This is a genomic window from Rhizobium sp. M1 (assembly GCF_002531805.1).
Classification (GTDB): domain Bacteria; phylum Pseudomonadota; class Alphaproteobacteria; order Rhizobiales; family Rhizobiaceae; genus Rhizobium; species Rhizobium etli_C.
Genome location: NZ_NWSW01000028.1, coordinates 1 through 81829, shown reverse-complemented (window position 1 = coordinate 81829; position 81829 = coordinate 1). Strand labels below are relative to the sequence as shown.

General features: G+C 61.4%; 85 protein-coding genes, 1 tRNA gene and 1 pseudogene. 45 read left to right on the top strand and 42 right to left on the bottom strand.

Going from position 1 to position 81829, the window contains the following annotated elements:
- Window positions 1–233 precede the first annotated feature (233 nt).
- The 4 genes from ugpC to CO655_RS25105 all read right to left on the bottom strand — a co-directional run bounded on the left by ugpC (window position 234) and on the right by CO655_RS25105 (window position 4491).
- A complete protein-coding gene (gene ugpC, locus CO655_RS25120) occupies window positions 234–1307 on the bottom strand; it encodes a sn-glycerol-3-phosphate ABC transporter ATP-binding protein UgpC (RefSeq protein ID WP_097667247.1) in 1074 nt (357 codons plus the stop codon).
- Window positions 1308–1328: 21 nt separating this feature from the next.
- A complete protein-coding gene (locus CO655_RS25115; RefSeq protein WP_085737210.1) occupies window positions 1329–2177 on the bottom strand; it encodes a carbohydrate ABC transporter permease in 849 nt (282 codons plus the stop codon).
- A complete protein-coding gene (locus tag CO655_RS25110; RefSeq protein WP_097608760.1) occupies window positions 2170–3108 on the bottom strand; it encodes a sugar ABC transporter permease in 939 nt (312 codons plus the stop codon). Before CO655_RS25110 ends, CO655_RS25115 begins: the two co-directional genes overlap by 8 nt.
- 78 nt (window positions 3109–3186) lie before the next feature.
- Window positions 3187–4491 (bottom strand): extracellular solute-binding protein, encoded by a 1305-nt coding sequence (locus tag CO655_RS25105; RefSeq protein WP_097608761.1) that lies wholly within the window; start codon window positions 4489–4491, stop codon window positions 3187–3189.
- Window positions 4492–4690: 199 nt separating this feature from the next.
- On the opposite strand from CO655_RS25105, the gene CO655_RS25100 reads away from it, so the two are divergent.
- Genes CO655_RS25100 through CO655_RS25090 form a run of 3 tightly spaced genes read left to right on the top strand, consistent with a single transcriptional unit; the run spans window position 4691 to window position 7684 of the window.
- Window positions 4691–5890 (top strand): ROK family transcriptional regulator, encoded by a 1200-nt coding sequence (locus CO655_RS25100; RefSeq protein WP_097667246.1) that lies wholly within the window; start codon window positions 4691–4693, stop codon window positions 5888–5890.
- Between the two features lie 34 nt (window positions 5891–5924).
- Window positions 5925–7025: a Gfo/Idh/MocA family oxidoreductase gene (locus CO655_RS25095; RefSeq protein ID WP_097667245.1), complete on the top strand. Its 1101-nt coding sequence runs from the start codon at window positions 5925–5927 to the stop codon at window positions 7023–7025.
- Window positions 7026–7042: 17 nt separating this feature from the next.
- Window positions 7043–7684: a ThuA domain-containing protein gene (locus CO655_RS25090; RefSeq protein ID WP_012483742.1), complete on the top strand. Its 642-nt coding sequence runs from the start codon at window positions 7043–7045 to the stop codon at window positions 7682–7684.
- 211 nt (window positions 7685–7895) lie between these two features.
- Here CO655_RS25090 and CO655_RS25085 read toward each other — a convergent pair whose 3' ends face one another.
- The gene (locus CO655_RS25085; RefSeq protein ID WP_097608765.1) at window positions 7896–8375 is read right to left on the bottom strand and encodes a DUF2938 domain-containing protein; all 480 of its coding nucleotides are present in this window, start codon (window positions 8373–8375) and stop codon (window positions 7896–7898) included.
- A 241-nt stretch (window positions 8376–8616) separates the two neighbouring features.
- Here CO655_RS25085 and CO655_RS25080 point away from each other — a divergent pair, with 241 nt between their 5' ends.
- A complete protein-coding gene (locus CO655_RS25080) occupies window positions 8617–9414 on the top strand; it encodes a creatininase family protein (protein WP_010029019.1) in 798 nt (265 codons plus the stop codon).
- Window positions 9415–9444: 30 nt separating this feature from the next.
- Here CO655_RS25080 and CO655_RS25075 read toward each other — a convergent pair whose 3' ends face one another.
- Complete coding sequence (locus tag CO655_RS25075; protein ID WP_097608812.1) at window positions 9445–10395, bottom strand: LysR family transcriptional regulator; 951 nt, start codon at window positions 10393–10395, stop codon at window positions 9445–9447.
- Window positions 10396–10577: 182 nt separating this feature from the next.
- Here CO655_RS25075 and CO655_RS25070 point away from each other — a divergent pair, with 182 nt between their 5' ends.
- Genes CO655_RS25070 through CO655_RS25040 form a run of 7 tightly spaced genes read left to right on the top strand, consistent with a single transcriptional unit; the run spans window position 10578 to window position 16988 of the window.
- Window positions 10578–11594: an ABC transporter substrate-binding protein gene (locus tag CO655_RS25070; RefSeq protein WP_097667244.1), complete on the top strand. Its 1017-nt coding sequence runs from the start codon at window positions 10578–10580 to the stop codon at window positions 11592–11594.
- A gap of 42 nt (window positions 11595–11636) precedes the next feature.
- Window positions 11637–12455 carry an ABC transporter ATP-binding protein gene (locus tag CO655_RS25065; RefSeq protein WP_097667243.1) on the top strand — a complete coding sequence of 273 codons (819 nt, stop codon included), beginning with the start codon at window positions 11637–11639 and terminating at the stop codon, window positions 12453–12455.
- Window positions 12455–13297, top strand: a complete 843-nt coding sequence (locus tag CO655_RS25060; protein WP_097667242.1) for an ABC transporter permease — start codon at window positions 12455–12457, stop codon at window positions 13295–13297. Before CO655_RS25065 ends, CO655_RS25060 begins: the two co-directional genes overlap by 1 nt.
- A complete protein-coding gene (locus tag CO655_RS25055; protein ID WP_097667241.1) occupies window positions 13297–14610 on the top strand; it encodes a cytosine deaminase in 1314 nt (437 codons plus the stop codon). The genes CO655_RS25060 and CO655_RS25055 overlap by 1 nt, the downstream gene beginning before the upstream one ends.
- 1 nt (window position 14611) lies before the next feature.
- Window positions 14612–16018, top strand: coding sequence for an FAD-binding oxidoreductase (locus tag CO655_RS25050; RefSeq protein ID WP_097667240.1), 1407 nt, complete (start codon window positions 14612–14614; stop codon window positions 16016–16018).
- Window positions 16018–16599 (top strand): NAD(P)H-dependent oxidoreductase, encoded by a 582-nt coding sequence (locus CO655_RS25045; protein ID WP_097667239.1) that lies wholly within the window; start codon window positions 16018–16020, stop codon window positions 16597–16599. Before CO655_RS25050 ends, CO655_RS25045 begins: the two co-directional genes overlap by 1 nt.
- Complete coding sequence (locus CO655_RS25040) at window positions 16599–16988, top strand: Rid family hydrolase (RefSeq protein ID WP_097667238.1); 390 nt, start codon at window positions 16599–16601, stop codon at window positions 16986–16988. Before CO655_RS25045 ends, CO655_RS25040 begins: the two co-directional genes overlap by 1 nt.
- 27 nt (window positions 16989–17015) lie before the next feature.
- Here CO655_RS25040 and CO655_RS25035 read toward each other — a convergent pair whose 3' ends face one another.
- Entirely contained in the window at window positions 17016–17528 is a 513-nt protein-coding gene (locus CO655_RS25035; RefSeq protein WP_097667237.1) for a MarR family winged helix-turn-helix transcriptional regulator, read from the bottom strand.
- A 44-nt stretch (window positions 17529–17572) separates the two neighbouring features.
- Here CO655_RS25035 and CO655_RS25030 point away from each other — a divergent pair, with 44 nt between their 5' ends.
- Window positions 17573–19087, top strand: coding sequence for an FAD-dependent oxidoreductase (locus CO655_RS25030; protein WP_097667236.1), 1515 nt, complete (start codon window positions 17573–17575; stop codon window positions 19085–19087).
- 46 nt (window positions 19088–19133) lie between these two features.
- Here the strand turns inward: CO655_RS25030 and CO655_RS25025 are convergent, their stop codons facing one another.
- The 3 genes from CO655_RS25025 to CO655_RS25015 form a co-directional block, all read right to left on the bottom strand.
- Window positions 19134–19370, bottom strand: coding sequence for a hypothetical protein (locus CO655_RS25025; RefSeq protein WP_097667235.1), 237 nt, complete (start codon window positions 19368–19370; stop codon window positions 19134–19136).
- Window positions 19370–19540 carry a hypothetical protein gene (locus CO655_RS25020; RefSeq protein ID WP_164517744.1) on the bottom strand — a complete coding sequence of 57 codons (171 nt, stop codon included), beginning with the start codon at window positions 19538–19540 and terminating at the stop codon, window positions 19370–19372. The genes CO655_RS25025 and CO655_RS25020 overlap by 1 nt, the downstream gene beginning before the upstream one ends.
- 116 nt (window positions 19541–19656) lie before the next feature.
- Window positions 19657–19914 (bottom strand): DUF982 domain-containing protein, encoded by a 258-nt coding sequence (locus CO655_RS25015; RefSeq protein WP_038688810.1) that lies wholly within the window; start codon window positions 19912–19914, stop codon window positions 19657–19659.
- Window positions 19915–20332: 418 nt separating this feature from the next.
- Here CO655_RS25015 and CO655_RS25010 point away from each other — a divergent pair, with 418 nt between their 5' ends.
- Window positions 20333–21169, top strand: coding sequence for a nickel-binding protein (locus CO655_RS25010; protein ID WP_097667234.1), 837 nt, complete (start codon window positions 20333–20335; stop codon window positions 21167–21169).
- A gap of 128 nt (window positions 21170–21297) precedes the next feature.
- Here CO655_RS25010 and CO655_RS25005 read toward each other — a convergent pair whose 3' ends face one another.
- Window positions 21298–21591, bottom strand: coding sequence for a DUF982 domain-containing protein (locus CO655_RS25005; RefSeq protein ID WP_097667233.1), 294 nt, complete (start codon window positions 21589–21591; stop codon window positions 21298–21300).
- Window positions 21592–21851: 260 nt separating this feature from the next.
- Here CO655_RS25005 and CO655_RS34395 point away from each other — a divergent pair, with 260 nt between their 5' ends.
- Both CO655_RS34395 and CO655_RS24995 read left to right on the top strand, forming a co-directional pair.
- Window positions 21852–22034, top strand: coding sequence for a hypothetical protein (locus CO655_RS34395; protein ID WP_097667232.1), 183 nt, complete (start codon window positions 21852–21854; stop codon window positions 22032–22034).
- A gap of 411 nt (window positions 22035–22445) precedes the next feature.
- Window positions 22446–24236: an ABC transporter ATP-binding protein gene (locus CO655_RS24995; RefSeq protein WP_097667231.1), complete on the top strand. Its 1791-nt coding sequence runs from the start codon at window positions 22446–22448 to the stop codon at window positions 24234–24236.
- Window positions 24237–24377: 141 nt separating this feature from the next.
- Here CO655_RS24995 and CO655_RS24990 read toward each other — a convergent pair whose 3' ends face one another.
- From CO655_RS24990 to CO655_RS33945, 3 genes are all read right to left on the bottom strand, one after another.
- The gene (locus CO655_RS24990; RefSeq protein WP_097608779.1) at window positions 24378–25784 is read right to left on the bottom strand and encodes an adenylate/guanylate cyclase domain-containing protein; all 1407 of its coding nucleotides are present in this window, start codon (window positions 25782–25784) and stop codon (window positions 24378–24380) included.
- A gap of 489 nt (window positions 25785–26273) precedes the next feature.
- A complete protein-coding gene (locus CO655_RS24985; RefSeq protein ID WP_097667230.1) occupies window positions 26274–26603 on the bottom strand; it encodes a hypothetical protein in 330 nt (109 codons plus the stop codon).
- A 334-nt stretch (window positions 26604–26937) separates the two neighbouring features.
- The gene (locus CO655_RS33945; RefSeq protein WP_010025782.1) at window positions 26938–27108 is read right to left on the bottom strand and encodes a hypothetical protein; all 171 of its coding nucleotides are present in this window, start codon (window positions 27106–27108) and stop codon (window positions 26938–26940) included.
- A gap of 268 nt (window positions 27109–27376) precedes the next feature.
- On the opposite strand from CO655_RS33945, the gene CO655_RS24980 reads away from it, so the two are divergent.
- Both CO655_RS24980 and CO655_RS24975 read left to right on the top strand, forming a co-directional pair.
- A complete protein-coding gene (locus CO655_RS24980) occupies window positions 27377–28000 on the top strand; it encodes an outer membrane protein (protein WP_097667229.1) in 624 nt (207 codons plus the stop codon).
- Between the two features lie 418 nt (window positions 28001–28418).
- On the top strand, window positions 28419–28700 hold the full coding sequence (locus tag CO655_RS24975; protein ID WP_245423908.1) for a hypothetical protein: 282 nt from the start codon (window positions 28419–28421) through the stop codon (window positions 28698–28700).
- A gap of 327 nt (window positions 28701–29027) precedes the next feature.
- On the opposite strand, the gene CO655_RS24970 is transcribed toward CO655_RS24975, so the two are convergent.
- Window positions 29028–29969, bottom strand: coding sequence for a DUF4238 domain-containing protein (locus CO655_RS24970; RefSeq protein WP_097667227.1), 942 nt, complete (start codon window positions 29967–29969; stop codon window positions 29028–29030).
- Window positions 29970–30317: 348 nt separating this feature from the next.
- Between CO655_RS24970 and CO655_RS24965 the strand changes: the two genes are divergently transcribed.
- Window positions 30318–30602 (top strand): DUF4236 domain-containing protein, encoded by a 285-nt coding sequence (locus CO655_RS24965; RefSeq protein WP_097667226.1) that lies wholly within the window; start codon window positions 30318–30320, stop codon window positions 30600–30602.
- A 635-nt stretch (window positions 30603–31237) separates the two neighbouring features.
- Here CO655_RS24965 and CO655_RS24955 read toward each other — a convergent pair.
- On the bottom strand, window positions 31238–31549 hold the full coding sequence (locus CO655_RS24955; RefSeq protein ID WP_097667224.1) for a hypothetical protein: 312 nt from the start codon (window positions 31547–31549) through the stop codon (window positions 31238–31240).
- A gap of 159 nt (window positions 31550–31708) precedes the next feature.
- Between CO655_RS24955 and CO655_RS24950 the strand changes: the two genes are divergently transcribed.
- Window positions 31709–32113 (top strand): hypothetical protein, encoded by a 405-nt coding sequence (locus tag CO655_RS24950; RefSeq protein ID WP_097667223.1) that lies wholly within the window; start codon window positions 31709–31711, stop codon window positions 32111–32113.
- A gap of 114 nt (window positions 32114–32227) precedes the next feature.
- Here CO655_RS24950 and CO655_RS24945 read toward each other — a convergent pair whose 3' ends face one another.
- Window positions 32228–32755 carry a hypothetical protein gene (locus tag CO655_RS24945; RefSeq protein ID WP_097667253.1) on the bottom strand — a complete coding sequence of 176 codons (528 nt, stop codon included), beginning with the start codon at window positions 32753–32755 and terminating at the stop codon, window positions 32228–32230.
- A gap of 335 nt (window positions 32756–33090) precedes the next feature.
- Here CO655_RS24945 and CO655_RS24940 point away from each other — a divergent pair, with 335 nt between their 5' ends.
- The 10 genes from CO655_RS24940 (at window position 33091) to CO655_RS24890 (ending at window position 42320) form a co-directional block, all read left to right on the top strand.
- A complete protein-coding gene (locus CO655_RS24940) occupies window positions 33091–34428 on the top strand; it encodes a site-specific integrase (protein ID WP_097667222.1) in 1338 nt (445 codons plus the stop codon).
- Window positions 34425–35090 carry a hypothetical protein gene (locus tag CO655_RS24935; protein WP_097667221.1) on the top strand — a complete coding sequence of 222 codons (666 nt, stop codon included), beginning with the start codon at window positions 34425–34427 and terminating at the stop codon, window positions 35088–35090. The genes CO655_RS24940 and CO655_RS24935 overlap by 4 nt, the downstream gene beginning before the upstream one ends.
- Window positions 35091–35427: 337 nt before the next feature.
- Window positions 35428–36039 (top strand): hypothetical protein, encoded by a 612-nt coding sequence (locus CO655_RS24925; protein ID WP_097667220.1) that lies wholly within the window; start codon window positions 35428–35430, stop codon window positions 36037–36039.
- Window positions 36036–37619, top strand: a complete 1584-nt coding sequence (locus CO655_RS24920) for a hypothetical protein (protein WP_097667219.1) — start codon at window positions 36036–36038, stop codon at window positions 37617–37619. Before CO655_RS24925 ends, CO655_RS24920 begins: the two co-directional genes overlap by 4 nt.
- Before the next feature lie 679 nt (window positions 37620–38298).
- Window positions 38299–38898, top strand: coding sequence for a hypothetical protein (locus CO655_RS24915; RefSeq protein WP_141514360.1), 600 nt, complete (start codon window positions 38299–38301; stop codon window positions 38896–38898).
- 187 nt (window positions 38899–39085) lie between these two features.
- Entirely contained in the window at window positions 39086–39832 is a 747-nt protein-coding gene (locus CO655_RS24910; RefSeq protein WP_097667217.1) for a phage terminase large subunit, read from the top strand.
- A complete protein-coding gene (locus CO655_RS24905) occupies window positions 39826–40545 on the top strand; it encodes a hypothetical protein (RefSeq protein ID WP_097667216.1) in 720 nt (239 codons plus the stop codon). Before CO655_RS24910 ends, CO655_RS24905 begins: the two co-directional genes overlap by 7 nt.
- 11 nt (window positions 40546–40556) lie before the next feature.
- Window positions 40557–41282 (top strand): hypothetical protein, encoded by a 726-nt coding sequence (locus CO655_RS24900; protein ID WP_097667215.1) that lies wholly within the window; start codon window positions 40557–40559, stop codon window positions 41280–41282.
- A gap of 3 nt (window positions 41283–41285) precedes the next feature.
- Window positions 41286–41786 carry a hypothetical protein gene (locus CO655_RS24895; RefSeq protein WP_097667214.1) on the top strand — a complete coding sequence of 167 codons (501 nt, stop codon included), beginning with the start codon at window positions 41286–41288 and terminating at the stop codon, window positions 41784–41786.
- Between the two features lie 3 nt (window positions 41787–41789).
- Complete coding sequence (locus CO655_RS24890; protein ID WP_097667213.1) at window positions 41790–42320, top strand: hypothetical protein; 531 nt, start codon at window positions 41790–41792, stop codon at window positions 42318–42320.
- 11 nt (window positions 42321–42331) lie between these two features.
- On the opposite strand, the gene CO655_RS24885 is transcribed toward CO655_RS24890, so the two are convergent.
- Both CO655_RS24885 and CO655_RS24880 read right to left on the bottom strand, forming a co-directional pair.
- On the bottom strand, window positions 42332–43342 hold the full coding sequence (locus tag CO655_RS24885) for an ATP-binding protein (RefSeq protein ID WP_141514359.1): 1011 nt from the start codon (window positions 43340–43342) through the stop codon (window positions 42332–42334).
- A gap of 175 nt (window positions 43343–43517) precedes the next feature.
- A tRNA-Lys gene (locus tag CO655_RS24880) sits at window positions 43518–43593 on the bottom strand.
- Between the two features lie 211 nt (window positions 43594–43804).
- Here CO655_RS24880 and CO655_RS24875 point away from each other — a divergent pair.
- Together CO655_RS24875 and CO655_RS24870 are read left to right on the top strand one after the other, a co-directional pair.
- Window positions 43805–44554: a cytochrome c biogenesis CcdA family protein gene (locus CO655_RS24875; RefSeq protein ID WP_097608783.1), complete on the top strand. Its 750-nt coding sequence runs from the start codon at window positions 43805–43807 to the stop codon at window positions 44552–44554.
- A gap of 47 nt (window positions 44555–44601) precedes the next feature.
- A complete protein-coding gene (locus CO655_RS24870; RefSeq protein ID WP_097608784.1) occupies window positions 44602–45564 on the top strand; it encodes an AEC family transporter in 963 nt (320 codons plus the stop codon).
- Here the strand turns inward: CO655_RS24870 and CO655_RS24865 are convergent.
- The 5 genes from CO655_RS24865 to cysG are packed head-to-tail and all read right to left on the bottom strand — an operon-like array spanning window position 45532 to window position 50738.
- Window positions 45532–46743: a UbiH/UbiF family hydroxylase gene (locus tag CO655_RS24865; RefSeq protein ID WP_097667211.1), complete on the bottom strand. Its 1212-nt coding sequence runs from the start codon at window positions 46741–46743 to the stop codon at window positions 45532–45534. The two genes, CO655_RS24870 and CO655_RS24865, sit on opposite strands and share 33 nt — an antisense overlap.
- Before the next feature lie 39 nt (window positions 46744–46782).
- On the bottom strand, window positions 46783–47295 hold the full coding sequence (locus CO655_RS24860; RefSeq protein ID WP_097667251.1) for a DUF934 domain-containing protein: 513 nt from the start codon (window positions 47293–47295) through the stop codon (window positions 46783–46785).
- A gap of 10 nt (window positions 47296–47305) precedes the next feature.
- Window positions 47306–48976, bottom strand: a complete 1671-nt coding sequence (locus tag CO655_RS24855; RefSeq protein WP_097667210.1) for a nitrite/sulfite reductase — start codon at window positions 48974–48976, stop codon at window positions 47306–47308.
- An 8-nt stretch (window positions 48977–48984) separates the two neighbouring features.
- Complete coding sequence (locus CO655_RS24850; protein ID WP_012483720.1) at window positions 48985–49299, bottom strand: DUF2849 domain-containing protein; 315 nt, start codon at window positions 49297–49299, stop codon at window positions 48985–48987.
- A 2-nt stretch (window positions 49300–49301) separates the two neighbouring features.
- Window positions 49302–50738, bottom strand: a complete 1437-nt coding sequence (gene cysG, locus CO655_RS24845; protein WP_097667250.1) for a siroheme synthase CysG — start codon at window positions 50736–50738, stop codon at window positions 49302–49304.
- A gap of 266 nt (window positions 50739–51004) precedes the next feature.
- On the opposite strand from cysG, the gene CO655_RS24840 reads away from it, so the two are divergent.
- Both CO655_RS24840 and mazG read left to right on the top strand, forming a co-directional pair.
- The gene (locus CO655_RS24840; protein ID WP_010030914.1) at window positions 51005–51592 is read left to right on the top strand and encodes a nucleoside deaminase; all 588 of its coding nucleotides are present in this window, start codon (window positions 51005–51007) and stop codon (window positions 51590–51592) included.
- 20 nt (window positions 51593–51612) lie between these two features.
- Window positions 51613–52458, top strand: coding sequence for a nucleoside triphosphate pyrophosphohydrolase (gene mazG / locus CO655_RS24835; protein ID WP_097667249.1), 846 nt, complete (start codon window positions 51613–51615; stop codon window positions 52456–52458).
- Window positions 52459–52792: 334 nt separating this feature from the next.
- On the opposite strand, the gene hflX is transcribed toward mazG, so the two are convergent.
- The 8 genes from hflX to glyA form a co-directional block, all read right to left on the bottom strand.
- Window positions 52793–54118: a GTPase HflX gene (gene hflX / locus CO655_RS24830; protein WP_097667209.1), complete on the bottom strand. Its 1326-nt coding sequence runs from the start codon at window positions 54116–54118 to the stop codon at window positions 52793–52795.
- Between the two features lie 77 nt (window positions 54119–54195).
- Window positions 54196–54438, bottom strand: coding sequence for an RNA chaperone Hfq (gene hfq, locus CO655_RS24825; RefSeq protein WP_003539403.1), 243 nt, complete (start codon window positions 54436–54438; stop codon window positions 54196–54198).
- Between the two features lie 111 nt (window positions 54439–54549).
- A complete protein-coding gene (locus CO655_RS24820; RefSeq protein WP_097667208.1) occupies window positions 54550–55413 on the bottom strand; it encodes a D-amino-acid transaminase in 864 nt (287 codons plus the stop codon).
- Window positions 55414–55534: 121 nt separating this feature from the next.
- Complete coding sequence (locus CO655_RS24815) at window positions 55535–56899, bottom strand: sigma-54 dependent transcriptional regulator (RefSeq protein ID WP_064683635.1); 1365 nt, start codon at window positions 56897–56899, stop codon at window positions 55535–55537.
- Window positions 56889–59159 carry a PAS domain-containing sensor histidine kinase gene (locus tag CO655_RS24810; protein WP_097608792.1) on the bottom strand — a complete coding sequence of 757 codons (2271 nt, stop codon included), beginning with the start codon at window positions 59157–59159 and terminating at the stop codon, window positions 56889–56891. Before CO655_RS24810 ends, CO655_RS24815 begins: the two co-directional genes overlap by 11 nt.
- Before the next feature lie 392 nt (window positions 59160–59551).
- On the bottom strand, window positions 59552–60448 hold the full coding sequence (gene purU / locus CO655_RS24805) for a formyltetrahydrofolate deformylase (RefSeq protein ID WP_097608793.1): 897 nt from the start codon (window positions 60446–60448) through the stop codon (window positions 59552–59554).
- Between the two features lie 22 nt (window positions 60449–60470).
- Window positions 60471–61367 (bottom strand): bifunctional methylenetetrahydrofolate dehydrogenase/methenyltetrahydrofolate cyclohydrolase FolD, encoded by an 897-nt coding sequence (gene folD / locus CO655_RS24800; RefSeq protein WP_097608794.1) that lies wholly within the window; start codon window positions 61365–61367, stop codon window positions 60471–60473.
- An 88-nt stretch (window positions 61368–61455) separates the two neighbouring features.
- Window positions 61456–62733, bottom strand: coding sequence for a serine hydroxymethyltransferase (gene glyA, locus CO655_RS24795; protein WP_097608795.1), 1278 nt, complete (start codon window positions 62731–62733; stop codon window positions 61456–61458).
- A 122-nt stretch (window positions 62734–62855) separates the two neighbouring features.
- Here glyA and CO655_RS24790 point away from each other — a divergent pair, with 122 nt between their 5' ends.
- The 6 genes from CO655_RS24790 (at window position 62856) to CO655_RS24765 (ending at window position 69645) form a co-directional block, all read left to right on the top strand.
- Window positions 62856–63752, top strand: a complete 897-nt coding sequence (locus CO655_RS24790; RefSeq protein ID WP_097608796.1) for a LysR family transcriptional regulator — start codon at window positions 62856–62858, stop codon at window positions 63750–63752.
- Between the two features lie 303 nt (window positions 63753–64055).
- Window positions 64056–65087: a transporter substrate-binding domain-containing protein gene (locus tag CO655_RS24785; RefSeq protein WP_097608797.1), complete on the top strand. Its 1032-nt coding sequence runs from the start codon at window positions 64056–64058 to the stop codon at window positions 65085–65087.
- A 56-nt stretch (window positions 65088–65143) separates the two neighbouring features.
- Window positions 65144–66358, top strand: a complete 1215-nt coding sequence (locus tag CO655_RS24780) for an ABC transporter permease subunit (protein WP_097608798.1) — start codon at window positions 65144–65146, stop codon at window positions 66356–66358.
- Window positions 66355–67482: an amino acid ABC transporter permease gene (locus CO655_RS24775; RefSeq protein WP_097667207.1), complete on the top strand. Its 1128-nt coding sequence runs from the start codon at window positions 66355–66357 to the stop codon at window positions 67480–67482. Before CO655_RS24780 ends, CO655_RS24775 begins: the two co-directional genes overlap by 4 nt.
- Window positions 67483–67507: 25 nt before the next feature.
- Entirely contained in the window at window positions 67508–68266 is a 759-nt protein-coding gene (locus CO655_RS24770) for an amino acid ABC transporter ATP-binding protein (protein WP_097667206.1), read from the top strand.
- Between the two features lie 32 nt (window positions 68267–68298).
- Window positions 68299–69645, top strand: a complete 1347-nt coding sequence (locus tag CO655_RS24765; protein WP_097608801.1) for a D-serine ammonia-lyase — start codon at window positions 68299–68301, stop codon at window positions 69643–69645.
- A 75-nt stretch (window positions 69646–69720) separates the two neighbouring features.
- Here the strand turns inward: CO655_RS24765 and CO655_RS24760 are convergent, their stop codons facing one another.
- Window positions 69721–70710: an aldo/keto reductase gene (locus CO655_RS24760; protein WP_097608802.1), complete on the bottom strand. Its 990-nt coding sequence runs from the start codon at window positions 70708–70710 to the stop codon at window positions 69721–69723.
- A 155-nt stretch (window positions 70711–70865) separates the two neighbouring features.
- Window positions 70866–71114, bottom strand: a complete 249-nt coding sequence (locus CO655_RS24755) for a thioredoxin domain-containing protein (RefSeq protein ID WP_097608803.1) — start codon at window positions 71112–71114, stop codon at window positions 70866–70868.
- Between the two features lie 47 nt (window positions 71115–71161).
- Between CO655_RS24755 and CO655_RS24750 the strand changes: the two genes are divergently transcribed.
- Together CO655_RS24750 and CO655_RS24745 are read left to right on the top strand one after the other, a co-directional pair.
- On the top strand, window positions 71162–71689 hold the full coding sequence (locus CO655_RS24750) for a zinc-binding dehydrogenase (RefSeq protein WP_245423906.1): 528 nt from the start codon (window positions 71162–71164) through the stop codon (window positions 71687–71689).
- Window positions 71676–72353, top strand: coding sequence for a cupin domain-containing protein (locus tag CO655_RS24745; RefSeq protein WP_097608804.1), 678 nt, complete (start codon window positions 71676–71678; stop codon window positions 72351–72353). The genes CO655_RS24750 and CO655_RS24745 overlap by 14 nt, the downstream gene beginning before the upstream one ends.
- A gap of 510 nt (window positions 72354–72863) precedes the next feature.
- Here CO655_RS24745 and ntrC read toward each other — a convergent pair.
- From ntrC to dusB, 3 genes are read right to left on the bottom strand one after another with little or no spacing between them, the layout of a single operon-like run.
- Entirely contained in the window at window positions 72864–74315 is a 1452-nt protein-coding gene (ntrC, locus tag CO655_RS24740) for a nitrogen regulation protein NR(I) (protein WP_064802342.1), read from the bottom strand.
- Complete coding sequence (locus CO655_RS24735) at window positions 74312–75466, bottom strand: nitrogen regulation protein NR(II) (protein ID WP_096477877.1); 1155 nt, start codon at window positions 75464–75466, stop codon at window positions 74312–74314. Before CO655_RS24735 ends, ntrC begins: the two co-directional genes overlap by 4 nt.
- A complete protein-coding gene (gene dusB / locus CO655_RS24730) occupies window positions 75463–76482 on the bottom strand; it encodes a tRNA dihydrouridine synthase DusB (RefSeq protein ID WP_097667205.1) in 1020 nt (339 codons plus the stop codon). Before dusB ends, CO655_RS24735 begins: the two co-directional genes overlap by 4 nt.
- 143 nt (window positions 76483–76625) lie before the next feature.
- On the opposite strand from dusB, the gene CO655_RS24725 reads away from it, so the two are divergent.
- Together CO655_RS24725 and CO655_RS24720 are read left to right on the top strand one after the other, a co-directional pair.
- Entirely contained in the window at window positions 76626–77843 is a 1218-nt protein-coding gene (locus CO655_RS24725; RefSeq protein WP_097667204.1) for a bifunctional 2-C-methyl-D-erythritol 4-phosphate cytidylyltransferase/2-C-methyl-D-erythritol 2,4-cyclodiphosphate synthase, read from the top strand.
- Window positions 77843–78343: a CinA family protein gene (locus tag CO655_RS24720; RefSeq protein ID WP_097608807.1), complete on the top strand. Its 501-nt coding sequence runs from the start codon at window positions 77843–77845 to the stop codon at window positions 78341–78343. Before CO655_RS24725 ends, CO655_RS24720 begins: the two co-directional genes overlap by 1 nt.
- A gap of 18 nt (window positions 78344–78361) precedes the next feature.
- On the opposite strand, the gene CO655_RS24715 is transcribed toward CO655_RS24720, so the two are convergent.
- The 3 genes from CO655_RS24715 to CO655_RS24705 all read right to left on the bottom strand — a co-directional run bounded on the left by CO655_RS24715 (window position 78362) and on the right by CO655_RS24705 (window position 79943).
- Window positions 78362–78814 carry a type II toxin-antitoxin system RatA family toxin gene (locus CO655_RS24715; protein ID WP_097608808.1) on the bottom strand — a complete coding sequence of 151 codons (453 nt, stop codon included), beginning with the start codon at window positions 78812–78814 and terminating at the stop codon, window positions 78362–78364.
- Window positions 78815–78955: 141 nt separating this feature from the next.
- Window positions 78956–79486 carry a cytochrome b/b6 domain-containing protein gene (locus CO655_RS24710; protein ID WP_097667203.1) on the bottom strand — a complete coding sequence of 177 codons (531 nt, stop codon included), beginning with the start codon at window positions 79484–79486 and terminating at the stop codon, window positions 78956–78958.
- The gene (locus CO655_RS24705) at window positions 79467–79943 is read right to left on the bottom strand and encodes a MarR family winged helix-turn-helix transcriptional regulator (RefSeq protein WP_097608809.1); all 477 of its coding nucleotides are present in this window, start codon (window positions 79941–79943) and stop codon (window positions 79467–79469) included. The genes CO655_RS24710 and CO655_RS24705 overlap by 20 nt, the downstream gene beginning before the upstream one ends.
- Window positions 79944–80040: 97 nt before the next feature.
- Here CO655_RS24705 and CO655_RS24700 point away from each other — a divergent pair, with 97 nt between their 5' ends.
- Entirely contained in the window at window positions 80041–80409 is a 369-nt protein-coding gene (locus CO655_RS24700; protein ID WP_097608810.1) for an antibiotic biosynthesis monooxygenase family protein, read from the top strand.
- Between the two features lie 24 nt (window positions 80410–80433).
- Window positions 80434–80877 (top strand): DUF1772 domain-containing protein, encoded by a 444-nt coding sequence (locus CO655_RS24695; protein WP_097667202.1) that lies wholly within the window; start codon window positions 80434–80436, stop codon window positions 80875–80877.
- A 32-nt stretch (window positions 80878–80909) separates the two neighbouring features.
- On the opposite strand, the gene CO655_RS24690 is transcribed toward CO655_RS24695, so the two are convergent.
- Both CO655_RS24690 and CO655_RS24685 read right to left on the bottom strand, forming a co-directional pair.
- Window positions 80910–81458 (bottom strand): DNA topology modulation protein FlaR, encoded by a 549-nt coding sequence (locus CO655_RS24690; RefSeq protein WP_097667248.1) that lies wholly within the window; start codon window positions 81456–81458, stop codon window positions 80910–80912.
- Between the two features lie 210 nt (window positions 81459–81668).
- Window positions 81669–81829 (bottom strand): annotated as a pseudogene (locus CO655_RS24685) (lipoyl synthase); the annotation flags it as partial.

Below are 81829 nucleotides of genomic sequence, written 5' to 3'. Positions count from 1 at the left end.
CCCTCGGGGAGAAGGTGCCCGTAGGGCGGATGAGGGGCCGGCGATGCCGGTCTCTCCTCCGGCTCATCTCGACCATGCGCGGGGTGCTGGGCCCAACATTTCCGTCGGCGTGCCGGAATCGAATTTGCGTGGGGGGTGCCGTTCCGCCCCCTCATCCGCCTGCCGGCACCTTCTCCCCGAGGGGAGAAGAGGAATTGCCGCACCCTCTCCGATCCCCGCAGACTAATCCTCGCCTACAGCGCCACCCCGCTGCCGCGGTCGAAGACATGCACCTGGTCGCTGGCGATGCTTGCTTCGAACACAGCGCCGTAGCGGGCGGGATATTCGCCGTCGACGATGGCGGTGACCTGCTGGCCGGCGAGATCGAAGACCACATGGGTCTGGGCGCCGGTCGGTTCCACCAGCATGGTGCGGCCGGCAAGCGGCGTGCCGGCGGCTATGCCGGGAATGAGATGTTCGGGGCGCAGGCCGATGGTGACGGCCTGGCCGGGCCTGACCCGGCGGTCGGGCGCGATACGGATCGCCGTGCCGTCTTCGAGGCGGGCGGCGGGCGCGCCGTTTTGACCCTCCACCGTGCCGTCGAGCATGTTCATCGCCGGCGAGCCGATGAAGGCGGCGACGAAGAGGTTGGCCGGCTTCTTGTAAAGTTCGAGCGGCGTGCCCGACTGCTCCACCCTGCCCTGATTGAGCACGACGATGCGGTCGGCGAGCGTCATCGCCTCGATCTGGTCGTGAGTGACGTAGATCGACGTCGTCTTCACCTTCTGGTGCAACGTCTTGATCTCCGAGCGCATCTGCACGCGGAGTTTCGCGTCGAGGTTGGAGAGCGGCTCGTCGAACAGGAAAACGGCCGGGTTGCGGACCACGGCGCGGCCCATGGCGACGCGCTGGCGCTGGCCGCCGGAAAGCTGGGCCGGCTTGCGGTCGAGCAGCTCGGCAAGATCCAGCATGCGGGCAGCCTCGGCAACGCGGGCCTCGATCTGGGGTTTGGCGACGCCGGCGAGCTTCAAGTTGAAGCCCATGTTTTCAGCGACCGTCATATGCGGATAGAGCGCATAGGACTGGAAGACCATGGCGATGTTGCGCTCGCGCGGCGTCATGGCGTTGACGATATTGCCGCCGATCGCGATCTCGCCGTCGGTGATCTCTTCGAGGCCGGCGATCATCCGCAGCAGCGTCGATTTTCCGCAGCCGGACGGTCCGACGAGAGCGACGAATTCGCCATCCTCGATATGAAGCGAGATGCCGTGGATGACGTCGACGGCGCCATAGGCCTTGCTTACATCGTGCAGTGAAACGGATGCCATGTGCAACTCCAATAATTCGGCTCAGGACTTGACGGCGCCGGCGGTCAGGCCGGCGATGATGTGCCGCTGGGCGACGAAAAAGACGATGATCGTCGGCAGGATGGTCAGAGTGATGAAGGCCAGCACCAACTGCCATTCCGTGCCGTATTCGCCGCGATAGACCATGATGCCGAGCGGCCAGGGATATTTCGATTCCGAGTTCAGCATGATCAGCGGCAGGATGTAGCTGTTCCAGCTGCCGACGAAGGAGATGATGCTGACGGTGGCGACGATCGGCCGGGAGAGCGGCAGCGAGATATGCCAGAAGAATCTCATATAACCGCAGCCATCGACGAAGGCCGCCTGAAACAATTCTTCCGGAAGGTTGCGGAAATAGTTCCGGAACAACAGGATGCTCATGCCGAGGCCGAAGGCCACCTGCGGCAGTACCACACCCCAATAGGTATTCAGCAGGCCGAGATCGCGGATGCGGATGAAGAGCGGCAGGATCGCGGTCGCCGCCGGAAACATCAGGCCGAGCAGGAAATAATTGAGCAGGAAGGACGAGCCGAAGAAGCGGACATGCGCGAAGGCGAAGGCCGCCATCGACGAGACGATCAGCGTCAGCAGCACGGTGAGCGCTGCGATGATCAGCGAATTGCCGATCTGCAACCAATAACGCTCGCCGAACAGAATGTCCGTATAGTTCGCCCACTGCCATTCCGTCGGCAGGCCGAAAGGGTTGGTGCGCAGGTCGCCCAGCGTCTTGAAGCCGCCAAGCGCCGTCGTCAGCAGCGGGATCAGCACGATGGCAGCGATCAGGGTCAGCGACACGTAGAGGTAGATGCGGGTCGATGCGCGCATGCGGATGGAAGAGCTCATATCAGTCATGGCGCATGAAGATCCTTTTGTAACCGAAGGCGAGCGTCACGCAGATGATGAAGAGCACGACGCCGACGGCGCTGCCCAAGCCGACCTGCATGCGCATGACGCCATAGGTGTAGAGAAAGGTGACCATCGTCTGGGTGGAGTTCGACGGTCCGCCGCCGGTCAGCGGCATGATCATGTCGAAGAGCTGCAGCGAGCCGACGACGGCAAAGAAGATCGACAGGCGCAAGGTCGAGCCGAGCAGCGGCAAGGTGACGTAACGGAATTTCTGCCAGCCGGTGGCGCCGTCGATTTCGGCCGCTTCGAGCACGCTCTTATCGACCGATTGCAGGCCGGCGATGAACAGCATCATGTGAAAGCCGAAATATTTCCAGACGATGACGCCGAGCACGGCATAGATCGCCACATCCTTGTCGGCGAGCACATAAGGGTTGGCGAAGCCGAAGAAATTGGAAACGGCGGCAAACAGACCGTAATCGCCGTCATAGACGAAGCGCCAGATCAGGCCGGCGGCAACGTCGGCCAACACATAGGGCAGGAAGAAGATCAGCCGGTAGCCGACGACACCGGGAATGCGGTGGGCGAGCATCGTGGCAAGCCAGATGGCGAGCGGTACCTGGATGCAGATCGAGATGACAATGATCAGGCCATTATTGACCAGCGCCTGGGTGAAGGCCGCGTTGCGGAACAGCACCTGAAAATTGCGCAACGCGATGAACTCGGTCGGCGTGCCGTAGCCATTCCACTTGTAGAGGCTGTACCAGGCCGCCTCGCCCATCGGCATGATGACGAAGAGCGTGAACAGCAGCAGTGCCGGCGGCAGGAAGAGCAACAGCACCGTCAGCCGGTCGTGAGCGACCGAGCTTTTTCGGTTTGCGGCGCGTCTTGCCGGCCTCGCCGCCGATGTCATCGAGGGGACTAAAATATTGGCCATGGATCCTGCTTTCGTTCGTCGGCAGCTATGCCGGCGCTCCGCTTGATCGGGAGCGCCGGGAAGGTTCTGCGCGCGCTGCTATTGTTCCAGCTCGAAAGCGTCCTGGATCATCTGGGCGCCGTCCTTGGAGTTCATCTGGCCGGAGACGATTTCCACCGAGACGTCGTTGACGACACGGCCGACGGCCGCGCCGAGATCCTGGTCGAAGAAGTTCTGATGCCAGGTCGAACCGGCCAGCTGTTTGGCGGATTCGGCCAGCAGCGGGTTGACGACGCCGTCATCGGCGCCGACGGCAACGGGAAGCAGCATGCCTGATTTGGCCATCGCCCGCTCATTCTCCGCATTCGTCAGGAAAGCGAGGAAATCGATCGCTTCCTTGGAGGCCTTCTTGGTGACGGCCCAGCCGTTCAGGCCGCCGAGTGTGTCGGTCGGCTTGCCGGCGCCGCCATCGACCGTCGGGAAGACGAAACGGCCGATATTGTCGGGTGCGAGGCCTTTGCCGTCACCGGCATTCTTGCGCTGATTGGCCTCGGTCGCTTCAAAACCGAGGATCATCGCCGCCTTGCCGTCACCGAAAACGCCGAGCGTCTGCGGCCAGGTGGCGCCGAGATAGCCGGGCTGGAAAGGTTCGAGCTTGCCGAGTTCGGCGAGATCATCGCCGGCCTTGATGATCGCGGGATCGAGAAAACCTTCGCCCTCGCCGTTCTTGGCGGCTTCGAAAACCTTCTGGCCGCCCTCGCGCATGACGAGATAGCTCCAGTAGAAATGGATCGGCCATTTTTCACCGCCGCCGCCGGCAATCGGCACGATGCCGGCCGCCTTGATCTTCTTCACTGCAGCGAGGAAATCCGTCCAGGTCTTGATGTCCTCGGCCTTGACGCCGGCCTTGGCAAACAGCGCCTTGTTATAGAAAAAGCTGACGAGACCGACCTTGTAGGGAATGGCCCAGGTCTTGCCGTCAAAGGTAAGCCCGTCGACCGAAGCCGGCGTATAGGCGTTGCGCAGCTTGCCGCCGTCGGCATCGAGGGCTGCCGTCACATCCTGCAACGCGCCGGTTTCGGACTGCTGCTTCAACACGCCGCCGCCCCAGCTGAAAAAGAAATCCGGCACGTCGTCGGATTGCAGCAGCGTAGGAAGCTTGGCCTTGAAGGCTTCGTTTTCGAGAAACTGCATCTGGATGTCGACGTCGGGATGCTGGGCTTCGTATTTTTTGACGATGTCTTCCCAGGCCGCGACGTTTTTCGGGTCGAGTTCGAGATGCAGCCACTTGACCACCGTCGTCGCCGAGGCGGCACCTGCTCCCGCCAGCAACAGGCCGGCCGCCGCCGCCATGGATACGAAACGCCTGCCGCCGAAAGCGGCGTTTTTCAGCATAAAATTCATGATTTTCCTCCCAGGGGACCTATCCTCACAATTTTTCCCCTATGCGGATTAATTCACCGGAGCTTTTGCCGGATGTCAACCCAATTGCCGCTATTTTTACCAAATGCGCTTGACAGGTCCGCGGGATTGCCTGCTATTTATTTCGTAACCCGTTAAAAATATTGGCTTCCGCCCAACGAACGATGCCGGCTAGTTTTTCATGAAGACCGCAGATCCAGAATTGATGCGCGCGATCAATCGCTTGAACGTGCTCGATACCATCCGGCGCCATGGTCCGATCTCGCGCATCGAGATCAGCGAACGGACCGAGCTTTCCACCACGACCGTTTCCGCCATTACCGCCTCCCTGCTCGACGATGGGCTGATCCTGCCGCGTCACGAAGGCGATATCCGCAACGAGGCGGTGCGCGGCAGGCCGCGCGTGGCGCTGGAGCTCAATCCCGATGCCGCCCGCGTCGTCGGCGGCAAGATCGCCGCCAACCGGATGGTCTTCGTCGTCACCAATTTCCGCGGCGACGTGCTGTCGAAACTCGCTTTGCCGATCCGCCTCGACCGGCAGCCGATCGGCGTCATCGCCGATCTGGTCGAGGATGGCGTGCGGCGCTGCGTCGTCGATGCCGGGCTGTCGCTTGAGGATGTCGACAGCGTCTGCCTCGGCTTTCCCGGCGTCATCGAGCACCGCACCGGTTACATCAGAAGCAGCCCGATCTTCCGGGACACCAATGTCAATTTCGCCGCCGAGATGTCGACGCGGCTGTCGACGCCGACCATCGTCGAAAGCGACGCGCATGCCATCACGCTTGGCCATCACTGGTTCGGCAAAGCGCGCGATCTCGAGGATATGGTGTTGATTTCATTGGAGCAGACGCTGGGTCTCGGCGTGCTGCACGGCAACAGCCTGTTTCGCGGCGCCGGCGGCCTCAGCCACAATCTCGGCGACCTCGTGCTCGGCATGGGGCCGAATGGCGTGGTGCGGCTCTTCAGCCAGGCCGGCGAGAGCGCCATCCTCGGCGAACAGCAGGCCGACGGGCGTTTTGCCGAAGCGATCCGGCTCGGGCGCGGCATGACCCATGCCCAGGCGCTGATCAAGGCCGATGACGACCGGCTGATTGGCGCCGCCATCCGCGCCGGCGAAGCGGTGGGACTGACCATCGCCAATATCGTCACGCTGTTTGCGCCGCCGCGCGTCATCCTTGTCGGGTCGAGCCTGGCGCTCGGCGAGCCATTCCTGAACAGCCTGCGCGATGCCTATGCGCTCGCCATTCCGCCCTCGCTGAAGGGGGTGAGCGAACTCGTCTTCGACGATTCGAGCGACGATTTCTGGGCGCAGGGTGCCGCCGCGGTGGCGCTCTACGAACTCTACGAATCGCCCTGGAGCACCACGGGGCCGGCGCTCTGACGGGCGTCACAATCACGATCAGATGGAGGAATTCATGGAAAGAGTCGGTATCGGCATCATCGGATGCGGCAATATTTCGGGCGCCTATCTCAAAGCGATGGCCTCCTTTCCCATTCTCGACATCCGCGGCGTCGCCGACCTCAATCGGGAACTGGCGGAAGCAAAGGCCGCCGAATTCAACGTTCCCGCCCGGACGGTCGAAGAGCTTTTCGCCGATCCCAAGGTTGAGATCATCGTCAACCTGACGATCCCGAAGGCCCATGTCGCCGTCGCGCTACAGGCGCTCGAGGCCGGCAAACACACCTATTCGGAAAAGCCGCTCGGGATTAATTTCGCGGAAGGGAAAAAATTGGCCGAGGCGGCCCGCGCCCGCAATCTGCGCATCGGTGCGGCGCCCGACACCTTCCTCGGCGGCGGCCATCAGACGGCGCGCGCCTTGATCGACCAGGGCGTCATCGGCCAGCCGGTCGGCGGCTCGGCGATCTTCATGTGCCCGGGCCATGAGCGCTGGCATCCGAACCCGGCCTTCTACTACGAGGTCGGCGGCGGGCCGATGCTCGATATGGGTCCCTATTACATCACCGACCTCATCAATCTTCTCGGGCCGGTTGCCCAAGTCGCGGGCTTTGCGACGACGCCGCGAGCAGAGCGGTTGATTACCAGCGAGCCGCGCAACGGCGAGCGCATTCCCGTGCATGTGCCGACCCATGTCGCCGGCATGATGGCTTTTGCGAGCGGCGCTGTCGTCCAGATCGCCATGAGCTTCGACGTCGCCGGCCACAAACATGTGCCGCTGGAGGTCTACGGCACCGAGGGTACGCTGATCGTGCCCGATCCGAACAAATTCGAAGGCCCTGTGGAATATCTCAGGAAGGGCGGCCAATTCGAGGACCAGCCACTCACAGCACCTTATGCCGACGGCAATTACCGCTCGCTCGGCGTCGCCGACATGGCGCATGCGATCCGCTCTAACCGGCCGCATCGCGCCAATGGCGATCTGGCGCTGCATGTGCTGGAGGTCATGGAAGCGTTCCATACTGCGTCTGCGACCGGCCGGACGGTCACCATCACCACGGCGACGGCGCGCCCTGCCCCCTTGTCGGATTCCATCGTCGACGGACGGTTGGCGAAATAATTTCAGGAGGAATGACTATGCGTGAAGCACTGATCGTCTGGGGCGGCTGGAGCGGCCACGAGCCGCAGGAATGCGCCGAAATTATCAAGACCATGCTCGAGGAGGACGGCTTCAAGGTCTATCTCGAACACGGCACCGAGGCGCTGGCCGACCCGTCCGTCCATGATCTCAGCCTGGTCGTGCCGATCATGACGATGTCGAAGATCGAGAAGGAAGAGGTCAAGAACCTCGCCGCCGCGATCGAGAGCGGCGTCGGCATTGCCGGCTATCACGGCGGCGCGGGCGATGCCTTCCGCGATTCCGTCGACTATCAGTTCATCATCGGCGGCCAGTGGGTGGCGCACCCCGGCAATATCATCGACTATACCGTCAACATCACCCGGCCGGACGATCCGCTGATGGAGGGGATTTCCGATTTTCCTTATACGTCGGAGCAATATTACATGCATGTCGACCCCTCGAACGAGGTTCTGGCGACGACGAAATTCACCGGCGAGCACGCCTACTGGATCGACGGCGTGGTCATGCCTGTCGTCTGGAAGCGCAAATACGGCAAGGGCCGCGTCTTCTATTCCTCGCTCGGCCACCAGGCGAAGGAATTCGACGTTCCCGAGATGAAGACGATCTTCCGCCGCGGTGCGAATTGGGCGGCGCGGTGAGATAGTGCCTTTCGCAGGGAACCAATAGACCCCTCCCCAACCCCTCCCCACAAGGGGGAGGGGCTAAGATGCCGCACCGCTTCACATAAACTCTATCGTATCAATCCGTCGAACGGTAACAGCCAGCAAGACCGTTTGCTTTCGGTCGCCGCCGGACGCCACAGCTTAGTCCCTCCCCCTTGTGGGGAGGGGTTGGGGGCAGGCCGCGATCTCAGCGAATGATCAACGCCGTCCCATAAAGCCCCAACGCAAACACCGTGTGCGCAAGCAGGTTGAAGCAACGGACCTTTATCGGCTTCGGATGTTTGGAAGCGGCCCAGCCGAGGCCGAGGCCGGGCTGCAGCAGGAACCACCCTGCCCCGACGGTGAGGATGCCGAAGATCCAGGCGGGCAGAAATGTCGGCGCGATCAACCACCCCTGCCCCACGATGATCGCGAAGATCACGCCGTAGAGAATGCCGACGGCGTAGTGACTGATCCAGCCGAGGGTGAGTTCATGCTCATAGGGATCGGCATCGGCAATGTTCTGGTGAAAGACCTTGCCGTGGCGAAGATGCCAGAACCAACGGCCGACCGGTGCCCAATTGGCCGGCGGCTGGCCGAAGACCTTGGCGAGCACGATCGCCCAGAGGTCCATGAGGATGGTTGCACCGGCGCCGATCGCCAGGCCGCGCCACAGAATATCGAACATCGGGAATCACCGGAAAGCTTGAGATAGGAGGCGCCACAGAACCATTGCCGGCACGCCGGCGCAATGGTTTTGGTCAATTGGCTGGCTGCAGCCCGGTTTCAAAGCGAGGCATCCCGCGAGCTCGCGCGAGCATCGCCTTTCCATCACCCGCAAAAAGGCATCGGTGCGGGCGCAAATTGATGCTTTTCGCGCGCAACGATATTTCCTACTCACGATCTGAACGGCAATGAGAGGCGCGGCGATGGCACTGCCATTCTACTGGAACGAATTGAACACGTACGATTTCGCCGGACTTTCGCCGGACACGACCATCGCCATCCTCCCGATCGCCTCAACCGAACAGCACGGCCCCCACCTTCCGATTGCAACAGATGTTGCAATCGCCAACGGCATGCTGGCCGAGCTGCGAAAGCAAAAGCCCGAGGACCTCGATTTCCTGGTCCTGCCGACGCAGGAGATCGGCAAGGCGAACGAGCACATTCACGGCCCGGGAACACTGTCGCTGAGTGCGGAATTGCTCATTCCCGTCTGGACGGCGATCGGGGCAAAGGTCGCCGAAACCGGCATCCGGAAGATGGTGATCGTCAATTCGCATGGCGGCAATGTCGACATCATGAGCATCGTCGCGCGCGAGCTGCGGGTCCGTTGTCAGATGGCCGTCATCTCGACACAATGGGGCCGCTTCGGCCATCCCGAAGGTATGATCGGCGAACACGAGATGAAATACGGCATCCACGGCGGCGAGGTGGAAACCTCGCTGATGCTGCATTTCCGTCCCGATCTGGTGCGGATGGACAAGGCGCAGAATTTCACCTCGAAGGCGGAATGGATGCGCCAGCAATCGAAATATATTCAGCCCCTGCCGCCGCATTCCCTTGCCTGGATCGCCCACGACCTCAATCCAAACGGAGTGGTCGGCGACGCATCGCTCGGGACAGCCGGAAAGGGCGAAGCAATCTGCCGCCATCAGGTCAAGGGATTTGTCGATCTACTCTATGACCTGAAGCGCTACCCGCTGTCCAATCTCTATTCGAAATAAAGTTCCGTCCCGGTCTGCCCGAGACGCGGCTCAGATCGCAGCGGCTTTCTCCACCGCGATATGGCCTTTAGCCTGCAGTTCTTCCACCAGGCCGGCGAGCTCGGCCAGGAGATACTCGACGAAGAGGCTGGTCGCGGAATCGAGCGGCGCGCGGGCGCGGGCAAAAAGCTTCATCGGCTGGTGGCGCGCATGTGGCTCGGCGATCGGCCGGAAGACCAGCTCGCCCTGACGGCATTCGGTGATGACGTCGAGCGGGTTCAGGATCGTCAGCCCCGCCCCCGACTTGACCAGCTTCTTCAGCATCTCAGACGCATTGGTTTCAAGCACCGGCTCGACATGCACGTCGAGACGCGCCAGGGCCAGATTGATCACATCGCGCAGGCTCGTGCCCTGCTGGGCGAGCACCAGGCGCTCCTGGACGATATCGGCAAGGTTGATCGGACCCGCCCCGATCAGATGATGGCCGGGCGGCAGGACGACGCCGATCGGGATGTCAAAATTGCCGAGCGTGCGGATGCCGGGCGTTGCCGGAATATTGAAGCCGAGACCGATATCAACCTCGCCTGACAGCACCGGATTGACGGTCATCGTACCAGCGTCGTTGCGCAATTGCATGAAAACACGCGGATGCTCCGACTGAAAGCGCGCAATGATGTCAGGCAGTGGTCCTGCGGCAAGGCCGACCGTGGTCACCAGTCGCACCTTGCCGGCCTGCTGCATCTTCAGGCTGCGGATGCGGCCCTCCAGCCGCTCATAATTCTTCAGGACCTCGCGAATATGCTCGATGCAGAGCTCGCCGGCTGCCGTCAGGCGCAGGCCGCGCGGCAGGCGCTCGAAGAGCGGCGCACCCATTTCCTCTTCCAGAGCCAGAATCTGTCGGTTGATTGCCGATGACGCCACGTTCAACCGCGCGGCCGCTTTGCGGATCGACCCCGAGCGCGCGATCTCGTTAATATAGAGAAGCTTTCTCGAATGCAGCATCATGACCTCGTTGCACAAAAAAGAAGCGCATAGCGCAAATTAGGCACAGGCTTTCGGTGAGATGCCGAAAAGGCATCATTGCGCACGAAATTTGATGCTTTTCAAAGAGCAAAGCAATCGCTCCTATGAAGAAAACCGGACGTCGCCAAAGACGTTGCGGACTCACGAGGGGAACGTCGATCATGCCGAATACACTGAAGAACAGCGTCTTTTCCGCACTTGCCGGCCTCGGCGGAATTCTTGCCTCAATCACAGCCGTGCAAGCGGCCGACAAAGTCAGCTATGGTACGAACTGGCTGGCGCAAGCCGAACATGGCGGGTTTTATCAGGCGGTCGCCGATGGCACCTATGCGAAACATGGCCTCGACGTGACCATCGTCCAAGGTGGCCCGAATGCGGCGAACAGCGCACTTTTGATCTCCGGCAAGATCGACTTTTACATGGGTGGCCCACAGGGCGAGATCTCGGCCGTCGAACAGGGCATTCCGCTCGTCGACGTCGCGGCCATCTTCCAGAAGGATCCGCAGGTGCTGATCGCGCACCCCGATGCCGGCATCGACAAGTTCGAAGATCTCGCGAAGCTCAAGACCCTGTTTCTCGGCAAGGACGGCTATCTCACCTATTTCGAATGGATGAAGGCGAACTTCAAAGGCTTCCGGGACGAGCAGTATAAGCCTTACAATTTCAGCCCGGCTCCATTCCTCGCCGACAAGGGTTCGGCACAGCAAGGTTACCTGACCTCGGAACCCTATGAGATTGAGAAGCAGGCCGGTTTCGAGCCAAAAGTCTTCCTGCTCGCCGATAACGGCTATTCGCCCTATTCGACGATGATAACCACCACCCAGGCGATGATCGACAGCAAGCCGGACATCGTCCAGCGCTTCGTCGATGCTTCGATCGAAGGCTGGTACAACTATCTCTACGGCGACAACAGCAAGGCCAACGAGCTGATCAAGAAGGATAATCCTGAAATGACCGATGGCCAGATCGCCTACTCCATCGCCAAGATGAAGGAATACGGCATCATCGAGTCCGGCGACAGCCTGGACAAGGGCATCGGCTGCATGACCGACGCGCACTACAAAGCGTTCTTCGACGAGATGGTAGCGATCAAGGTGTTCAAACCGGAGACGGACTATACCAAGGCCTTTACGACGAAATTCGTCTGCAAGAGCACCGGAATGGCAATGAAGAAGTAAGCGCCCGGCCAACGCTCTCCCCCTCAATGAACGAGACAGGCAATGCTTGAAGTCCAGGCCCGATCCCCGCAAGAGACGCGCAAGCGGCCGCTGGTCGTCATGCGATCTGTTTCGAAAGTCTTCTCCAGCGGTACCGTGGCCCTTTCGAACATGTCGCTCACGGTGGAAGGCGGTGAGTTCATCAGCCTGCTCGGGCCCTCCGGCTGCGGCAAGTCGACGGCACTGCGCATCATTGCTGGTCTCGGCGATGTCACGTCTGGCGAAATCGACTGGCCGAGTTCGCGGGTCAATTCCAGCGGCCTTCCGGAGGGCGACATAGGCTTCGTCTTCCAGGAGCCGACGCTCATGCCCTGGAAAAATGTGTTCGACAATGTCCATCTGCCGTTGAAGCTCAGACGTATCTCGAAGAAGGAGGCTCATGACCAGATTCTGGACGTGCTGAGCACCGTTGGTCTCCAGGATTTTGCCGGCGCCTATCCGCGCGAACTTTCCGGCGGAATGAAGATGCGCGTTTCGATCGCTCGCGCGCTGGTGACGAAGCCGAAGCTTCTGCTGATGGACGAGCCCTTCGCCGCCCTCGACGAGATCACACGCCAGAGACTGAATGACGACGTGCTGCGGCTCTGGACGACGACAGGCATCACCGTCATCTTCGTTACGCATTCGGTCTTCGAATCCGCCTATCTTTCGAACCGTATCGTCGTGACGAAAGCACGGCCCGGACGCGTTCATTCCGACCTTCCGCTGACGACCAGTCTCGAACGGGATGGGCATTACCGCACCTCGGAAGAATACCGCAAAGCCTGCGAGACGGTTTCGCATTCGCTCATCGGGGCGATCAACGCGACGGAGAATCATTGATGCGCGACGAGAGCGATGCAACGCCACTGCTTGCCGCAGGCGCCGCTGCGGCCAGACGCATGGATCTGGCGTTGCGAATCTGCACCCCCCTGCTTGTCATCGTGTCGCTGATCCTGATCTGGCACGCCTATGTGAAGCTTTCCGGCGTGCCGCCCTACATTCTTCCGGGTCCGGCGGCCGTGGCGGACGCCTTCGTGGCCGATTGGGGCACGCTTGCCCCTGCGCTTTGGGTCACCACAAAAATCACCTTCCTGTCGCTGATGCTGGCGCTTGTCGGCGGCGTCGGCTTTGCAATCTTCCTGGTCCAGTCGCGCTGGATCGAACTCGCCTTTTATCCGCTGGCCGTCATCCTGCAGGTGACACCGATCGTGGCAATCTCTCCGCTGATCCTGATCTATGCGCCGTCGACGCAGGTGGCGCTGCTGATCTGCGCCTTCCTCGTCGCCTTCTTCCCGATCCTTTCCAATATGGTCCAAGGATTGAAAAGCGTCGATCACAACCTCATCAATCTCTTCGAGCTCTATGGCGCGTCCCGCTGGCAGACTTTGTTCTTCCTCAAGCTCCCTGCCGCCCAGCCCTACTTCATGACGGGCCTCAGAATCGGCGGCGGACTGGCGCTGATCGCCGCCGTCGTCGCTGAATTTGCAGCCGGCTCGGCGGGCGCGGGCTCCGGGCTCGCCTTCCGGCTTCTCGAAGCCCAGTATCGGCTGAACATTCCGCGCCTCTTTGCAGCGCTGCTGATGCTCTCCCTGCTCGGCGTGGCGATCTTTGCCGCCACCTCCTTCATCTCCTGGCTTGCCCTGCACCGTTGGCACGAGAGCAGCCTGAAGCGGGAAAATTGATGACCCATTCCTTCATTTCCCCACCCAATGCCGGCCGCTTCGCGCTGAGCAACGCAACGCTGCCTGCCGCTGCGGTCACCGGCTACGACGCCTCTGCCGCCGAAGGGCTCGTCAAGGCCGACCTCGTCATCACCGACGGCGTCATCGCCGCCGTGCTGCCGCCCGGCGAGGCGCCGGCCGATCTGGCGAAATCGGACCTCAGGGAAAGCATGGTCTGGCCCTGCTTCACCGATATGCACACCCATCTCGACAAGGGTCATATCTGGCCGCGCAGCGCCAATCCGGACGGCACATTTCCGGGAGCATTGGAGGCGGTTCGCGCCGACCGCGAAGCCAACTGGTCGGCCGGCGACGTGAAGAAGCGCATGGAGTTCTCCCTGCGTTCAGCCTATGCGCACGGCACCAGCCTGATACGCACCCATCTCGACTCCCTGACGCCGCAGCATCGTATTTCCTTCGAGGTCTTTGCCGAGATCCGCGAGACCTGGAAGGATAGGATCGCGTTGCAGGCGGTGGCGCTCTTCCCGATGGAAAATATGGCGGATGCCGCCTATTTCGCCGACCTCGTCGCCGTAGTTCGCGACAAGGGTGGTCTGATCGGCGGCGTCACCCGGATGAGCCCCGCTCTCGACAGCCAGCTCGACACGCTGTTCAGAGCGGCGGCCGATAACGGCCTTGATGTCGATCTCCATGTAGACGAGACCGACGATCCGGCTGCCGAAACCTTGAGGGCAATCGCCCAAGCCGTGCTGCGCAACCGTTTCGACGGCAAGGTGACAGCCGGCCATTGCTGTTCCCTCGCCCGGCATGACGAAGAGACGGCAAAGCGCACGGTCGCACTGGTCGCAGAGGCCGGTGTCGGCGTCGTCTCGCTGCCGATGTGCAACATGTATCTGCAAGACCGCTATCCCGACCGCACACCGCGCTGGCGCGGCGTCACCCTGTTCAAGGAACTGGCCGCGGCCGGCGTTGCGACGGCGGTCGCCTCCGACAATACCCGCGACCCCTTCTACGCCTACGGCGATCTCGACCAGGTGGAGGTGTTCCGCGAGGCGGTCCGCATCCTGCATCTCGACCATCCGCTGGACACGGCCGCGCGGGTCGTCACCACCTCGCCCGCCGATATTCTCGGCAGGCCCGATAAGGGGCGCATCGCCGCCGGTGCCTCGGCCGATCTCGTGCTCTTCAGCGCCCGGCGCTGGAGCGAATTTCTTTCCCGTCCGCAGTCCGACCGCGTCGTGCTTCGCCGCGGCAAGGTGATCGACCGCAGCCTGCCGGACTATCGCGAACTCGATAACCTCGTTGGAGCCTGACATGCCGGATTATCAAAGGATCAAAACGGAACTCGAGGGTGTAGCCGTCGAGGACAATCCGGCGCTGGTGCGCCAGAAGAGCCGTGATTTCTACTGGTATTCGCCGATCCTGAAGGCGCAGCTCGACAATGTGACGGCCGATCTCATCGTCACGCCGAAGAACGAGGAAGAGGTGATCCGGACCTTGAAGGTCGCCTTTGCCCATGGCGTGCCGGTGACTCCGCGCGGCGCCGGGACCGGCAATTACGGCCAGGCCATGCCGCTTTCCGGCGGTATCGTGCTGAACCTTGCAGCCATGAATAAGATCAAGGAGATCCATCCGGGCCGGGTGATCTGCGAACCGGGCATCGTACTCGCCCAGCTCGACAAGCACACCAAGGCCCATTCCGGCCAGGAACTGCGCTTCCATCCGTCGACCGCTCAGACGGCAACTGTGGGCGGCTTCATCGCCGGCGGTTCCGGCGGCGTCGGTTCGATCACCTGGGGCGGCCTGCGCGACCTCGGCAATATCCTGCGCCTGCGCGTCGTCACCATGGAGGCCGAGCCGCGCGTGCTCGATCTCACCGGCTGGGACCTGCAGAAGGTCAGCCATGCCTATGGCACCAACGGCATCATCACCGAGATCGAAATGCCGTTGGCGCCCGCCTATGATTGGGTCGACGTGCTCGTCGGCTACGATGACTTCATGGCTGCCGTGCGCTTCTCGGATGCGCTTGCCAAATGCAACGGAATCTTGGTCAAGGAGATCGCGCCGATCGCCGCACCGATACCGCACGACTATTTCACCCGGCATAAATCCTATATCCGCAAGGGTCAGTCGGTGGTGGTGCTAATGATCGCGCCTCATTCCATGGATGCGTTCGTGGCCTTTGCCGCCGCTCACAAGGGCGAGATCACCTTCCGCTCCGACAGAGTGGAAAGCATGAAAGGCATTCCGCATGCCTATGAGCTTGCCTGGAACCACACGACCCTGCGCGCCCTCAAGGTCGACCCCAGCTTCACCTATCTGCAGGTGCAGTACCCAGGCCCGGATCACGTGGCCAAGGTCGCCAAGATGGTGGAAATCTTCGGTGATGAAGTGCCGGGCCATCTCGAATTCATCAAGTTCGACGGGCAGATCCAATGCTCCGGCCTGCCGCTTGTGCGCTACACCACAGAGCAACGGCTCGAGGAGATCATCAAGATCCACCAGGATCACGGCTGCCCGATCTTCAATCCGCACCGCTACACGCTGGAGGAAGGCGGCATGAAGCGAACCGACAAGGTACAGCTCGCCTTTAAGCACGAGACCGATCCCCGCGGGCTACTGAACCCCGGCAAGATGATTGCGTGGGAGAATCCGGATTTCGATTTCGACGCCGGCAAGAACTATCTCTTTCCCGGCCTTGCGAGCGTCATGGAGGCCTGATGAACGTTCTCGTCCTTCATTCGCATCCGGTCGAGGAAAGCTACGGCAAGGCTCTCTACAAACAGACGCTGGAAAGCCTTGAGAAAGCCGGCCACGCGGTGGATGCCTGTGATCTTTATGCCGAGAAATTCGATCCCGTTCTCTCCCGTCACGACCGGCTCACCTATCACGACTATCCTGCCAATACCGACCTGGTAAAACCCTATGTCGATCGGCTGAAGCAGGCCGAAGGGCTGGTGCTGGTGACGCCTATCTGGAACTTCGGCTTCCCGGCAATCCTCAAAGGCTATTTCGATCGCGTCTGGCTTCCCGGTGTTTCCTTCGATCTCGTCGACGGCAAGGTGGAATCGCGGCTGCGCCATATCGGAAAGCTCGCAGCCGTTCTGACATACGGCGCCACGCCGTTTCGCGCCTTCGCGGCCGGCAATCCGCCGAAGAAGATCGTCAAACGTGTCCTGAGAGCGCAGATCAATCCGCTAAGGCCGGTCACCTTTCTTGCGCATTACGACATGAACAATTGCACAGCCGAAACCCGGGCGAGGTTTCTGGAGAAGGTGAAGACGGCGATGGAGCGCTTCTAATGAAGAGGATCCTCAATCCCTCGTCCGTGCGCCGTCCCTTCGGAAATTACAATCACGGACTGCTGGTGCCGCCGGGCGCCTCGCTGCTCGTGACCTCGGGACAACTCGGCATCGGTCTCGACGAGAAGGTGTCGGAGGACGTCGGCGCGCAGGCAGACCTTTGCTTCCAGGCAATCAGTGCGATTCTTGCCGAGGCGGAGATGAGTTTTGCCGACGTCATCCGCATCTCGGGCTTTGTGACGAAGCGCGAGCACTTCCCCGACTATATGGCGGTCCGGGATCGTTACACGCTCGATCCGAAACCGACCTCGACGCTGATCATCGTCGCCGGCTTCACCCGCCCCGAATTCCTCGTGGAGGTCGAAGTTACGGCCGCAAAAGTATTTTGACACAAGGCTTTTGTCGACGCCCACCCGTCAATCGCCCTCTTCCTGCGGCTTCGTCGCGCTGCCGCCGATGTCGCCGCTGATCTCATTGGCGAACTTGCGCATCAGCCGCACCAGTTCATTGAAGTCGTGCTCGTCCCAGCTTTCGAAGATTGCACGGCCGAGCTTTTCGCGTGCGGCGTCGATGCGGTCTGTCATCGCCTTGCCTTTTGCACTGACGACCGCCTCGCGCACGCGGCGGTCGGCGGGGCTTCCGCGACGCTCGATGAGATCAAGGCTTTCAAGCTTGGCGACCTGGCGGCTGACGGTGGTGTAGTCGCGCCCGGCGCGGTCGGCGAGGTCGACGACGCCGATCGGACCGAGGCGCTCCACCATGACCAGCAGCGGAAACAGGGCGCGGTCGAGCGAAATGCCCGCCTCGCGCACCATCTGCTCGTCGCGCTGAGGCCGGTTCATGACGCTGACGATCTCGATCAGGGCCCCATGCAGTTCGCGCAGTTTTTCCGACATATGTGTATTATGCACATTTTTTCTTGACGTCATGATGATTCTCCAATTATGTGCATAATACACATATGGAGACGACAATGACACAGAATTCTGCAATCGACGTGCTGATATCAGGGGCCGGTGCGGCCGGGCTGACACTGGCGATCGAGCTGGCCAGGCGTGGCGTATCTTTCCGTCTGATCGAGAAATTGGACGACCCGTTCCGCGGCTCGCGCGGCAAGGGTATTCAGCCGCGCACGCAGGAGGTCTTCGAGGATCTCGGCATCCTCGACCGGGTCGTCGCGGGCGGCGGCGCATATCCTCGGCAGCGGGAATATCGCGACGACGGAAGTGTCGGCGAATCCGACGCCGTCCTGCGCGAGGAGCCGACGCCTGCCGAGCCCTATCGTCTTCCGCTGATGGTGCCGCAGTTTCTGACAGAGGGCGTGATGCGCGAGCGTCTGATCGAGCTGGGGCACCGGCCGGAATTCGGATGCGAGCTCACCGGTTTCGAGCAGGACGAGACGGGCGTGACGGCGCGGCTCAAGGGCCGATCCGGCGAAGAGACCATCCGCGTGCGATGGCTGGTCGGCGCCGATGGCGGCCGCAGCTTCGTACGCCAGGCGCTGGATATCGGTTTTCCCGGCAAGACGCTCGGCGTGCGCGCCATTGTCGCCGATGTCGAATTGACGGGACTGGACCGCGATGCCTGGCATCGCTTCGGTGAAGGCGACATGCAGCGGCAGCTGGCGCTTTGCCCGCTGGCGGGAACCGATCTGTTCCAGATCCAGGGGCCAATCCCGCTTGACGGCGAAATCGACCTGTCGGCCGCCGGCTTGACCGCGCTGGTGAGCGAGCGCACCGGCCGCGACGACATTTTCGTGCGCTCGGTCTCCTGGGCCTCGGCCTTCAACATGAATGCCCGGCTTGCCGATCGCTACCGGCTTGGCCGCGTCTTTCTCGTCGGCGATGCCGCCCATACACATCCGCCGACCGGCGGCCAGGGCCTCAATACCAGCGTCCAGGACGCCTATAATCTCGGATGGAAACTGGCGGCGGTCGCGGCCGGCGCCTGCGATGCGCTGCTCGACAGTTATGAGGAGGAGCGTCGCCCGATCGCCGCGGCGATGCTCGGCCTGGCGACCAGACTACTCGATGCTCTGAAGCGCGGCGATATCAGGCGCGGCCGCGACGTCCATCAGCTCGACATCGGCTATCCCGAATCCTCGCTTGCGCTGGAAAAGCCGGAACGCCGCGGCGGCGTGTTTGCCGGCGACCGCGCGCCGGACGCGCCGCTCACCGGTGCAGCCGGCCAGCCAAGACGTCTGTTCGAGATGTTCAAGGGCGCCCACTGGACCCTGCTCTGCTACGAGGTCGGCCAGGCGGCCGTGCCGCCGCGCCACGGATTGCATATCCACAGGATCGGCCGGGGCGGCGATGTCATCGACGAAGAAGGGCATTTCCGCGAAGCCTATGCCCTGACACCGGGCGACAAGGTGCTCGTGCGCCCGGACGGTTATATCGGCGCCATCGTCGCATCCGGCGAGGCTTCAGCGCTGGAAACCTATCTCGCGACTGTCGGCCTTGGCCCGGTTGCGGACCAACAGTCATGACCGCCCCGGTCGCGGCGATCGCAACAGACGTCGCCGCAGGCACGTTTCAGAGGGCGTCGCGTTCGTATCGCGGTGTCCAGCCGCGGGCCATTCCGCGGCTCATCACGCTTTCCGCCAGCGCCAGTTGCCGGCGCAGATGCCTGCAGTCGTCGAGCAGCGTGCGGATCGCCGCCTTGGCATCGTCGTCATGCCAGGCGAGCACGGCCTCCACCTCCCATGCGCGATCGGGCCAAGCCGAGGTAGAGCACGCCGGATCGGGCCTGAATGACTTTGCCGGCTGCATCAGTTCAACGCCAGCGGCAATTGGACCGGCCGCGGCAAGGGCGGCAGCGGCCGGCTGAGTTCGACCTTTTTCTGCCAGGCGGCGCGACGCTGCTGATCCCGTTCGCGGGCCGCGCGGGAGGCTTCGACGAGGGCCAGGGCGTTGGCGATCACCTGTTCCGTATGTGTCATGACCATCTCCAGTGTTCCTGTTTTGTTCCAATCTAGACCGTTGCCCGCAGAAGTCAAGCGCCGCGGGACCTTCACGTGGAAACGGGAGAAAACGGAGATCGAGATGAGGCCGCTGTTCAGTCGGCGGCTTCTATGACGGCGATGCCCGCCTCCTGCGCAGCCCTGACGAAGGCGGCCCGCACATGATCCGGCGGCAGATCGCCGATGATCGCATCCAGGCAGGCTTTGACGGCTTCGAAATATTCCTCGCCGTCGTCCACCGGCCAGTCATGGAGGAGCGTGCGCGCGGCATCCCACACAGAGTTGATAACGGCATAGTGCCCGAGCCCCATCGAGGCCAGGCCGACCGGTCGAAAATGTGCCCTCTGTCTCACTTTGCTACAGCTTTTCCTGATTTCGGCGAGCTAATCGATAATATGCAAGTTGCGTGCCGTTGGCGGCGCATTTCGATCTTGGCCAATCATAGCCGCGACAGACATGTCTCTCCAACCAGGATCCGGCGGGCGAGGCCTGAGAACGGGGAAACGCCTGAAGCCTCTCGAGGGGGTCCGGAAACCCTGCAATCAGTCATTAAATGACAGATTATGGTAAATATCAGACTTAGCGCACCGGGCCTACTCGTTAAAACTGGCTATTTTCTTGCATATTCTGCCGACGATGCAGCAACGCACTCCTTTTCCGGAAGCAACGCAGCGCCACGAACGCATCGTTGATTGTCCCGAAGGTGGACGGGGAGGCATTCGGATCGTACAATACCGCTTCTTGCACGCGGCGGATCTGGGAGGACGCGCGATGCCCATCTTCATGGACCGGCACTATCTCGAAGGTACCTCGCCCGCCGAGGTTGCCCAGGCGCATCGGATGGATATCGACATTCAGGATCAGTACGGCGTCAAGTTCCTCACCTACTGGTTCGACGAGCGGCGCGGGACAGCCTTCTGCCTGGTGGATGCGCCCGATATGGAAACCGTCCAATGCGTGCATCGCGAGGCGCACGGCTTTGTCGCCAATGAGATCGTCGAGGTGGCTCTGTCGGCGGTCGAGGCCTTTCTCGGCCGCATCAATGACCCCGATCCGGCGCCCGGCCAGTCGTCGCCGCAAATGGATCCCGGTCACCGGGCGATCCTCTTTACCGATATCGTCGGCTCGACCGAGATGACGGCGCGCCTCGGCGACCGTATGGGGACAGAGCTGGTCCGGGCCCATGACGCAATCGTGCGCCGATGCCTCGGCAAAAAATCAGGCCGCGAAGTCAAGCACACTGGCGACGGCATCATGGCGGCCTTCGCGGCGACGACGGCAGCCGTCGAATGCGCCATGGCGATCCAGCAGGAATTCCAACATTATAACGGCAGCAACAATGCCCAGCCGATCCATATCCGCATCGGGCTCGATTGCGGCGAGCCGGTCGAGGACAGCAACGACCTCTTCGGCTCGACCGTGCAGCTGGCGGCCCGCCTCTGCGCGGCAGCCGCCAGCGACCAGATCCTGGTGTCGGAGAATATTTTCCGGGAATATGGCGCGACCGATGTCCTCGCCCACGCGACGCGCCGCCGGCTCAAGGGATTTTCCAAGCCGATGCTGGTTTTCCGATGCGACTGGAGCAATACCAGCCGGCACCTGAGCTAAAACTCTTTGTTTTTATGCATGTCGCCCGGAACCGCTGCACATTTCCGGGCGACATGCATCAGCGCACCGCCGATTTTCTCGCGGCGGCCGAACCCGCCTCGTTTTCGGCCGCGGCTGTGCGCTTGTGATCAGGCATTGCCGATCGGATGATCGCTCATCAGCGGTTCGAATTTCGCCGCGCCTTCGGCCTTCGCCAGCACGCCCGACATCTTCAGAAACCGCCGGAAATTCTCCCGCGCCGCGTTCAGCGGGAAACGGCCGCTCGCCGTATCCCTGCATGCCTTCAGCAGCGTGTCATATGCCAAACCTCGCTTGTCCTGCGGCCACTCTTCCAGAAAATCGAAGATTTCGTCGAGACTTGTGATCTCAGCGACGAAATGTTGACGACGAAGAAAAACCGGCTCGAACCGAGCTTCTGGCATAGTATCCTCCCATTTATATTACTTTTTTATGGGATTATATTACTGAAAAAGCTTGAGTAATTCAAGACAAATCAGGTTTGGTTCGCCAGCAAACACAGTGCAACTACTTCCATAACGACAGAATAGCGTGGCCGGATCGACCGGACATAAAATGTGCAAATCGCATGCTCGGATGCGCATGATCGCGTCCAGCTCTCCTCGCAATTGCATATGCCGCCATGATAGATTGCGCGCGCCGATCAACCCTGGAGGAGACGCAGATGAACCGATTTATGAGCTTGACCGCAGCCGGAGTGCTGATCGGCCTCTCCGCCATCGCGTCTTCCTGCACCTCACCTGGTCGGCACGACAGCGAGGATTTTCAATATCAGCTGGATACATCGAGGAACCCGGCTTGTGCCGGTGGATTCAGACCCGGCAACGCGCGCTCGTGCAGCTATTGACGGGCGCAGGGCTTGGCAGTGTCTGCGCGCAGCAACAGACGGACGGATACCGCAGGATGCAAGCTCATAAGCTGTGTCGTTTCCGCATCACTGCCTGCAAGGTTGTAAAAATCCGCTTGGCAATGGCGAATTGCTCCGCTACATAACGCTCACCGCTCAGATCTAACACTCCAGATCGAACACAGGGAGGCGTTGCATGACACCAGCATTCATCGACAGCTTCCCGCATGGAATGTGCCGACGCTAGGTCACTTCCATTCGCGGCCCGCCTCCAGCGCGCCAGACATGCGGTTTTTTCATCCTTCATAGCCCGATTGATCTGACGGGATCATTTTGTCTCCCGCCTGGGCTGTGGCATCTCACTCTCGATTTTGAGGACCGGTCGCCGAAATCCGGGCCGGGCAGGTTAAGATGACTCGCAAGAAGCTCGATTTTCGCGCCGATGCCTATCGCCAGGTGCTCGGCTTTGTTTTTCATCATTGGACCCATCGGCCTGTTTTGGTCGGCGCCATCATCGTGCTGGTCGTTGCCAGCACGCTGGCCGAAGTCATGGTGCCGGTGTTTTCCGGCCGGATCGTCGATGCCATTGCCGGCGGCAACGCGGCCGATGGCGCGCTCAGCGCCTTTGTCATGGTCGTGGTTCTGGGCCTTGCCAGCGTGGTGCTGCGCTGGTTCATCTTCAACGGCATCATCCTGTTAACGCTGCGCATCATGGCGGATGTGGTCAATAACGGCTTCCACAAGGTGCAGCGCTTCTCCACCGACTGGCACGCCAACAGCTTTGCCGGTTCGACCGTGCGCAAGATCACCCGCGGCATGTGGGCACTCGACTCGCTCAACGACCTGTTGCTGGTCGCGCTGCTGCCATCGATCGTCATGCTCGTCGGCGCCAGCCTCGTGCTCGGCAGCTACTGGCCGGTCATGGGTCTGTTCGTGGCTCTGGGGTCGCTGATCTATATCGGCGCGACCGTGGCGCTTTCCATGGGCTTCGTGTCGCCGGCAGCGCGGCTTGCCAATGCCTGGGACACCAAGCTTGGCGGCGCGCTCGCCGATGCCATCAGCTGCAATTCGGTGGTCAAGGCCTTCGGCGCCGAAAACCGCGAAGAGCTGCGCCTGCGCCACGTGCTGGCCAAATGGGACAGGCGCACGCGGCGCACATGGAAGCGGGGTACATTCAGCGGCACGATCCAGGGCTTCATGATGGTTTCCATGCAGGCGGGCATTCTGGGAACGGGCCTCATCATGTGGCGGCAGGGGCTGGCGACGCCTGGCGACATCACCTTCGTGCTGGCGATGTTCTTCGTTCTGCAGGGGTATCTGCGCAATGTCGGCCAGGACATTCGCAACCTGCAGCGCGCCGTCAACGATATGGAAGAGCTGGTGCTGCTCGACAAGATGCCGCTTGGTGTCGAGGACAAGCCGGACGCCAGGCCGATCGCGATCGGTACGGGCGAGATCGTCTTCGACCGCGTCACCTTCCAATATGGCGCTCATCCCGATCCGCTTTATGAGGACTTTTCCGTCACGATCAAGCCGGGCGAGCGCGTCGGCCTGGTGGGGCATTCGGGCTCGGGCAAGACGACCTTCGTCAAGCTCATCCAGCGCCTCTATGACGTCAATTCGGGCGCCATCCGCATTGACGGACAGGATATCGCCGACGTCAGGCAATCAGACCTGCGCGGCCAGATCGCCATCGTGCAGCAGGAGCCGATCCTGTTCCATCGCACGCTGGCGGAAAACATCGCCTATGGCCGACCGAACGCCTCGCGGCGCGAGATCGAGCAGGCGGCGAAACAGGCCAATGCGCACGGCTTCATCATAAGCCTTCCCAAGGGCTATGAAACGATGGTCGGCGAACGCGGCGTCAAGCTGTCGGGCGGCGAGCGGCAGCGCGTCGCCCTCGCCCGCGCCTTCCTCGCCGACGCGCCGGTGCTGATCCTCGACGAGGCGACGTCGAGCCTCGACAGCGAGAGCGAAGTGCAGATCCAGCAGGCCATGGAACGGCTGATGGACGGCCGCACGACGCTGGTGATCGCCCACCGCCTGTCGACGGTCCGCGCCCTCGACCGGCTGCTGGTCTTCGACAAGGGCAAGATCGTCGAAGAGGGCGACCACCAGGCACTGATCCGCCTCAACGGCGGCATCTACCGGCGGCTGTTCGAACGGCAGGCGCTGGAACTGACCAAGGGTCTGGTGGCGTAAATCGGAATGCCGGGGCTGACGCCCCGGCATTCAGACGGCTGACAAGGTTCAACCTCGCTTTTCGTCATGCTCGGGCTTGTACCGCAACGGCAGCACAAGGCTGAGGATGGCGGCGAGGTTTGCCAACTCGCGCAACGGCGCTCACGACAGGGCGAAGATCCTGACCTCCCTGCCGATGCCCTGGAGTTCCGCCATCCGGGACGCCGAGGTGACGCCGCTGTCACGCAGGATCTCCGAGACATGGACATCCTCGACGATCGCTTCCGTCGTCATGATCACGTTGGGGTCGGCAAGGCCCTGGACGCGGGAGGCGATGTTGACGGTCTGGCCGAAATAGTCCTGCCGGTCGTTGAGGTTGACGGCAAGGCACGGTCCCTCATGGATGCCGATCTTCAGGAGCAGGTCTTCGCTGCCGTGTTCGGCATTCAACCGGCTCATCGCCTCGCGCATTCTGAGTGCGGCAGCGACCGCGCGATCCGGGCTCGGGAAGGTCGCCATGACAGCATCGCCGATCGTCTTGACGACGGCGCCCGCCTCGGTGGCGACGATCTCGTGAAGAACGCGGAAATGCGCCCGCACCAGGTCGAATGCGGCAAGATCCCCGACGCGCTCGTAAAGTGCCGTCGAGCCCCTCAGATCGGTGAACAGGAACGTCAGGCTGGTGATCTTCAGGCGCTGGTCGACGTCAAGCGTATCGGTCCTGTAGATGTCGCGGAAGCTCTGGTTCGTCAGCAGACGCTTGGCCGTCAGAAAAGCCCGCCGGCGGCCCAAGAGGTCATGCAGGTCATCTCCGGCGATGCAGACATTCGGCACCACCCGGCGATCGGTATGGTTCTCGAGGGTGAGCCGCAGCAGACCCGGGCGCAACGTCACGGTTTCGTTCAGCGCATGCCCGCGGCTGATGACCATGGAGAGGTTCTGGCGTTCGCCGGTTGGCTCGCCCTGCACGTCGATGAACTGCGCGGAATGCGTGACCGCATCGAAGATGATGACGAATTGCGCCGGCAGCTGCAGCGACACGAATGCCTTCTCGCCCGGCGCCAGCTCGATCATCTCCAGCAGAATGCGTTGAAACTTCGCTTCCAGATCCTCCGGCAGGTCGACGCCGGAGCTGAAGAAGATCTGGCGGTAATATTCGAGCGGCGGCAGCCGGTCGGGCTCGTGGGCGGCAATCCTGCGCACGCGCGGACTGACCGTGAAGGTGACCTCGACCATCTCGTCGAGCGTCGGTTCATATCCGGCCGCGCAAAGCGCGCAGTGATAGGTGTCCTGAACGACGCCTTTGAGCGTTGCGCCGCTGTCAAGGACGCCGCCGCATCCCGGGCAAAGCACATTCCAGGTCATCTCGAACGCGCCTATGCGGGCGGCATGCAGAAAGGCGGCGATGGTTTTCTCTTCGTCGAGATGGTGTTTTTCGGCGAAAGCAAGCGCATTGATGCGATTGAGATCGCGATCGGCGCCATGCCTGACGACGTTTTCGATGCACTCGACCGTCTGCGGGTCGGCCGCCTGTCGCAGGGTGGCAAAAAGCACGTCCATTTCACTCATTGGACAAGTCTCTGTGCAGACAACACGGGCGAACAACGCCACTTCCGGGATCATAACACGGGACCTTGCCAATAGAAATCGACAGCCCCGGATGCCGCTTGTTTTCCGGCCGACCCGGCCGTCGCCGCGGCGATCCGGCCAGAGGATCATCTGTTGGGTGCGTAGGTGTTGCGCAGGGCTGTGCCTGCGGCGCACACGAGACGCGGGATGCAGAAGGCGTGCGTACGCCGCGGCCTCATCATGTTGCGTAACCCGGCTCGATGCGGTGATCTCGCAACGCGGACTTCCGTTCAGCTTCACGCAATCGAGGCGAAATAGGCATCATTGTGCACTGAGGAAACAATGATGCTAAAGGCGCTCCGGAACCCGCATATCCAACTATGCTTGAAAGCAATTATTTTCCCGACACGGTGGGTCTGCGCTAAATCGATGTTCTTGCATTGCTGACCCGTCGACTTCGCAGTCCTCATCCAAATCATATGCCGGCATTTAATATTCGGCGTACCGACGAAGGGCCATGCCTACAAACAGCATAGCCATGAACGTGAGAAACATGGAACCAAAGAAGACGCGAAAGAAGTTTGCGAGGGGTGAAATTTTCACCCTAGAAAGCTGCTTAACAGGCACTCCGCGTGGTTTTGTCACCACCAATCCTAGATAACCAAACAATGCGCCAACTACAAATATGGCCATATAGGGATCCATCCAGTCCGGGACACTTATACGGCGGGTAAGAGTGAACGCGAATGCTTGATGAGCCGAAAGCAACGTCAAAGAGAGAAAGAAGCAAACTGATTTTGCGTTCTTAGAAATATTCATGCTTTCCCCCGCGGCCACGACCACTCCCCATAGCTGCAGGGTGTCAGAATGCAAGCGACTGTCAAGATTACCCGATAGGCGCACCGAGAAAGCGAAAGTTACTCCGTTTGGGTAGGGGTACTATAGGCGCCCACGGTAATCATTCGCCTGCGCTGAACGGGCTTGGCCGCGCGCCATTCCTCATCGGTGACCACTTTTCCGCCTTGCCTTCCAAAGCCCTTTTCATTGCCGCCTGTGCGGCTTCCTGGCGTAGAACCCCAGGCGTTTCCAAAAACGCCTTCCATGTCACCATTCGTTCTCGAAGGGCGATTAAGAATAACCGGGATGGTGCCGCTCACTGCGGAGCTGTGGCCTTTTGCGGAATGGTCTCCGCCGCTGGCCGCTCAGACGGATCGGCGGGATGGCCATAGATCGTGTAGACGGCGCCCGCCAGAACGCCCAAGACGATGAGAGCGAGCACGTACAACATCATTCCACGGATGGCCGTTTTCGGTGTCTTGTCCATCGGAGACCTCCAAGATTACTCAGCGGTCAAATTCCATGCGAGCGGGTTTGGTTCCGGGGTCGAAGGTCTCGGAAAGGCAAATCGACGATCCGTGTGCCCTGATCAGGACGACTTCTGACGACGCCGGCTTCGGCCCTCCCCTCTCTCCCGGCGATAAAACAACTTGTACGACAGCCTACATTTTCGCGAGTGTGTCCTTATTGCTACAGCCTTCTGTTGAGTAGTTGCTATATTATTTAGCTCTAATGTAATTCCATGAGGTACCAAGATGAAGTTAGCTATCGCCACTGCCTTTCTCGCACTTGTCGCTACCACTTCCTTTGCGGCCGATGTCGTTCAGGAGGCCCCGACCGCCCCGGTTGCGGCGGCACCTGTTTTCACCTGGTCGGGTCCGTATTTCGGTATCGATGGCGGCGCCGCTTGGCTGAACGGTGATTTCAGCGCCGGCGGTGCCTCTGCCTCTGAGGATTTCAACGGCGGCGTCTTCGGCGGGTTCGCAGGTTACAATTTCCAGTTCGATAACTTTGTCGTGGGCATCGAAGGAAACCTCGAATACAATTGGAATGAAGAGGACGCGCTGGGTGCAGAAGTCGGGACGGATTGGGCTGGAGCCGTTCGCGGTCGTGTTGGCTACGCCTTTGATAAGGCTCTGATTTACGGCGCAGCCGGCTGGGCCGCCACGCGCGGTTACGTCGATGCGCCCGGCTTCGACAAGGAAACCGAGACGTTCAACGGCTACACCGTCGGTGCCGGCGTCGACTTTGCCATAACCAACAACATCTTCGCCCGCGGCGAATATCGCTTCAACGACTACGGCGAAAAAGATATCCTGGGCATTGATGTCGACCTCGACCAGCACGAACTGAAGTTCGGTATCGGTGTGAAGTTCTAATAAGAGTTTCTCGGATCGGTAGCATCAGAGCCTCGCCGTGTTTCGGCGGGGCTTTTTTATTCCTCCGAGTGACGTCGCGGTTCACGCGCGCCATATGGGGCCAGACCGTTTAGCGGTGAGCCGCGCGCCAATCGAAAAGAAATCATTACTCTCACCTGCCGCTGCCCTGAGGCGACTATTCCGCTCGGTGCCACCTGCAGATCCGATTTCGCCGGTGTCTCGCGCATCGATTCTCGATGGCGGTCCTTACTGCATGTCTCGCCTGAGATCGCGGGGCGTCATCGGTCCTGATCTTGTTGCGAGGGCAGCTTGATATAGGTGTAAATTTTCATACCGAGAAATTGTACTGTTCACTCTTAGACGCGATGGGATAATGCTCTCACGTTCGGCTGCCGGGCTATTTGGGTAAGGGCTTCGCGTGGATATCAAGACTATGCTCGGCGAAATCGCCGACAAGGGTGGCAGTATCGAGGTCTTGGAAGATCACTATTCCCCCTGGGATGCAGAGGCGGAGTTGCTTGGTTTGATCACAAGAGAGACTAATGGCGGCGGCTTTGGCTTCACCGAAACACTCTCCCTGACGAATAAGGGGCGACAGTACCTTGGAACAGGCGTAGTTACGCCCCCAATTCAGATCTCGGCCAAGAGTGCAGTCAGTCGTTTTCTCCGTAGGCTGACGCGTCCAATCCTGGCTAGATAAGGCTCCCGCCATCCCTCGTCATCAAATGATGGGTCAATCATCTCGCGCGACGAAAGAGATTCCGCAGCGGATCAAGGCGACGATGCAGAAGCGTACGACGAATTAGCCGTGTGACGCGTGTGACTTTACGAGGGCTCAAAATCACCAATTTTCTTGTAAGTCTTTGATTTCATGGTGAGAGCGTCGGGGTTCGAACCCGAGACCTACCTCGCCTCCTGCTTTTGGAAGCCCAGGCCGGCACCACAAAGGCCAAGCCTACTATCCGGATCGCGGCAGGATCGAGGACGGCAGATTGATGATGCTCGAAGTGGCTGATCGCCGCGCTTGTCAATCCTCATGAATTATGCGCTCCAATCCGAGCCACTCCGGTTTGAATTGATCTCGTGAAGAGACAACATGCTCATGCGCGAACGCACGGGTGCGCCGGTTGACCTCTTCAACAATCGCTTCCTCAACGTTGCAATAGACAATCGGTTTTATGCCCTGTGACACTGGTTGAACGTGGTGCACGAGGAGAGCTATTCGAGGACACAATGGCATGACGATTTCGATCGTTGGGAACGCGAGTCCGGCGCTCTGAAGCATCAAGGGCCGTTTATGCGCTTCTGGATCATATCTTGATACGGGGGCATCGGAAGTGATGAACTCGGCGTTGCCAGTGGCACAGAGAACTGTTGACTGCATTTGGACAAGAATCGGCACCTCGATGCGTAGATTGCGAGGCAGCAGTGCCTGAATCGGGCGCTCCGCAATCTCGCGGACTTGGTCCATCGTCATGAACGGACGACCGTTCGAGAGGTGAGGAAGAGCGCCTATCCGACCCCGCTCATCTGGCGTCTTGGTCGCCATCTGCGCCAAAATTTCATCGCCCATCGTCAGAAGCTTCTGGTACTGATTACGATGATGTTCGCGGAATGCTGGCGTGCGTGCCTGCATTGCGGAGAGAAAGGCTATCAGTTTGACGTGCCGTATGGTTGGGAGCTGCCTTCTTTCTTTCAAAAATTCCTGGCGTAACGTGCTGATACCTTGCTCCAGCTGTTGCAGCCCGTCTTCCAAGCGCAGATCACGTGACCCATCGACCATAGGGATCGTGTAGATATCGGTTTCAATGAATGTCTTTTCAGGGCTCTTCCGTTTTCCGGCGCCGCCTTCCTTGTCGAAAATCCATACGTAAGGCGTTTGGCCGGGTGGCGTTGCCGAGTCAATCCATGCGCTTAGGTAGGCGCGGGGTACATAGTGCTGCTTTTTCTTCTCCCGCCCTTTTGCCATGCCTGCTCGTAATGTCGAATCTATCAACCCAGAATGCCATTCGGCTAAGCCAACGCAAAGGGGGCGGTTGGGTTTAAGCTCTATGTTGACACAGTACTACACAATAATATTCAGAGAATATCGGGCTAATGTGTCTCCCCTGCAAGGCGCAGCCTTGAATGCGGTCATCTTCTTGCTTCAGGCAAGCTGGTAAAACGGATCGATGCTCTTGAATATGTCAATTGCCCGATAGGCCGATGATCTGGTTAATTCTATCCCGGCACCCCCGGTATCCGTCAATTTCATTACTTGCGGCATGCCCTGAGAGCAGCGACTATTCAGGGGTTGTTAAAATTGGGGGGAACCTGCATGGCTATGCGGTTCAGGAAGTCGTTAAAACTCGCGCCGGGGCTCCGGCTCAACATAAGCAAAAAGGGCGCCAGCATTCGCGTTGGTCCGAAGGGTGCGGGCTACACAGTGGGGACGTCGGGGCAGCGCGTCAGCGCTGGTATCCCTGGGACCGGGATTAGCGTTTCCTCAAAGATCAGCAAACGGAAATCAGACAATCAAAACACCAATCCGAGCATCAGTTCATGGGTTGCTGGTTTGGTGGGGCTCTTTCTGATTGTCATGTTTCTGGGGTGGTTGTTCTAACTGCCGAAGGTGGGGCGCTCCCGCTCCTGTTTCCAACGCCAAGCGGCGGCTTGCGGATGAATATGACGCGGCACAAGAGCGCGGCGAGGTTGCCGGGCATGGTGGCGGCCGCAATTTCAAGGTCCCCAACGGGAACGTTGAACCTACCGCCGCCGACATCGGCCTTTCCCGCAAGGATGTTCACGAAGCGGGTGTCATCCGCCGACGCCACGTGGGTACAGCGAAGTCGCAGCAGTATCGGCTGCTACTCTCCCGTTTGGGGGTTCCTTGCAATTCGTTCGCCGGTTTGGGGGTTTCTTGCCCCTTCGCCCTGCGCTTTCCCCGAGCCTGTCGGACCACTCTCCTTGGAGCCAGGCGCTTCGGCCCCGTTTTGCGGCCCGCCTAGCCAATCACCGGAACCGCCCGTTAACGAACCTTTCGGTGCCTTCTTGAGAGCGGCTTCGCCAGCGATGTTGCCGGTGCCCATGCGACCCGCGGCTTGTCTGGGGGCAGCAGCGTATTCTGGGGGGTCTTGGATTGTCTTCTTGGCGGGAGGAGTCTTAGAATTATCGGTCATGACGATCTCCACTGTTGCGCTGTTGGATTGGTAAGGCAGACACCCACAAACCTATCAGACCGAGGACACTAAAACTACCCTAGGATTTAATGGTGCTTTTTACCGTCTTAGGTTGCATCTTAAAGGTCCGGTAATGAGAGACCGGGATAGCTGTCCCGGCTTCGGTTGCGGCCTGTTGCCGCTCGAACTCATCGGCCGGCACGTTGGCGACGCGGACGGCGGTGGCTTGTTGATCTTTTGACATCCCTGCGGCTTCGGCCACTTCGCGCCGGGAAGAAGTAGGGGCATCCCCACTTTTTCGATGATCGCCCCGTGCGTCGAATTCCTTCAGCAGCTCGCCCGAGCTCAACTTCTTTCCCAGAGAAAGAGGTTTCGGCGGCTTCACTGTCAAAAGCCCGATACGTCCTCCGGCATGAGGAGGCGCTTGCTCAATCCGTTATGAGCGGCGCGGCAAATTTGTTGCGGCGAACGCGTATCTACAGTTGGTTACACGCTGGGCGCTTGTCATAGACTGCGTTACCACCCAATGCTCAAGATGAGGTGCGCGGTTATGGGCGACGAAAGAGATGACTTGATTGAGAAGTTAAAGGACGTGCAAGACTATCTGACATCAGCGAAAAGCTCCTCCTCGTCGGACGATTTCATGCACATTGTCGGCATCGTCCAGGATACGCTCGCGCTCATGCAAAAAATGTCCCTCAGCCTCATTGATCAGCGAGAGAGCATTATCGCCAATCAGCTAGCCATCAAGGCTATTGCCAGCGAGCTTCGTCAGCGCTCAGCGATCAATCTCAATGCGGTCGCCGCGAGCATGATTGCTGATTCCGAGAGGTTTGATCCGATCCGCCCCGAGGGGAAAGCGAAGATCGCCGCTTTTGCGGAGCTTCTATCTCACCTCAGACCTGAACCTCCGCCGCGAGGTCCCACGCGCCCAAAGCCCCGCGTGGTGAAATAGTATCTTCCCGCGCGGGCAATGGCCCCTAGCGACGATTTCCTCCCGCCGCAATGCTTCCCGCCGGCCTTACGCACGAAGCGCGCTGTCGGCGCGCCCTGGCGGCAATGAGGGGCATCAGCGCCGGCTGGACAGGTGCCACAGTTCACAGAGCAGATCGAGGTATTGGCGGAGATCACGGGCGGCTTTGAGCTTGGCCCGCTTGCTGCTACCTGGGCGGACGACTTCACCAAGGGAGTAGCCCTCGCCGCAAATCCGCGACACCAGCGAGAAACCCTCCTCGCCCAGCAGAGGTCGGACGCGCCGAAGCTCCTCGGCCGCGTGCATCTGCCTATGGCTGATCGGGTCCGCACGACCGCCCCCGTCCACCGGCTCCCGGCCGTAGTCGATAGCCCGCGTGCCCCGGCACACCGCTTCCCATAAGGCGCGGAACCTCGTCGCGGCGGTGAGCTGAGCGGCGTCGATCCGGCCGCGCGAGGCCAACATCGTGATGGCGCTTTCCTTGAGGTTGATGATCGCCGGAATGGTTCGGGGGTTGCCCGCCTCACCGTCATGCGCCGGGGAGAAGTACGGATTCGGGACCGTCACTGCCCGCAGGGAGCGATGCGGATCGGAGGACGGCGTTCTTTTCGACGGCGCGGGCATCGGAAAAGGATGCCACAAGGCCGGGGAAAACGGGAGGCCGATTTTCCCCTAGATTTTCCCCCGGACCGATTCGCCGAAGCGATCGCTCAACATTCGAAACTTTATGCATTTGTTTTTCTTGGAAATTTTTGGTGAGAGCGTCGGGGTTCGAACCCGAGACCTACTGATTAAAAGTAGGCAGGTACGGCAGCCGGTGGCGTTAGCCTGGAGCTGGCATACGCTGGTATTTAATTGAAGATACTAGCTTTTCTGGAAAACTCACGTTAGTTTACAGCTGGAGCGCGCGGGCTAACGCCGGAGAGCGCGTTAGCTGCAAGATAGCCCGGAGGCTAGCCGTGAGCAAGCAGACAGAGCCGAAGAAGAAAATCACCCGTGCCGTGTTGGAGAACGCCCAGCCCCACGAGGACGGAAAGACTACCCGACTAATCTGGGACAGCCGCCTAACGGGTTTCGGCCTACGCATACGGCCGAGCGGCGCTAAGACGTTTGTCTACGTCTACCGCGCCAACGGCAAGCCAAAGTGGGCAACCATTAAGGCGACAACCGCCGACGATGCCTTCGCGCAAGCGCAGGAGATGGCCAATCAGTATCACCGGGGGAAGGACCCTGTTGCCGAGCGGGAAGAGGCGCAGCGTGAGGCCAACCGGAAGAGCAATGCAGCTACGGTGGGTTACATGCTCGACCTGTTCGTGGCCGAGCACGCGAAGTCGGAACTGGCCCAAAAGACGGCAGATGAGTACGAGCGGACGGCGAATAAGATTCTTAAGCCCGAGATCGGCAAGATCAAGCTGGCGGCGCTGACGATGGAGGACGTACACTCGCTCTTCGACAGGCTGAGCAAGCGCCCGCGCCAGCGTCGCAGCAAGAAACCCAGTCCGAATGCCAAGCCCCTGCCCCCGGCCAAGGCGCAGGCCGAGGGCGCGATGCGATTACTGCGGGCGGCGCTCAACTGGTCGCGCAGCAAGAAGAAGGCCACGCTCTACGGCAACGCACTGCCGCCGCCGCTGGATTTCAAGGAGCTCGGGTTGAAGGGTACGAAGCGGCGGACGAGGCTCTTCACGGAAAACGAGGTGGCGCGCCTTCTGGCGGCAACGGACACGATGGCTGCGGAGGGTCGCCTGCAGCCTTCGACGGCACTAGCCGTCCGCCTCATCTTCGCTCTGGGGGCGCGGGCGGGCGAAGTGTGCAAATTGCAGTGGAGCTACATTGACCGCGAGGCCGGGCTGATAATTTGGCCCAGGACCAAGACTGGGCAGTTGGAGAAGCCCATCACGCCCGAAGTGGAGCGGCTGCTCAAAGCCGCCCCCCGATTCGTCGGCTCGCCGTGGGTCTGCCCGGCAACCGACCCGGAGCTGCCGCTGCGCGTGGATGTTCTGGGTTCTGCTTTCAAGCGCGTGATGAAGGAAGCTGATGTGACCGGGGGTTACGGGATTAGCTCGCATACCATCAGGCATTGGTTCAGCACGAAGACCTACACGGACTCCGACCTGCCGATGGCGGTAGGAATGGCAGTCGTCGGGCACAAGTCAGTCGCCACGGCGATGCGCTATACCCACGTCAGCCGCGAGGTGCTGGCCGAGGCGGCACGGTCGGCAGCGGCGCGGCGCGAGCGTAACGTGAAGGCAGCGGCGAAGAAAGGTAAGGTGGTGCCGATCAGGGGAGAAGAAAATTGAGCCTACCAGCCCGACCATCGAACAAGTCGGATACCCGCGCGATTTGGGAATGGCTGCACCGAACCAACGAGCTGACGGTGGCGGATACGGATTTCGACCCCGCCGCCCTCTCCCCCGAAGGCGACACCAAGCTAAGGACCGCCGCGCCCCTCCCCCGGTACGAAATCACGCGTCGGGAGCAGCGGGCCATTCGCCGAGGTTTCTACCTTCTCAGCCGGAAGCAGCCCGACGCATGGGCGGAGGTACGCCGCTGTCTTGAGGCGGAGGCTGTTAGCCGCGACTTCCGCCGTCTCGTCGCCCGCATGATCGAGGGCAACATTCTGCACGATCGTGGGCAGGTTCCAAACGCGCTGGACCGCGCGGACACCATGAGGCGGCGCGGCCTCTACGTGAATTTACTGAAACAGCGTTATGTCGATCTCGGCGAGTTGAAGCATGGGCCGCTGGCCGAGCGGCTTGTCGCCTTCGATCTCTGCTTAGACTACCACGACCGCGCGGAGCCCTATGAGGTCGCCGACTGGTCGGCCTTCCTGAAGGAATTCGACCGCTTCGCGGCAAGGGTCAAGTCGATCTGCGATCCGCATCGCGGCACCGACAAGGCCAGTAAAGGCATAGGAGCGGAAGTGCTTGCCGCCGTTACCACTGCCCGCCTGATCGCCTAAGAATAAAAGCTGCCGCGCGCCTAGCGCGCGGCGTAGCCGCTCCCGGTCGCTGCCAGCTATCTTACGTCTACTATTGCCAATCCCGGCAACAGTTCTCGAAGGGAGATAGAATTGTCGCAGTTACTTGAGGAATACACTACCGCTGGCGGAAACCTTCTTGTCCCGCCCAAGACCGCAGCAGAGATGCTCGGCGTTAGCCCTCAGACAATGCGTTGGTGGAGGCATAAAAGGCGGGCTTTGCCCTGGGTGGTCGTCGGCGGCAGACGGGTCATGTATCGGAAGGCCGACATTGACGCTTTTATCGCGGCAGGGCGTTTCGACCCGCAGGAGGTCGCCCATGCCTCCTAAAAAGCGAAGACCCGCGCTGGTCCAAAGCGCGGGTCATCAAATCAAGCTCGATTTGCTGTTCAAAACAATCGACACCGACAACTATAGCGTCGTAGTCGCGGCCGGTAAAGCCGCTGCACCACCGCTGAAGCTCGCATTAGTCAAGCACGAGCGCATCTTCGGATTTGATAGCTGGCGAGGCGGTGAGCGACGATTGCTGGAATGGCAGGATTCCAGGGGTCTGCCGGTCAATCCACCGTTTCGCCTCTTCGAGCTCGGTAGTGTTGAAGCCCCCTTATACATGAAGAGGTGGGTGCCAGACGAGGATGCAGAGCTACACCGCCCCCGCCTGTCGCCGTTACCGGCGGAAGTCTATGCGTTGCGGAGATTGTTGTCGGCTTTCGACCGCGCATCCAAGCGGCGGATCGTTGGCCGGAATACAGCATCCCCTCTCGATTTCGGTCATCGAACCGAGCAAGAGAACGACGCGCATTGGGAATTCCTTCGACTCATTAAGGACGAGGACGATCAGTTGCTCAAGGCAGTTGGCTACGATCCCGACGACTGCTTTGAGGAGGAGGTTTGGCAGGCGGCTTTGGCGCGGGCGGAGGGCGAAGCATGAGTGTTCAGCCTTCTAGCCCATCGCAGACCTCTGCCGCACAGCGCCTGTTCGAATTGTTCCGTGGTGCCGATCATCACGGCACCTACAGACACGAGCCGACGCTCGTTCAGCCCGGCGAGAAGATCAGTATAAGGGGCTCGGCAAAGACGATATACGAGCCGCCGACACCGGACCTTTGGCAGCTTCATCTCGACGGGACGAGGCCGCTAGGCATCTGCCCTTTATGGAGCAACGATACCTGCCTTTGGGGCGCCATCGATCTTGACGACAGAGACGTCGTGCACTCGGAGCTTGTCGCTCGCGTGAGGCAGAATGGGCTGCCGCTGGTCGTTTGCCGCAGTAAGTCGGGCGGTGCCCATCTATATGTCTTCCTCTCGGAGCCAATGCCCGCCATCGATCTGCAGCGAAGGCTTCGCGAGTTCTCCGATCTGCTGGGCTTCCCGGCAAAGACCGAGATATTTCCGAAGCAGACGCGAACCTCGGATATAGACAAGGCGGGCGGGTGGTTGAATGTCCCGTACTTTCAGGGCGAGGAGACGACGCGCTATGCGGTGAAGAACAGCGGTCTTGCGATGTCGCTTCCAGAATTCCTGGATTTGGCCGAAGAGTCGGCCCTGATACCCGCGCAGCTCATGGCGCTGAAGGCGTCACCCCCGGCTCGGACCGACGACCGGAAGAAGGCAGAAGGGTCGCTGACGTCCGAGGAGTTCGAAAAGCTGTTGCAAGGGTGGCTGCGCAAGCTGGCGGAAGCGCCGGGGGGAAAGGCAGACGACACCCTGATGGAGATCGCGCGCGACATAGGAAGATGCGCCAGCGTCATAGACATCGACTACGCGGTGATGCAACGGCGGGTGCTCGAGGCGTGGAACGCGCGCGGCAAGAACGAGACCGACTTCCATCAGCAATACCATCGCAACTATGCTCATGGGCAAAAGGAAGGGAACCCGCCGCGTCTGGCCGATGGCGGCGATGGTGACGACCGATATCCGACGATTGAAAAGATCGTTGTGCTTACCGGTGGCGAGGAGGATGAATGGCGGCTGACGCTGAGAGGCTGGGGCGACGTCACTCTGCCCGTCAGAGAGGTCATGCACTACTACACCTTCAACGTGAGGTGTGCTGCCCGGCTAGGAGCTGTCTTCGACCAGATGAAGCAGAACACGTGGTACGAGTGTTTGCGCGAGGCGCGGGCGCGAGCCGAGTTCGAGGCGATACCAGAGACTGAAACGGAAGAGCACGAGATGAGGTCGCTGCTGCGCGTGTTCCTGACCGATAAGCATAAGGCCGAGTCGTTGGCGGAAGTCCTTCTTGGTAAGCCATATCACGACGAGGACGAGGGGCGTCGCTACTTCCGGTTCGAGGATTTCCATAAATATCTGCGGCGCCAAACCTCCAGCTTTGGAAACATGAAGCCAAATATCGTCGGTCGATGGGTAAGGAGAGCGGTCGGCAAGAAAAATTTCAAGGACACGGACAAGATGATCAAGGGCAAGTCCGTCAAGCTCTATTACGTGCCGGCTGAACTCTTCGATGCAACACCAGAGCTCGCCCTACCAAAGATCGAGCCCTCGCCGATCTGACCGCAAGACCGCACAAGGGTAACGGCGCGGCTGGAACGAGGGTTCATGGCTGCGCCGACGTCGTCTAGGCGGCAGCAGGTAACAACCGCCGTAGCGGGCCGCTGGAGAGCGTTAGCGGTCGGCGGACCCTACCCTAGAGGCCGACCCCGCCGCGAGAGCGGGCGGTCGTGCCGGGGTCTGGGGCGCTCGTGCCGGGTTGAACGGGCTAAGGGTAAGGCGGCGTGGCGTGGCGCAAGGGTGCTTTTCCCCGGGGATTACTGGAACCGCTATTCACGTACATGCCCGCATATATAAGCGCGCGCGGGTGAAGGAGGGTAATAAGGGTATAAGGGTACGTGTACGTTATACGTAAGGTTTCCATACGGTTAGCGTTACCCTTGGTGGCTGACTTAACGGGAGTAAACGAGGGTAGCTCATTAGCCCCCCGGTCTCAGCCAGTATTGTTGGCCGCCAGCCGCCTAACCTTCCGCCGACCTCTTTCCCGCGTCATTGCCCTTGGCTCTAGGCGCATCCATCCTCCGCGATTGCAACCTCCTTATATAAGATTAGCAGGCTAACCCATAATAAAACCCTTTAATTCAAAGGCTTAGCACGCTAGTATTCAACCTAAAGTTGCCGCAGCTAACGCGTGGCTAATCAAAGGTAATCCGCCGCTCCCTTTAGCGAGTTATTCGCCGCCATGGCCAAACGAGGACCGGAATGCACCGTATGCCAGCACCGCGAGCGGGCTGCCATAGACCTTGCGCTAGCCCGCAACGTGCCGTTCGCCGTGCTCGCCCGGCGTTTCAAGCTCGGTTCCGACAGCCTGCGCCGTCATGCGAAGGCGCACCTGCCGCCTCAACTCCGCGCTCAGCTTCTGGCCGGGCCGGAACTGCCGATGGACATTGACCGGCTGCGAGACACCGAGTCACAGAGCCTGCTCTCCAACATCGTCGCGCTTCGGCACCGGCTCTTTGCCATGATGGACGCCGCCGAGGAAGTGCAGGACACGGCGGCGGCTCAGCGGGTCGCGGGGCAGCTGCACCGCAACTTCGAACTGACGGGCAAGCTGCTTGGTGACCTGAACACCGGCACGACCATCAACAACAACGTCCTCGTTTCGCCGGTCTATATCGAGATGCGTACTGAGCTGGTCAAGGCGCTGCGGGGCTTCCCGGACGCGCGCGAGGCCGTAGCCCTGGTGCTCCAGGGGCTGGAGACGCGGTTCGCCGAGGGCATGGTGATCGACCACACCTACGCCAGCGGTTCTGTGCCCGGCAGCGGGGGTGGTAGGTCATGACGCACCTCAGAAGGCTCCACTTTCGAGTACCAGCGCCGCCCCGCCGTGCGCTGCGTGCAGGCAGGCCGGCAGCGCCGATGCACGGGGGTCCGGCTGGTTCCCCTGTGCGTTGTTTCGGGTCCCCTCCTTCGTGTTTGCCCGACGCGCGCCGGTCTGCCGCCATTTATCGTTTGCGGGGGCTGCGCCTATGCTAGCCCGCGACATAGCCCGCGCCCTGGACCCCGTCGTCATGGCCCGCGAGTGCGGTATAGAGCCGGACCCTTGGCAGGCGAACCTGCTGCGCGCGAACCCCCGGCGCTCCATGCTGCTGTGCTCACGCCAATCAGGCAAGTCCACCGTCGCGGCCTTTCTCGTCATCCAGACGGCACTCTTCGTCCCGGCGGCGCAAATCGTCGTCGTCAGCCCGACGCAGCGCCAATCGAACGAGCTATTCCGCACCATCGTCGGCTTCCTCGGTCGGCTGCCGGGTGCGCCGCGCCCCACCGCCGAAAGCAAACACGGGACCGAACTGTCGAACGGCGCACGCGTCCTCTCGCTGCCGGGCACAGAAAAGACCATCCGCGGAATTGCGGGGGTGGACCTCGTCGTCATGGACGAAGCGGCCCGCGTCGAGGACGCGCTGTTGACGGCAGTACGCCCGATGATGGCAACCAAGCCCGATGCCCGCCTAGTCGCCCTGACAACACCAGCGGGCAAGCGCGGCTGGTTCTACGAGGCTTGGGTCGGCGACGATCCCTCATGGGAGCGCGTGAGGGTTCCGGCGAGTGCCTGCCCCCGGATCACGCAGCAGTTCTTGGACGAGGAGTTGAAGGCCCTCGGCGCAATCAAGTTCAGCGAGGAGTACGGGTTGGAATTCCACGATCCCGAGGAAGCTGTCTTCCCGCTCGCCATCATCGAAGCAGCATTCACGCAGGAGGTCAGAGCGCTATGGTAGCATCAGCCATAGGCCGGGGCGGCAGAGGACCATGGCAGCGCACGCCTGTCACGCCGCTCAGCCGCTTCATCATGGGTGTGGACCTCGGTCAGTCGAACGATCCGACGGCGATATGCGTAATTCACCATACGGTGACGCCGACTGGCGATTGGACCATCTCTTACGGCGACCACGTCAGGCCCAACGTGTCACGCGAACGCGGCGAAACCCGGTTCGACGTGCGCGCCCTGGAACGCGTGCCGCTAGGCACTCCCTATCCGCAGGTGGTAGCGCGCGTGGGCGAACTGCTGAACCGCCCGCCGCTACGCGAAGATTGCGACCTTGTCGTTGACGAGACCGGTGTGGGCCGGGCCGTATCCGACATATTCGAGTCCGCCGGAATGCGGCCGCAGCGGGTCGCCATCACCGCCGGCAACGAGATCACCAATCCGGAGAACCGCCGCTGGCACGTGCCAAAGGCTCATCTCATCAGCACCGTGGACGCGCGGCTGCACGTTGGCGAGTTGCGCTTTGCCGCCGAGCTGACTGACGCCGGGGCGCTAGCCGAGGAGTTGAAGGACTTCCGCCGCACGGTCAGCGCCGCAGGCCGCGCCAGCTTCAACGCCCGCGAGGGTAAACACGACGACCTTATTCTCAGCATCGCCATCGCTCTCTGGTGGGCCTCGCGCTCTCGGACTAGCGGGGGCCAAGCCTTCGTTTCCGGTATCTACTGAAGGAGAAGACTATGAAGCTCAGACCACCGCCAGACATTCATGAAGCTGCCGTCGAGCAGCACTATGCCCGCGCGCCCAGTGGCGAGGTGGAAAAAGATGCGGCGATTGCCACTCTCGCAGTTGCAATCCGCACCACCCGCCTGAACAGCGAGAACCTTGCGGCCTATGCCGATACTCTGTCCAAGGACCGCCTGCTGTCGCCGGATGCTGCCCGCCTCAAGCTGAGGGACAACGCCCTTAAGCTGGCGGAAGCAACGGCGAAAAAGCTCGATGAGGCAAAGGCGCTGGTGCAGCGGCAAATCGAAGAGATCGACGCTCTCACCAGCACACCCCCGGCTCTTCGCGATCAACTATCCGCCGGGCTGGAAGCCGAGATCCGGGCGCGGCTGGCCAGCATGCAGGAAAAGGCCCGGGATGAGGCTATCGGCAAGGCATTTGCCGAGAAGGACGCGACCATCATCGGGGCTGTATTGCGCGGCCCTGCCCTACTGGTCGGTTTAAGTCAGGTCCGCCACGACATGGTCCGCCACCGCTACCGGGAAATGTTCCATCCCGAAGAAACCGCGCGCCGTAGGCGTCTAGCCGCCGCGCTCGAAACCACGGAGCGCAGCGGCCACTCGTTCATCGGGTACATCGCCACCGCCACGACCGGCGCGGCCACTCAGATTGCCGAAGCCTCAGCCAACGCACAGGCCGCTGAGCAGGCAATCAAAGCCGCTATCGCAGAGCAGGAGTAGACCATGAAAGTAGATATCGATCTTGAGGGCGTGCTGAAGAGTGCGCAGGAAATGCCCGAGGAAATCGCTTCTCTCGAGGACGTGCCCGAAGGTCTGCGGGGGTTCTACCGGCAGAACGGCGACCGCCATACACTGGACCACGCGCAGCGTGACGCCTTGATGACGAACGTCTCCAGGGCTCTGGAGGATCACGAACTCCGCAGCGAAAACACCCGACTGAAAGATGACAGCAACCGGCGGCTTGTGGTCGAGACGGTGCGGGAGCAGTTAGGCCGGTTCGTCAGACCCGAGCTTATGCCCGCTGCCGTAGCGTTGTTCGTCTCGCAGCACAAGTTCGGCCTGAAGGATGGCAAGGTCGTCGTCGTCGGGCGGCGCGGACGCGAGGAAGCCGAGATGGCCGCTGTCAACTGGATCGCGGAAGAGGGAGAGGCCTACACCGCGCCGGAGCGCGCCGAGGCCGGGGGCTTTGCCGCCGAAGTGGCCCGCCTGAAGAACCTGCACTGAGCGATGGCTCAGCAGAGGGACCGCCCTCGGATTCGCATAAGGGCTGACCGCGACCCCGACCGCTCGCCTAGAATCACGCCCGACGATCCACTGCGGCGCACCGAAAAGGCCCTGCGGCTGGTCTATGGCGTCGTCCTCCCCCGGATGCACAGCGAGCGGATTGTTGGTCCCGGTATGGCGCGGGCAAGCTGGCAGAAGCAGTTCGTCTTGAATCATACGGTCTTTCAACAACTCGCGGCCGAGCTGGGCGAGGACTGGATGAAGCTCGTTCGCGACGCCGACAAGAACGATGCAAACGCCCGCCGGGTGGAGCGCCGCCACATGGAAGACGCCGCTGAAGAGATTGTTGCCGTGGTGAATGCGCTGCTGCCGCCGCTCAGGGAGGTGGTCGTGCGCCGGGCGGCAGGCATGAACTGGAAGGCTGTTGCCGAGGCTCTGCCCCACCGTGCGTTCTTCTCCATACAGGACGACCATGCCACCGCGCTACGCCGCGTGTGGGACAAAGCGGGAGATGCCGTCAGGCGGCTGATCTAGCGGCGGAAACCCTACTGAAAATCGCGGGAGAGCATCTGGGAAGCGGCAGACGCATAAGATGTATTCGCCCCCGCGATTTCCTTTGCGGCCCGAATACCATCCTTATGAAAGCCAGATAACCGATCCTTTAGATCGGATAGTTGAGAGGTTTTCAGGAAGAGGCGCACCGCAGTGCCTTGTAAATCGCAGGGCACGTCGACCTTGCGTTTACCCTCCAGCCAAAGTCCAGCATCGCCACTGCATATAAAGAAGCTACCACCGGCCCGGCAGATCCGGTTCGTCATGTAGAGTCCGTATCCCGAATTTCCCCATGTCTCATCTCCCCTGCCTGCAAAGATGTTCCCCGAGACTCCCGGCATAAGGGCGGCGTGGAGGCTCTCCCGATGGGCTTGAAATTGGAAATTAGGATTCTCAGCGAGTCCCGCTCTAATACCCCTTCCGGCGTCTACGATACCCACCTCAACCTCGTGACGGCTCGGCCAATGCTGCGCACATATGAAAACCTCTTCGGCCTCACTATGCTCGAACACATTGCGAAGTATTTCTCTGATTGAATAAGTGAGCGTATCTTGCAGGACACCTGAAGTCCTATTCGTCAATATCGACGAAAGAGCCGCAGCCTTCTCCTCGATAGCAAAACCCATTTCTGAGTACTTCTGCCAAGCTTGTTCCGCAAGCTCTCTTCGCCGCACCACCTGTATCGGGACGTAAGTTGAACTGCCGGGAGCTTCTCCAGGTGCATTGCCGTGGTCCAAGCCGAATGTCTTGAAGAAACCCATATGCGCGGCATAGCCATGGTTATCGAAATTACTGACGAAGCAATTCGCTCCATTATGGCGGTCGCGAAAGCGCCGAAGGTGCATCGCTAGGAGAACCATTGAGAACGGGGGGAACCATCGTCTTGGTCCGAAATCGAACTCGAACTCATCTGCCTCGCCCAGCGCATGTAGTTCGCATCCGAACCTAGAAATATGGGCGGGCGTCAACATGCTGGGCAACTTAACGTTCGTTACGCGCTTCAACGCGATTCTCCCCTCGATTGCGGCAATGATTGCCACAACCCCGATGTTCGCGCAACGCAGATGCGAGAGCTATAAGACGAACGAAGCCGCCCGTTAGCGCCGCGTTAGCCTGACAAAGCATCCAGCTAACGTGCTATTAGTAGGGCTTGTAACCGACTGATTTTAAACGATTTAATGGTGAGAGCGTCGGGGTTCGAACCCGAGACCTACTGATTAAAAGTCAGTTGCTCTACCGGCTGAGCTACGCTCTCCCTTTCCGCAGGTGTGAAGCACCCCGGCTGGAAGTGGGCGGAACATAGGCAGGCGACCCATTGCGGTCAACCGAAAAATTCGGCTTTTTTCAGTGATCGGCACATTTCTTGCGCATGTAACGACACATCGGCGCCAAGCGCAAAAAGGTGATTGGCAATCGCGGCCTCGCAAAGCTAGGAACAGGGCGCAGATTGCAGCCGGAGAGAATGCGTGTCGATTGCCGATATTTCCCTGTGGAGCGCTTTGATAGCCGGGGCGCTTTCCTTTCTTTCGCCCTGCGTGCTTCCCCTCGTCCCGCCCTATCTCTGCTATATGGCCGGCATTTCAGTCGAGCAGTTCCGCGGCGGCTCGGCGGTTGCCGTGGCGCCCGATATCAGGCGTGGTGTGCTGTTCTCGGCGCTGCTCTTCACGCTCGGCTTTGCCACCGTCTTCGTGGCGCTCGGTGCCGGCGCGTCCAGCATCGGCATGGCGCTGCGCCAGCATCTCGACCTGCTCTCCAAGATCGGCGGGCTGATCATCATCGTCATGGGGCTGAATTTCCTCGGCCTGTTCCGAATCGGGCTGCTCGCCCGCGAGGCGCGCTTCCAAAGTGGCGGCAAGCCCGCGACCTTGACGGGCGCCTATGTCATGGGCCTGGCCTTCGCCTTTGGCTGGACGCCCTGCATCGGCCCGGTGCTCGGCGCGATTCTCGGTGTCGCCGCCTCGCGCGAGACGGTCGGCTCCGGCGCCGGTCTGCTTGCCGTCTATTCGCTGGGTCTTGCGATTCCCTTCTGGATCGCCGCCGGCTTTTCCGGCGCCTTCATGCGCTTCCTGTCGCGCTTCCGCCGCCATCTCGGCACGGTGGAAAAGGTGATGGGCGCCTTCCTCATCCTCACCGGCCTCGCCTTCCTGTTCGGATGGGTCAGCGATGTGGCGATCTGGTTCCAGCAGACCTTTCCGATCCTGATGCAAATCGGCTAAACCGGTCTTCCCTACCCGCCGATCATACCCGCGCACTGGAAGATCTCTTGGCCGATATCGTCAGCCTGCTCCTGCCGTTCTTCGGCCTGATCCTGATCGGTTATGCCGCCGCCAAGGCGACCAGGCAGCCGGCCGAGGCGCTTGGCTGGCTGAACACCTTCATCATCTATGCCGCCCTGCCCGCTTTGTTCTTCAAGCTCGTCTCGCGCACGCCGATCGAAGAGCTGACGCGGGTCGACTTCATCGTCACCGATATTGCCGCGACCTATGCGGTCTTCATCCTGCTCTTTGCCATCGGCCGTTTCGTGCGCGGCAATGCGCTTGATGACTGCACCATCCAGTCCTTTGCCGGCGCCTACGGCAATATCGGCTATATGGGGCCCGGCCTGGCGCTGCTCGCGCTCGGCGAAGCTGCGGCCGTGCCGGTGGCGCTGATCATCTGCTTCGAGAATGCGCTGCATTTCATCGTCGCGCCGGCGCTGATGGCGGCGGCCGGCGACGACACGCGTTCGCCCGGCCGGCTTGCAGCCGATATCGCCCGGAAGGTGGCGCTGCATCCCTTCATCCTGTCGACGGCGGCAGGCTTTGCCGTGGCCGCCCTCCACATCGACCAGCCGCTGGCGTTTCAGCGCCTCGTCGATTACCTCGCCCAGGCGGCCGCGCCCTGCGCGCTCTTTGCCATGGGCGTGACCCTGGCGCTGCGGCCGCTCAAGCGGGTGCCGGCAGAGATCTCCTACATCGTGCCGGCCAAGTTGATCCTGCATCCGATCGCGGTCTTCATCGCGCTGACGGCTGTCGGCGGTTTCGAGCCGGTCTGGATCCAGGCCGCCGTGCTGCTCGCCTCGCTGCCGACGGCGACCAACGTCTTCGTCATCGGCCAGCAATATGGGGTGTGGCAGGAGCGCGCCTCGGCGACGATCCTGATCACGACGGTGCTTTCGGTGGCGAGCGTTTCGCTCTGGCTGATCGCGATCCGCTCAGGCCTTCTTCCGCTTCAGCTTTTCCTTTAGGGAATCCGGAATGTCGCGGAAGCCGCGGCCGGGCTCGATGCCCTCGCGCATGACGAGGTTGCGCAGCGGCGGAATGGCCGAGAGGATATGCAGGCCGGCAGCCCGCAGCATCTGCACCGGCAGGAAATCCGAAAGCAGCGAGCGGTTGAGAAGATCGACACTGGCGGTGCGCGTCATGATGTCGGCGCGGCGTTTGCGGTCGAAGCTGTCGCCGGCATCGGCCGGCACCGGCAATTCGGCCCTGTCGCAGAGGATGTCGACGAGCGCCATGATATCGCGCAGGCTGAGGTTCAGCCCCTGCGCCCCGATCGGCGGGAAGACATGGGCGGCCTCGCCGATCAGCGCGATGCGCCCCTTGCCGAAACGACGGGCCATCATGCCCGACAGCGGCCAGAGCTGGACGCCCTCCTCCACATCGACCTTGCCGAGCATGGACTGCATCTGCGCCTCGACAAGGCGGCCGAGTTCGGCCAGCGGCAACTCCATGCGGGCGGCCGCCTCCGCGGGATCCTGCACCCAGACGAGGCTCGAGCGGCTTCCCGGCAGCGGCACCTGCGTGAAGGGGCCGTGTTTGGTGTGGAATTCGCTCGAGATGTTCTGGTGCGGCAGGGAATGGGCAAAATTCAGCACCATGGCCGATTGCGGATAGGACCAGTTGCGCACGCCGATCCCGGCCGTCTCACGCAGCTTCGAGCCGCGGCCGTCGGCACCGACGGCAAAATCGGCCGCGAAGGTCTCGCCGCCGGCAAGCGTGATCGACACTCTCTCAGCGGAGATCTCGATCGATTCGGCCATATCGGTGAAGCGGCTGATATTGCCCTCGCCGGCCGTGGCCGCTTCCAGGATGTCGGTCAGCGCCTTGTTCGGGAAATTATAGCCGAAGGCATCGAGACCGACCTCTGCGGCGCGGAAGGTCGTGGTCGGCGCACGCAACAGCCGGTCGGTGCCGTCGATGATGCGCATGCTGGTCAGCGGTGCTGCCGCCGAACGCAGCTTGTCCCAGAGCGTCAGGCGGTCGAGGAAGCGGATGGATTGATCCATCAGCGCCGTGGTGCGCCGGTCCTCCCTTGCGGCAACGGGTGCTACCAGCGCCACGCTGCGGCCGCCGCGCGCGAGCGCGATTGCGGCAATCATGCCGGCGAGCCCGCCACCGATCACCGCCACTTCGAATGTCTTCATGCTACCGTTCCGCTCATCATAAAACGGCGGATCGGTCGCTTATGCGGCCGGCTTCGCCTGACGGCGCCAACTATAGCCCTTGCCGGCTTCGGCGTCACGCACCGCCGGCTGATAATGATGGGGAATGGCGGGAAGACGGTTTTCGGCAAGCCGCTTCAGCGCCGTGGCGTTGCTGACCGAGAAGCTGTCGATGCCGACGCGCAGCATCAGCGGCACCTGGTCGATCAACACGTCGCCGACGGCGCGCAGCTCGTTGGTGTAGCCCAAACGCTCACGCAGCAGCGAGGCATGGCTGAAGGCGCGGCCGTCGTTGAAGGCCGGGAAGGCGACGGCGATGATGTCAAGGCGAGAGAGATAGGGCTCCAGCCGGCGCACGTCGTCAGCCGGCTTGATCAGCACGCCGAGGCCGATATCGTTACTTTCGTCGGCCTTGGCGATCAGCTCGTCGAGGCCGAGCAGCGGCTTCTGCTCGCCACTCGCCTTCACCTCGTCGGTCTCGATCACCCAGGGATCGTTCTCGACAAAACCGGTTTCTTTCCAGATCTTCGTCATCATCCCCTCCTTATGCCGCTTCGGCGGCCGAGCCGTAGAGCGCAGTCTTGAAGGGCTGCGGCCCGACACGGCGGTAGGCGGCGAGGAAGGTTTCGGACGGATCGAGGCGCAGGCCGAGATAGGTGTCGACGATCGTCTCGATCGCATCCGTCACCCGGTCCGGCTCGAAGCCGCGGCCGATGATTTCGCCGATCGAGGTATGTTCGTCGCCGGAGCCGCCGAGCGTGATCTGGTAGAGTTCGGCGCCCTTCTTCTCAACACCGAGCAGGCCGATATGGCCGACATGGTGATGGCCGCAGGCATTGATGCAGCCGGAGATCTTGATCTTCAGTTCACCGATCTCGGCCTGGCGTTCGGGATTGCCGAAGCGGCGCGAGATTTCCTGCGCCACCGGAATGGAGCGCGCATTGGCGAGCGCGCAGTAGTCCAGCCCCGGACAGGCAATGATATCGGTGATCAGGCCGGCATTGGCTTCGGCGAGATCGATGGCGACGAGGCCGCGATAGACGGCTTCGAGATCGGCCAGCGCCACATGCGGCAGGATCAGGTTCTGTTCATGGCTGACGCGGATTTCGTCGAAAGCATATTCCTCGGCGAGATCGGCGATCGAATCCATCTGCGCATCGGTGGCATCGCCCGGAATGCCGCCGATCGGCTTCAGCGAGATCGTCACCATGCCGTAATCGGGGTTCTTGTGCGGCTGCACATTCTGCTGGACCCAGCGGGCGAAAGCCGGATCGGCCTTCTTCCAGCGGGCGAGGTTTTCCCAGCCCTCGGCGCGCTGCGGCAGATCAGGCAGCGCGAAATAGGCGGCGATCGCCTCGACATCCTGTTCCGGCAGCTTCAGTTCGCTATTCTTGAGCGCCGCGAATTCGGCCTCCACCTGGCGCGTCAGTTCCTCGGTGCCGGTTTCGTGCACCAGGATCTTGATGCGGGCCTTGTACTTGTTGTCGCGGCGGCCGTGCAGATTGTAAACGCGCACGATCGCCGTGGTGTAGGAGAGCAGATCCTCCTCGGGCAGGAAGTCGCGGATCAGCTTGGCGATCATCGGCGTACGGCCCTGGCCGCCGCCGACATAGACGGCAAAGCCGATTTCGCCCTTGTCGTTCTTCTTCAGGTGCAGGCCAATATCATGAACCTGGATGGCGGCGCGGTCGCGCTCGGCGCCGGTGACGGCGATCTTGAACTTGCGCGGCAGGAAGGAGAATTCCGGATGGACCGAAGACCACTGGCGCAGGATTTCGGCATAAGGACGCGGATCGGCGATCTCGTCGGCGGCCGCACCGGCGAAGTGATCGGCCGTCACGTTTCTGATGCAGTTGCCCGAGGTCTGCAGCGCATGCATCTCGACGCTTGCGAGGTCGGCCAGCGCATCGGGGATTTCCGACAGCTTCGGCCAGTTGAACTGCAGGTTCTGGCGCGTGGTGAAATGGCCATAACCGCGGTCATAGGTGCGGGCGATATGGGCGAGCATGCGCATCTGGCGCGCGCTCAGCGTGCCATAGGGAATGGCGATGCGCAGCATATAGGCATGAAGCTGCAAATAGACGCCGTTCATCAGGCGCAGCGGCTTGAACGCATCCTCGGCGAGTTCGCCGGAAAGGCGGCGCTGGACCTGATCGCGAAACTGCTCGACGCGCTCGCTGACAAAGGCATGATCAAATTCGTCGTAACGGTACATCGTCTTCCTCAGACTGCAATGAATTCGGGATCGGCAGGAGCGTAGCCCGGAGCGTATTCCATGGTCGGGCCCTGGGCGCGGATGCGCTCGCGAAGGCGAAGCGGCCAGAGAATGCCGTTGGTTTCCTGAACGTCGACGACGGCGACGTCAACCACCTCGTTGTCGGCGTAGGATTTCTTGCCGATCGCTTCCAGCGCGTCGACGGCTTCGTTATGGCGGGCGACAAGCGCCTCCTGCAGCGAGGTCGACCATTTCCCGTTCGCATCCAGCCAGACGGCAATGCCGTCCGTCAGCCGGTTGGCCGTCAGAACCTTGTCACCCATGTTCAGCTCCTTGCAAGTTCCTCGAGCCGGGCGTTCGCACGCACCAGCGGCTCGGACAGTTCGAAATTGGCGCCGGCGACCGCATCGCCGATAATGACCATGACCGGCCCGGTCAACTCATCGCGGTGCTGCAGATCGGGCAGATCGGCGAGCGTACCGTGCAGCAGACGGCGGTCCGCGCGGCTGGCATTTTCGATGACGGCGACGGTCGTTTCGGCTGGAATGCCGGCCTGCATCAGCCGCTCGGCGACGGAGGCGGCAACGGTGCGGCCCATATAGACGGCGATCGTCGCGCCGGAGACGGCAAGGCTTGCCCAATCGGGCAGCACGTCGCCGGTGAGATCATGGCCGGTGGTGAAGACCAGTGAGGAGGCGACGCCGCGCAGCGTCAGCGGCAGTTCGAAATCGGCGGCGGCGGCGAAAGCCGAGGTGATGCCGGGCACGACCTCATAGGTGATGCCGGCAGCGCGCAATGCGGCCATTTCTTCCCCTGCCCGGCCATAGACCAGCGGATCGCCTGACTTGAGCCGGACGACGCGCTTGCCCTGGCGGCCGAGATCGACCAGGAGCTCGTTGATCTCTTCCTGCGATTTCGAATGGCAACCCTTGCGCTTGCCGACGGAAAGCCGCTCGGCGTCACGGCGGCCCATATCGACGATCGCCTGCGGCACGAGCGCGTCAAAAACGATAACATCGGCCTCCATCATCACGCGCTGGGCGCGCAGCGTCAGCAGATCCTCAGCCCCCGGACCGGCGCCGACGAGCCAGACGTGCCCGGCGACCTTGTCCATCGCGCCCAGCAGCCGGTCGGCAGCCTGGCGGGCCTGCGGCAGGTTGCCGTTGGCGACCGCATCGGCAACGGCGCCGGAGAAGAAGCGGCGCCAGAAGACCCGGCGGGAAACGCCGCGGGGCACCAGCTGCTCGACGGCCCTGCGGTAGCTCGTCGCCAGTGTCGCCAGGCGTCCAAGCGAGGGCGAGAGAAGCTGGTCGATCTGCGCACGGATCATCTGCGCCAGAACCGGCCCCGCCCCTTCGGTGCCGATCGCCACGGCAACCGGGGCGCGATTGACCAGCGCCGGCGTGAAGAAATCGCAGTAATCGGGCTGATCGACGGCATTGGCGGGAATGCTGGCGGCGCGGGCGGCATCGACGATCTCGCGGTCGTCGGCTTCATTGCCGGTTGCGGCGAAGACGAGGGCCGCCCCCTCGACCTGCTCGGCGGAAAAGCCGGCGCGCACGGTCTCGATGCGGTTGGCGATCAGGAAGGCATGATAATCGGCTTCCGGCCGCTCGGCATAGGCGATAATCCGCGCCCGCGTGTTGAGCAGGAGCCGCACCTTGGCGAAGGCTTCGTCGCCGTTGCCGAAGACAGCCGTTTTCTGGCCCTCCACGCGAAAGAAGGCTGGAAATACCGAAAGCTGCTCAGTCTTGGGAGACATCATCAATCCACTTCGAAGTTGCCAGAATATGCCCGTGATCGACAAGGGATTGAAGGAACAGAAATTCGAAAGCCCCAGCGCGTGCGTATTCTTTTGCTCGCGCTGTCGGCGATTTGAGAAAAGTCAACCGTGCCGACGAGAACCACCTGTTCCCACTCTCTTTGTTGCAGCGCAGTATAAAGCCTGTGATAAACGGCGTCCACCGGCGTTTGGCGCATTTCGCTCGCGCCTCCAAGGCGATAGACTGGGGAAAACCGGAGACGCCAATGCCTGACAAGACCATCGCTGCCCGCCTGCTTTCGGTGATCGAGGACGATATCCTGCCGCTCACCGAACACGGCGTTTCGCTTGGCAACAAGGTGTTCGGCGCGGCGATCCTGCGCAAATCCGATCTGTCGCTCGTCGTCGCCGAGACCAATAACGAGTTGGAGAATCCGCTCTGGCACGGCGAGGTGCATACGCTGAAGCGCTTCTACGAACTTGGCGACAAGCCGGCGACCAAGGATTTGATCTTCCTGTCGACGCACGAACCCTGCACCATGTGCATGTCGGCGATCACCTGGGCGGGCTTCGACAATTTTTATTATTTCTTCAGCCACGAGGATTCCCGCGATGCCTTCGCCATTCCGCATGACCTGAAGATCCTGAAGGAGGTCTTCGGCCTTGAACCCGGCGGCTACCGCAGGCAGAACGCCTTCTGGAACAGCTTTGCCATCGCCGATCTCGTCGAGACCGAAGAGGCTCAACAGAGAGAGGCGCTGACGGCACAGACCGTCCGCATCAAGGCGCGCTACGACGCGCTTTCCACCAGCTACCAATCGTCGAAGAGCGCCAACGATATTCCCCTCAATTGAGGATGCTGAACCGAGGCACCATGGAACCTTCAAAAGACATTTCGCGGCTGATCGAGATCATGGCGGCATTGCGCCATCCCGAGACCGGCTGCCCCTGGGACATCGAGCAGAATTTTCAGACGATCAAGCCCTATACGATCGAGGAGGCCTATGAGGTTTCCGACGCGATCGAGCGCGGCGATATGGACGATCTCTGCGACGAGCTGGGCGACCTGCTGCTGCAAGTGGTCTTCCATGCCCGCATGGCCGAGGAGGCCGGTGAATTCTCCTTCGGCGACGTGGTCAACGCCATCACCACCAAGATGATCCGCCGCCACCCGCACGTCTTTGCCCGCTCGGCGGCCGACACGCCCGACGCGGTGAAGATCCAGTGGGACGAGATCAAGCAGGCGGAAAAACGCGAACGCGCCGAGCGCCGGTCAAGGCGGGGGATTACCGAGGATTTCAAGGGCGGCTTCCTCGGTTCGGTACAGCGCAGCTTCCCGGCTTTGACGGAAGCGCTGAAACTGCAGGAACGCGCCGCCAAGGTCGGGTTCGACTGGTCGGCGCCGGAGCCCATCCTCGACAAGATCGAGGAAGAGATTGATGAGCTGCGGGTAGCGCTGAGAGACGGTGACCGCGCAAAGGTCAGCGACGAACTCGGCGACTTGATCTTTGCGGTGGTCAATATCGGCCGGCATGTGAAGGCCGATCCAGAACAGTCACTGCGTGGCACGAATACAAAATTCCGGCGTCGGTTCAATCACATCGAGCAGGTTCTTGATGCAGAAGGCGAGACGCTGGAGGCGGCGAGCCTGGAGCGGATGGAGGAGATCTGGCAGGCGGCGAAGGCGATTGAGCGGGCTGTGATCTCGGGCGCTGAGTGAGTACTCGGCGGCATCGCTCTCCGTCCATCTGACACGGGATATTCACTTGCATTGATAAGCGTCATTCACCGCGCAGACGCGCGGTGGCTGGATTCCTGTGACAGGCACAGGAATGAGGGAGGGTGAGTTTGGCGCCTTCGCCAGATATCCAGCGAAATACCGACGCTTATCAGCCCAGTGGGTAGAGAAATGGAGTGCGCAGCGAATCCAGCGACAATTGGCGGAAGGCCACATCTCCCCTCCCTCATTCCTGTGCCTGTCACAGGAATCCAGCGCGCCCACGTCCTTGGGCGCAAAAGACTCAGTGGCTGGACGCCCAGAGAGAATAAGTGCCTTACCGCTCCCAATCTTCCCGCGGCGGCTTCGGCCCATTGCCGATGCGGCGTTCGAGTTCGGCGGCTTCGGTTTCGGAGAGGCGGAGATCGAGGGTGATCGAGCCGTCTTCGTTGTCCTCGCGGCCGTCGACGATCGCGTGGTCGTAGAGCCAGGGTAGCAACGCCAGCTTGTCGACGGGAAGGCGGACGGTGGTTTCGGTCATGACGCCGGAGAGGCGGCGGCTGATCTCGTCCATCAGCGTGTCGACGCCCTCGCCGCTGACGGCCGAGACGGCGACGACGTTGCTGGCGCCGGCTGCCTTCTGCACCATGGCGTCGTGGACTTCGGGCTCCAGCCGGTCGATCTTGTTCCAGACCTCGATCAGCCGCTTGCCGGCTTCGGCCTCGTCGATGCCGAGATCGCCGAGGATGCGCATCACGTCGGAGCTCTGCGCCTGGTTGTCGGGATCGGACATGTCGCGGACATGCAGGATGAGATCGGCTTCCAGCACCTCTTCCAGCGTCGCCCGGAAGGCGGCGACCAGATGGGTCGGCAGGTCAGAGATGAAGCCGACGGTGTCGGACAGAATGACGGTGCGGCCATGCGGCAGCTTCATGCGGCGAAGCGTCGGGTCGAGCGTGGCGAAGAGCATGTCTTCGGCGAGCACGCCAGCGCCGGTGATGCGGTTGAACAGCGTCGATTTGCCGGCATTGGTATAACCGACGAGCGCCACGATCGGGTGCGGTACCTTGCGGCGCTTGGCGCGGTGGAGCTGGCGGGTGCGCACGACCTGTTCCAGCTCGCGTTCGAGCTTGATGATGCGATCCTGCAAGAGCCGCCGGTCGGCTTCGATCTGGGTTTCGCCGGGGCCGCCCATGAATCCGCCGCCGCCGCGCTGGCGTTCAAGGTGAGTCCAGCTGCGGACCAGCCGGCCCTTCTGATAATTCAGGTGCGCCAGATCGACCTGCAGCGTGCCTTCCTTGGTGGAGGCGCGGCGGCCGAAGATTTCGAGGATGAGGCCCGTCCGGTCGATGACCTTGGCGTTCCATTCCTTTTCGAGATTGCGCTGCTGCACCGGCGTCAGCGGATGATCGACGATGACGAGACCGGAATCGCGCTCGTCGAGCAGCGCCTTGATCTCCTCAATCTTGCCGGTGCCGAGCAGCGTTGCCGGCCTGGGATCATTGACCGGCACGATCGAACCGTTGACCACGTCGAGGTCAATCGCCTGGGCGAGACCGGTCGCCTCTTCCAGCCGGCTTTCCGGCGTGCGGGTCGAGGCCGATTCGCTCTGGCCGCCGCGACTGCGCGATTTCAGAACCGGCACGACGACGGTCGCGCGCATATCGTCCCTGTGCTTGGCGGCCTCAGGGATGATCGAATCGTTCTTGGTATCGCGTGTCGAAATGACGGCTGATCCTGTTAGGACGCGGCTTCTTCACTCTCGAACATCTGCATGGGCTGGCCCGGCATGATCGTCGAGATCGCATGCTTATACACCAGCTGCGAATGGCCGTCACGGCGAAGAAGAACACAGAAATTGTCGAAAGAGGTAACAACGCCCGTGAGTTTCACGCCGTTGATCAAAAAGATTGTCAGGGAAATCTTTTGCTTGCGAACAGTATTGAGAAATAAGTCCTGCAAATTCTGAGAACGTTCCGCCATCGCGCCGCTTCTTTCTTTATTGCCGACCTGAGTTGGCCGGTAGAATATCAATCAACCTCACCATGCAAGACCGGCGGCACCCTCATTCCACCTGTCCAGCAAATCTTGGTATCAAATCGCAATCTTTTCCGCAACGTCGAAAAAGGCTTCGCGGACTTTCTGCGAGACGCTGCCGGGATGGCCGTTGGCAATGGCCTGGCCATCGATGGAAACGACCGGAAAACAAATACTTGTGGCTGCCGTCAGGAAAACCTCGCGGGCCGCGAGCATCTCTGAAACGGAGAAATTCCGCTCGGCCATCTTCAGGCCCAGCTTCGCTGCGACATCCATCAATGTGGTACGGGTAATGCCGCGCAGGATGCCGTGTTCGGCCGGCCGCGTCACCAGCGTCCCGTCCTTATCGACGATCCACACATTGGTTGCCGCCCCTTCCTTCACCATGCCGTCGCCGTCGACATAGATCGCCTCCTGGGCGCCAGCCTCCTTGGCCTGCTGGCGGGCCATGGCGTTCGGCAGCAGGCCGACCGACTTGATGTCGACGCGGTCCCAGCGGTTGTCGGTGACGGTGATCGCCTTGATGCCGTTGGCATTCTTGGCCGCGATGATCTTGGGATCGGTGCTCTTGGCAGTGATGACAAGCGACGGCGGCGTGCCCTCGACCGGGAAGACATGATCGCGCCGCGCGACGCCGCGCGTCACCTGCATATAGAAAAGCCCGTTGCGGACATGGTTGCGGCGCAAGGTCTCGCGAATGACCTGCGTCAGCGCCGCCCGGCTCATCGGCCAGGCGATTCTGAGCTCACCGAGCGACCGGTCGAGACGGTTCAGATGGCGCGTGAGGTCGACGATATAGCCGTGACGGATCTCGCAGACCTCGTAGACGCCGTCGGCGAACTGGTAGCCGCGGTCCTCGATATGCACGCTCGCATCGGAATGCTTGACGTAACGGCCGTTCACATAGGCAATTCTCGGCATGGGAAACCTGGTCTTCCGGGAAGCGATAAAGGGATACGGCGCGGCCCGCGTCGCACCTAGTAAATCAAAAAGTGGAGCATGATGTTGCCCGAAAACCGCTGACACTTTTCGGCATCATGCTCTAGACGCCGAGCGACTTCAGCTTGCGGTGCAGCGCCGAACGCTCCATGCCGACGAATTCGGCGGTGCGCGAGATATTGCCGCCGAAGCGGTTGATCTGGGCGATCAGGTAATCCTTCTCGAACATTTCGCGGGCTTCGCGCAGCGGCAGCGTCATGATGTGATAGTCGTTCTTGGCCGAAACCTTGGGCAGCATGTCGCCGAGATCGGTCGGCAGCATATCGGCGGTGATCGGCGCGTCCGGCCCGTCGGTGCGGGCGAGAATCATCAGCCGCTCGATATTGTTGCGCAGCTGGCGGATATTGCCCGGCCAGTCATGCGCCTGCAGCACGGCCATGGCGTCGTCGCCGATCCGGCGCGGGCGAATGCCGGCCTGTTCGGAAATCTGCCGCATCAGTTGGTCGACGAGAAAAGGAATATCCTCGCGCCGCTCGGCAAGCGCCGGCACACGCACCGGCACGACGGCGAGGCGATGGTAGAGATCTTCGCGGAACCAGCCCTCGGCGATGCGGCTTTCGAGATTATAGGCGGTCGAAGAGATGATGCGGACGTCGACCTTGACGCGCTTGGAGCCGCCGACCCGCTCGAACTGTTGGTCGACCAGCACGCGCAGGATCTTGTTCTGCGTCTCGCGCGGCATCTCGCCGACCTCGTCGAGATAGAGGATACCGCGATGGGCTTCCTCGAGCGCGCCGATCTTGCGCGCCTGACCGGGCGTGCCCTCGGTGCCGAAGAGCGCCACTTCCATGCGATCGGGCGTGATGTTGGCGGCGTTCAGCGCGACGAAGGGGCCGTTGGCGCGCGCCGACTTCTTGTGGATCATCCGCGCCACCAGCTCCTTGCCGGAGCCGGAGGCGCCGAGGATCATGATGCGACTGTTGGTAGGCGACACCTTCTCGATCGTCTGACGCAACTGCGAAACGGCGACCGAGGTGCCGATCAGTTCCAGGGCATCGCCGGTGCGCCGCTTCAGCTCGGAAACCTCGCGCTTCAGCTTGGAATTTTCCAGCGCCCGTTCGGCAATCAGGATCAGCCGGTCGGCCTTGAACGGCTTTTCGATGAAATCGAAAGCGCCGCGCTTGATCGCCGAGACGGCGGTCTCGATGTTGCCGTGGCCCGAGATCATCACGACCGGCAGATCGGGATGGCGGGTCTTGATCTCGTCCAGCAGCGACAGGCCGTCGAGCTTGCTGCCCTGCATCCAGATATCGAGGAAGATCAGCCGCGGCACGCGGTCGGAGATCGCCGCCAGCGCGCTGTCACTGTCATGGGCCGTGCGCGTCTCGTGTCCCTCGTCCGAGAGAATGCCGGAAACGATCTCGCGAATATCGTGCTCGTCATCGACGACGAGAATATCAGAGGCCATAAACGCTTTCCTTGTCATTGGCTGCGGGAGCGGCAGGCGTCGGATCCCGGCGTGGCAGATGCACACGGATCATGGCCCCTCTTCCCCGGTCAAAATCGGCGGGCGCATCGTGCAGCTCCAGCTGCCCGCCATGTTCCTCGATGATCTTCTTGACGATGGCGAGGCCAAGGCCGGTGCCCTTCTCGCGCATCGTCATATAGGGTTCCAGAATGCTGTGGCGGTTCTCAACCGGCAGGCCGCGGCCATTGTCGATCACGTCGACGGTGAAGCGGTCGCGGCCGGCATCGAGGGCGGCCCGGACGAGGATCTTGCGCTCGTCGCGCTCGTCGCTCGGGACGGCTTCGATCGCCTCCACGGCATTCTTGATGAGATTGCCGAAGGCCTGGCCGAGCATGCGGCTGTCGAACAGGCCCTCCAGCGGCTGGTCGCCAAAATCCCGCTCGAAGGTGACATGATTGTTGCCCATCTCGCGCAGGAAGATCGCGTCGCGCAGAATATCGCGCAGGTCGCTCGGCTCCTTGGTCGGCTTCGGCATGCGGGCGAAGGCGGAGAATTCGTCGACCATGCGGCCGATATCGCCGACCTGGCGGATGATCGTATCGGTGCACTGGTCGAAGACGGCCCGGTCGTCCTGGTCGATCTGCTTGCCGTAGCGGCGCTGGATGCGCTCGGCCGACAGCTGGATCGGGGTCAGCGGGTTCTTGATCTCATGGGCGATGCGCCGTGCCACGTCGCCCCAGGCGGTCGAGCGCTGGGCAATGACGAGGTCGGTGATGTCGTCGAGCGTGATCACGTAGGATTCGCTCATGTCGCGCACCTCTTCGCGCGTCACCTGGACGCTCAGCGTCCTGACCGTGCCGCCGCGCACCAGCGCGATCTGCTTGCGGAAATCGCCGCGATGGCGCACCGCCGCCTCGGTCAGCACCTGATCGACCTCGGGGGCGATATCGGCCAGCTGCTTGCCGAGCATCGCCTCGGCCGACAGCGACATCAGCGTTTCGGCCGAGCTGTTGACGATGGCGATGCGGCGGTCCTGTTCGACGCCGATGACGGCGGCGGTAACACCAGACAGCACCGCCTCGATGAAGCGCCGGCGATCGTCGACCTCGTCCTTGGCCTCGAGGATTTCGTCGCGCTGGGTGCGGATTTCCGAGATCATCTTGTTGAAGGTGCGCGACAGATTGGCGACATCGCCATCGACGGCATGCACCGGCACGACGATATCCATATTGCCCGAGGCGACGCTGTCGGCCGCGGTGATCAGCAGCCGGATCGGCCGGACGATGCGGTCGGCAACGGCAATTGCCGTCCAGATCGCTGCCAAGAGCACGATCAGCGCGAAGCCGATGTAGAGAACCGCGAAGGCGACCTGCAGCGAGAAACGATTGGCCTCCATCGAGCGGTATTCGGTGGCGTTCTCCTCCATCATGCGCATGGCGCCCATGACCTTGGGATCGACCGCGCGCACCGTATAGAGAAAGGTGCCCTGGATGGCATCGAGCTTGATGATGGCGCCGACAAGGTTGGTGACGCCGGGCGGGATCAGCGTCGGCTGGCCCGCCGCTGCCTTTTGCAGCGCGTCCTGCGGAATGGCCGGCAACGGTTTTTCCGTGGTGATATCGGCTTGGACGACCACCGAACCATCGCTTTCGACAAGGAAGGCGCCGAGCAGGCCGCGGCCCCTCGCCTGGCGCGTCATCAACTCCGCAAAGCCCGTCCGGTCGAGACTGTAGAGGGCGCGGTTGCGCTCCAGGTCGTTGGCCATGGAAACCGTCTGCCCCTGCAGGTAGCTGGCGTTCTCCATCATGTAGGCCTGGCCGATATTGCGCGACGAGCTGACGATCGACTGGGTGCGCAGCGCAAACCAGCGGTCGAGGCCGGCATTCAGCGTGATGCTGGCGAAGATGGCGACGAGGATCGCCGGCGTGATCGCGACGATCGAGAAGAGCACGACGATGCGGATGTGCAGGCGTGCCGCCGCCCTGCCCCGGGTGCGGGCTTTGAGCAGCCTCGCCACCTCGCGGCCGATCAGCGCCAGCAGGGTCAGCACGAAGAAGGAATTGACGATCACCGAGGTGATGACGACATGCGATGTCGGCGCAATCGGCGTGAGGCCGAGCAGCACGAAAAGCGTGATCGTGGCGCAGAGAAGCGCGCCGCCGGCGAGCACGAGGCCGGGCACGGCGAAAAGGGCGCGGCGATCGGTCACCGTCGTCACCGCCTCGCCCGCCGCCGCCGGCGCTACCCCATCCTGCGTCATTCGGCCTCTCTTCGGACGGCACTCTGCCGCCCTGCCCGCCGATCGAAACCAAACAACGCCGGCTTAAGAAAGCCAGCGTCGGAACGACTCGATCGGGAGCGAAATGTCCAAAACCCTTGCGTGACCTTTAAGCAACGCATTGTGGCGAAAATGCAACGCGCCTTGTCACGTTGTCAAGCCGCGCCTAGCCTTCGGACCGTCACAACAGGGTGTTGCCCAGGCATATTGTTAGGCCCGCTCGTCTGCCGGCGTTTGACAAACTTGCCCCATCATCATTGGCTGAGCAAGGGATTTTGAACGTCCGGAAATTTCCGCGAATCTAAGGAACCGGTTTTAGCCACAGATCGCGTCACCGCCTTCGCTAAACTCGAAGCTCTCCCTTAAGCTGGCGATCAACCCATGCGTTCCGACGCGTAAGAGCCGGGTGAAGCTGGGAAGACGACGGTCTTGTTGCCGTTGATGAACACCCGGCCATGGATGTGGGCGTGGATGGCCCGGGCGAGCACCTGGCTTTCGACGTCGCGGCCGAGGCTGACATAGTCCTCGCCGCTCTGTGCATGGGTGACCCGGACGATGTCCTGCTCGATGATCGGCCCTTCGTCGAGGTCTGCGGTGACGTAGTGCGACGTCGCGCCGATGAGCTTTACGCCCCGTTCGAACGCCTGCTTGTAGGGATTGGCGCCCTTGAAGCTCGGCAGGAACGAATGGTGGATGTTGATGATCCTGCCGGACATCTTGCGGCACATGTCGTCGGACAGGACCTGCATGTAGCGGGCCAGCACAATGAGTTCAGCGCCTGAGTCCTCGACGATCTGCATCTGCTTCGCCTCGGCCTCCGGCTTGTTTTCCCTAGTCACCTTGATGCAGTGGAACGGGATATCGTGGTTCACGACGACCCGCTGGTAGTCGGTGTGGTTGGAAATCACCCCGACGATGTCGATCGGCAGCGCCCCGATGCGCCAGCGGTAGAGGAGATCGTTCAGGCAGTGTCCGAAGCGGCTCACCATAAGGATCACCTTCTTCTTCTCGCTCTCATCGAAAAATTCGGCTCTCGCCTCGAACTTCCCGGCGATCGGCTCGAAGCCCTGGTGAAGCTGGTCAAGCGTATGTCCGTCATGTGGCTGGAAGCTGATCCGCATGAAATATCGGCCGGTGTCGGCGTCGTCGAATTGCGCGCTGTCGGAGATGTTGCAGCCGTTCTGGGAGAGATAGCCGGCGATGGCGGCCGTCACGCCGCGGATCGACGGGCATGCGACACGCAGAGCGTAGCGAGGAGCCGTGATGGTCATGTCTATATCCTTGTTCGTCGTCTCAGGCCGCGGCGATCATCGCGTGATGGCGGCGGAATGCGGTGAGCGTATTGGATAGGAGGCACGCGATCGTCATCGGGCCGACGCCGCCCGGCACCGGCGTGATGGCGCGCGCGTGGCCGGCTTCGCCATAAGCCACGTCACCGACGATCCGCGATTTTTCGCCGTCCTGGATCCGATTGATGCCGACGTCGATCACGACGGCGCCAGGCTTGATCCAGTCACCACGAACGAGGCCCGCCCGACCGGCCGCGACAACAAGAATGTCGGCCGTCCGGCAGAGCTCCGCGGCGTTCCTTGTCCGCGAATGAACAATCGTGACGGTGCAATGGGCGTTCATCAGCATCTGCGCCATTGGCTTTCCGACGATGTTGGACTTGCCGACGATGACGGCATGAAGGCCGGAGAGGTTCTCGCCGAGCGTATCCTTGATCAGCATCATGCAGCCGAGAGGAGTGCAGGGAACCAAAGCCGGGTTGCCCGTTGCAAGGCGGCCGGCGTTCGACACATGGAAGCCGTCGACATCCTTGTCGGGATTGATGGCCTGGATCACGGCGTTCGGATCCAAATGCGCTGGCAGCGGTAACTGCACAAGAATTCCATGCACTTCCGGGTCGTCGTTGAGGCGATGCACGAGGTCGAGCAATTCGCCCTGCGTGGTTTCCTGAGCAAGCCGATATTCGAAGGACCTCATCCCGGCGGCAACCGTCTGACGGTGCTTTGAACTCACGTAGATTGCGCTTGCCGGGTCGTGTCCCACCAGAACGACGGCCAGACCGGGAACGGCCCCAGTCGTTGCCTTCAGCGTTTCGACATCGGCCTTGATGCGCTCGATGAGCCCTGCTGCATACTCCTTGCCGTCGATGTTTGCGGCGCGTGTGAATCTGTCCATTCCCATGGTGTGCTCCATTGCATCCAAGCTCGAACCAGCACAATGCCGCGGCCGGAGATGTGGGCGGGCATTTCCGCATCCTGGGTACGTTGCCTTAGTGGCCGTAGACCGGGAACTTCTCGGTCAGTTCCGCGATCTTCGCCCGGGCGGTTCCGACGATCTCGTCGGTCCTGCCCTCTGTTTCGGCGTCGATGAGGTCTGCGATGACATGGCCGAGAACCCGGAATTCCTCCTCCCTCAGGCCGCGCGTCGTCGCTGCGGACGAACCGAGGCGCATGCCGACCCACTCCGGAGGACGGGGACTGTCGCCGGGGATCGGGTTCTTGTTGGATGTGATGTTCGCCTTGGCGAGCAGCGTCTCAGCCTGTTTTCCAAGCAGTCCCTTGCTCGACAGATCGAGCAGGATGATATGGGTGTCGGTGCCGCCTGAAACGATGCGAACGCCGCGATCCGCAAGCGTTTCGGCGAGAACTTTGGCGTTGGCCACGACCTGGCGGGCATAGAGCTTGAAATCGTCGCGGAGAGCTTCACCCAGGCAGATCGCCTTGGCGGCCAGGACGTTGCTGTGCAGCGATCCCTGGACGCCGGGAAACACTGCCGCCTGCAGCTTCTTGTACCATTCCTCGTTGTTCGTGAGGATCAGGCCGCCACGCGGACCGCGCAACGTCTTGGTCGTGGTGCATGTGACGATGTCGGCATGCGGGAATGGCGAAGGATGGACGCCGCCTGCAACGAGGCCGGCTATGTGGGCCATATCAACCAGGAAGTGGGCGCCGACCTTCTTTGCGATCTTCGACATGCGCTCGAAGTCGAGTTCGCGCGGATATGCCGAACCACCGGTGATCAGCAGCTTCGGGCGGATTTCTTCGGCGATGCGTTCCATCTCATCAAGGTCGATGACCTCGTTCTGCGGGTTGACGCTGTAATTGTTGGCGTCGAACCAGCGGCCCGACAGGTTCGCCTTCATGCCGTGCGATAGGTGGCCGCCGGCCGCAAGGTCGAGCGACAGCACCCTTTCGCCTGGCTTCAGCAGCAGGAAGAAGACCGCGAGGTTAGCCTGTGTTCCCGAGTGCGGCTGGACGTTGGCGTAGCCGCAATTGAATAGCTGCTTGGCGCGGTCGATCGCGGCCTGCTCGGCAATGTCGACGAACTGTCCGCCACCGTGAAAACGGTTGCCCGGATAACCTTCGAGTGTCTTGTTGGTGATCTCATGCCCCAAGGCGTCCAGAACCGCACGGCTGACGATATTCTCCGAAGCGATGAGCTCAATCTGGTCCTGCTGTCGGGCCCGCTCGGACGCGAGGGCATCGGCGACGAGCGGATCCACTTCCTGGACGGTGGTGTTGAAATGCACCCTTGCACCGTTGGTCATCTGAGTTCTCCAATTCCTCGAATTTTGGGGAACCTAGATCGATCGAAACACCAGAAAAAGTTAATAATATTTGCTTATGCGTTCAGACATGCTAATGATTCGGGAGTTGTGAGGAGGTCGATATGGACGTCGGACGTCTGCGGGCACTTCGTGAACTGTCGATCCGCAAGACCATGGCCGCGGTGGCAGAAGCCTTGCACGTCTCGCCGTCGGCCGTGTCGCAGCAAATTGCGCTTCTCGAAGAAGAGGTCGGCATACGGCTCGTCGAGCGCCGCGGCCGGGGCGTTGTCATGACACCCGCCGGCCAGCAGCTCGTGCTACGGGCAGAGAAGATCCTCATCGAAATCGAATCCGCGAAAGCAGACATCGCCGAATTGAAAAGCGTCGTTTCCGGCGAGCTTCGGGTGGCGGCGTTTCCTTCCGTGGCGGCCGCCGTCATTCCGAAGGTCGTCTACGATCTCGCCGACCGACACCCTCACCTCACCGTCCAGTTCGAAGAAATGGAGCCGGGCGAAAGCGTTGCCGCGCTGCGAAGCTGGCAGACGGACGTCGCGATTATCGATGACCTGAACATACCGACCGGCGCGCTCGATCCCAACATCGAGACGATCTTCCTGATGGAGGACGTCTTCAACGTCATGGTTTCCAGGGATCACAGGCTTTCGGAGCGGCCGACCGTTGGCCTGCATGAGCTTGGGGATGAGCGGTGGGCGATCGACACCGCTTCCGACACCTATACGAGGATGCTGGTGGAAGCCTGTCAGGAAGCGGGATTCAAGCCCAACATCGTCGCAAGGTGCAAAGGTTTCGAAGTGACCATCGCGCTGATCCGGCAGAATTACGGCATCTCGATCCTGCCCGGCCTGCGCGCCAGCTATGATCTCGAGGACGTCTGGGTGTGCAGGCTCGTTCCGGAAATCCGCCGGAGGATATTTATCGCCTTCCGGAAGGAGGAAAAGCGCAGTCCGGCCCTGCAGGCGTTCCTTGACCGAATGGCCGAGAAGCCGCCGCTCGCTTGACGCTAGGGTGTCAGCGCAACGAGCCGCATGCCGACAAAACTCTCTCATCGGATTCAATAAACCAACAGATTTCCTAATGTATCACCTCAGGAGAATTAAGTAGATTTGAAGATACCCCGCTCCTACTGTCCATCTGCCAATTGATGGGACTGGGAGCGAGGATCGCACGCAGACCTTGGCCAATAGTGGGAACGACGCATTCAGAATGGCGATAACGCCTCCTGCGTCTTACCGGACTTCGATCGAGCCATCGCTCATTGATTTGGCGTCACCGTCACCATGCGATCCGAAAGGGGAACCTCGATGAATCTACTGAAAATCCTGACTGCCGGCGTTTTGGCAGGCGTCGCGTTCACGGCTGCCAATGCTTCCGCTTCCGTTCTCGACACGGTCAAGCAGCGCGGTGTGCTCAACTGCGGCACCGACAACACCGCTCCCGGTTTCGGGTATCTCAATACCGCGACCGGACAGATGGAAGGGCTCGACGTCGACTTCTGCAAGGCGGTTGCCGCCGGCGTTCTCGGCGACGCCTCGAAGATCAAGTTCATCACGGTAACCGACAAGAGCCGCTTTGACGCGGTCCTTACCGGCCAGGTCGATGTCGTCTTCGCCCACACCACGATCAAACCGGCGCGCGAATCGTCAATCGCGATCGATTTTCTGCCGATCAACTTCTACGACGGCACCGGCCTCATGGTGAAAACTGATACCGGTATCAAGGAGTTTGCAGACCTCGACGGTGCAACAATCTGCACCACCCAGGGATCGGCCACCGAGACCGTTCTGGCTGCTGCCTTCAAGGCGCGCGGTTGGAAGGACTCCAAGGTCCTGACCTATGAAAACCTCGAAAAGCTTTTCTCCGCTCTCAACTCGGGTCGTTGCAATGCGATGAGCACCGACAAATCAGCCCTTGCCGCCTGGGCGGGGAATGCACCGAAGCCAGCCGACTATCTGATCCTTCCGGATACGCTCGACAAGTCCCCATTCGGCGGCTTCGTGGCTGCCAACGACTCCAAGTGGCGCAACGCGCTGCGCTGGATCGAATACGGCCTCTTCCAGGCCGAGGAGTCCGAGATCACCCAGGCCAATCTGGCCGAAAAGCTGAAGAGCGAAGATCCGTTCATTCAGAAGTTCCTCGGCGTCGGCGGCGGCTACGGCAAGGACTTCGGCCTCTCCGACGACTTCATTGCTCAGGCGATCAAGGCCGTCGGCAACTACGGCGAGGCCTATGATCGCAACCTCGGTCCGAAGACCAAGATGTATCTCGACCGCAAGGGCACACCGAACGCCTTGTGGACGCAGGGTGGCGCAATCTACTCGCCGCTCTGGAACTGATGCCGGCGGGGGTCGGAACCACAACGTTTCGCCCCCCAAGCTCTTGGAGCCTGAACATGACAATCCACGAAACGAGGGCGATCCACGGCATGGCAGAGCGCGATAGGCTGCGGTCGCGGCGCCTGCGCAATCGCATCCGGCACGAGACGATCCAGTTGGCAATCGTCGCTCTGGTCGTCGTGCTGCTCGGCATGCTGGCCTACGCGGTCAAGGCGGGCCTTGCCGAGAAGGGCATACGGTTCAGCTTCTCGTTTCTTGCCAACACCGCCGGCTTCGATATCAGCGAAGGCTGGACGCTGACGTCAGGTGAAGGCTTCGTCCCCAACCTCGCCCAGTTCTCTTCGGACATGCCGGTCGCGTCGGCTTTCGTTACAGGCATCTTCAACACCGCCAAGATCGCACTGCTGGCGATCATCCTCAGCACGATCCTCGGAACGATGCTCGGCGTTGGCCGTCTCTCCACGAACTGGGTGGTCAGAAACCTCTGTTTCTGGATCGTGGAGTTCGTCCGCAATACGCCGCTGCTCATACAGCTTGTCTTCTGGTACTTCGCCGTCGTGCTGCGCTTTCCGCCAATGGCGTCTGCAGCAAAGCTCTACGGCGGCCTTATCGTCAGCCAGCAAGGCATATACGTCCCGACGCTGTCCTGGACCGGAGGCGCATCCACCCTTTCGCTGATCCTCGTCACCGCCACCGGAGTATCGGTCCTGGGCGCACTATTCGACCCCGTCCGTGGAGCACGCCGGATATGCGTCGCCGCAGCGGTCGTCTGCCTCGGGCTGCTGGTCGCGACCGGCGGGATGACCGCGAATTTCCCCGTCGCCAACAAGTTCAAGGCCAGCGGCGGAACCAGCATCAGCCCGGAGATGGCGGCGCTCCTGCTTGCGATCGTCGTGAACAGCGCTTCCTTCATTGCCGAAACCGTTCGCGGCGCGATCGACGCTCTTCCGAAGGCCCAGTGGGAAGCCGCCGGATCGCTGGGACTCAGCCGGCGCGACACCGTCAACGACATCATCCTTCCTCAAGTGTTCCGCGTCGTTCTCCCTTCCTTCGGCAACCAGTATATCAGCCTGTCCAAGAACACCGCGCTCGGGATCGCGGTCGGCTATCCGGATCTGTTCAACATCTACGGGACAATCGCCAATCAGACCGGTCACAGCCTTGAAGGCATCATCATCGTCATGGCGTCCTACCTGATCCTCAGCTGGATCATCAGTTCGGCCGTGTACTGGGCGAACCGCCGTCTTAACCCCATGGGAGTGTCGCAATGATCGCCACCTCAATAAAGTGGACCCGTCACAACCTGTTTGGAAAGCCTTTCGACGTCGCCCTGTCGCTGCTGGTCATTCCCGGCGCGCTCTGGCTCGCCTATTTGATCCTTGACTGGGCGCTCGCCACCGCCAGGTGGGACATCATCGTGCAGAGCCTGCGGGTGTTGATGATCGGCGTCTTTCCAGCCGATCAGGCGTGGCGCGCATGGACGGCCTCGGCGATCATCGGAGCGATCCTCGGCGCTGGCCTCGGCTGCGTGTTTTCGTTCAAACGCCACCATGGGCTGGTTCTCGTTCTCGTCCCCTTGCTGCTTTTGATCGTCGATCACGGCGATCCGGGGAACGCACTGTCTGCGGCAGGCGTCGTTGTCGCGACTTCGCTGGGATGGGTGCTGACGTCGTATGTGCCATTGTCCAGAAAGGCGATGCCTGCTGCGGCGTTTACGGGCTTCATCGTCGTCGTGGCGGTCATGGCCCCTCCGGGCGTGGGGCTCTGGGGCGGACTTCTTCTCAGCGTCCTGCTGACGCTGGTGACGTCGGTGCTGTCTCTGCCGATCGGCATCCTGCTCGCGTTCGGACGGCAGAGCCGGCTCTCAAGTCTCAGGATCATCTGCACCTGGTACATCGAGGTCATGCGGTCGGTGCCGCTCATCCTCGTCGTCTACTGGATCTGGATCCTCATGCCGGTCCTTGCGCCCCAGTGGGGGCTGGCCGACGTCGCGCGCGGCATGATCGGTTTCACCATCTTCTATTCCGCCTACGTCGCCGAATATGTGCGAAGCGGCCTTCAGGCGGTTCCGCGCGCCCAGACCGAGGCGGCAGGGTCTCTCGGCATCAGCGAATTCGACATCAACCGCTCGATCGTTCTACCACAGGCGCTCCGGGTGGTGGTCGCGCCTCTGGTCGGCAACGTGCTCGACATCTTCAACTCCGCGCCGCTCGTCTTCATCATCGGACTCACGGATTTTCTCCGCGCGGGGCAGATGATCCTGGCGAACCCACAATATGGCGACCGGACTTTCGAAGTCCTCTCGTTCCTGCTCGTCACCTATTTCCTGGTCGGCTCGATGATCACCTATGCCGCCAGAAAGCTCGAAGACCATATGGCAACGAGTGCCCCCTGAGCTGTTCCAACACGGAGAAGTCACGATGAACGCCATCGTCGAAATGAAAAGCATGAACAAGTTCTACGGCGCTCACCATGTGCTCAAGGACATCGATCTCGCCGTCACACGCGGCGAAGTCATGGTCATCCTCGGGGCCAGCGGCTCAGGAAAATCGACCCTCATTCGCTGCGTCAACGGCCTCGAAATGTACCAGAACGGCAGCCTCGTCGTGGACGGCTATGACATGCCCGTCGAGGCCGACCGGAAGCTTGGCGGAGAACGCGAACTCGCGGCGATCCGCAAGGGCGTCGGCATGGTATTCCAGCAATTCGGCCTGTTCCCGCACAAGACCGTGCTGGACAATATCACCATCGCGCCGATGCGGGTCCGCAAAAAGTCGCGCGAAGAGGCCGAAGCGATCGCCATGAAGCTCCTCGACCGCGTCGGCCTCAAGGCGCATGCGCACAAATATCCGGGCCAGCTGTCCGGCGGCCAGCAGCAACGTGTGGCCATCGCCCGTTCGCTCGCCATGGAGCCGCATCTGATGCTGTTCGACGAGCCCACCAGCGCGCTTGATCCGGAAATGGTCGGTGAGGTCCTCGACGTCATGCGGGAACTGGCCACCGAGGGCATGACGATGATGGTCGTGACGCACGAAATGGGGTTTGCAAGAGAGGTCGCCGACCGCGTCGTCTACATCGACCAGGGCTCGATCATCGAGATCGGGAAACCGGACGAGTTCTTCGGCAATCCGAAAAACGACCGGGCTCGCTCTTTTCTCGCGCGCGTCCTAAGACACTGACCACCGAGCCCGGCTCACGAACGGAAATGTCCATGAACACGATACTGCCCAGTGATCCCGCTCGCGACGATGTTCTCGCGGGCCGACCCACCCTCTGGCTCAATCCTTCCTATAGGAAACAGGCGATCGACACCTCGGACCTGCCGGTTTCGCCGGCCGACGTGCAGAGCGCGCGCCTGAACTGGCAGCGCTTGGCGCCGCTTCTTGCCGAATGCTTTCCGGAACTGAAGGATACGGGCGGCGAGATCCGCTCGGAACTGGTGGAACTCAAGGAACTCCGCGAGCCGCTCGGCTATCGAACGAGAGAGTTCGGCAACGTCTTCATCAAGGCCGACAGCCATCTGCCGGTTGCCGGCTCTATCAAGGCTCGCGGCGGCGTCTACGAAGTTTTCCTCTTTGCCGAAGGCCTCGCCCGTCAGAAGGGATTGCTCGGGGACGGCGAGGATATCCGGACGCTGGCAACGGAAGAAGCCCGCTCGTTATTTTCGGGCCATACCGTGGCGGTGGGCAGCACCGGCAATCTCGGCTTGAGCGTCGGCATCGCCGCGCGCGCGCTCGGCTTCAAAGCCAGGGTCCACATGTCGTCCGACGCCAAGGCCTGGAAAGTCGAGCGCCTGCGGAAGCTCGGCGTCGATGTCATCCAGCACGAGGCCGACTACACGACCGCCGTCGAAAACGCCCGCGACATCGCCGACTCCGACCCGACGATCTATTTCGTCGACGACGAGCAGTCTCGGCACCTGTTCCTCGGTTACAGCGCAGCGGCGTCGGAGCTGGCAGCGCAGCTCGACGAGCGTGGGATCACGATCGACGAGGAAAATCCGCTTTTCCTCTACCTGCCCTGCGGCATCGGCGGCGCACCGGGCGGCGTCGCCTTCGGCGCCAAGGCGATCTTCGGCGACAATGTGCACGCCTTCTTCGTCGAGCCGGTGCAGTCGCCCTGCGCCCTCGTCCACATGATGTCGGGCTCGCAGGAGCTGGTGTCGGTCTATGACGTCGGCCTGACCAACAAGACCGAAGCCGACGGCATGGCCGTCGCCCGCATGTCGGCCTTCGTGGCCAAAGTGATGCGAGAGATGCTCGCCGGCGTCTACACCGCCGCCGACAACGATCTGTTCAAGCTGCTTCGCATGGCTTGGATCACCCAAGGGCAGAAGCTGGAGCCTTCGGCCGCCGCCGCCCTGCTCGGCCCGGACTTCCTCTTGCGCCATGGGGAAGGCCGTCGTTTCCAAACCCTGCACGGCATCGAGGAGAAGATGTCGCGGGCGACGCACGTGCTCTGGACAACTGGCGGTTCATTCGTTCCGGAGGAGCAGTTCCAGTACTTCCTCGATCAGGCGGAAGCCATTGCTGCGCCGTCCGATCGAAACAACCAATGACCTCGGACTGCCTTTAACCCGGTTTGCGTTCCGGAGCTGGCCAAGCGAAGCCAGCCCCGGAGCGCCTCGTTCCAACTAAAATCGACGCGGGCCCTCTGGTTTGTTTCCGGCAATCGCATCGATCCGCTCCATCACCTCAGGTGTCATCTTGTGCCGGTGCGAGAGGGCCGCAAGGTTGTCCTGCAGCTGGCTGGCGCGTGAGGCGCCGAGAATGACTGTGGAGACGTTGGGATTGGCGAGGCACCACAGAAGGGCGAGATGGGTGATCGACAGGCCGATCTCATCGGCGAGTTTTGCGAGTTGGCCGACCTGCTGGAGCTGGGCGCGCCCGGCGTCGCTCGACCACTTCTCCTTCAGCCATTCATAGCCGGGCAGGTTCATACGGCTGTCGGCCGGCACGCCGTTATTGTATTTGCCGGTCAGAACGCCCGAGGCAAGCGGCGACCAGATAGTGGTGCCGAGGCCAATCAGGTCGTAGAGCGGCAGATAGTCGGCTTCGACCTTCTGGCGCTCGAAGATGTTGTATTGCGGCTGCTCCATGGTCGGCGGCGTGATGCGCAGGTCCCGGGCCACGGCATAGGCTTCCGTCAATTGCTGCGCCGACCATTCCGACGTACCCCAATAGAGCACCTTGCCCTGGGCGACGAGATCGTGCATCGCCCGGACCGTTTCCTCGATCGGCGTATCGATGTCAGGGCGATGGCAGAAATAGAGGTCGAGATAGTCGACCTGAAGCCGCTTCAGCGCCGCATGGCAGGCATCGGTCACATGCTTGCGCGACAGGCCGCGCTGCGTCGGCTTCTCCCCTCCCCAGAAAACCTTGCTGGAGACGACGAAGCTGTCGCGGCTCCAACCGAGCGCCTTCAGCGCCTCGCCCATGACGAGCTCGGACTTGCCGCTTTCGTAGCCTTCGGCATTGTCGAAGAAGTTCACCCCGTTATCGTAGGCAAGCCTCATGAGGTCGACGGCGTCGCCGCCGTTCACCTGCTTGCCGAAAGTGACCCATGAGCCGAAGGAGAACTCGCTCACCTGCAGGCCCGACTTTCCCAAACGACGATATTCCATCATGCAGCTCCCGCAATTTATGAACATGTGCCGGCCGGCAACCGGCCTCGACATCAGACGATCGATCAACGACCGATCGGCTTAATCTATGGCATGAACAACGATATGCGAGCCTCGGCGCAACAAGCTGCTTAAACCAGCCCTGAGAAAGACGCTCAATGCGGTTTTGATGCCTCCTCGATATTGGCTCTCATTTCCTCGACCGATTGTGCGCCGGTGAACTTCTTGCCGTTGACGAAGAACGTCGGTGTAACCTCGACCTTGAAGTCTTCGCGCGCCTGAGACGTGAGTTTATTCAAGCCGTCGAGGATTGATCGATCAGAAATCAACCGGTCGAAAGCAGGCCTATCGATACCAGTCGATGCGGCGATATCGCGGATCGTCTTCTCCTGTGATGTGGGCAATCATCATCTCGGCATAGCCGCCGTGTGGTGCAGAAGCCGGCGACGTCGTGGCGATTGTCGGCATAGGCGGTCTTGGCCACATGGCGCTGCAGTATGCCCGCAAGATGGGTTTCAAGGTGATTGCCATCGGACGGGGCGACGACATTGCTGACGACGCCAGATCGCTTGGAGCATATGATTATATCGATGCCGCGAGGGAAAACGCAGTAGAATGTCTGCAGCGCCTGGGTGGTGCGAAGGCCGTTATTTCCACCATTGGAGATCTCCAGATGGTTTCGGCACTCATCCCGGGGAATGCGGCTCAAGGCCGGCTCGTCGTCCTCGGAATCGGAAAGGACCCTTTGGCGGTGTCATCAGGACCGCTGGTCGGCGGTGAGCGCAGCGTGTTGGGCTCGATCACCGGGACGCCTTTCGAGAACGAAAAAACCTTGGACTTTTCCGTCCTCGTTGGCGTGCGTCCCCAGTTCGAGACGATGCCGTTCGAACAGGCCGCGAGCGCCTTCGAAAAGGTGAAGTCCGGTGGGCTCAAGTTTCGGGTGGTGTTGACCATGGAGAAAACCGATGCGTCTGAATGATGATTTCACCAAGCCGACGGTCGTGCACGCCGCGAAACTGGATTGGGTTGCCAGTCCGGTTCGCGGGGTCGATCGCCGGATGCTTTATCGCGTCGGCGAGGAAGTGGCTCGGGCGACCTCGATTGTCCGCTATGCCGCAGGCAGCGTATTTCCGTCTCATACCCACACGGGCGGTGAGGAAATATTGGTGCTCGATGGCATATTCGAGGACGAACACGGCCATTTCCCGGCCGGATCATACTTCCGCAATCCGCCGGGTACGTCGCATGCGCCGGCATCCGCTGACGGGTGCACCATCTTCGTCAAGCTCTGGCAGTTTCGCGAGGGCGACGAGGCGCAAATCGTGCGCAGACCGGGTGAAGGAGAGCCTGGACTTCAAAACGATGCCGTCACCGCAACGATCCTGTTCGATGACGGTCATGAGCAGGTCTATCTTCAAAGGTGGGATCACAGCGCCTCGATCAAACTTTCGAATCATCGTGGATTGGAGCTGCTGGTTCTTGAAGGTGAACTGTCCGTTGGAACGGAGCGACTTCGACCCCAGAGCTGGATGCGACTGCCTCAAGGCGAAAACCTGATGGCGAGCGCCGGTCCGGAGGGTGCCTATGCCTGGATCAAAGACGCACCGTTGCAGCCCGCCGATGTTTTGAAACTACGATCGTAGCGGGGCACCTCCGTGCTCGGCGTCTTCGGCTGGCTGTTATGGCCGGCAGCGAGACGAGCGTGACTGAAACTGGCTTCCTTGTCGGCGCCGTTGCCGCTGCGAGATGGGCGTGTCAGCAGTCGTTCATCACGCTGATCTGAGAGAGCTGCCCGTCACCGCCCCCAAACCTCATTTCGGGGCGCAACGGCGATAGCGACACGCGGAACGGATGAGCAACATCCTGATGAAATCGAGAACCTTATCGCCCACTGACCAGCCATACCATCCACCTGTTATCCACAGCTTATCCACAGGCGCGGTGGCGGCGAGCGCAGCAACTTCAATGACATTTGCCCGGCGGCAAACAATAGCTCTCAAATACTATGTGACCATCAAATGACACTGCGCTTTTGTTTGCCGGCGCAGATACAAACCGTGGCGGGGCTGGGATAGATTTGGTTTTGTTCCCGACCGTGGCGGCGGATACTGGGAGGAGGAGGCGGTGGGCCAACGAGGGGCTCACCGCCTTTTTCAGGCGGTGCGGGAGCTTCGATAAACAGAGACGCCGAGTTCCCTGATCTTCTTGCGCAATGTGTTGCGGTTGAGGCCAAGAAGATCGGCCGCCTTGATCTGGTTGCCGCGCGTTGCCGTAAGCGCAGCGAGGATCAGCGGATATTCCATTTCGGTCAGCACCCGGTCATAGAGGCCGGGCGGCGGCAGGTTTTCGCCGAAGCTGGCGAAATAAGTGCGCATGTTCTCCTCGACGGCTTGCGCGATCGTCATCGATCCGTTGCGGATCGGCCCCTTGTCGATCGGGCTGTCGGGCACGTCGGAGCGCAGCTCGGCGTCGATGATCTCGCGGGTGATGACGTCCTGCGGATAGAGCGCCATCAGGCGGCGGATGAGGTTCTCCAGCTCGCGCACGTTGCCCGGCCAGGCATAGGCCTTCATCAGTTCCAGCGCTTCCTGATCGAAGCGTTTGGAGCCGAGGCCTTCCTTTTCGGCCTGCTGGATGAAATGGCGCACCAGATCGGGGATGTCCTCGGCGCGGTCGCGCAGCGGCGGCAGGCGCAGCGGCACGACGTTGAGGCGGTAGTAGAGATCCTCGCGGAAGAGGCCCTGGTTGATCGCCTGCTTCAGATCCTTGTTGGTGGCGGCGACGATGCGCACGTCAGTGCGGATCGGCGTGCGGCCGCCGACGGTGGTGTATTCGCCCTGCTGCAGCACGCGCAGAAGCCGGGTCTGGGCATCCATCGGCATGTCGCCGATTTCGTCGAGAAAGAGCGTGCCGCCTTCGGCCTGCTCGAAGCGGCCGGTCGAGCGGGTCTGCGCGCCGGTGAAGGCGCCCTTCTCATGGCCGAAGAGCTCGGATTCGATCAGGTCGCGCGGGATCGCCGCCATGTTGATCGCGACGAAGGGGCCGTTGCGGCGCTTGCCGTAATCATGCAGCGCGCGGGCGACAAGCTCCTTGCCGGTGCCGGATTCGCCGGTGATCATCAGCGTCAGGTCCGTCTGCATCAGGCGGGCAAGCACGCGATAGATTTCCTGCATCGCCGCCGAGCGGCCGACGAGCGGCATGCCGTCCTGCATATCCTCTTCGAGCTTGGCGGGCTTGCGCTTCGGCTCGGCGAGCGCCCGACCGATGATGCCGATCAGCTCGGTCAGGTCGAAGGGCTTCGGCAGATAGTCGTAGGCGCCCTTCTCCGAAGCCTTGATGGCGGTCATGAAGGTGTTCTGCGCGCTCATGACGAGGACCGGCAGATCGGGACGCGCCTTCTTGATGCGCGGCAGCAGGTCGAAGGCGTTTTCGTCAGGCATCACCACGTCGGTGACGACAAGATCGCCCTCGCCCGCCGAAATCCAGCGCCAGAGGGTAGCGGCGTTGGAGGTAATGCGCACATCATAGCCGGCGCGGCTCAAAGCCTGGTTGAGCACGGTCCGGATGGCCGCATCATCATCTGCAACGAGGATCGTGGCTGTCATCGAGAAGGTCCTGTCGAGCTTACGGAAGAAGCATCCTCGAGCGAAACGTCCTTTGACGCCGGCATGAGAACGCGGAAAGTGGTACGGCTGTTCTGGCTGTCGCATTCAATGATGCCGCCGTGATCACCGATAATCTTGGCGACCAGCGCCAGGCCGAGACCGCTGCCGTTCGTCTTGGTGGTGATGAAGGGATCGAAGAGATGCGGCAGCAGATCGGCGGGAACGCCGGGGCCGTTATCGTGGACGCAGAACTCCAGCGGCAGCGAGATCTTTTCGCGGGTGCCGGCGACGGAAAGGCGGATGCCGGGGCGATAGGCGGTCGTCAGCATGATCTCGCCGTCCGGCCGGTCCCCGACCGCTTCGGCGGCGTTCTTCACCAGATTGAGGAAGACCTGGACGAGCTGGTCACGATTGGCATAGACGGCCGGCAGCGACGGATCATAACTCTCGGTCACGCGGATGTTGCGGGCAAAACCGGCCTTGGCGACGGCCTTCACGTGATCGAGCACGGAATGGATATTGACCGGCATGCGGTCAACAGGACGTTCGTCGGAAAAGACTTCCATGCGATCGACCAGCGAGACGATACGGTCGGTTTCGTCGCAGATCAGCCGGGTCAACGCCCGGTCGTCGTCGACCGCGGACTGTTCGAGCAGCTGGGCGGCGCCGCGGATGCCGGAGAGCGGGTTCTTGATCTCATGCGCCAGCATCGAAGCGAGACCGGTGACCGAGCGGGCAGCGGCGCGATGCGTCAGCTGCCGGTCGATCTTGTCGGCCATCGAGCGTTCCTGGAAGACGATGACGACGGCGCCGGGCTCGCTGATCACGGGGGCGACATAGAGGTCAACGAGCTTGTCCTGACCGAGCCGGGGCGAGCTCAGATCGACGCGATATTCATTGACCGGCGCCTTGCGCTCGCGCACCTGGTCGATCAGGGCAAGCAGCGGACTGCCGAAGGGGATGAAGGTCGAGATCCGGTAGCGCGCCAGATGCGAGGCGCTGGCGCCGAAAAAGGCCTCCGCCTCCCAATTGGCAAAGGCGACGAAGCCGGACTCGTCAACCATGACAACCGGGTTCTGGATGGCGTTCAGCACGGCCATGGCAACGGTTCCGCCGGTCTGATCGGGCGGAGATATCGTATCCTTCGTCATGCCGCCTCCCGGCTGTCGACAAGAGCTGCATCAAGCGCATCGTAAAGGCGCGCGGCCACCTCGCCCGGATCGCGCGAGGTCATGATTGCAGCCTTCTCGCCGCCGGCCAGTGCGGGCGCAAAACGCTCGAGATACCAGCCGAGATGCTTGCGGGCATGGCGGATCGCCACCGCCTCGCCGTAGAAATCGAGCATCATCCGGTAATGCTCGACGGCGATATCGGCAATGTCTTCGCGTCGCGGCTCCGCCGCACCGGCAAGCACGCCGGCATGCCACGGCCTGCCCTGGCAGCCCCTGCCGATCATCACGGCATCGGCGCCAGAACGGCGCAGGATTTCCTGCGCATCCGCGGCGGTTTCGACGTCGCCATTGGCGATCAGCGGAATGGAGATGACGTCGCGAACGGGACGGATCGCATCCCAGTCGGCGCGACCTTCGTAAAACTGCATGCGGGTGCGCCCATGAATGGTGACGAGCTGAATGCCGGCGGCTTCGGCGCGGCGCGCAATGTCGGGCGCGTTGATGGAATTCTCGTCCCAGCCGAGGCGCATCTTCAGCGTCACCGGAATGTCGACGGCCTTGACCGTCGCTTCAATCAGGCCGAGCGCGTGATCGGGATCGCGCATCAGCGCCGAGCCGGAGTAACCGCCGATCACTTTCTTTGCTGGACAGCCCATGTTGATGTCGATGATATCGGCGCCATGATCGGCGGCGATCTTGGCCGCCTCCGCCATCCAGTGCGCCTCCCGGCCGGCGAGCTGCACCATGTGCGGCCGAAAGCCCGCCGCCCTGAGCCGCGACCAGGATTCGGCCGTGTCGTTGACCAGTTCGCGGCTCGCCACCATTTCGGTAACGACGAGGCCGGCGCCGAAGCGCCAGGCCAGCTCGCGGAACGGCATGTCCGTCACACCGGACATCGGCGCCAGCACCACGCGATTCCGCACGGATACATCTCCGACTCGGAAAGGCGCTGCGAGGTCCTTGGAAATCAAATGATTATCTTTCAGGCACACCATGGGACTGCATTATTTTTAGCCATAGATCCATGGCTTTGCCAAGAGGGCTTGGATCGGAATCGATATTTTTCGGGCAGATGCTGGAAAAGGCCAAAGCAAGAGGTTAGAGCACTCCGGTCAATTCCGCATATTTTAGGGGATTTATGCTGCAAATGCCGTCCAAGCAACCGATATCGGCTGGAATTGTCATCGTTGCCGCCGGCCGCGGCGAGCGTGCCGGATCCTCCAAGGAAGGTCCCAAGCAATATCGCCTGATCGGCGGCAAGCCGGTTATCGTCCATACGCTTGAAAACTTCATGACATGGGAGCCGGCGACCGAGATCGTCGTCGTCATTCATCCCGATGACGAGGCGCTGCTTGCCAAGGCATTCCGCCATATCATTTCGGCAACGCCGATCGAAATGGTGCATGGCGGCCCGACGCGGCAGCAATCGGTGCTGGCCGGCCTTCGATACCTCAAGGACAAGCATGTCAGCCACGTGCTGATCCACGATGCAGTGCGACCTTTCTTCGACCACGCGCTTCTTGACCGCATTGCCGAAACACTTGGAAGCGGCGCGCAGGCGGTGCTGCCGGCCATGCCGGTAACCGATACGCTGAAACGTGCAGATAGCGCCGGCACGGTTCTGACGACGGTTTCGCGCGAGCAGCTCTACGCGGCGCAGACGCCGCAATCCTTCGCCTTCGAAACGATTCTCGATGCGCATGAGAAGGCGGCGGCGAGCGGGCGCAGCGATTTCACCGACGATGCCTCGATCGCCGAATGGCTGGGCATTCCGGTGACGATCGTCGAGGGCACGGCCGACAACGTCAAGCTCACGGTCATGAGCGATATTGCGATGGCCGACGACAAGCTGTCGGCGTCACTGCTTCCCGACGTGCGCACCGGCAATGGCTACGACGTACACCAGCTCGAAGCGGGCGACGGCGTGACGCTGTGCGGCGTATTCATTCCGCACGACCAGAAGCTCAAGGGCCACTCGGATGCCGATGTCGCGCTGCATGCGCTGACCGACGCGTTGCTTGCCACCTGCGGCGCCGGCGATATCGGCGATCATTTCCCGCCATCCGACCCGCAATGGAAGGGGGCGGCTTCGCGAATCTTCATCGAGCATGCCGCGCGGATCGTGCGCGAACGCGGCGGCACGATCATGAATGCCGATGTCTCGCTGATCGCCGAGGCGCCGAGGGTCGGCCCGCACCGCGAGGCCATGCGGGCGAACCTGTCGGAATATCTCGGCATCGATCTCGAGCGCTGCTCGGTCAAGGCGACGACCAACGAGACGATCGGCTTCGTCGGCCGGCGCGAAGGCATCGCGGCGATCGCCACGGCGACCGTCGTTTATCGCGGGAGGAAATGATGAGCCTCTTTCCCGAGGATATCCATTCGGCGGCAGCGGCGATTATCCGCGACTTCACCGCCGCAGGCCTGATGGTGTCCACGGCCGAATCCTGCACCGGCGGGCTGATATCAGGCGCGCTGACGGAGATATCCGGCTCATCCGCCGTCGTCGACCGCGGCTTCGTCACCTATACGAATAGCGCCAAGACCGAGCTGCTCGGGGTGCAGGCGAAAACGCTGCTGCGCTTCGGCGCAGTCTCCGAGGAGACCGCCCGGCAGATGGCGCACGGCGCCCTCTTCCGCTCGCGCGCCGACATCGCCGTCGCCGTCACCGGCATTGCCGGCCCCGGCGGCGGATCGGCCGACAAACCGGTCGGCCTCGTGCATCTTGCCGCGAAATCGCGCGGCGGCGCGCTCATCCACCGCAAAATGCTCTATGGCGACATCGGCCGCAGCGAGGTTCGGCTGGCAACGGTCAGGACGGCACTCGAGATGCTGCGTTTGCTCCTCACGCACTGATGTGCCTGCAACCGCCCGTCAGGCTGGAGCGTAGATCTTGCTTGCGCGCGTTTCAAAGGCTTCGGTGAACATGCGGAAGGCGCGGTCGAACATCGAGCCCATGAGTGCGCCAAGAATGCGGCTTTTGAATTCGTAATCGATGAAGAAATTGATGGTGCAGCCGCCAGCCGGCGTTTCGGCGAAATGCCAGCGATTGTCGAGATATTTGAACGGGCCGTCGATATATTTGACCTCGATGACGCGCTCGGCCCGGTTCAAGAGCACCTGGGTCGTGAAGGTCTCGCGGATCGCCTTGTAGCCGACGGTCATATCGGCCACGAGCAGGATCTTGCCGTCACGCTCCTTGCGGCTTCTGACCGAAAGCGCCTCGCAAAGCGGCAGGAACTCGGGATAATGTTCGACATCGGCAACGAGATCGAACATCTGGTCGGGCGTATGCGGGACGGAACGGTGCGTTTCGAAGTGCGGCATAGGCGGCACTTAAGCGGCTGCGCCAAGAAGATCAAGAAGCTGGCGCATCCGACGGCGGGATTTTAGCTGAGAACGGGGCGATGGCGGCGCGACTTTCTCGTCGCAAGCGCTAGCAGGGCGGCGAGATGCAGATTTTCGGTCTCAGCGCCTATACCATATACGCTGAAGCAACCTGTCGCTGCGGACGAACTGATGGAACAGCGCCGCTCCAACATGTGCGGAAAGCAGTGCCAGCAGGAGATTTGCCCCAAGCCCATGCGGCAGGCGCGGCGGATAGAGGTGGAAGTTCGGCAGTTCCGTGCCGGCACCGAATATGGCTTGCACCGCGCCGCTCAGCGCGATCATGCCGACGCCGCTCGCAATCATGCCGAGTATGACCACGTAGAAGGCAAGATGCACGGCGCGGGCCAGCCACTCTTGCCACAAGGGCGAGCCCTGAACAGGCAGCGGCTTCCTGTCGAAAAGCCACCACCAGACGATGCGGCACACGGTCAGCAGAAGAACCATGATCGCCGCTGGGATATGAACACGAAGAAGCGCCGCCTTTGCGACCGGTTCGACGATGTTGCCTGCTCGGAAGCCGGAGACCAAGGCAACGAGCAAGAATATGGCGGTCAGCCAATGCATGGTGACGGCGATGGCGCCGTAGCGCTCAGTCGTGCTTTTCAGCATCAATTTCTCCTTCGAGACTGTGCCGCAGCCTCGTCATGACGCGATGTGCGGTTTGGATTTCGGCAAGTGAAAGCCCCGCGGCCATGGCGTTGACGCGCGGGTTGTAGGCTGCGATCGCAGCATCGTAGGTTTGTCGTCCTTTGTCGGTCAGCACGACGAGCTGCGCCCGCCGGTGATGCGGATTGGGTTCGAAGGCGACCAGCCCTTCTCCGTGCAGATCATTGACGATGCGCTGCACGTTCTGACGGTTGGCGCCGAGGTCTCGGGCCAGCCATGCCACTGGCTGCGGCCGATCCGCATGGACGATCGCCCCGAGGATCTGCCAGCGTGCGCTGGTCAGCCCATAGGCCGCCACCAGTCTGTCTCCCCAGGTCAAGGTCAAGTTATTCACCCGAAACATCGAAAGGATCAGTTCCGTCAAGGCGTCGCCTATCGTGGTTCTCGTCGCTTCAGTCATTTGTCACCATATATTGCTATTGACATCATCATGTCAAGTTATTATGTATGCACCACCCCAAATTGACATCATTACACCAATACGAAAGGAGTCTGAAGTGACGCACATACAACCACTTGATGAGAATTTTCCGATCCAGCGCCAGCTCGATGTCGATGCAGCCCCGGTCGTGCTGATCAACCTCTTCACGCTTGATCCCGCTGATGAGCCGCTTTTCCTCGAAGTCTGGAGCCGTGATGCCGAGTTCATGAAGCGACAGCCGGGCTTCATCTCGACTCAGCTTCATCGAGCACTCGGCGAGAGCATGACTTACCTGAACTATGCGGTGTGGGAATCGAACGAGGCATTTCGAGCCGCCTTCAATCATCCCGACTTCCGCGCCCAGGTCGCTGCATATCCGGCATCCGCCGTCGCTAGGCCGCACCTGTTTCAGAAGGTCGCCGTATCCGGCATCTGCGCAGCTTGAGGGCCATGAAAGGGAAGAAATCACATGTCACTGCTGTTCAGAATCATGGCAATCGCCGGTCCCGCGGGGTTCGGGGGCGTCATGCTCGCCATCGGCATCATCCTTGGCGGACACTGGAAAAGCCTGCCTCCCGCCGATTTCCTTGACTCGTTCGGCAAGTATGGCGGCTTTATCCAACGCGCCATTCCACTCGTCGTTCCAACGCTGATCGGGCTGGCCGGCATGCTCTGGATCGACTGGAACAATGCGGCAACCCGCAATCTCTGGCTTGCCGAGGCGGGCTGCATCGCCGCTATCCTCGTGCTGACGATGGCCTATTTTGCGCCTAGCAATGACGCTTTCGCCGCGAGGGCCGTGGCCGTCGACCAGGTTTCGGAGAAGCTCGATACCTGGCTGTTCGTTCACAACTTCCGCATCGCCCTTGCCTTCGCCGCCTCCTCGCTCGGCGTGTGGGCTCTCAGCCGGTGAAAGGAAACGCCGTGCCCCATGCGGCTATGTTCCTAAATACTAGGAGCGGCGAGCCGGCGAGCCGCTTCGCGTGATCTTATGACGACAGTGGAATTTGCGAGACCATAATCCCGGAGCGCCGTCTCAATTAATGGGACCGCATCCCGCTCGAAATTCCAGATATAAGCGAGAGCACTCAGCGAGAGGCGTTCAGGGCAGCCGGCGGGCAGTTCTGGACGGTTGCGCCCAAAATAACGAAACGCTCTCGAGACGATACCGTAGAGACATGCATATCGCGATGGGCGAAGCCAAATGACCGCATCGGCGCGTGGCAGGCGGAGATGGAAGGAGCTGAGGCCGGTTCCATCCATGATCCAGCGCTCTCCCGCCACGGCCTTGGCGATAAGGCGATCGATCTCGTCGCGCGGCCTCTTTCTCCAGCCGGGCAGCCAATAGAAGTCGCAGTCCATGGAGATGTAATCAAGGTCGAGCGCTCGCGAAAGCCGCTTTGCGAGCGAGCTCTTGCCGCTGCCGGGGCAGCCGATCACCAGGATACGGCGGGCTTCGGCCAGCGTCGATTTCAACCCGGATGCACTCTTCATCGGCGACCGCCCAAAGAAGAACCGCGGCAGAATCGCCGCGGTCAGCTTGTTCACCAACCTCGCTCCCACTGGACGTCATCCTCGGCCTTGTGGCGAGGATCTGCTGCGCATCGACCGGCGGCAGATGCCGGGACAAGCCCGAGCATGACGAAAGAGAGGTTGGCAGACATTATCGCCAGCAGCCTGACCGCGGCGAAAGGTTGCGAAATCTTACTCGGCTGCCATCAACAGCTTCTTTTCCCGAGCCGAACGCAGCCGCGCGAAGTCGTCGCCGGCATGGTGGGAGGAGCGGGTCAGCGGGCTGGAGGCGACCATGAGGAAGCCCTTGCTGTAAGCGACCGTCTCGTAGGACTTGAACTCGTCGGGGGTGA

What these genes read in the sequence shown, in the direction of transcription:
- CO655_RS24905 (WP_097667216.1), top strand. Translation starts at nt 39,826, where the DNA reads ATGGTAGCATCAGCCATAGGCCGGGGCGGCAGAGGACCATGGCAGCGC.
- ugpC (WP_097667247.1), bottom strand. Translation starts at nt 1,307, where the DNA reads ATGGCATCCGTTTCACTGCACGATGTAAGCAAGGCCTATGGCGCCGTC.
- glyA (WP_097608795.1), bottom strand. Translation starts at nt 62,733, where the DNA reads ATGACCAACGGTGCAAGGGTGCATTTCAACACCACCGTCCAGGAAGTG.
- CO655_RS24705 (WP_097608809.1), bottom strand. Translation starts at nt 79,943, where the DNA reads ATGACTGAAGCGACGAGAACCACGATAGGCGACGCCTTGACGGAACTG.
- CO655_RS24980 (WP_097667229.1), top strand. Translation starts at nt 27,377, where the DNA reads ATGAAGTTAGCTATCGCCACTGCCTTTCTCGCACTTGTCGCTACCACT.
- CO655_RS24770 (WP_097667206.1), top strand. Translation starts at nt 67,508, where the DNA reads ATGAACGCCATCGTCGAAATGAAAAGCATGAACAAGTTCTACGGCGCT.
- CO655_RS24970 (WP_097667227.1), bottom strand. Translation starts at nt 29,969, where the DNA reads ATGGCAAAAGGGCGGGAGAAGAAAAAGCAGCACTATGTACCCCGCGCC.
- hflX (WP_097667209.1), bottom strand. Translation starts at nt 54,118, where the DNA reads ATGCGCGCGACCGTCGTCGTGCCGGTTCTGAAATCGCGCAGTCGCGGC.
- ntrC (WP_064802342.1), bottom strand. Translation starts at nt 74,315, where the DNA reads ATGACAGCCACGATCCTCGTTGCAGATGATGATGCGGCCATCCGGACC.
- CO655_RS25010 (WP_097667234.1), top strand. Translation starts at nt 20,333, where the DNA reads ATGCCCATCTTCATGGACCGGCACTATCTCGAAGGTACCTCGCCCGCC.
- CO655_RS25030 (WP_097667236.1), top strand. Translation starts at nt 17,573, where the DNA reads ATGACACAGAATTCTGCAATCGACGTGCTGATATCAGGGGCCGGTGCG.
- CO655_RS25105 (WP_097608761.1), bottom strand. Translation starts at nt 4,491, where the DNA reads ATGAATTTTATGCTGAAAAACGCCGCTTTCGGCGGCAGGCGTTTCGTA.
- CO655_RS24925 (WP_097667220.1), top strand. Translation starts at nt 35,428, where the DNA reads ATGCCTCCTAAAAAGCGAAGACCCGCGCTGGTCCAAAGCGCGGGTCAT.
- CO655_RS24765 (WP_097608801.1), top strand. Translation starts at nt 68,299, where the DNA reads ATGAACACGATACTGCCCAGTGATCCCGCTCGCGACGATGTTCTCGCG.
- CO655_RS34395 (WP_097667232.1), top strand. Translation starts at nt 21,852, where the DNA reads ATGAACCGATTTATGAGCTTGACCGCAGCCGGAGTGCTGATCGGCCTC.
- CO655_RS25005 (WP_097667233.1), bottom strand. Translation starts at nt 21,591, where the DNA reads ATGCCAGAAGCTCGGTTCGAGCCGGTTTTTCTTCGTCGTCAACATTTC.
- CO655_RS24865 (WP_097667211.1), bottom strand. Translation starts at nt 46,743, where the DNA reads ATGAAGACATTCGAAGTGGCGGTGATCGGTGGCGGGCTCGCCGGCATG.
- CO655_RS24785 (WP_097608797.1), top strand. Translation starts at nt 64,056, where the DNA reads ATGAATCTACTGAAAATCCTGACTGCCGGCGTTTTGGCAGGCGTCGCG.
- CO655_RS24860 (WP_097667251.1), bottom strand. Translation starts at nt 47,295, where the DNA reads ATGACGAAGATCTGGAAAGAAACCGGTTTTGTCGAGAACGATCCCTGG.
- CO655_RS25055 (WP_097667241.1), top strand. Translation starts at nt 13,297, where the DNA reads ATGACCCATTCCTTCATTTCCCCACCCAATGCCGGCCGCTTCGCGCTG.
- CO655_RS25075 (WP_097608812.1), bottom strand. Translation starts at nt 10,395, where the DNA reads ATGCTGCATTCGAGAAAGCTTCTCTATATTAACGAGATCGCGCGCTCG.
- CO655_RS24710 (WP_097667203.1), bottom strand. Translation starts at nt 79,486, where the DNA reads ATGCTGAAAAGCACGACTGAGCGCTACGGCGCCATCGCCGTCACCATG.
- CO655_RS25070 (WP_097667244.1), top strand. Translation starts at nt 10,578, where the DNA reads ATGCCGAATACACTGAAGAACAGCGTCTTTTCCGCACTTGCCGGCCTC.
- CO655_RS24995 (WP_097667231.1), top strand. Translation starts at nt 22,446, where the DNA reads ATGACTCGCAAGAAGCTCGATTTTCGCGCCGATGCCTATCGCCAGGTG.
- CO655_RS25115 (WP_085737210.1), bottom strand. Translation starts at nt 2,177, where the DNA reads ATGACTGATATGAGCTCTTCCATCCGCATGCGCGCATCGACCCGCATC.
- CO655_RS25095 (WP_097667245.1), top strand. Translation starts at nt 5,925, where the DNA reads ATGGAAAGAGTCGGTATCGGCATCATCGGATGCGGCAATATTTCGGGC.
- CO655_RS24720 (WP_097608807.1), top strand. Translation starts at nt 77,843, where the DNA reads ATGAGCCTCTTTCCCGAGGATATCCATTCGGCGGCAGCGGCGATTATC.
- CO655_RS33945 (WP_010025782.1), bottom strand. Translation starts at nt 27,108, where the DNA reads ATGGACAAGACACCGAAAACGGCCATCCGTGGAATGATGTTGTACGTG.
- CO655_RS24810 (WP_097608792.1), bottom strand. Translation starts at nt 59,159, where the DNA reads ATGACGCAGGATGGGGTAGCGCCGGCGGCGGCGGGCGAGGCGGTGACG.
- CO655_RS24895 (WP_097667214.1), top strand. Translation starts at nt 41,286, where the DNA reads ATGAAAGTAGATATCGATCTTGAGGGCGTGCTGAAGAGTGCGCAGGAA.
- CO655_RS24690 (WP_097667248.1), bottom strand. Translation starts at nt 81,458, where the DNA reads ATGAAGAGTGCATCCGGGTTGAAATCGACGCTGGCCGAAGCCCGCCGT.
- CO655_RS24815 (WP_064683635.1), bottom strand. Translation starts at nt 56,899, where the DNA reads ATGGCCTCTGATATTCTCGTCGTCGATGACGAGCACGATATTCGCGAG.
- cysG (WP_097667250.1), bottom strand. Translation starts at nt 50,738, where the DNA reads ATGTCTCCCAAGACTGAGCAGCTTTCGGTATTTCCAGCCTTCTTTCGC.
- CO655_RS24900 (WP_097667215.1), top strand. Translation starts at nt 40,557, where the DNA reads ATGAAGCTCAGACCACCGCCAGACATTCATGAAGCTGCCGTCGAGCAG.
- CO655_RS24760 (WP_097608802.1), bottom strand. Translation starts at nt 70,710, where the DNA reads ATGGAATATCGTCGTTTGGGAAAGTCGGGCCTGCAGGTGAGCGAGTTC.
- mazG (WP_097667249.1), top strand. Translation starts at nt 51,613, where the DNA reads ATGGAACCTTCAAAAGACATTTCGCGGCTGATCGAGATCATGGCGGCA.
- CO655_RS24850 (WP_012483720.1), bottom strand. Translation starts at nt 49,299, where the DNA reads ATGGGTGACAAGGTTCTGACGGCCAACCGGCTGACGGACGGCATTGCC.
- CO655_RS25085 (WP_097608765.1), bottom strand. Translation starts at nt 8,375, where the DNA reads ATGTTCGATATTCTGTGGCGCGGCCTGGCGATCGGCGCCGGTGCAACC.
- CO655_RS24890 (WP_097667213.1), top strand. Translation starts at nt 41,790, where the DNA reads ATGGCTCAGCAGAGGGACCGCCCTCGGATTCGCATAAGGGCTGACCGC.
- CO655_RS25060 (WP_097667242.1), top strand. Translation starts at nt 12,455, where the DNA reads ATGCGCGACGAGAGCGATGCAACGCCACTGCTTGCCGCAGGCGCCGCT.
- CO655_RS24950 (WP_097667223.1), top strand. Translation starts at nt 31,709, where the DNA reads ATGGGCGACGAAAGAGATGACTTGATTGAGAAGTTAAAGGACGTGCAA.
- CO655_RS25040 (WP_097667238.1), top strand. Translation starts at nt 16,599, where the DNA reads ATGAAGAGGATCCTCAATCCCTCGTCCGTGCGCCGTCCCTTCGGAAAT.
- CO655_RS24745 (WP_097608804.1), top strand. Translation starts at nt 71,676, where the DNA reads ATGCGTCTGAATGATGATTTCACCAAGCCGACGGTCGTGCACGCCGCG.
- folD (WP_097608794.1), bottom strand. Translation starts at nt 61,367, where the DNA reads ATGGGAATGGACAGATTCACACGCGCCGCAAACATCGACGGCAAGGAG.
- CO655_RS25110 (WP_097608760.1), bottom strand. Translation starts at nt 3,108, where the DNA reads ATGGCCAATATTTTAGTCCCCTCGATGACATCGGCGGCGAGGCCGGCA.
- hfq (WP_003539403.1), bottom strand. Translation starts at nt 54,438, where the DNA reads ATGGCGGAACGTTCTCAGAATTTGCAGGACTTATTTCTCAATACTGTT.
- CO655_RS24715 (WP_097608808.1), bottom strand. Translation starts at nt 78,814, where the DNA reads ATGCCGCACTTCGAAACGCACCGTTCCGTCCCGCATACGCCCGACCAG.
- CO655_RS24695 (WP_097667202.1), top strand. Translation starts at nt 80,434, where the DNA reads ATGTCACTGCTGTTCAGAATCATGGCAATCGCCGGTCCCGCGGGGTTC.
- CO655_RS24840 (WP_010030914.1), top strand. Translation starts at nt 51,005, where the DNA reads ATGCCTGACAAGACCATCGCTGCCCGCCTGCTTTCGGTGATCGAGGAC.
- CO655_RS24945 (WP_097667253.1), bottom strand. Translation starts at nt 32,755, where the DNA reads ATGCCCGCGCCGTCGAAAAGAACGCCGTCCTCCGATCCGCATCGCTCC.
- CO655_RS24855 (WP_097667210.1), bottom strand. Translation starts at nt 48,976, where the DNA reads ATGTACCGTTACGACGAATTTGATCATGCCTTTGTCAGCGAGCGCGTC.
- CO655_RS25045 (WP_097667239.1), top strand. Translation starts at nt 16,018, where the DNA reads ATGAACGTTCTCGTCCTTCATTCGCATCCGGTCGAGGAAAGCTACGGC.
- CO655_RS24780 (WP_097608798.1), top strand. Translation starts at nt 65,144, where the DNA reads ATGACAATCCACGAAACGAGGGCGATCCACGGCATGGCAGAGCGCGAT.
- CO655_RS25050 (WP_097667240.1), top strand. Translation starts at nt 14,612, where the DNA reads ATGCCGGATTATCAAAGGATCAAAACGGAACTCGAGGGTGTAGCCGTC.
- CO655_RS24725 (WP_097667204.1), top strand. Translation starts at nt 76,626, where the DNA reads ATGCTGCAAATGCCGTCCAAGCAACCGATATCGGCTGGAATTGTCATC.
- CO655_RS24790 (WP_097608796.1), top strand. Translation starts at nt 62,856, where the DNA reads ATGGACGTCGGACGTCTGCGGGCACTTCGTGAACTGTCGATCCGCAAG.
- CO655_RS24990 (WP_097608779.1), bottom strand. Translation starts at nt 25,784, where the DNA reads ATGAGTGAAATGGACGTGCTTTTTGCCACCCTGCGACAGGCGGCCGAC.
- CO655_RS24775 (WP_097667207.1), top strand. Translation starts at nt 66,355, where the DNA reads ATGATCGCCACCTCAATAAAGTGGACCCGTCACAACCTGTTTGGAAAG.
- CO655_RS25080 (WP_010029019.1), top strand. Translation starts at nt 8,617, where the DNA reads ATGGCACTGCCATTCTACTGGAACGAATTGAACACGTACGATTTCGCC.
- CO655_RS24920 (WP_097667219.1), top strand. Translation starts at nt 36,036, where the DNA reads ATGAGTGTTCAGCCTTCTAGCCCATCGCAGACCTCTGCCGCACAGCGC.
- CO655_RS24915 (WP_141514360.1), top strand. Translation starts at nt 38,299, where the DNA reads ATGGCCAAACGAGGACCGGAATGCACCGTATGCCAGCACCGCGAGCGG.
- purU (WP_097608793.1), bottom strand. Translation starts at nt 60,448, where the DNA reads ATGACCATCACGGCTCCTCGCTACGCTCTGCGTGTCGCATGCCCGTCG.
- CO655_RS25025 (WP_097667235.1), bottom strand. Translation starts at nt 19,370, where the DNA reads ATGCAGCCGGCAAAGTCATTCAGGCCCGATCCGGCGTGCTCTACCTCG.
- CO655_RS25100 (WP_097667246.1), top strand. Translation starts at nt 4,691, where the DNA reads ATGAAGACCGCAGATCCAGAATTGATGCGCGCGATCAATCGCTTGAAC.
- CO655_RS25065 (WP_097667243.1), top strand. Translation starts at nt 11,637, where the DNA reads ATGCTTGAAGTCCAGGCCCGATCCCCGCAAGAGACGCGCAAGCGGCCG.
- CO655_RS25090 (WP_012483742.1), top strand. Translation starts at nt 7,043, where the DNA reads ATGCGTGAAGCACTGATCGTCTGGGGCGGCTGGAGCGGCCACGAGCCG.
- CO655_RS24965 (WP_097667226.1), top strand. Translation starts at nt 30,318, where the DNA reads ATGGCTATGCGGTTCAGGAAGTCGTTAAAACTCGCGCCGGGGCTCCGG.
- CO655_RS25035 (WP_097667237.1), bottom strand. Translation starts at nt 17,528, where the DNA reads ATGACGTCAAGAAAAAATGTGCATAATACACATATGTCGGAAAAACTG.
- CO655_RS25020 (WP_164517744.1), bottom strand. Translation starts at nt 19,540, where the DNA reads ATGACACATACGGAACAGGTGATCGCCAACGCCCTGGCCCTCGTCGAA.
- CO655_RS24820 (WP_097667208.1), bottom strand. Translation starts at nt 55,413, where the DNA reads ATGCCGAGAATTGCCTATGTGAACGGCCGTTACGTCAAGCATTCCGAT.
- CO655_RS24910 (WP_097667217.1), top strand. Translation starts at nt 39,086, where the DNA reads ATGCTAGCCCGCGACATAGCCCGCGCCCTGGACCCCGTCGTCATGGCC.
- dusB (WP_097667205.1), bottom strand. Translation starts at nt 76,482, where the DNA reads ATGGTGTGCCTGAAAGATAATCATTTGATTTCCAAGGACCTCGCAGCG.
- CO655_RS24735 (WP_096477877.1), bottom strand. Translation starts at nt 75,466, where the DNA reads ATGACGAAGGATACGATATCTCCGCCCGATCAGACCGGCGGAACCGTT.
- CO655_RS24985 (WP_097667230.1), bottom strand. Translation starts at nt 26,603, where the DNA reads ATGAATATTTCTAAGAACGCAAAATCAGTTTGCTTCTTTCTCTCTTTG.